This is a genomic window from Haloechinothrix sp. LS1_15 (assembly GCF_033042135.1).
Taxonomy (GTDB): Bacteria; Actinomycetota; Actinomycetes; order Mycobacteriales; family Pseudonocardiaceae; genus Haloechinothrix.
This window is the reverse complement of sequence record NZ_WBXM01000004.1, coordinates 284237-393685: the sequence shown is the minus strand read 5'-3', so window position 1 is coordinate 393685 and position 109449 is coordinate 284237. Positions and strand designations below refer to the sequence as shown.

111 protein-coding genes and 1 pseudogene (1 of these 112 running past the window's edge) are annotated in these 109449 nt (G+C 69.0%); 52 read left to right on the top strand and 60 right to left on the bottom strand.

What is annotated here, in order from left to right:
• Positions 1–228 precede the first annotated feature (228 nt).
• Both glmS and F8178_RS09275 read right to left on the bottom strand, forming a co-directional pair.
• Positions 229–2052 (bottom strand): glutamine--fructose-6-phosphate transaminase (isomerizing), encoded by a 1824-nt coding sequence (gene glmS / locus F8178_RS09280; protein WP_317494294.1) that lies wholly within the window; start codon positions 2050–2052, stop codon positions 229–231.
• Between the two features lie 27 nt (positions 2053–2079).
• On the bottom strand, positions 2080–2358 hold the full coding sequence (locus F8178_RS09275) for a hypothetical protein (protein ID WP_317494293.1): 279 nt from the start codon (positions 2356–2358) through the stop codon (positions 2080–2082).
• Between the two features lie 134 nt (positions 2359–2492).
• Here F8178_RS09275 and menE point away from each other — a divergent pair, with 134 nt between their 5' ends.
• The 3 genes from menE to F8178_RS09260 all read left to right on the top strand — a co-directional run bounded on the left by menE (position 2493) and on the right by F8178_RS09260 (position 10270).
• Positions 2493–3659, top strand: a complete 1167-nt coding sequence (gene menE / locus F8178_RS09270) for an o-succinylbenzoate--CoA ligase (protein WP_317494292.1) — start codon at positions 2493–2495, stop codon at positions 3657–3659.
• Positions 3660–3889: 230 nt separating this feature from the next.
• The gene (locus F8178_RS09265; RefSeq protein WP_317494291.1) at positions 3890–9382 is read left to right on the top strand and encodes a carboxyl transferase domain-containing protein; all 5493 of its coding nucleotides are present in this window, start codon (positions 3890–3892) and stop codon (positions 9380–9382) included.
• Between the two features lie 15 nt (positions 9383–9397).
• Positions 9398–10270, top strand: a complete 873-nt coding sequence (locus F8178_RS09260; protein ID WP_317494290.1) for a 1,4-dihydroxy-2-naphthoate polyprenyltransferase — start codon at positions 9398–9400, stop codon at positions 10268–10270.
• Positions 10271–10281: 11 nt separating this feature from the next.
• On the opposite strand, the gene F8178_RS09255 is transcribed toward F8178_RS09260, so the two are convergent.
• The 3 genes from F8178_RS09255 to F8178_RS09245 are packed head-to-tail and all read right to left on the bottom strand — an operon-like array spanning position 10282 to position 12248.
• Positions 10282–11388 carry a PLP-dependent cysteine synthase family protein gene (locus tag F8178_RS09255; protein ID WP_317494289.1) on the bottom strand — a complete coding sequence of 369 codons (1107 nt, stop codon included), beginning with the start codon at positions 11386–11388 and terminating at the stop codon, positions 10282–10284.
• A 13-nt stretch (positions 11389–11401) separates the two neighbouring features.
• Entirely contained in the window at positions 11402–11761 is a 360-nt protein-coding gene (locus tag F8178_RS09250; protein ID WP_317494288.1) for a DUF4229 domain-containing protein, read from the bottom strand.
• 13 nt (positions 11762–11774) lie between these two features.
• Complete coding sequence (locus F8178_RS09245; protein WP_317494287.1) at positions 11775–12248, bottom strand: Lrp/AsnC family transcriptional regulator; 474 nt, start codon at positions 12246–12248, stop codon at positions 11775–11777.
• 325 nt (positions 12249–12573) lie between these two features.
• Here F8178_RS09245 and F8178_RS09240 point away from each other — a divergent pair, with 325 nt between their 5' ends.
• Together F8178_RS09240 and F8178_RS09235 are read left to right on the top strand one after the other, a co-directional pair.
• Positions 12574–12780, top strand: a complete 207-nt coding sequence (locus F8178_RS09240; RefSeq protein ID WP_317494286.1) for a BldC family transcriptional regulator — start codon at positions 12574–12576, stop codon at positions 12778–12780.
• Between the two features lie 151 nt (positions 12781–12931).
• Complete coding sequence (locus F8178_RS09235) at positions 12932–13123, top strand: hypothetical protein (protein WP_317494285.1); 192 nt, start codon at positions 12932–12934, stop codon at positions 13121–13123.
• An 84-nt stretch (positions 13124–13207) separates the two neighbouring features.
• Here the strand turns inward: F8178_RS09235 and F8178_RS09230 are convergent, their stop codons facing one another.
• The 16 genes from F8178_RS09230 to F8178_RS09155 all read right to left on the bottom strand — a co-directional run bounded on the left by F8178_RS09230 (position 13208) and on the right by F8178_RS09155 (position 28908).
• Positions 13208–14599 carry an AAA family ATPase gene (locus F8178_RS09230; RefSeq protein WP_317494284.1) on the bottom strand — a complete coding sequence of 464 codons (1392 nt, stop codon included), beginning with the start codon at positions 14597–14599 and terminating at the stop codon, positions 13208–13210.
• Positions 14600–14770: 171 nt separating this feature from the next.
• A complete protein-coding gene (ccsB, locus tag F8178_RS09225; protein WP_317494283.1) occupies positions 14771–15787 on the bottom strand; it encodes a c-type cytochrome biogenesis protein CcsB in 1017 nt (338 codons plus the stop codon).
• Positions 15787–17415 carry a cytochrome c biogenesis protein ResB gene (locus F8178_RS09220; protein WP_317494282.1) on the bottom strand — a complete coding sequence of 543 codons (1629 nt, stop codon included), beginning with the start codon at positions 17413–17415 and terminating at the stop codon, positions 15787–15789. The genes ccsB and F8178_RS09220 overlap by 1 nt, the downstream gene beginning before the upstream one ends.
• Positions 17412–18188: a cytochrome c biogenesis CcdA family protein gene (locus F8178_RS09215; protein ID WP_317494281.1), complete on the bottom strand. Its 777-nt coding sequence runs from the start codon at positions 18186–18188 to the stop codon at positions 17412–17414. The genes F8178_RS09220 and F8178_RS09215 overlap by 4 nt, the downstream gene beginning before the upstream one ends.
• A 49-nt stretch (positions 18189–18237) precedes the next feature.
• A complete protein-coding gene (locus tag F8178_RS09210; protein ID WP_317494280.1) occupies positions 18238–18843 on the bottom strand; it encodes a TlpA disulfide reductase family protein in 606 nt (201 codons plus the stop codon).
• Positions 18840–19475, bottom strand: coding sequence for a histidine phosphatase family protein (locus F8178_RS09205; protein ID WP_317494279.1), 636 nt, complete (start codon positions 19473–19475; stop codon positions 18840–18842). Before F8178_RS09205 ends, F8178_RS09210 begins: the two co-directional genes overlap by 4 nt.
• A 7-nt stretch (positions 19476–19482) precedes the next feature.
• A complete protein-coding gene (gene hemL, locus F8178_RS09200; RefSeq protein WP_317494278.1) occupies positions 19483–20784 on the bottom strand; it encodes a glutamate-1-semialdehyde 2,1-aminomutase in 1302 nt (433 codons plus the stop codon).
• A 108-nt stretch (positions 20785–20892) separates the two neighbouring features.
• Entirely contained in the window at positions 20893–21240 is a 348-nt protein-coding gene (locus F8178_RS09195; RefSeq protein WP_317494277.1) for a hypothetical protein, read from the bottom strand.
• A gap of 42 nt (positions 21241–21282) precedes the next feature.
• Positions 21283–21759 carry a hypothetical protein gene (locus tag F8178_RS09190; RefSeq protein WP_317494276.1) on the bottom strand — a complete coding sequence of 159 codons (477 nt, stop codon included), beginning with the start codon at positions 21757–21759 and terminating at the stop codon, positions 21283–21285.
• Positions 21756–22304, bottom strand: coding sequence for a hypothetical protein (locus F8178_RS09185; RefSeq protein ID WP_317494275.1), 549 nt, complete (start codon positions 22302–22304; stop codon positions 21756–21758). The genes F8178_RS09190 and F8178_RS09185 overlap by 4 nt, the downstream gene beginning before the upstream one ends.
• 43 nt (positions 22305–22347) lie before the next feature.
• Positions 22348–23319, bottom strand: coding sequence for a porphobilinogen synthase (hemB, locus tag F8178_RS09180; protein WP_317494274.1), 972 nt, complete (start codon positions 23317–23319; stop codon positions 22348–22350).
• Positions 23320–23374: 55 nt separating this feature from the next.
• Positions 23375–24937 (bottom strand): bifunctional uroporphyrinogen-III C-methyltransferase/uroporphyrinogen-III synthase, encoded by a 1563-nt coding sequence (locus F8178_RS09175; RefSeq protein WP_317494273.1) that lies wholly within the window; start codon positions 24935–24937, stop codon positions 23375–23377.
• A 143-nt stretch (positions 24938–25080) separates the two neighbouring features.
• Positions 25081–26052 carry a hydroxymethylbilane synthase gene (gene hemC / locus F8178_RS09170; protein ID WP_317494272.1) on the bottom strand — a complete coding sequence of 324 codons (972 nt, stop codon included), beginning with the start codon at positions 26050–26052 and terminating at the stop codon, positions 25081–25083.
• Entirely contained in the window at positions 26049–27410 is a 1362-nt protein-coding gene (locus F8178_RS09165) for a glutamyl-tRNA reductase (RefSeq protein WP_317494271.1), read from the bottom strand. Before F8178_RS09165 ends, hemC begins: the two co-directional genes overlap by 4 nt.
• Entirely contained in the window at positions 27411–28292 is an 882-nt protein-coding gene (locus tag F8178_RS09160) for a redox-sensing transcriptional repressor Rex (protein WP_317494309.1), read from the bottom strand.
• Between the two features lie 379 nt (positions 28293–28671).
• Positions 28672–28908 (bottom strand): glutaredoxin family protein, encoded by a 237-nt coding sequence (locus tag F8178_RS09155; RefSeq protein WP_317494270.1) that lies wholly within the window; start codon positions 28906–28908, stop codon positions 28672–28674.
• Positions 28909–29410: 502 nt separating this feature from the next.
• Here F8178_RS09155 and F8178_RS09150 point away from each other — a divergent pair.
• The 3 genes from F8178_RS09150 to F8178_RS09140 all read left to right on the top strand — a co-directional run bounded on the left by F8178_RS09150 (position 29411) and on the right by F8178_RS09140 (position 32518).
• Positions 29411–30121 carry a sigma-70 family RNA polymerase sigma factor gene (locus tag F8178_RS09150; protein ID WP_317494269.1) on the top strand — a complete coding sequence of 237 codons (711 nt, stop codon included), beginning with the start codon at positions 29411–29413 and terminating at the stop codon, positions 30119–30121.
• Between the two features lie 169 nt (positions 30122–30290).
• Positions 30291–31478: a DUF5667 domain-containing protein gene (locus F8178_RS09145; RefSeq protein ID WP_317494268.1), complete on the top strand. Its 1188-nt coding sequence runs from the start codon at positions 30291–30293 to the stop codon at positions 31476–31478.
• A gap of 116 nt (positions 31479–31594) precedes the next feature.
• Positions 31595–32518 carry an HAD-IB family hydrolase gene (locus F8178_RS09140; RefSeq protein WP_317494308.1) on the top strand — a complete coding sequence of 308 codons (924 nt, stop codon included), beginning with the start codon at positions 31595–31597 and terminating at the stop codon, positions 32516–32518.
• A gap of 62 nt (positions 32519–32580) precedes the next feature.
• Here the strand turns inward: F8178_RS09140 and F8178_RS09135 are convergent, their stop codons facing one another.
• The 6 genes from F8178_RS09135 to F8178_RS09110 form a co-directional block, all read right to left on the bottom strand.
• A complete protein-coding gene (locus F8178_RS09135) occupies positions 32581–33705 on the bottom strand; it encodes a 1-acyl-sn-glycerol-3-phosphate acyltransferase (RefSeq protein ID WP_317494267.1) in 1125 nt (374 codons plus the stop codon).
• Positions 33706–33739: 34 nt separating this feature from the next.
• Positions 33740–34789 carry an NAD-dependent epimerase/dehydratase family protein gene (locus F8178_RS09130; RefSeq protein ID WP_317494266.1) on the bottom strand — a complete coding sequence of 350 codons (1050 nt, stop codon included), beginning with the start codon at positions 34787–34789 and terminating at the stop codon, positions 33740–33742.
• Positions 34790–34828: 39 nt separating this feature from the next.
• Positions 34829–34930 (bottom strand): 30S ribosomal protein bS22, encoded by a 102-nt coding sequence (locus F8178_RS09125; protein WP_317494265.1) that lies wholly within the window; start codon positions 34928–34930, stop codon positions 34829–34831.
• 225 nt (positions 34931–35155) lie between these two features.
• Complete coding sequence (locus F8178_RS09120; RefSeq protein ID WP_317494264.1) at positions 35156–35368, bottom strand: helix-turn-helix domain-containing protein; 213 nt, start codon at positions 35366–35368, stop codon at positions 35156–35158.
• Positions 35369–35544: 176 nt separating this feature from the next.
• Positions 35545–36351: a pyrroline-5-carboxylate reductase gene (gene proC / locus F8178_RS09115; RefSeq protein WP_317494307.1), complete on the bottom strand. Its 807-nt coding sequence runs from the start codon at positions 36349–36351 to the stop codon at positions 35545–35547.
• Between the two features lie 140 nt (positions 36352–36491).
• The gene (locus F8178_RS09110) at positions 36492–37343 is read right to left on the bottom strand and encodes a thioesterase family protein (RefSeq protein ID WP_317494263.1); all 852 of its coding nucleotides are present in this window, start codon (positions 37341–37343) and stop codon (positions 36492–36494) included.
• 179 nt (positions 37344–37522) lie between these two features.
• On the opposite strand from F8178_RS09110, the gene F8178_RS09105 reads away from it, so the two are divergent.
• Positions 37523–37843 carry a DUF4333 domain-containing protein gene (locus F8178_RS09105; protein WP_317494262.1) on the top strand — a complete coding sequence of 107 codons (321 nt, stop codon included), beginning with the start codon at positions 37523–37525 and terminating at the stop codon, positions 37841–37843.
• A 53-nt stretch (positions 37844–37896) separates the two neighbouring features.
• On the opposite strand, the gene F8178_RS09100 is transcribed toward F8178_RS09105, so the two are convergent.
• The 9 genes from F8178_RS09100 to F8178_RS09060 form a co-directional block, all read right to left on the bottom strand.
• Positions 37897–38679 carry a sugar phosphate isomerase/epimerase family protein gene (locus F8178_RS09100; protein WP_317494306.1) on the bottom strand — a complete coding sequence of 261 codons (783 nt, stop codon included), beginning with the start codon at positions 38677–38679 and terminating at the stop codon, positions 37897–37899.
• A 111-nt stretch (positions 38680–38790) separates the two neighbouring features.
• A complete protein-coding gene (locus F8178_RS09095; protein ID WP_317494261.1) occupies positions 38791–40197 on the bottom strand; it encodes a hypothetical protein in 1407 nt (468 codons plus the stop codon).
• Between the two features lie 122 nt (positions 40198–40319).
• Entirely contained in the window at positions 40320–41303 is a 984-nt protein-coding gene (locus F8178_RS09090; RefSeq protein WP_317494260.1) for a Ppx/GppA phosphatase family protein, read from the bottom strand.
• Between the two features lie 138 nt (positions 41304–41441).
• On the bottom strand, positions 41442–42128 hold the full coding sequence (locus F8178_RS09085; protein ID WP_317494259.1) for a response regulator transcription factor: 687 nt from the start codon (positions 42126–42128) through the stop codon (positions 41442–41444).
• Positions 42129–42148: 20 nt separating this feature from the next.
• On the bottom strand, positions 42149–43339 hold the full coding sequence (locus F8178_RS09080; protein WP_396345178.1) for a sensor histidine kinase: 1191 nt from the start codon (positions 43337–43339) through the stop codon (positions 42149–42151).
• 177 nt (positions 43340–43516) lie between these two features.
• Positions 43517–44266 carry a phosphoglyceromutase gene (locus F8178_RS09075; RefSeq protein WP_317494258.1) on the bottom strand — a complete coding sequence of 250 codons (750 nt, stop codon included), beginning with the start codon at positions 44264–44266 and terminating at the stop codon, positions 43517–43519.
• A gap of 536 nt (positions 44267–44802) precedes the next feature.
• Complete coding sequence (locus tag F8178_RS09070) at positions 44803–45309, bottom strand: YbjN domain-containing protein (protein WP_317494257.1); 507 nt, start codon at positions 45307–45309, stop codon at positions 44803–44805.
• The gene (mshA, locus tag F8178_RS09065) at positions 45306–46694 is read right to left on the bottom strand and encodes a D-inositol-3-phosphate glycosyltransferase (protein ID WP_317494256.1); all 1389 of its coding nucleotides are present in this window, start codon (positions 46692–46694) and stop codon (positions 45306–45308) included. The genes F8178_RS09070 and mshA overlap by 4 nt, the downstream gene beginning before the upstream one ends.
• A gap of 223 nt (positions 46695–46917) precedes the next feature.
• A complete protein-coding gene (locus F8178_RS09060; protein ID WP_317494255.1) occupies positions 46918–47988 on the bottom strand; it encodes a UDP-N-acetylmuramate dehydrogenase in 1071 nt (356 codons plus the stop codon).
• Between the two features lie 24 nt (positions 47989–48012).
• On the opposite strand from F8178_RS09060, the gene F8178_RS09055 reads away from it, so the two are divergent.
• Complete coding sequence (locus F8178_RS09055; RefSeq protein ID WP_317494254.1) at positions 48013–48537, top strand: DUF2505 domain-containing protein; 525 nt, start codon at positions 48013–48015, stop codon at positions 48535–48537.
• A 26-nt stretch (positions 48538–48563) separates the two neighbouring features.
• Here the strand turns inward: F8178_RS09055 and F8178_RS09050 are convergent, their stop codons facing one another.
• From F8178_RS09050 to F8178_RS09035, 4 genes and pseudogenes are all read right to left on the bottom strand, one after another.
• Positions 48564–49109 carry a YbaK/EbsC family protein gene (locus F8178_RS09050; RefSeq protein ID WP_317494253.1) on the bottom strand — a complete coding sequence of 182 codons (546 nt, stop codon included), beginning with the start codon at positions 49107–49109 and terminating at the stop codon, positions 48564–48566.
• Positions 49110–49146: 37 nt separating this feature from the next.
• Positions 49147–49446: a DUF2516 family protein gene (locus F8178_RS09045; RefSeq protein ID WP_317494252.1), complete on the bottom strand. Its 300-nt coding sequence runs from the start codon at positions 49444–49446 to the stop codon at positions 49147–49149.
• Positions 49447–49626: 180 nt separating this feature from the next.
• Positions 49627–50367 carry a hypothetical protein gene (locus F8178_RS09040; protein WP_317494251.1) on the bottom strand — a complete coding sequence of 247 codons (741 nt, stop codon included), beginning with the start codon at positions 50365–50367 and terminating at the stop codon, positions 49627–49629.
• A 137-nt stretch (positions 50368–50504) separates the two neighbouring features.
• Positions 50505–50891 (bottom strand): annotated as a pseudogene (locus F8178_RS09035) (helix-turn-helix domain-containing protein); the annotation flags it as partial.
• 274 nt (positions 50892–51165) lie between these two features.
• Between F8178_RS09035 and F8178_RS09030 the strand changes: the two are divergent.
• A complete protein-coding gene (locus F8178_RS09030; RefSeq protein ID WP_317494250.1) occupies positions 51166–51417 on the top strand; it encodes a Smr/MutS family protein in 252 nt (83 codons plus the stop codon).
• A 22-nt stretch (positions 51418–51439) separates the two neighbouring features.
• Here F8178_RS09030 and F8178_RS09025 read toward each other — a convergent pair whose 3' ends face one another.
• Positions 51440–52138: a maleylpyruvate isomerase N-terminal domain-containing protein gene (locus F8178_RS09025; protein WP_317494249.1), complete on the bottom strand. Its 699-nt coding sequence runs from the start codon at positions 52136–52138 to the stop codon at positions 51440–51442.
• Between the two features lie 49 nt (positions 52139–52187).
• Positions 52188–53495 (bottom strand): DUF445 domain-containing protein, encoded by a 1308-nt coding sequence (locus F8178_RS09020; RefSeq protein WP_396345174.1) that lies wholly within the window; start codon positions 53493–53495, stop codon positions 52188–52190.
• Positions 53496–53524: 29 nt separating this feature from the next.
• Here F8178_RS09020 and F8178_RS09015 point away from each other — a divergent pair, with 29 nt between their 5' ends.
• Entirely contained in the window at positions 53525–54697 is a 1173-nt protein-coding gene (locus F8178_RS09015) for a pyridoxal phosphate-dependent aminotransferase (protein ID WP_317494248.1), read from the top strand.
• Positions 54698–54704: 7 nt separating this feature from the next.
• Here F8178_RS09015 and F8178_RS09010 read toward each other — a convergent pair whose 3' ends face one another.
• Positions 54705–55274 carry a sigma-70 family RNA polymerase sigma factor gene (locus tag F8178_RS09010; protein ID WP_317494247.1) on the bottom strand — a complete coding sequence of 190 codons (570 nt, stop codon included), beginning with the start codon at positions 55272–55274 and terminating at the stop codon, positions 54705–54707.
• Positions 55275–55601: 327 nt separating this feature from the next.
• Between F8178_RS09010 and F8178_RS09005 the strand changes: the two genes are divergently transcribed.
• From F8178_RS09005 to F8178_RS08980, 6 genes are all read left to right on the top strand, one after another.
• Entirely contained in the window at positions 55602–56471 is an 870-nt protein-coding gene (locus F8178_RS09005) for a hypothetical protein (RefSeq protein WP_317494246.1), read from the top strand.
• A 520-nt stretch (positions 56472–56991) separates the two neighbouring features.
• Positions 56992–58005: a metal ABC transporter solute-binding protein, Zn/Mn family gene (locus F8178_RS09000; RefSeq protein WP_317494245.1), complete on the top strand. Its 1014-nt coding sequence runs from the start codon at positions 56992–56994 to the stop codon at positions 58003–58005.
• A 3-nt stretch (positions 58006–58008) separates the two neighbouring features.
• Positions 58009–58782, top strand: a complete 774-nt coding sequence (aztA, locus tag F8178_RS08995; protein ID WP_317494244.1) for a zinc ABC transporter ATP-binding protein AztA — start codon at positions 58009–58011, stop codon at positions 58780–58782.
• Positions 58779–59699, top strand: coding sequence for a metal ABC transporter permease (locus F8178_RS08990; protein ID WP_317494243.1), 921 nt, complete (start codon positions 58779–58781; stop codon positions 59697–59699). The genes aztA and F8178_RS08990 overlap by 4 nt, the downstream gene beginning before the upstream one ends.
• Positions 59696–60625 (top strand): metal ABC transporter permease, encoded by a 930-nt coding sequence (locus F8178_RS08985; protein WP_317494242.1) that lies wholly within the window; start codon positions 59696–59698, stop codon positions 60623–60625. The genes F8178_RS08990 and F8178_RS08985 overlap by 4 nt, the downstream gene beginning before the upstream one ends.
• Positions 60622–61104: a GNAT family N-acetyltransferase gene (locus F8178_RS08980; protein ID WP_317494241.1), complete on the top strand. Its 483-nt coding sequence runs from the start codon at positions 60622–60624 to the stop codon at positions 61102–61104. Before F8178_RS08985 ends, F8178_RS08980 begins: the two co-directional genes overlap by 4 nt.
• Positions 61105–61118: 14 nt before the next feature.
• Here F8178_RS08980 and F8178_RS08975 read toward each other — a convergent pair whose 3' ends face one another.
• On the bottom strand, positions 61119–62102 hold the full coding sequence (locus F8178_RS08975; protein WP_317494303.1) for a LacI family DNA-binding transcriptional regulator: 984 nt from the start codon (positions 62100–62102) through the stop codon (positions 61119–61121).
• 277 nt (positions 62103–62379) lie between these two features.
• Here F8178_RS08975 and iolC point away from each other — a divergent pair, with 277 nt between their 5' ends.
• The 13 genes from iolC to F8178_RS08910 are packed head-to-tail and all read left to right on the top strand — an operon-like array spanning position 62380 to position 76495.
• The gene (gene iolC, locus F8178_RS08970; protein ID WP_317494240.1) at positions 62380–63363 is read left to right on the top strand and encodes a 5-dehydro-2-deoxygluconokinase; all 984 of its coding nucleotides are present in this window, start codon (positions 62380–62382) and stop codon (positions 63361–63363) included.
• Positions 63356–64243 (top strand): aldolase, encoded by an 888-nt coding sequence (locus F8178_RS08965; RefSeq protein ID WP_317494239.1) that lies wholly within the window; start codon positions 63356–63358, stop codon positions 64241–64243. Before iolC ends, F8178_RS08965 begins: the two co-directional genes overlap by 8 nt.
• A complete protein-coding gene (gene iolB / locus F8178_RS08960) occupies positions 64240–65127 on the top strand; it encodes a 5-deoxy-glucuronate isomerase (protein WP_317494238.1) in 888 nt (295 codons plus the stop codon). The genes F8178_RS08965 and iolB overlap by 4 nt, the downstream gene beginning before the upstream one ends.
• Entirely contained in the window at positions 65127–67007 is a 1881-nt protein-coding gene (gene iolD, locus F8178_RS08955) for a 3D-(3,5/4)-trihydroxycyclohexane-1,2-dione acylhydrolase (decyclizing) (RefSeq protein WP_317494237.1), read from the top strand. Before iolB ends, iolD begins: the two co-directional genes overlap by 1 nt.
• A 28-nt stretch (positions 67008–67035) precedes the next feature.
• Positions 67036–68535 (top strand): CoA-acylating methylmalonate-semialdehyde dehydrogenase, encoded by a 1500-nt coding sequence (locus tag F8178_RS08950; RefSeq protein WP_317494235.1) that lies wholly within the window; start codon positions 67036–67038, stop codon positions 68533–68535.
• 16 nt (positions 68536–68551) lie between these two features.
• Positions 68552–69526, top strand: coding sequence for a TIM barrel protein (locus tag F8178_RS08945; protein WP_317494234.1), 975 nt, complete (start codon positions 68552–68554; stop codon positions 69524–69526).
• A 59-nt stretch (positions 69527–69585) separates the two neighbouring features.
• Positions 69586–70566, top strand: coding sequence for a substrate-binding domain-containing protein (locus F8178_RS08940; RefSeq protein WP_317494233.1), 981 nt, complete (start codon positions 69586–69588; stop codon positions 70564–70566).
• Positions 70567–70572: 6 nt separating this feature from the next.
• Positions 70573–71661 (top strand): ABC transporter permease, encoded by a 1089-nt coding sequence (locus F8178_RS08935; protein WP_317494232.1) that lies wholly within the window; start codon positions 70573–70575, stop codon positions 71659–71661.
• A gap of 5 nt (positions 71662–71666) precedes the next feature.
• Positions 71667–72512 (top strand): ATP-binding cassette domain-containing protein, encoded by an 846-nt coding sequence (locus tag F8178_RS08930; RefSeq protein WP_317494231.1) that lies wholly within the window; start codon positions 71667–71669, stop codon positions 72510–72512.
• A 13-nt stretch (positions 72513–72525) separates the two neighbouring features.
• Positions 72526–73530: a Gfo/Idh/MocA family oxidoreductase gene (locus F8178_RS08925; RefSeq protein ID WP_317494230.1), complete on the top strand. Its 1005-nt coding sequence runs from the start codon at positions 72526–72528 to the stop codon at positions 73528–73530.
• Positions 73531–73561: 31 nt separating this feature from the next.
• Positions 73562–74422 (top strand): sugar phosphate isomerase/epimerase, encoded by an 861-nt coding sequence (locus F8178_RS08920; protein ID WP_317494229.1) that lies wholly within the window; start codon positions 73562–73564, stop codon positions 74420–74422.
• A gap of 13 nt (positions 74423–74435) precedes the next feature.
• Positions 74436–75455 (top strand): alcohol dehydrogenase catalytic domain-containing protein, encoded by a 1020-nt coding sequence (locus F8178_RS08915; protein WP_317494228.1) that lies wholly within the window; start codon positions 74436–74438, stop codon positions 75453–75455.
• Positions 75455–76495 carry a Gfo/Idh/MocA family oxidoreductase gene (locus F8178_RS08910; protein WP_317494227.1) on the top strand — a complete coding sequence of 347 codons (1041 nt, stop codon included), beginning with the start codon at positions 75455–75457 and terminating at the stop codon, positions 76493–76495. The genes F8178_RS08915 and F8178_RS08910 overlap by 1 nt, the downstream gene beginning before the upstream one ends.
• 222 nt (positions 76496–76717) lie before the next feature.
• Here the strand turns inward: F8178_RS08910 and F8178_RS08905 are convergent, their stop codons facing one another.
• A complete protein-coding gene (locus tag F8178_RS08905; RefSeq protein ID WP_317494226.1) occupies positions 76718–77713 on the bottom strand; it encodes a Gfo/Idh/MocA family oxidoreductase in 996 nt (331 codons plus the stop codon).
• Between the two features lie 96 nt (positions 77714–77809).
• Positions 77810–78577, bottom strand: a complete 768-nt coding sequence (locus tag F8178_RS08900) for a TetR/AcrR family transcriptional regulator (protein ID WP_317494225.1) — start codon at positions 78575–78577, stop codon at positions 77810–77812.
• A 77-nt stretch (positions 78578–78654) separates the two neighbouring features.
• Here F8178_RS08900 and F8178_RS08895 point away from each other — a divergent pair, with 77 nt between their 5' ends.
• Positions 78655–79920: a DUF418 domain-containing protein gene (locus F8178_RS08895; RefSeq protein ID WP_317494224.1), complete on the top strand. Its 1266-nt coding sequence runs from the start codon at positions 78655–78657 to the stop codon at positions 79918–79920.
• An 85-nt stretch (positions 79921–80005) separates the two neighbouring features.
• Here F8178_RS08895 and F8178_RS08890 read toward each other — a convergent pair whose 3' ends face one another.
• Both F8178_RS08890 and F8178_RS08885 read right to left on the bottom strand, forming a co-directional pair.
• Positions 80006–81688: a sodium:solute symporter family protein gene (locus tag F8178_RS08890; RefSeq protein ID WP_317494223.1), complete on the bottom strand. Its 1683-nt coding sequence runs from the start codon at positions 81686–81688 to the stop codon at positions 80006–80008.
• Positions 81685–81999 (bottom strand): DUF4212 domain-containing protein, encoded by a 315-nt coding sequence (locus F8178_RS08885; RefSeq protein WP_317494222.1) that lies wholly within the window; start codon positions 81997–81999, stop codon positions 81685–81687. Before F8178_RS08885 ends, F8178_RS08890 begins: the two co-directional genes overlap by 4 nt.
• Before the next feature lie 347 nt (positions 82000–82346).
• On the opposite strand from F8178_RS08885, the gene F8178_RS08880 reads away from it, so the two are divergent.
• From F8178_RS08880 to F8178_RS08860, 5 genes are all read left to right on the top strand, one after another.
• Positions 82347–82694 (top strand): hypothetical protein, encoded by a 348-nt coding sequence (locus tag F8178_RS08880; protein ID WP_317494221.1) that lies wholly within the window; start codon positions 82347–82349, stop codon positions 82692–82694.
• Between the two features lie 63 nt (positions 82695–82757).
• Positions 82758–83132: a hypothetical protein gene (locus F8178_RS08875; protein WP_317494220.1), complete on the top strand. Its 375-nt coding sequence runs from the start codon at positions 82758–82760 to the stop codon at positions 83130–83132.
• Positions 83129–84847, top strand: coding sequence for a cation acetate symporter (locus F8178_RS08870; protein WP_317494219.1), 1719 nt, complete (start codon positions 83129–83131; stop codon positions 84845–84847). Before F8178_RS08875 ends, F8178_RS08870 begins: the two co-directional genes overlap by 4 nt.
• Positions 84844–86136, top strand: coding sequence for a histidine kinase (locus F8178_RS08865; protein WP_317494218.1), 1293 nt, complete (start codon positions 84844–84846; stop codon positions 86134–86136). The genes F8178_RS08870 and F8178_RS08865 overlap by 4 nt, the downstream gene beginning before the upstream one ends.
• 4 nt (positions 86137–86140) lie before the next feature.
• A complete protein-coding gene (locus F8178_RS08860; RefSeq protein WP_317494217.1) occupies positions 86141–86887 on the top strand; it encodes a LytTR family DNA-binding domain-containing protein in 747 nt (248 codons plus the stop codon).
• A 9-nt stretch (positions 86888–86896) separates the two neighbouring features.
• On the opposite strand, the gene F8178_RS08855 is transcribed toward F8178_RS08860, so the two are convergent.
• Positions 86897–87643, bottom strand: a complete 747-nt coding sequence (locus F8178_RS08855; protein WP_317494216.1) for an SRPBCC domain-containing protein — start codon at positions 87641–87643, stop codon at positions 86897–86899.
• A complete protein-coding gene (locus F8178_RS08850; protein WP_317494215.1) occupies positions 87636–88247 on the bottom strand; it encodes a helix-turn-helix domain-containing protein in 612 nt (203 codons plus the stop codon). The genes F8178_RS08855 and F8178_RS08850 overlap by 8 nt, the downstream gene beginning before the upstream one ends.
• Positions 88248–88423: 176 nt before the next feature.
• Here F8178_RS08850 and F8178_RS08845 point away from each other — a divergent pair, with 176 nt between their 5' ends.
• From F8178_RS08845 to F8178_RS08810, 8 genes are all read left to right on the top strand, one after another.
• A complete protein-coding gene (locus tag F8178_RS08845; protein ID WP_317494214.1) occupies positions 88424–89677 on the top strand; it encodes a DUF2786 domain-containing protein in 1254 nt (417 codons plus the stop codon).
• A 149-nt stretch (positions 89678–89826) separates the two neighbouring features.
• Positions 89827–90462 (top strand): DUF3558 domain-containing protein, encoded by a 636-nt coding sequence (locus tag F8178_RS08840; RefSeq protein WP_317494213.1) that lies wholly within the window; start codon positions 89827–89829, stop codon positions 90460–90462.
• A gap of 233 nt (positions 90463–90695) precedes the next feature.
• Positions 90696–91145 (top strand): hypothetical protein, encoded by a 450-nt coding sequence (locus tag F8178_RS08835; RefSeq protein WP_317494212.1) that lies wholly within the window; start codon positions 90696–90698, stop codon positions 91143–91145.
• The gene (locus F8178_RS08830; RefSeq protein ID WP_317494211.1) at positions 91142–91792 is read left to right on the top strand and encodes a DUF3558 domain-containing protein; all 651 of its coding nucleotides are present in this window, start codon (positions 91142–91144) and stop codon (positions 91790–91792) included. The genes F8178_RS08835 and F8178_RS08830 overlap by 4 nt, the downstream gene beginning before the upstream one ends.
• A gap of 153 nt (positions 91793–91945) precedes the next feature.
• Complete coding sequence (locus F8178_RS08825) at positions 91946–92488, top strand: hypothetical protein (protein ID WP_317494210.1); 543 nt, start codon at positions 91946–91948, stop codon at positions 92486–92488.
• Positions 92485–93132 (top strand): DUF3558 domain-containing protein, encoded by a 648-nt coding sequence (locus tag F8178_RS08820; protein WP_317494209.1) that lies wholly within the window; start codon positions 92485–92487, stop codon positions 93130–93132. The genes F8178_RS08825 and F8178_RS08820 overlap by 4 nt, the downstream gene beginning before the upstream one ends.
• Positions 93132–94511: a hypothetical protein gene (locus F8178_RS08815; protein ID WP_317494208.1), complete on the top strand. Its 1380-nt coding sequence runs from the start codon at positions 93132–93134 to the stop codon at positions 94509–94511. The genes F8178_RS08820 and F8178_RS08815 overlap by 1 nt, the downstream gene beginning before the upstream one ends.
• 42 nt (positions 94512–94553) lie before the next feature.
• Entirely contained in the window at positions 94554–95300 is a 747-nt protein-coding gene (locus F8178_RS08810; RefSeq protein ID WP_317494207.1) for an ESX secretion-associated protein EspG, read from the top strand.
• A gap of 8 nt (positions 95301–95308) precedes the next feature.
• Here the strand turns inward: F8178_RS08810 and F8178_RS08805 are convergent, their stop codons facing one another.
• Positions 95309–95527 carry a hypothetical protein gene (locus F8178_RS08805; protein ID WP_317494206.1) on the bottom strand — a complete coding sequence of 73 codons (219 nt, stop codon included), beginning with the start codon at positions 95525–95527 and terminating at the stop codon, positions 95309–95311.
• A gap of 169 nt (positions 95528–95696) precedes the next feature.
• Between F8178_RS08805 and F8178_RS08800 the strand changes: the two genes are divergently transcribed.
• The 3 genes from F8178_RS08800 (at position 95697) to F8178_RS08790 (ending at position 97327) form a co-directional block, all read left to right on the top strand.
• On the top strand, positions 95697–96575 hold the full coding sequence (locus F8178_RS08800; RefSeq protein ID WP_317494205.1) for a helix-turn-helix transcriptional regulator: 879 nt from the start codon (positions 95697–95699) through the stop codon (positions 96573–96575).
• On the top strand, positions 96550–96732 hold the full coding sequence (locus F8178_RS08795; RefSeq protein WP_317494204.1) for a DUF397 domain-containing protein: 183 nt from the start codon (positions 96550–96552) through the stop codon (positions 96730–96732). Before F8178_RS08800 ends, F8178_RS08795 begins: the two co-directional genes overlap by 26 nt.
• 64 nt (positions 96733–96796) lie before the next feature.
• Complete coding sequence (locus F8178_RS08790; protein ID WP_317494203.1) at positions 96797–97327, top strand: hypothetical protein; 531 nt, start codon at positions 96797–96799, stop codon at positions 97325–97327.
• 4 nt (positions 97328–97331) lie between these two features.
• Here the strand turns inward: F8178_RS08790 and F8178_RS08785 are convergent, their stop codons facing one another.
• The 4 genes from F8178_RS08785 to F8178_RS08770 form a co-directional block, all read right to left on the bottom strand.
• The gene (locus F8178_RS08785; RefSeq protein WP_317494202.1) at positions 97332–97808 is read right to left on the bottom strand and encodes a hypothetical protein; all 477 of its coding nucleotides are present in this window, start codon (positions 97806–97808) and stop codon (positions 97332–97334) included.
• A gap of 75 nt (positions 97809–97883) precedes the next feature.
• Positions 97884–98708, bottom strand: coding sequence for a hypothetical protein (locus tag F8178_RS08780; RefSeq protein ID WP_317494201.1), 825 nt, complete (start codon positions 98706–98708; stop codon positions 97884–97886).
• 35 nt (positions 98709–98743) lie between these two features.
• A complete protein-coding gene (locus F8178_RS08775) occupies positions 98744–99574 on the bottom strand; it encodes an NAD(P)-dependent oxidoreductase (RefSeq protein WP_317494200.1) in 831 nt (276 codons plus the stop codon).
• A 94-nt stretch (positions 99575–99668) separates the two neighbouring features.
• On the bottom strand, positions 99669–100043 hold the full coding sequence (locus F8178_RS08770) for a GntR family transcriptional regulator (RefSeq protein WP_317494199.1): 375 nt from the start codon (positions 100041–100043) through the stop codon (positions 99669–99671).
• 169 nt (positions 100044–100212) lie between these two features.
• Here F8178_RS08770 and F8178_RS08765 point away from each other — a divergent pair, with 169 nt between their 5' ends.
• Positions 100213–101073, top strand: a complete 861-nt coding sequence (locus F8178_RS08765; protein ID WP_317494198.1) for an EamA family transporter — start codon at positions 100213–100215, stop codon at positions 101071–101073.
• Between the two features lie 67 nt (positions 101074–101140).
• Here F8178_RS08765 and F8178_RS08760 read toward each other — a convergent pair whose 3' ends face one another.
• The 5 genes from F8178_RS08760 to F8178_RS08740 form a co-directional block, all read right to left on the bottom strand.
• Positions 101141–102568, bottom strand: a complete 1428-nt coding sequence (locus tag F8178_RS08760; protein WP_317494197.1) for a lipase maturation factor family protein — start codon at positions 102566–102568, stop codon at positions 101141–101143.
• Positions 102569–102747: 179 nt separating this feature from the next.
• Positions 102748–103152, bottom strand: a complete 405-nt coding sequence (locus tag F8178_RS08755) for a nitroreductase family deazaflavin-dependent oxidoreductase (protein ID WP_317494196.1) — start codon at positions 103150–103152, stop codon at positions 102748–102750.
• 93 nt (positions 103153–103245) lie between these two features.
• Complete coding sequence (locus F8178_RS08750; RefSeq protein ID WP_317494195.1) at positions 103246–103884, bottom strand: SRPBCC domain-containing protein; 639 nt, start codon at positions 103882–103884, stop codon at positions 103246–103248.
• Positions 103885–103969: 85 nt separating this feature from the next.
• Positions 103970–104602 (bottom strand): response regulator transcription factor, encoded by a 633-nt coding sequence (locus F8178_RS08745; protein ID WP_317494194.1) that lies wholly within the window; start codon positions 104600–104602, stop codon positions 103970–103972.
• A complete protein-coding gene (locus F8178_RS08740; protein WP_317494193.1) occupies positions 104599–105810 on the bottom strand; it encodes a sensor histidine kinase in 1212 nt (403 codons plus the stop codon). Before F8178_RS08740 ends, F8178_RS08745 begins: the two co-directional genes overlap by 4 nt.
• A 185-nt stretch (positions 105811–105995) precedes the next feature.
• Between F8178_RS08740 and F8178_RS08735 the strand changes: the two genes are divergently transcribed.
• From F8178_RS08735 to F8178_RS08725, 3 genes are all read left to right on the top strand, one after another.
• Positions 105996–107087, top strand: coding sequence for an ABC transporter permease (locus tag F8178_RS08735; protein ID WP_317494192.1), 1092 nt, complete (start codon positions 105996–105998; stop codon positions 107085–107087).
• Positions 107084–107767, top strand: coding sequence for an ABC transporter ATP-binding protein (locus F8178_RS08730; RefSeq protein ID WP_317494191.1), 684 nt, complete (start codon positions 107084–107086; stop codon positions 107765–107767). Before F8178_RS08735 ends, F8178_RS08730 begins: the two co-directional genes overlap by 4 nt.
• Positions 107768–107904: 137 nt before the next feature.
• Positions 107905–109449, top strand: the 5' portion of a protein-coding gene (locus F8178_RS08725; RefSeq protein WP_317494190.1) for an AAA family ATPase. It continues 882 nt past the right edge of the window; the window shows 1545 of its 2427 coding nt (coding positions 1–1545); its start codon is at positions 107905–107907; its stop codon lies off the right edge, out of view.

Below are 109449 nucleotides of genomic sequence, written 5' to 3'. Positions count from 1 at the left end.
CCGCGGACCCACCAACCTCGACAACCCCGCCCTCCCCAGCGGCGAACACCACCGACGCATCCACCACAGCGAATGGAACATCCACATCGGAACCGACGGCCATCCAACCTGCATCCCACCACCCTGGCTCGCATCCCACATACCCAAACAACGAACACCGGAGGGTTCACGAGCCGCACCGATGAGTGCCTGAGGTCGAGTCAGTACTCGATCTCCAAGCGCTGCCGATCATTCGACAGTGACGCTCTTGGCGAGGTTGCGGGGCTTGTCGATCTCGCGGCCGAGTGCGGTGGCGATGTGGTAGCCGAACAGCTGCAAGGCGATGGTGAACACGATCGGGTCCAGCTCGGGGTGGACCCGCGGCACCCGGATCACTGCGTCGGCCAGGTCGGCGGGGATCTCGGCGTTGGTCACCGCGATCACCGGCCCGCCTCGTGCTTTGATCTGCTCCAACGTGGCGACGTTCTTGGCCAGCAGCTCGTCGTCGCCCACCAGCACCACCGACGGCATGCCGCTGTCGATGAGCGCCAACGGGCCGTGCTTGAGCTCGGCAGCCTGGTAGGCCTCGGCGTGCACGTAGGAGATCTCCTTGAGCTTCAGCGCGCCTTCCCTGGCGACCGGCCAGTACCAGACCCTGCCGATGAAGAACATCCGCGCCGCCCAGCTGAACCGCTCGGCGACCTCGGCGATCGCCTCCTCGGCGGCCAGCACGTCCTCGATCGCCTTCGGCAAGGCGTCCAGTGCCGACACGATCCCGCGGCCCCGCGCGACCGACAGGTCACGCATCCGCCCCAGCAGCAGGCCGAGCATGGCGAAGCACACCGTCATGTTCGTCACCGCCTTGGTGGAGGCCACCGACACCTCGGGGCCGGCGTGCAGGTAGATCCCGCTGCCGCATTCGCGGGCGATCGTGCTGCCCGGCGCGTTGACCACCCCGATCACCCGGCCGCCCTTGCGCTTGAGCTCCTGCACCGCCGCCAGCGTGTCCTTGGTTTCCCCTGACTGGCTGACCGCGATGTATAGCGCATCCGGATCGATGACCGGGTTGCGGTACCGGAACTCGGAGGCGGGTTCGGCGTCGGCGGGGATCCTGGCCCACTCCTCGATGAGGTTGGCGCCCAGCTGGGCCACATAGTAGGCGGAGCCGCAACCGAGCAGCTTCACCGAGCGGAACGACCGCAGCTCGCGGGCATCCTGTTGCAGCCCGCCCAGGTGGGCGGTGGCGAACCGGTCGTCGAGCCGCCCGAGAACGGCACGGCGCACCGCCGTGGGCTGCTCGTGGATCTCCTTGTGCATGTAGTTCGTGTAGTCACCCAGCCGGTAGTCCTCGTCGGTGACATCCACCGTGGTGGTCGTCTTCGCGGTGCGGTTGGCGCCGAGCGTGCTGGTGCGGTAGTCGCCCGCGCTGATGGTGGCGAGCTCGCCGTCGTCAAGGTAGACCACGCGCTGGGTGTGGCGGACCAGAGCCGCCACATCGGAGGCGACGAACATCTCGCCGTCGCCGATGCCGAGCACGATGGGGCTGCCGTCTCGTGCCACGACCAGCTCCGTGGGCCGGGTGGCGTCCAGCACCGCGATGCCGTATGCGCCGTCCACCCTGCGCAGCACCGCGCGCACCGCGTCCTCCAGGGACTCGGTGCCGTCCAGCTCGGCCGCGATCAGGTGCGCAAGCAGCTCCGTGTCGGTCTCCGAGCCCGGTGTCACCCCGGCAGCCAGGAGCTCCTCGCGCAGCTCTTCGGCGTTTTCCAGCATCCCGTTGTGCACGACCGCGACCCGGCCGCCCGCATCGGTGTGCGGGTGGGCGTTGATGTCGGTCGGTTCGCCGTGCGTGGCCCAGCGGGTGTGCGCCAACCCCACCGGGGCGGTGTGGCCGTCGCCGACACGCTCGCGCAGTTCGCCCACCCGCACGGCGGCCTTGATGACCTGTAGTTTGTCCCCCTCTGCCAATGCGAGACCGGCCGAGTCGTAGCCCCGGTACTCCAGCCGGTGCAGCCCTTCCAGCAGGATCGGCGCGGCCTGCCCACCGCCGACATAGCCCACGATTCCGCACATTCCTACCTCCCCTGATCGCCGGAGCGCTCAGCCGTACACCATGCGCCTCAGCTGGCGTTCGCTCGGTGCCTGCGCCCCGAACGGCCTGCCTGCCAGCTCGGACCGCAGCTCGCTCCAGATCTGCTCGTTCTTCCATCCCCTCCGGCGGAGCTCGCCGTGGCGCCGCCGCACATACCCCTCGAGGGTCTCGGAGAAGTAAGCGATGACGTCGGCGACCACGCGTGCGGCCGTCGGGGTCGACAGCCCGGTCGATCCGGCCACGTACCGCACTAGCTCGGCAGGCGGAGCCTGTTCGGTTGCCCGCACGAGGCGACCCTGTCATCCCCACCCGCTGCGGAACAAGTTTCCTGCCCGAAATCGGGCAGGAGGTCGAACGGCGACCGCACGCCGGATGAACGGCTGAGGTACATCTCCCACCGGCCCACAAGCACAATGGTGGGGTGCGGGTGATCCAGGTCGATGGTGGCGAGCAGTCGGTACGCGTGCTGGTTGAGGCGCTCGCCGCCGCGCTCGACGGCGGCGAGCCGGTGCTCCCGCTGGCCGCCAACGACCCGCGCGCGGGCGCGACGCTGCGGGCGATGCGCCCCGACGAGCCGGTCGAGGACGGCACCGCGGCGATCGTGCCGACCTCCGGCTCGACCGGGACGGCCAAAGGGGTGGCGCTGTCGGCTCACGCGTTGGCGAGCTCGGCCCGTGCGACCCACGCCCGGCTGGGCGGTCCCGGGAGGTGGCTGCTGGCCACCCCCGCCCACTACATCGGGGGGTTGCAGGTGCTGGTGCGGTCCCTGCTGGCGAACGCCACGCCCGCCGTGCTCGATCTCGGCGCCGGTTTCGATCCCGAGACGTTCGCGGCGGCGGCCGCGCCCGTGCTGCGCGACGACGGTCCCCGCTACACCGCGCTGGTACCGACCCAGCTCGGCAGGATCCTCGACGCGGGCGGCGCGGCGCTCGAGGCCGCACGCGCCTTCGACGCGATCCTCATCGGGGGTGCGGCCACGCCGCCCACATTGCGGGAGCGCGCCGAGCAGGCGGGAATCCGGGTCGTCGGTGCCTACGGCATGAGCGAAACAGCGGGCGGCTGTGTCTACGACGGGGTCCCGCTCGACGGGGTGCGGGTGCACGTCGCCGCCGACGGCGACCAGCGGATCGGCATGATTGCGCTGGCGGGCGACGTGCTCGCCGACGGCTACCGCGCCGACGACGAAGCCACCCGCGCAGCGTTCCGTCACGGCTGGTTCCACACCAACGATCTGGGCAGGCTGACCGCCGACGGTCGCCTGGAGGTGCTCGGCCGTGCCGACGACGTCATCAACACCGGCGGGGTCAAGGTGCCCGCCCACACTGTGGAGCAGGCCCTGCTTGCCCATTCCGGCGTCCGGCAGGTCTGCGTACTCGGCGTCGACGACGCGGTCTGGGGCGAGATCGTCGCCGCCGCCGTGGTACCCGCCGATCCAGCCGCCCCGCCCGCGCAGGACGAGCTGGTCGAGCTCGCCCGCGAGGCGGCTGGCAGAGCGGCCGCCCCGAAGCTCGTGCGGCTGCTCGATGCCCTACCCCTGCTCGGCCCCGGCAAGGTGGATCGCGCCGCCGTCCGTGCCGCGATTGTGTAGCGGCCACAACGCAGCACCCTCGCCGTGCCGGAAGCCACATCCCGCACGACCGCCGCGCCTGCACGGGAATACCTGGGCAGTGGCTGTCAAGTCGGGGAACCGACAAACTTTCCCCGAGGCACGTGATAGCTCCGGCGCTCGCGGCGGCAGCAGGAATTGGACATGCTGGTAACCGAGTCGATCGGCGCGAGCCCGCGCCCGTCCACCCACGTATCCGGGAGGTTGCCTTCGTGTTCGGCCGTGTCGCGATCGTCAACCGGGGGGAAGCCGCGATGCGGCTCATCCACGCCGCCCGCGAACTCCGCGCGGAAGGCGCGGAGCTGTCCACAATCGCGCTGTACACCGACGTCGAACGCACGTCCTCCTTCGTACGCGCCGCCGACGAGGCCTACTGCCTCGGTGCCGCGGCCGACCGGCCGTATCTGGACCAGGACGTGCTTGCCCGCGCGCTGCGCGAGACCGGCGCGGACGCCGCCTGGGTCGGCTGGGGCTTCGTAGCTGAGGACCCAGGCTTCGCCGAGCTGTGCGAACGCCTCGGCATCACCTTCATCGGACCGAGCCCCGACGCGATGCGCGCGCTCGGCGACAAGATCGGCGCCAAGCAACGTGCCGAGCAGGCTGGCGTACCGGTCGCCCCTTGGAGCGGCGGACCGCTGACCGGGGTCGACGTCGCGCGGCAGGTGGCAGCCGAGATCGGTTACCCGCTGATGCTCAAGGCCACCGCGGGCGGTGGCGGCCGCGGCATTCGCGTAGTGCGCTCGGCGGACGAGCTCACCGAGGCCTACGCGAACACCGGAGCGGAGGCCGAGCGTGCGTTCGGCAGCGGGGTGATGTTCCTCGAATCACTGGTCAGCGGCGGCAGGCATGTCGAGGTGCAGGTGATCGCCGACGGCGCGGGTACGGCATGGGCGCTCGGCGTGCGGGACTGCTCGGTGCAGCGTCGTAACCAGAAGATCATCGAAGAATCCGCGTCGCCGCTACTGGACGCCGGGCAGGTCGCCGAGCTGAAAGCCGCCGCAGAACGGCTGATCTCCGCCGCGGGGTACTGCGGGGCGGCGACCGTGGAGTTCCTCTACGACCCGCACGAGAAGCGGTTCGCCTTCCTCGAGGTCAACACCCGGCTGCAGGTCGAGCACCCGGTCACCGAGGCCACCACCGGCATCGACCTGGTCAAAGCGCAGCTGCACGTGGCCTCCGGTGGCACGCTCGACGGCAAGCCCCCTGTCGAATACGGCCACGCCGTGGAGGCCCGGCTCAACGCCGAGGATCCGGACAGGGACTTCGCCCCCGCCCCTGGCCGGATCACGCTGCTTGACCTGCCAGCGGGGCCCGGGATCCGGGTGGACACCGGCGTCGCCGAAGGCGATGTCATCCCTGCCGAGTTCGACTCCATGATCGCCAAGATCATCGCGTACGGCCGCACCAGGGATGAGGCCTTCGGCAGGCTGCGCCGCGCGGTGGCGGGCACCACCGTGATCATCGAGGGCGGCGTGAGCAACAAGAGCTTCCTGCTGGATCTGCTCGACGCGGAGGAGGTCGTCGAAGCCAGCGCCGACACCGGCTGGATCGACCGGGTCCGGGCAGCGGGAGGCCTGATCTCGCACACCCACACCGGCATCGCGCTGGCAGCCGCGGCGATCGAGGCCTACCAGGACGCCGAACGGGCTGAGCGGCAGCGGTTGCTGACCACCGCGCACGGCGGGCGTCCCCAGGTGCAGCACGAGGTGGGTCGCGCGATCGACCTCAAGCTGCGCGGGACGAGCTACCGGGTGACCGTCGCGCAAACCGGCCCGCTGCGCTTCCGCGTCGCCATCGAAGGCACGGAATCCACCCTCGATACCCGGTTGCAGCGCTACGACTCCGTCAACGGGCGGCTGACCGTGAATGGGCACGACTTCCGCCTAGTCACCGCGACCCACGGCCCGGTACACCTGGTCGAGGTGAACGGGGTGACACACCGCGTCAGCCGGGACGAGGGCGGGGTGCTGCGCTCTCCCGCGCCCGCGCTGGTCGTGGCGACCCCGCTCGCCGAGGGCGAGGAGGTGGCCGCGGGCGATCCGGTACTGGTGCTGGAAAGCATGAAGATGGAGACCGTGCTCCGCGCGCCGTTCGACGCCCGGTTGCGCGAGTGCGCCGTGTCGGTGGGCAGCCAGGTGGAAGCAGGTGCCGTACTGGCCAGGCTGGAGCCGACGGGGGAGGCGGCAGCGGCCGATGGTGAGCGCGGGTCAGGCGCGGCGGAGGCCGTGGTTGACCTGCCTGCCCTGTCCACCGACCTCGCGGCTGGCGAGCAGGCAGCCAGGGACCTGGAGGAGCTGCGCAGCTTGCTGCTCGGGTTCGATGTGGACCCGATGGACGAGCGGCGGGCGCTGACCGGCTACCTCGCGGCTCGGGACCGGCTCGTCGCCGAGGGCACCGATCCCCGCCCCGGCGAGGTCGAGCTGCTCGGGGTGTTCGCCGACCTCTGCGAACTGAGCCGGAACAAACCCGTCGACGCCGAGGAGGAGGCCGACACCCGGGTCCACAGCCCCCGCGAGTACTTCCACACCTACCTGCAGAGCCTGGACACCGAGCGGGCGGGCCTGTCTGAGACGTTCCAGAAGCGGTTGACCAGGGCGCTGGCGCACTACGGCGTCACCGACCTCGACCGCACCGAGGCCCTCGAGGAAGCCGTGTTCCGGATCTTCCTCGCGCAACGCCGGATCTCCTCCGACGCCGGGGTGATCACCGCCGTGCTGCGGCGGTGGCACGACGACCCACCACCCGGTGACGAGCTCCGCGACACCGCGGGTGAGGCGCTCGAACGGATCATCACCGCCACGCAGCTGCGGTTCCCCGTGGTCTGCGACCTGGCACGCGGGGTGGTGTTCCGCTGGTTCGCCCAGCCGATGCTGCGGCGCGGCCGCGCCGAGGTGTACGCCCGGGTACGCGGCCACCTCCGCTACCTCGAGGCGTACCCCGACGCGCCCGACCGCGAGGAGCGAATCGCCGAGATGGTCGCCAGCCCGGAGCCGCTGGTCCGGTTGCTCGGCCAGCGCATCGGCAGGCAGGGCGCCGACCTCAGCGCGCTGCTCGAGGTGCTGACCCGCCGCTACTACCGCACCCGCGGCCTGGAGAACGTGCGCTGCCAGTACGCCGTTGGCCGCCCGTTCGTCACCGCCGAGTACGACCGCAACGGGCACCGCCTGCGGCTGGTCAGCACCGCCGCCGACTTCACCGAGCTGGAGCGGGTTGCGCGCGCGGTGACCAGCCTCGACGACGGCGACGGCGATCTCGCCGGGCACGTGATCGACATCTACCTACGCTGGGACGACCAGCCTGAGGATGCCGATGCCAAGGCAGCCGCGCTGCGGGGGGTGCTGGGCGACATCCCGGAGCTGACCAAGGCGCGCCGGGTGACGGTGTCGGTGGCGGGCCGTAGCGGCGACGCGATGCACCACCACGTCACGTTCCGCCCCTCGGCGACCGGGTTGGCCGAGGAACGGTTGATCAGGGGCATCCACCCCCTCATCGCGCAACGGCTGGAGCTACAGCGGTTGCGGAACTTCGACCTCACCCGGCTGCCCTCGGCCGACGAGGACGTGTACCTGTTCTCCTGTACCGCACCGAGCAATCCCCGCGACCAGCGGTTGGTGGCGATGGCGCAAGTGCGCGACCTCACGCCGCTGCGCGACGCGAGCGGGCGGGTAGTGGCGCTGCCCGCGGTGGAGGGCACGCTCGCCGCCTGCGTGGACGCGATCAGGAAGGTGCAGGCGCAGCGCTCGACGAAGGAACGGCTGGACACCAACCGGATCTTCATCTACGTCTGGCCGCCGAGCGAGCTCACCGCAGCTGAGCTCGACGCCGTGGCCCAGCGCGCGGTGCCGGGCACGGCGGGCGCGGGCATCGAGGAGGTCATGTTCCTCGGCAGGCAACGGGACGCGGAGACCGGCGAGATCCACGACGCCGCGATCCGCGTCACCTCCGAGCCGGGATCCGGGGTGCGCCTCGAGATCACCGAACCGTCCTTCGAACCGATCAAGCCGCTCGACGACTACGACCAGAAGGTGCTGCGCGCCCGCAGGAGGGGCGCCGCCTACCCGTACGAACTGGTGGACACCCTCGCGGGCGCGGCAGGTGAGTTCACCGAGTACGACCTGGACGGCGACCGGCTGGTGCCGGTGGACCGGCCGAAGGGCCAGAACACCGCCGCCATCGTCACCGGCGTGGTCAGCACCCCGACCACGCGGCATCCGGAGGGGGTGCGGCGTGTCGCGTTGCTCGGTGACCCGACCAAGGCGCTCGGCGCGCTGGCCGAACCGGAATGCTCCCGGGTGATCGCTGCCCTCGACCTGGCCGAGGAGCTCGACGTGCCGGTTGAGTGGTTCGCGGTCTCGGCGGGCGCGAAGATCGCGATGGACTCCGGTACCGAGAACATGGACGCCATCGCCGCGGTGCTCGAGCGGATCGTGCGGTTCACCCAGGCGGGCCGCGAGATCAACATCGTGGTGGCCGGGATCAACGTCGGCGCACAGCCGTACTGGAACGCCGAGGCCACGATGCTCATGCACACCAAGGGCATCCTGGTGATGACGCCGGACTCGGCGATGGTGCTGACCGGCAAGCAATCGCTCGACTTCTCCGGCGGGGTCTCGGCCGAGGACAACTTCGGGATCGGCGGCTACGACCGCGTCATGGGGCCCAACGGGCAGGCGCAGTACTGGGCGCGGGACCTGACCGACGCCCGCGAGGTGCTGATGCGGCACTACGAGCACAGCTACATCGCGCCGGGCGAGTCGGCACCGCGCCGGGCGAGCACCGCCGATCCCGTCGATCGGGACGTCACCAGCTACCCACACGAGCTCGCGGGCAGCGACTTCACCACGGTCGGCGACGTGTTCTCGGCGGAGAGCAACCCGGACCGCAAGAAGGCCTTCGACATCCGGACCGTGATGCAGGCCCTCTCCGATGCCGACCACCGGATGCTGGAGCGCTGGGCGGGGATGGCGGATGCGGAGACCGCGGTCGTCGCCGACGCCCACCTGGGCGGCAAGCCGGTGTGCCTGATCGGTATCGAATCGCAGTCGGTGCCGCGGCGCGGGTTCCCACCCACCGACGGGCCAGACGCCTACACCGCGGGCACGCTGTTCCCTCGGTCGTCGAAGAAGGTAGCGCGGGCGATCAACGCGGCAAGCGGCAGCAGGCCGCTCGTGGTGCTGGCGAACCTGTCCGGTTTCGACGGCTCCCCGGAATCCATGCGCAAGCTGCAGCTGGAGTACGGCGCCGAGATCGGTCGGGCCATCGTGAACTTCGACGGGCCGATCGTGTTCTGCGTCATCTCCCGCTACCACGGCGGCGCGTTCGTGGTGTTCTCCAAGGCGCTGAACCCGAACATGACGGTGCTGGCGGTGGACGGCTCGTACGCCTCGGTGATCGGAGGAGCGCCTGCGGCCGCGGTGGTCTTCTCCGGCGAGGTGGATTCCCGCACCGCCGCCGACAAGCGGGTGCGCGACATGGAGGCCAGGGCGTCCGCGGCCACCGGGGCCGAACGGGCGACGCTGACCACCGAACTCGCCGAGGTACGCGCCGAGGTACGCGCGGAGAAACTCGGCGAGGTGGCGGCCGAGTTCGACCGGATCCACAGCATCGAACGCGCGGTGGAGGTGGGCTCGGTGGACGCCATCATCCAGCCGGGCGAGCTGCGGCCCAAGATCATCGAGGCGCTGGAGCGGGGTGACGCGGGGTAGGCAACAATGGCCGTCATGGCCACAGTCGCGGAATGGATCGAGGGTGCGCGGCCGCGCACCCTGCCGAATGCCGTGGCCCCGGTCGTGGTCGGCGCGGGCGCGGCCGCGCACCTCGGGGCCTTCTCGCTGCCGCGGGCCACGCTCGCGCTGATCGTGGCGCTTGCGCTGATCGTGGGCGTGAACTTCGCCAACGACTATTCCGACGGCATCCGCGGCACCGACGACGACCGCACCGGCCCGCTGCGGCTGGTGGCCACCGCCACGGTGCGGCCGCGCACGGTCCGGACGGCGGCGTTCGCCTGCTTCGGTGTGGCTTGCCTCGCCGGTGTCGGGTTGGTGGCCCTGACCGGGTACTGGTGGCTGCTGGCGGTGGGGGCGGCGTGCGTCGGCGCGGCGTGGTTCTACACCGGCGGCAGCAGACCGTACGGCTACGCGGGGTTCGGCGAGCTCGCGGTTTTCCTGTTCTTCGGGCTGGTGGCGGTCCTCGGCACGGTATACGTGCAGGCTGGCACCCTCAGCTGGGTAGCGGTGACCTGCGCGGTGGCCATCGGCGCGTTCTCGGCAGCCGTGCTGCTGGCCAACAACCTGAGGGATATCCGAAGCGACACCACGGCCGGTAAGCACACGCTGGCGGTGCGGCTCGGCGACGCCGCGACTCGCCGGGTGTACGGGGGGCTGCTGGCGCTACCCTTCGCGGGCACGCTGCTGCTGTCCTGGTGGCACCCACCCGCCGCCTTCGGCGCGATCGCCGCACTGCTGTTACTCGCCCCGCTACGCACCGTGCTGCGCGGTCACACCGGCGGGATCCTCGTCGGGGTGCTGCGCGACACCGGGCTGGCGATGCTGCTGTGGGCGGCGCTCACCGCGGCGGCGCTGGCGTTCGGCTGAGCCGTCGACGGTCACCTCCGGACCTCACCCGACGGATCGAAGCGGCCGGTAGCGAGGAACTCTTCCAGCGCGATGCGGTGCGGTTCGAGCTCGAGTCCCTGACCGGCCACCCACTCGTCGTCATAATAGGTGTGCACGTAGCGCTCGCCGCCGTCGCAGACCAGCGTGACCACACTGCCGGACTCGCCGCGTGCCAGCATGCGCGCGATGACGGCGAACGCGCCGTAGAGGTTCGTCCCGGTGGAGCCTCCCGCACGGTGCCCAGTGCGGTGCCAGAGCAACCGCATCGCCGCCAGCGACCCGGCGTCCGGCACCCGGATCATCTCGTCGATCACCGCGGGGAGAAACGACGGCTCGACCCGGGGGCGTCCGATGCCCTCGATCCGCGAGGGCATGCCGGTGGTGTAGTCCGGCGCACCGGTCTGCCAGGCGTGGTAGAACGCCGAGTTCTCCGGGTCGACCACCACGATCCGGCTGGCGTGCCGCCGGTAACGGACGTACCGCCCGATGGTGGCGCTTGTGCCGCCGGTGCCCGCGCCGACCACGATCGCCGAGGGCACCGGGAAACGCTCCTGGCTCATCTGCGTGAAGATCGACTCGGCGATGTTGTTGTTACCGCGCCAGTCCGTGGCCCGTTCGGCGAAGGTGAACTGGTCGAGGTAGTGACCACCGCATTCCGCGGCCAGTCGCTCGGCCTCCCCGTACATCTCGGGGGGATTGTCGACATAGTGACATCGCCCCCCGTAGAACTCGATGAGCTCGATCTTCTCCTTGCTGGTGGAGCGGGGCACGACGGTAACGAAGTCCAGCCCGAGCATCCTGGCGAAGTACGCTTCCGAGACCGCCGTCGATCCACTCGAGGCCTCGATCAGCGTCGTTTCCTGCCCGATCTGGCCGCTCACCAGGCCGTACAGCAGCAGGGACCTGGCGAGCCGGTGCTTGAGCGAGCCGGTCGGATGCACCGACTCATCCTTGAGGTACAGGTCGATACCCCAGTCCGCCGGGAGCGGGAACATGTGCAGGTGGGTGTCCGCGCTCCGGTTGGCGTCGGCGTCGATGATCCGGACCGCCTCGTTGATCCACTCCCGGTCGCGGCGCTGATCGTGGTGCTGTGCCATGGGTCGGGCCGCCCTACTCCCGACGCTCGTCGATGTCCTGCCCGGTTGCACCGCCACCGGCAGCGCCGTCACCGGCAGCATCCTCGCACCGCTCGCCCCGTAGCTCGGCACGCAACCGCGCCCGCTCCGCCTTGCGCCGCTCACCCCGGGCGGCGAGGCCGGCCGTCACCCGGGAGTGCAGCCTCCGCAGCAGCAACAGGCCCAGCGGGAACGAGACCACGATCGCGATCGCCAGCGCGACGAGCAGCGGGACGTTCGCCAGCATCAGCACGATGGTGACCAACGCCACCAGCCCGAGGCGGGCCAGCAGGTGCAGGGTCAGATCGACGGCGAACGTATCACCCCGATCAGCCGGGTCCCGCTGTTCACTCACGCTCGTCACCCCGTCACTTCTTTCCCGGCACACCGTTGGTGAGCACGGTGTTGTTCGGGCGCCCCTCGAACCGCGTGGACAGCACCACGGTGGTGTGTGTGCGAGAAACCCCGGGGATACGCCGCAATCTGCCGAGTACCAGTTCCAGGTCGTCCATGGTAGGCACCCGCACCTTGACCACGAAGGCGTCGTCGCCTGCCACCGCGTAGCAGCTCTCGACCTCCTCAAGCTCGGCGAGCGCGGCGGACACCGCGTCGTCCGAAGCCGCGTCCGAGGGTTGCACCCCGACAAGGGCGGTCACGTCAAGGCCGACGGCGCGCGGGTCAACGACCGCGTGATAGCCGGTGATCACGCCAGCAGCTTCCAGCTTGGCCACCCGCTCGTGCACCGAGGATGCGGACAACCCGATGTGACGCCCCAGCTCCGCGTAGGTGGCTCTGCCATTGTCCCGCAATGCGGCAATGATCTGGCGGTCTATCGCATCCACAGCGCCTCAGCCTCACTCGGCGTCACTCGACCTCGACCGGCACGGTCCAGAACCTCCGACACCCGGGCTGGAACCGCTCCTGCCAGCAGGTTACCTTTCCGTACCGGGCGATGCGCGGCCCGGCTCCACGACCAGCGTCGGCGAGGGTTCACCGATATCGCCCGATTCCTCCCATTACCTCCTCTTTACTCTTACCCAACCGTTCGAGTACTCACCGGCCGGAATGGGACGGTTGTGGCATCGAACAACCACAGAGTGCCAGTATGGGGATACCTGCACGATCGGCGGCGGGTATCACGAGGCCAAGCCATAAGGAGGCCAGCCGATGACCGCAACCGTGCCCCAATCAGGGGGACGCCTGCTCACTCCGGGCGAGGTGGCCGAGCTGTTCCGAGTCGATCCCAAGACCGTGACCCGCTGGGCAGCGTCCGGCCGGATCGGCTCGATCCGCACGCCCGGTGGACACCGTCGCTTCCGCGAGTCGGAGGTCAACGCCCTGCTCGCGAAGCTCACCTCGGAGGCCGTGGAGTAACATTCGTCCTCGCCGCGGCAGGAATGCGCTCGAGACACCGCACGAGCACGAGCCGGAAACGTGACGAACACGGGGACCTCTCCTGAACGCGAGATAACAGCTAACCTCGAGGGAGAGGACACCAACGCGGCATAAGCGGGAAGGAGCGAGCATGCACTACCTGCTCGCAGCGATCGGAGTCATCATCATCGCGGTGCTGTTGTGGAAAGCACTGAGCAGCGACCGTCTCGGCAACACCCCGACGCGCAAGGCTGCTCCTGTCGCACCCGACGATGATCCCGATTTCCTGCGCAAGCTCAGCGAGGAGCAACGCAGGAAGCGCCGTAACGACGAGGAGAAGTAGCGAGGACGTAGCCGGTGACCGAAACCGGCCGTGCTGCCCACCCCGCCCACCCGAATCGGGCAGGGTGGGCAGTACGGGCAGGATCTAGGCCACGGCGAACCCGTCCGCGACGGTCGAGGCGAGCTCGAGCAGCTTCAACCGGGTATTGTCGTGGAGCTGATCGAGGTCGATCTCGGCACCCTCTTCAAGGTGCGGGTCGAACGGGATACGGCACACCGCACGGGTGCGCGCCCCGAAGTGAGCCTCGAGCTTGTCCAGATCGACCGAGCTCGCCTTCGGCCGCACTGAATTGATCACCGCGACGGATCGCTGCACGAGCCCCCCGTAGCCGTGCGCGTCCAACCAGTCCAGCGTCGCCGAGGCGCTGCGCGCGCCGTCCACCGAGGCCGAGGAGACCAGCACCAGCGAGTCGGCGACATCGAGCACGCCCTTCATCGCCGAGTGCATCAGCCCGGTGCCGCAGTCAGTGAGCACGATGTTGTAGAAGTGCTCCAGCAGGTCCACCGCACGCCGGTAGTCCTGCTCGGAGAACGCCTCGGACACGGCCGGATCCTGCTCGCTGGCCAGGATCTCCAACCGACTCGACCCCTGCGAGGTATACGCCCGGATGTCGCTGTAGCGGGTGATCCGGTCCGCGTCCCGGAGCAGGTGACGTACGGTTGCGGTGGTTTCCATCGGGATCTTCTGCGACAGCGTCCCCCGATCGGGGTTCGCGTCGATGGCCACGACCCGGTCCCCCCGCAGCGAGGCGAAGGTCGAGCCGAGCGTGGTGGTGGTCGTCGTCTTACCCACGCCACCCTTGAGGCTGAGCATCGCGATCTTGTAGCAACCGCGCAGCGGCTGGTTCACCCGGGCGATGAGCTCGCGACGCTGGCGATCGGCAGGGCTCTCCCCCGGGTTGATGAGCCTGCCGCTGCCGACGTACACCGCCTTACGCCAACCGCTCTGCGGCCGCCGCTTGACCGGCCTGATGAGGTGCGCCGAGGCGAGGTCTTCCGGGCCGGTAGCCGCGTGCCTGCCGCGCCGCTGCTGGCGCCGCGGATCCACCCCTGGCTGGGGCTGCTGGTCAGGCGCGTGCTGCTGCCACGGCGGCTGTGTCAGCGGCGGGAACGGCTGCTGATGCTGATCATACGGTGCCTGCCAGGCCTGTGGCGCGCCGTGCGCCGGGTCACCGGGCGGCACCACCGGCGGCAAGTCGTGCCGCGTCGGCGCCTCCGAGTCCACCGCGTCCACCGGACCCGGCGCCGGATGACCCTGCTGCGCGGCGACCTGCTGCTGCGGCTGCGGAGGCTGCTGGGGATGCTGCTGCCCGGGCTGCTGTGGCGGCGTCACGTACTGGGTGCGCTGCTGGTCGGCAAGCTGATCGCTCGCGCCTGCCGGATGCGGGTACGAGTCGGTACGTTCCTCCCCGTCGTGCTGCGCGGGTCCCGCCTGCGGCGGCTGGCGAGTCGTCGTCTCGTCATTCGGCTCGCTCACGTGCCATCCTCCCGGTTCGGCCCGGCTGGGCCACACGCCACGCTGGTTCCCGCCTCCCGTATCGGGTCGACGGCATCCCATCCCCGACCGTAGTCGTATCCCGGCACGATGCGCCTGCCGGGCGTGGTGGCCGGGCCGCCCCGACGACGCCTCCCGGCGACCCGCACCCCCTCAGTCGACTTGAGCGTAGGAGTGCAGCCCCGCTATCACCAGGTTGATGAAGAACAGGTTGAACACCACGACAGCGAAACCAAGGATATTGATCACCGCGGCGCGATCGCCCCGCCAGCCCGCTGTGGAGCGCGCGTGCAGGTACGCCGCGTAGATCACCCAGGTGATGAACGAGACGGTCTCCTTGGGGTCCCATCCCCAGAAGCGTCCCCATGCGGCCTCGGCCCAGATCGCGCCCGCGATCACGCCGAAGGTGAACAGCGGGAACGCGAAAACCGTGGTGCGGTAGGCGATCCGGTCGAGGGTCTCCTTGGGAGGAAGTACCCGGGTCATCGCGGCGAACCGCGCGGGGTTGCGCTCGCCTGCCGACTGGAGCAGGTAGCCGATGCTGGCCACACCGGGAATGAGGAAGATACCCGAAGCCACAGCCGCGGTAGAGACGTGGATCACCAGCCAGTAGGACTGCAGCGCGGGCTGTACCGGAGTCGCCGTGCTGTACAGCAGCGTGCCGCCGAGAAACAGCAGCACCACCACGGGCAGCAGCACGTAGGCCGACAGGTGCCGCACCGTGTACTTGCGGAGCACCACGAGCCAGGTCACCACGGCCACCAGGCACAGCGCCATGATGAACTCGTACATGTTGCCCCACGGCGCCCGCGAGGTGGCCACGCCCCGCAGCACCAGCGCAGCCAGGTGCAGCAGCACGCCGAGCACGGTCAGCGCCACGCCCATCCGGCCGAAGCGTTCCGCTGTGCCGCTGTACCGCCGTGTCGCGGTGCTTCCCGGTGCGCTTCCCGGCGCTGTACCTCCAGCGACGCCTGTCCCGCCCACTCCTGTGTCCGAAGGACCGGCGCTCGCCACCGTGCGGGGTCGCTCCGCCGCGCGCGCGGCGGACTCCGCTCCCCGCTTGCCGAAGGCCTGCTGGGCGAGGAACAACACCACAGCGAGCATGTAGATCGCCGTCGCCGAGCCGTAGGACCAGTCGGACAGCTGTGACAGCGTCTCGTTGACCGGCATCAGCTGCGTTCCCCTTCCGTGCCGTCGTGCGCTGGCCGCTCCGCATCACCGAGCAGCTCGGTGGCGATCCGGGTGAACTCCTCGCCGTACCCCGCCTGGTCGGTGCGCGCAAGCCCGCCGAGCGCGACCACGCTCCGAGTGCCGCCGTCCGGGGTGACACGGATCCAGATCCTGCGACGCTTGATCGTCAGCGAGGCAGCGAGCCCCGCCAGCATCACGATAGAGAACGCCAGCACCCACTGCTGGGTCGGGTCGTGTGAGACCTGCAACGATGCCCAGCGCTGCACCCCATCGAAGGCGATCCGGGTGCCGTCGTCCAGCTCCAGCTCCTCGCCGAGCCGCAGGTTCTCCCTGGCGACGCGCTCCAGCTTGCCCTGCTCGACCATGTTCTCGTCGATCTCGAAGATCGACTGGCCGTAGCCGGAATCGATCCCCAGGTCGCCACGCATCACGTCCACCGCGACCGCGGGATCGAGCAGGTCGGCGTTCGCCGAGCTCAACACCGCGCCGTCGAAGTGCGCGGTTGGCGCGAACAGGCCGGTCACGGCAATCTGATTGGACCGCCGCTCGGTGGCGTCGGTGACCCCGGGAGGGTCGAACTTGGTCGCACCGTCGGAGAGCAGGGTCACCTGGTCGTTCGGACGCCACTGGGTGGCTTGCCGCCGTTGCTGACCGTCGGGGAAGGTGACGGTGAACTCCGGCGCGAAACCGTGACCGAGCAGGTAGACCCGGTCGCCCTCGGTCCGCAGTGGGTGGTTGACCTGGAGCTCGTAGGGGCGCCACGTGCCGGTGTCCAGGTCCTCGCCCGACTGGTACTCGATATCGGCCCGGTAGTTCTCCGGCTGACCGTTGGGCAGGTAGTCGGCCTCGAAGTCGTTGACCTTGACGCAGAACGGTGTCAGCTCGGTGCCGTCCACGGTCAGTCCTGGGTTGAAGGTGTCGTAGGCGTAGATGCCGGAGTTGCAGAACTCCGAGCCGTCGGCGTGCACAATGACCTGGCCCTCGTAGGAGTACATGTGCCCGACCGCGAACGCGATGATCAATCCGAGCAGCGCGAAGTGGAAAACCAGGTTGCCGGTCTCCCGCAGGTACCCGCGCTCCGCACTGATGGTGCGTGACCCGTCCGGTTCGGTGCGTTCCACGCGGCGCCATCCCGTCAGCCGGGTGCTCGCTCGCGCGATTACCTCATCCGCGTCGACATCCAGCGTCGCCTGCCGGTAATGCGGTAGCCGCCGGAGGTTGCGCGGGGTGAGGACCGGCCTGTCCCGCATGGACCTGAGGTACTCCGCACTGCGTGGCACGAGGCACCCCACCAGCGACACCAGCAGCAACAGGTAGATCGCCGAGAACCAGACGCTTCCGTAGACGTCGAAGAACTGCAGCCGATCCAGCAGCCTGCCCCACCAGCCGTGGTCGGCGATGTATTCGGCCACGAGCGCGTCGTTGACCATGCGTTGCGGCAGCACCGCACCGGGGAAGGCGGCGACCGCGAGCAGGAACAGCAGGATCAGCGCCACCCGCATCGACGTCAACCCGCGCCAGGTGTTGCGTGCCAGAGCCAGGACCCGGCGTGCGGGGGTGCCGCGGTAGCGCTGCCCGGCATCCGCACCGGTGTGCTGCCCGGTCATATCGGCAGCACCACATCGGTGATGAACGCGTCACGCATCCACGCCACCAGCCACCCCCAGGCACCGGAGGCGAGCAGGATACCGACGCCGAGCAGCAGCACACCGCCGAAGATCTGCACCTTACGGCTGTTGGCGCGCAACCAGTCCGTCGCGCGCATCGCCCACCGCGTCCCGAGCGCGATCAGTACGAAGGGAAGCCCGAGCCCGAGGCAGTAGATCACCACCAGCAGGAATCCGCGCGCCGCGGTGTCTCCCGTGGAGCTGGCGATAGCCAGCACCCCGGCCAGGGTGGGCCCGATACACGGAGTCCAGCTGAGCGCGAACACCCCGCCGAGCATCGGCGCGCCAAGCATCCCCGCCCTCGGCACCGCGTGCACCCGCACCTCGCGCTGCATCATCGGTACGAGCCCCAGGAAGACCAGCGCCATCGCGATGGTGAGTACACCGCCGATCCGCTCGAGCAGCCCCTGGTTGATCAGCAGCGCGTCGGCCAACCAGACGATGCTGCCGATCCCGGCGGCGAACACCGCGGTGAACCCCAGTACGAACAGCCCGGCGGCCAGCACCACCCGGTGCCTGCCTCGTTGCGGCCCCTGCTCCTCACCGGAAACCCGGGGAGCGTCCGCGCCGACCATCGCCGACATGTAAGCGAGGTAGCCGGGGACCAGCGGCACGATGCACGGCGAGGCGAACGAAACCAGTCCCGCCAGCAGCGAGAGTGCGGCCGCGAACAGCAGCGGACCCGAGATAGCCAGCTCCGTCATGCCGTCCACGCCCACCCAGCGTAGGCAGTGTCCTGCGTCTCAGTGCTCGCGGGTCGGCTCACGTCCGTTCGGACGTCTCCTCGAGCAGGCGCCGCACCTCGGGCTGCAGGTCCTCGTAGAACAGCTCCCGCAGGAACACCGCGGCTACCCGCTGCTCGGCGTCGACGATGATGGTGGAGGGCACGATGTTGCGCGGGTACCCGGACAGCGCGAGCAGCGACCGGCCGGGTGGATCGTAGATCGACGGGTACTCCAGGTTCCTGTCGCGCTTGAAGTCCTGCGGGGGCTGCCGCGAAGGATCCCGCACGTCGATCCCGAGCACCTGCACGCCCCGGTCGGCGTACTCCTCGTGGATCCGCTGCATCACGGGCGCTTCCCTGCGGCACGGACCGCACCACTGGCCCCAGATGTTGATCACGACCACCTCGCCCGCGAAATCCGCAGTCGAGATCTCGATGTCCTCGTCGAACAGATCCTCGCCGGTCAGCGGCGGCATCTCCTGACGCTCCTCGACCGGGTACCGGATGTCCGTGTCGCCGCCCGGCGCGACGAAACTGAACTCGCCGGAGCCGGGTTCCTCCCCCGCACCCGCCTCGCAGCCGGTCACGGCGAGCAGCGCCGCGGCGAGCAGCGCGGCGATCTGGAAGATCCTCGGGCGGCTCATGCCCCCGTCACCTTCGGATCGGTCCGCCCAGCGGGCTCGCTGTAGACGATCTCGCGCAGCATCTCGCCGTCGAACACCAGGCTCGTCAACGAGGCCAGCGAGCACTGCCTGCGACGCGGATCGTGCCAGAGCCTGCGCACCTCGAGGTACCGGCGCAGGGTCCAGATCGGTAGCTGGTGCGACACGCATACCGCCTCGTAGCCCTCGGCGGCCGAGCGCGCCGCGTAGGCAGCGGCGAGCATGCGCCTTGCGACGTCGACATACGGTTCCCCCCAGGAGGGGGTGAAGGGGTCGCGCAGCTTCCACCAGTGCCTCGGATCCCGCAACACCCCGTTACCCACCGACACCCGTTGACCCTCGAAGAGGTTGGTCGACTCGATCAGCCGCTCGTCGGTGGCGATGTCCAGCCGGTGGGCGTCGGCGATGGGGTCCGCGGTCTCCTGCGCCCGACGCAGCGGTGAGGCCGCCACGTGCACGATGGCGTGGCGGGAGAGCCACTCCGCCACGATGCGCGCCTGTGCTCGTCCCTGCTGGGACAGCCGGAACCCCGGCAGCCTCCCGTAGAGGATGCCGTCAGGGTTGTCCACCTCGCCGTGTCGCAGGAAGTGCACGACCGTCCGAGTTGCGCTCATAGCCGGTTCACGCCGCCGCTTCGGCCGCTGCCCGTGCCGCCGCGGGCAGTGCGGCCTCGATCGTGTCGAAGGCGGCATCGTCCATCGCCGTGTTGACGAACCAAGCCTCGAACGCGCTCGGTGGGCTGAACACACCGCGCTCCAGTAGCGCGTGGAAGAACGGTTTGTAGCGGAACGACTCGGCCTCCCGCGCGCCCTGGTAGCCGGTTACCGGGCGCTCGCTGAAGAACACCGAGAGCAGGTTGCCCGCATAGGACACGGTGTGCGGCACGCCTGCCGCCGACAACGCCTCCGTGAGCATCGTGCCGAGCCGCTGCGCGTTGGCATCCAGCGTGCGGTAGGCGGCGGCGTCGGCGGCCCGCAGCGTGGCCAGGCCCGCGGCCGTGGCGACGGGATTACCGGCAAGGGTGCCTGCCTGGTAAACGGAGCCGCTCGGGGCCAGCAGCGAGAGCACCTCCGCCCGGCCACCGAACGCGGCCGCGGGCAGCCCGCCCGACATCACCTTGCCGAAGGTGTACAGGTCGCCGGGAACGGCGTCGATGCCATACCAACCCGCTGACGAGACGCGGAAGCCGGTCATCACCTCATCCATGATCAGCAGCGCGCCGTCGGCACGCGTCAGCTCCCGCAGCGCCGCGTTGAAGCCGTCGACCGGGGCGATCGCACCCATGTTGCCCGCGGCCGATTCGGTGATCACGGCCGCGATCTCGCCTGCGTGCTCGGCGAAGCAGGCGCGCACCGCCTCGATGTCGTTGTAGGGCAGCACGATGGTGTCGGCGGCCTGCGCATCGGTCACCCCTGGCGAGGTGGGAAGGCCGAGGGTCGCCACCCCGGATCCCGCCTGAACCAGCAGGGCATCGACGTGGCCGTGGTAGCAGCCTGCGAACTTGACGATCTTGCTACGCCCAGTGAAGGCCCGCGCCAGCCGGATCGCCGTCATCGTCGCCTCGGTGCCGGAGTTGACCAGCCTCACCTGCTCCACCGGCCCGACACGGTCGATGATCTCGGCGGCGAGGTCCACTTCCCCGCGCACCGGGGTGCCGAAGGACAGCCCCGAGCTCGCCGCCGAACGCACCGCGTCGACGACCGCCGGGTGGGCGTGGCCGAGGATCATCGGGCCCCAGGAGGACACCAGGTCCACGTACCGGTTGCCGTCCTCGTCCCACAGATAGGTGCCCTGACCCGACACCATGAACCGCGGCGTACCGCCGACCGAAGCGAAAGACCTGACCGGAGAGTTGACCCCACCGGGGATCACGGTCGCTGCCCGCTCGAACAATTCCTGCGACTGCTGGATCTGCGCACTCACAGCAGCCAGTCTGGCACGTGGGCGCTTCGGCAGGCGGCGGGGGCATCCCGGCTGTGGGCACCGTCGCGGCCCGAGCCGACCCAGGTGCAGCCCCGCGGCAGGGTGCGGCTACCGGTGCCGGGGGCCGATGGCGAGCACGAGCTGGCGGGCGGCGTCTAGTACCAGCACGGCGGCTGCGGTGGCGAGACCGACGGCGGTGGCGATCCAGCCGCCGTGATATCGCGTGAAGCTGTCCACCCCGGCGATGGTTGAGCCAGGGTCGATGGTCTCCGTCCCGTGGGACCAGGCCGCTACGGCCGCCCATATGGCGAGCGCGACCAGTAGCAGCTCCACGATGGCCACCAGAGCGCGCCGCGGCCGGTGCACCCCGACGCGTCCGCCGGTACGACGCCGCCCGCGCGCGGTGCGGGCGTCATCGGCGCTGCCTGCGCTGTCTCGCGCTGCCGCTTCACTCACGCTCGACACCCTACTCATCCCCGGTATCCTCGTATCTCCCGCTCACCGGGTCAGCGCCTCGGCCAGCGCCCGCCCCAACGCCTCGGCATCCCTGGCCCAGGCCAGCACGAGCGAGCCGTCGTCGAGCCTGAGCATGACCTCCTCATACTTGCGAGGTGCGGTCATGCCACCGCCGAGCACGCGGGTGCCCGCGGGCGCGATGCTCGGCCGGTCCCGCTCGTCGGAGTGCGTATCGGATTCCACCCGCCGGATCCGCTCGAGCGGCAACCGCTCTCCTGCCTGCCACAGTTCCGTGGTGGTCAACCGGACGCGGAGGAAACGCCGCCTGGCATACACCCACAGCGCGGTGAACGCCAGCAGGATCGCCCCGGCCAGCGACCATCCCAGCAGGTGCGGCCGCAGGCCGAGCATCAAGTCGAATCCGATCCCCGCCAGTGCCAGCCCCGGCGCCCACACCAGCGGCCACCAGGTGGCACCGATCTCCTCGTAGAGCACATTGCCGGACCGCTCCTGGCTCACGGCTGCTCCCGCCAACGCCGCACCGTCCTCGGCAGCTTGGGGAAGTAGTCGCCGACGCCGGGCAGGTACAGCAGCACCGTGGCGGCGCAGGCCAGCGCGAGAGCCACCGTGGTGACCGGGTTGACGAAGGCTTGCAACGCGAGGTGGAAGGCGAGCATCACGAGCACGAGGGCGACCAGCACCGAACGCGCCGAGCGCGTCCCCTCCCGCATCTTGTAGGCGAACAGCAGCATGAGCAGTGCCAGCGCGATACCGGCCATGGCGAACAACCAGAGCACCGGCAACGCACCCGCGGCCACCTCGTCCGCGGTGACCTGCCCCCCTCCTGCCTCGACGAGCTCGTCCACGATCTGGTCCCTACGCAGCGGCAGTAAGAGGAACCCCACCACGAACAGCGCAACGGCCACGACCCATCCCCAGAACGCGACCCGCACCGGGCCGGGCGGGCCGCCCGCGGGAACCCCACCCGAATCGGGCGACGGTGGCAGCCCGGCCGCTTCACGCTCGCGTTCGGACTCGTGACCGGTGTCGTCGGGGTCGGTCACCACTTCTCACCCACTGTCGCCATCGGTGTGCCCATCACGCGTCTCAGCCGAGCCAGCGCGCCGCGTCGGCCGCCCAGTACGTCAGCACCATGTCCGCACCCGCACGCCGCAACGAGGTCAGTACCTCGACGACGGTGCGTTCCCGCTCCAGCCAACCGTTGGCCACGGCGGCCTCGATCATGGCGTACTCACCGGAAACCTGGTACGCGGCCACCGGCACAGTGGACAGCTCAGCAGCGTCGGCCAGCACGTCCAGGTAGGACAGCGCAGGCTTGACCATGATCGCGTCGGCGCCCTCAGCCAGGTCCAACTCGATCTCCCGCAACGCCTCCCTGGCGTTGGCCGGATCCTGCTGGTAGCTCTTGCGGTCGCCTGCCAGCTGCGAGCCCACGGCTTCCCGGAACGGCCCGTAGAAGGCGCTGGCGTACTTGGCGGAGTAGGCCAGGATGCCGACGTCGGTGTGCCCTGCCTGGTCAAGCGCCTGCCTGATGGTGCCGACCTGACCGTCCATCATCCCGCTCGGGCCAAGGACGTGTGCGCCTGCCTCGGCCTGGGCCACAGCCATTTCCGCGTACCGCCGCAGCGTCGCGTCGTTGTCGACGCGCCCCTCGGCGTCGAGCACCCCGCAGTGCCCGTGATCGGTGAACTCGTCGAGGCAGGTGTCGGCCATCACCACCGTGTCGTCGCCCAGCTCGGCCCGCAGGTCGGCGAGCGCGACGTTGAGCACCCCCTCCGGGTCGGTGGCCCCCGAGCCCTGTGGGTCATGCGTACGCGGCACGCCGAAGAGCATGAGGCCGCCGACGCCTGCCTGCACCGCGTCGACCGCCGCCTTGCGCAACGAGTCACGCGTGTGCTGCACGACGCCCGGCATGCTGGAGATCGGTCGCGGCTCGGCCAACCCATCCGCGACGAACATGGGCAGGATCAGGTGACGCGGCCGTACGGTGGTCTCACTGACCAGCCGCCGTAGTGCTGCGGTGCCCCGCAACCGCCGTGGTCGATGCTCGGGAAACACACCACCGACGGTACTCGCCCGACGTCACCGACCCCGGATCGCCCCCGCCGATGTGTCAGGACGAGGACGACGTCGCGCTCGACGAAGAGCTACGGCGCGTGCGCTTGGCCTTGCGCGGCGGTGGCAGCGCGCCCTCCGCTCGCAGCTTCGCGGCGTGCTCGGCTAGCTCGTCGACGAGCACCGTGGCCAGCTGCTTGGTAGCCTGCACGTCCACTCGCAGCCCGAACTCCCGCGCGGTCTCGGCCGTCTTCGGGCCGATGCAGGCCACCAGCGTGCGCTGGTGCGGCTTGCCCGCGATACCGACCAGGTTGCGCACGGTGGACGCCGAAGTGAAGCACACCGCGTCGAAACCGCCGGTCTTGATCATCTCCCTGGTCTCCGCAGGCGGCGGGGCGGCCCGCACCGTCCGGTAAGCGGTGACGTCGTCGACCTCCCAGCCACGCTCGGTCAGCCCGGCCGAGAGCGTCTCGGTGGCGATGTCCGCACGCGGCAGCAGGATCCGATTGACCGGGTCGAACACGTCGTCGTACGGGGAGAAATCGGCGAGCAGACCCTCGCTCGACTGTTCCCCTGAGGGCACCAGGTCCGGCATGATGCCGAAGCCACGAACCTTGGCTGCGGTCGCCTCACCGATGCAGGCGATCTTCACGCCGGAGAACGCCCTGGCGTCGAGGCCGAACTCGGTGAACTTCTCCCACACCGCACGGACGGCGTTCGACGAGGTGAACACGACCCACTGGTACCGCCCGTCGACGAGCCCCTTCACCGAGCGCTCCATCTGGGCGGGGCTGCGCGGGGGCTCCACCGAGATCGTCGGCACCTCGTGCGGGGTGGCGCCGTGACCGGCGAGCCGGTCGGTCATATCCCAGGCCTGCTCCTTGGTGCGCGGCACGAGCACCTTCCACCCGTACAGCGCCCTGGACTCCCACCAGGACAGCGTGGTGCGGTCGCGGGCGGTCTCACCGATGGTGATCACCAGCGGGCCCATCGTCTCGCCCACGTCGGCTGCCAGCGACGACAGCTTGGTATCCACAGTGCGCTGGGTATTGATCGTCCCGTTGGCGGTGACCGCCACGGGCGTTTCGGGATCGCGCCCGTGCTCGACGAGGGCGGAGGCCACCTCGGCCAGGTGCGCCGACGTGCCGTGCAACACCAACGTGCCGGGCACCCCGGCCAGCGCCGCCCAGTCCACCTCGTTGCGCAGGTCCACCTGGGTGTGGTCGCCGCCGAGCGGGATACCGGCGTAAGCCGGTACCGCCACCCCGGCCGATACCCCGGGGACCACGTCGAACACGGCCTCGGTACGGGCCACGGCCTGCGCCTCGGCCACCACCGCCTGCTGTGTGAACGGGTCACCCGAGACGATCCGGATCACCGAGCGGCCAGCGTCGGCCTCGCTCGACAGGTCCTTGGCCACCTCGCCCGGCTCGCCGACGGCGGGACGCACCTCGGTCTCGCTACCCGCGTAGGCCAGCGCGGTCGACGGCACGTCCGGATTGGTGACCACAAGATCGGCCGAGGCGAGCAGCTCCCTGGCACGCACCGTCAGCAATCCGGCATCGCCGGGGCCGGAACCCACGAAAGCGACGCGACCTGGCGACTTCTCTGCGGGGGTCATCGTCTGCCTAACTCCTCGTCTTGTCAGCGAAGTCTGGTTGTACTCGATTACGCGCGGCCGTCGAGCACGCGGGCTTGGCGTGGGCGGTACCCACATGCCCGCGGCACGTTCCGCCGCGTCACTGCTGCGTCACTGTTTCCCGGTCACAGCCGCGCTCCCGCGCCACGGTCGAGTAGCTCGGCCGCCACCGCCGCGCCGAGGCTCTCGGCGTCGGCCAGATCCCCCGTCGCGGTTGCCCGCAACACCTCGATCGGTGCCGAGCCGTCCCCGCCGACCGGGTCGCCCGCGGTTAGGTCAGCGAACGCTGTCGCGGCCACCCCGCGCAGTGACAGGCGCAGCACGGCACGCCCGTCATCGTCGATGTCGGAGACCACATCGGCCAGCGCCCCGACTGGGGCACTGCAGCCCGCCTCTAGGGTGGCCAACACGGCACGTTCGGCGACCACCGCCGCCCGCGTCGCCTCATCCTCGATGCGGTCATGCAGCAGCTGCGCCAACTCACCGTCGGCCGACCGGCACTCCACCGCGAGGGCCCCCTGAGCCGGGGCGGGAAGCATCTGCAGCGGGTCCAGCGTCTCGGTCGCCTCGTCGAGCCTGCCTACCCGGGCGAGACCCGCCCTGGCCAGCACGACGCCATCCACCTCCCCGTCGACGACCTTGCGCATCCGCGTGTCGATGTTGCCGCGAATGCCGGTCACCTCCAGGCCGAGGCCGAGTGCGCGCAGTTGCGCCGCCCGCCGGGGCGACCCGGTACCGAGGACGGCGCCGGGAGGCAGTTCGGCCAGGGTCAGCCCGTCCCTGGCGACCAGGATGTCCCTGGGATCCTCCCGTTCCGGCACGGCCGCGATCACCAAGCCCTCTTCCGCGGCCGTCGGCAGGTCCTTGTAAGAGTGCACCGCCACGTCGATCTCGTCGGAGTGCAGTGCGTCCCGCAGCGCCGAGGTGAACACCCCGACGCCGATCTGGCTGATCGGTGCGCTCGACCGATCCCCCGAGGTGGAGATCGGCACGATCGCGACGTCGTGCCCGGCCTCCTTGAGCCGGGTCACGACGGTGTCCGTCTGGGCGAGGGCGAGCGTGCTGGCCCGGGTGCCGACCCTGATCGTTCCGCTCACCGCTCGGCTCCTCCTTCACCGCCGCCGTCGTCATAGCGCGCGCGTGATGGCTGCTGGGTTGGCTGTGCCACCGTCGCTGGGGCGGCGGGATCCAACCCGAACAGCTCGCGCAGTGCGCCAGCGTAGTCGGTGCTGCCCTCGGCGCCGGTCTCGGCGGCCAGTTGCTTGACCCGCACCGTCGGCGCGTGCAGCAGTTTGTCAACCACCCTCCGTACCGTGCGGCTGACCTCGTCCCGTGTCTGCTCGTCCAGTGAGGGAAGGCGCCTGTCGAGCCGCAGCAGTTCCGCGTCCACCACCTCGGCCGCCTGCTGGCGCAGCGCGGCCACCGTCGGCGTCACCGCCGCACTGCGCTGCTGCGCGAGGTACTCCCGCACCTCCTCACCGATGATCTCGGCGGCCAGCTCGGTGTGCGCTCGCGTGGTGGAGGCATCCACCTGGTGACGCACGGTCTCCAGGTCGACCAGCCGCACACCGGCCATCTCGGCGATCGCGGGGTCCGCGTCGCGTGGCAGGCCGAGATCGCAGATGACGAGCTCACCCTGCCGCTTGCGCTCGGGAACGAACTCCGCGGGCAGCACCACGTCCTGCGCGCCGGTACAGCAGACCACGAGGTCCACCGCGGCCAGCGCGTCACCGAGCTCATCGAAGGTCACTGTCCGCGCCGGGACACCCGCCTCACTCAACGAAGCGGCCAATCGTTCGGCGCTCGCCACGGTGCGGTTGGCCACCACCACCTCGGACACCCCGCTCGTCCGGAGCTGGGAGGCGGCCAGCGCCCCCATCGAACCGGCGCCGATGATCACCGCGGGGCGCCCCGCGAGGTCGCCGATACCGTCGACCGCCGCCTCGAGGGCCTTGGAGACCACGGACGCGCCCAACGCGTCGAGGCCGGTCTCGCTGTGGACCCGCTTACCGACCCGCAGCGCGGCCTGCACCAGCTCGTGTAGCGCGCTCCCGACGGTGCCGGAATCGGCTGCGGTGGCATACGCCGCCCGCACTTGCCCGAGGATCTGGGTCTCGCCGACCACCATCGAGTCCAGTCCGCAGGCCACGGAGAACAGGTGCTCCACAGCGGCGCCCGCGTAGTGCACGTACAGGTTGTCGTACAGCTCGGTCACGTCGACGCCTGCCATCCTGGCCAGCACCGACGACACGCCGGAGAGTCCACCGTGGAAGCTTTCCACGATCGCGTAGATCTCCACACGGTTGCAGGTCGACACCAGCATGACCTCGCTGACGTCCTGCGCGTGCTGCAGCTCGTGGAGCGTCTTGGGCACCTCGTCCTGCGAGATCGTGACCCGCTCGAGGGTACGGAGATCGGCCGTGTGGTGGGACAGCCCGACAGCCAGCACGCTCACTTAAACCACCTCGCCGTTGGACGTGCCATTGGAGGATGCCCGCGACAGCACGCCCGCGGTGGACGCTTCGACGGCCACGGGAGGCAAGGGGGCTCCGGAGCTCCCAGGGGCCCGCCGGGCCCGAGGAGCCAGCCGAGTCCTGCCACCTGCCGCGGTCACACCGGCTGCCTGCTGGGTATGGCCCGCACCCGTCGCGTCGGTTCCGTCTCGGGAAGCCACGTGGAACGACAACATCTGTAGCTCGACCGCCAGGTCAACCTTGCGCACCTGAACGTGCTCCGGAGCGTGGAGCACGACGGGCGCGAAGTTCAGGATGCACTGTACCCCGCTGGCCACCAGCCGATCACACACGACCTGAGCCGCCCCGGGCGGGGTAGCGATGACCCCGATGGATACCTGCCGCTCGGCGCAAACCGTAACGATCTCGTCGAGGTGGGAGACGGCGATACCGCCGACGGGCACACCGATGAGATCCGGATCGATGTCGAACAGCGCGGCCACCGGGAAGCCGCGACCGGGGAAGCCTCCGTAGTTGGCCAGCGCGTGACCGAGGTTACCGATACCGACCACCGCCACCCTGTGCTGGCGGGTCAGCCCCAGGATCCGTTCGATCTCCTCGGTGAGGACCTCCACCTCGTAGCCGACGCCGCGCACGCCGTACGAGCCGAGGTACGACAGGTCCTTGCGCAGCTTGGCCGAGTTCACCCCCGCGGCGGCGGAGAGTTCCTCGCTGGAGACCGTCACTGCCCCCTGCTCGGCCATGGTGGTCAGCACCCTGAGGTACACGGCGAGCCGGGCGACGGCCGCCTCCGGGATGGCCCGTGCTTTACCGTCACCACCCTCGCCTGCCATGGCGGAGCCGTTCGAGCTCACCGCGGGCATCTCGGCCGTCGGGGCGTTGTCAGCCGAGTCGGCCGACACTTCCGTCTCCGCCCGCTTACCGTGTCCTCGTCGTCGACGCGAGCCCTTCCCCCTGGATCCCCCCGCAGAGTCGGCCGCGTCGGCTGCGGCCCGACCCTCTCGGCTCCGCCGTCCGACCACGCTGCATCTCCTCGCTGAATCGCCCAACTCGCATGCCACACCCGCTACGGTTGTTGACGCGAACAAACCTCGGGGTGTTGAATGCACCCGCCATGAGCGGTGTACCGCTTACGGTAACCGCTTGTGAAGGTGTGCACAAAATCCGGTGGCCCGGCACGTAAGACAGGGCACAATCCGCAGCCGCAAACGCGGCGTGATCAGCGAGTACGGCGGCCGCGGGTCAGCCGCTCAGCGCCTGCCGAAGCCGGGACTCGTCCACCGTCCAGTAGCCGTGTTCGACGCCGTCGACGAGCAGCACCGGGACCTGGTCACCGTACTCGGCACGCAGCTCGGGATCGGTGTCGACATCGGTCACCGACCAGGTGGCGCCCTCGTCGACACAGATCCGCTCGACCGCGCGCTCGGCTTGTGCACACAAGCCACACCCCTGACGGCTCATTACCGTGACATGTGCCATGTCGCCATCCTCCCTGCCGCGACCGCCCGCGACGGCACACCCCTCGGTGCCGCTGCCCCGCGGTGCACACCGCGGTCCACGAGCCGGCGCACGTCAGCCGCCCGTCCGCGTCGCGAGCGCGGACGGGCACACGTCGACTTCACAACGCCGTAAAACACGATAGGGTGATTTGCGTCATAGCCCATTCGGACGGTCGTCTCCGAATCGCAATCATATGGAGGCTACCTACTGGCCGGTAATAGGACGTATGCTTCCCTAACCCGGGGAACTGCGGCCACGCGCTGCGACTCGGAGTGACGAACGCGAGAGCGACGAGGAGACCTGAGGCCATGCACACGTCGGGTCGGACAGCGCAGGACAGGCTCATCGTCGATGTCCTCGGCAGCACAGCGGCTGCCCCCGCACGTCAGAACCCGGGTCAGGCAGGTAGGGGCAACCGGCGCCCCGCGGTTCAGGCACCAGGTCAGGCAACAGGAGACGCAGCCCCAGGAGGTCAGCTGGGATGACGTTGCATCTCGCATACTCCGCGGCACCAGCCGAGGACACAGCAGGTGACCTGGGGGGCACCGGCGACAAGCCCGGCCAGGCGGCCGGGCGGCCCCGGCAACGGCAGGACGAGCAGCCACCCGACGACACCGCCAGCGGCGAGGCGTGGGAGCTCGTACACGCCGCGCAGGCCGGGGACACGGCCGCCTTCGGCAAGCTCTATGACCAGTACGTCGATACCGTGTTCCGGTACGTGCTGTTCCGGCTGGGAAATCGCGAGCTGGCCGAGGACGTCACCAGCGAGACCTTCCTGCGCGCGCTACGCAGGATCAGCTCGGTGACCTACCAGGGTCGCGATGTCGGGGCCTGGTTCGTCACCATCGCAAGGAACCTCATCCTCGACCACGTCAAGTCCAGCAGAGCCAAGCGCGAGGTCGTCACCTCCGAGCTGGCCGAGTCGGGACCCGCGGTGTTCACCGCCACCGACCACGGCTCCGACGCAGGCCCCGAACAGCAGGTGATGGCACTGGCCACCAAGGACGAGCTGTTCCGGTGCATCGACGCGCTCGGCGACGACCAGCGTGATTGCATCGTGCTGCGCTTCATCCAGGGCATGTCCGTCGCTGAGACCGCCGAGATCATGCAGCGCAACGAGGGCGCCATCAAGGCGCTGCAGCACCGGGCGGTTCGCAGGCTCGCTCACCTGCTGCCCAACGGGTTCCACTGAGCCGTTCCCGACGACTGCCCGATCCGGCCCGCCCCGGGTAGGGTGGCCGCCGTGCCGTGCGTAACTTGCACCATTCCGGTTCGTTACTCATGGCACGACAGACGACTCACCCCGTGCCACGGTCAGTGGCGCGGGGATGGCGGCCCCGCGAGTGGAGGCGGAACGAGCGGTGAACCAGCCCGCGTGGTACCGGCGGAACCCGGATCGGAGCGAGCGCTTCGCCCGGGTGGTCGAGACCGGCCGGGACGTCGCCGATCGGCACGAGTTCGCCACCGAACTGCACGTGGTCGACGAGCTGCGGGCAGTGGCCCACCGGGAAGGCCCCGACGAGCAGGAGCGGGAGCGCATACGTGCGCGCCTACTCGCTGGCGATACCACCGCCGGGACGGCCCTGCCGGGAAGCAAGACCAATCAGGCGCGGCGGTCGCCCCGGCGATCCCGGACGGATCGTATCGGCTCGCTGGTCGCCGCCGCCGTCGCCACGCTCGTCGGGCTCGGCGTGCTCGGCATCGAGCTCTCCGGTGACGCACTGCCCGATGAATTCCTGTACGACGTCAAACGCACCACCGAGACGCTGTCACTCGGGGCCGCGTTCAGCGACAACGCGCGCGGCTTCAAGCACATGGAGCTCGCAGGCACGCGGGTCGCCGAGCTCGAGGTGCTCGCCGAGCGCCGCGACCGGTCCGGGCAGGACGGCATCGATCCGGATGTGTACCGGGACGTACTCGACAACCTGGACGGCAACGCGACAAGCGCCGCCCGGCTGGTCACCACCACCGCCACCGGCGACACTGGCGACGACCTCGTCACCCTGCGGTCATGGGCCGCCGAGCACGGCGAGCGCATGACCGAGATCGCCGACACGATCCCCGGCGAGGCACGCGGCGATTTCGAAGCGAGCACCCGCCTGCTGGCCACCATCGACGAGCGCGCCGAGGCGCTGACCGAGCGCATGACGTGCTACCGCATCACGACCGGCAACGTGGACGAGTTCGGCGCCGTCCCCGCAACCGGCCCGTGCCAACCGCCACGCGCGGCACCCCAGCCACGGCCCGGTCAGGGCACCGATCGCGACGGGCGCACCGGTTCCGATGCCGCCGGTGGTGACGAGGACGGCCAGCCTGCCGGTGGTGATCCCGCTTCACCACGCACCGGAAGCGCGGACACGCGGGGCGGCGACGGCGATGTCGGTGGCGCCGGAGACGACGCCGGTGCCCCGCCCGCCGGGCAACCGGATCCGGACTTGCCCGGCGCGCCGGAGCCACCCGATGTGGGCGTTGAGACACCCGCCGAGCTACCTACCGCGCCGGATGCCCCCACCGCGACCCCCGACCAGGAACTCGGCGGGGTCGGCTAGCGGCCCGGATCCGCCTGGAGCGTGCCGGTGCCGGTCGACTCGGGCTGACGCGGAACTGGCTACGCTGTGGCCGTGCACTCCGTTCATATCCGCGATGGGAGGCGGTGCGCGTGTCGCTGTGGCGCCGGAAGGGCAAGCGCCTGGAACTGGAACGGCTCGCCACGCTGGCTGGCGAGGCTTCGGCCGAGGCAGCCTCGCGGATGGAGGGCGGACCGCGCCCCGAGGAAGACAGCCAATCCGAGCAGGCAGGCGAGCATCGGGCCCCGGTCACGCCGGATCTGACCGCAGCGGCGTTCTTCGACGTCGACAACACGATGATGATGGGAGCGTCGATCTTCCACTTCGCTCGGGGACTGGCCGCGCGTAACTACTTCACCACCTCGGACCTGGCCGGGTTCGCCTGGAAGCAGGCCAAGTACCGCATCGGCGGGAAGGAGTCCAAGGACAACGTCTCGTCGAGCAGGGAGCAGGCGCTGTCGTTCGTGGCAGGACGCAGCGTCGAGGAGCTCAACGCCGTCGGCGAGGAGATCTACGACGAGTTGATGGCCGACAAGATCTGGTCGGGTACCCGCGCGCTCGCGCAGATGCACCTGGATGCGGGACAGCGCGTCTGGCTGGTCACCGCCACTCCCGTCGAGCTGGCCGCGATCATCGCGCGCAGGCTCGGGCTCACCGGCGCGCTCGGCACGGTCGCCGAGACCGTCGACGGCGTGTACACCGGCAAGCTGGTCGGTGACCTGCTGCACGGCAGGGCCAAGGCGCACGCGGTGCGGGCCCTTGCCGCGAGGGAAGGGCTCAACCTCAAGCGCTGCACCGCCTACTCGGATTCGCAGAACGACATCCCGATGCTGTCGGTGACCGGCAAGGCCGTGGCGATCAACCCGGACTCGGCGCTGCGGGACATCGCCCGCGAGCGGCAATGGGAGATCCGCGACTTCCGTACCGGCCGCAAGGCGGCGAAGATCGGCGTCCCCTCGGTCCTCGGGGCAGGCGCTCTCGCAGGGGCGGTCGCCGCCGGTGTGGCCTTCCGCAAGCGCTGAGCGGGGGCAAGCCGAAGGACTCCTCGGGTACACGACATGTACCGAAGGAGGCGTTCGGCTCGCTAACCGAACACCCCGCGGCGCTGCGCGAGGCGCTGGTAGAGCATCTGCTGGATGGCCTCGCGGACCTGGTCGGTCAGCACGAACGCGTCCATCGGGTCGTCGCCTGCGGTGAAGTCGTCGGTGGTGATGGGTTCGCCGAACGCGATGGACCATTTCGTCGGCAGCGGGATCGCGCCCAGCGGACCCAGCAACGGGAAGAACGGGGTGACTGGGAAGTACGGCAGGCCGAGCAGCCGCGCGAGGGGCGTGATGTCACCGAGCTTCGGGTAGATCTCCTCCGCGCCGACGATGGCGCACGGGATGATCGGCACACCGGTACGGATGGCCGCCGAAGCGAACCCTCCCCTGCCGAACCGTTGCAGCTTGTACCGCGCCGAGAACGGCTTGCCGATGCCCTTGAAGCCCTCGGGGAAGACGCCAACGAGCTCGCCTGCGCCGAGCAACCGCTCGGCGTCGGCGTTGCACGCGAGCGTCTGGCCCGTCTTCCTAGCCAGCGACCCCAGCACCGGCAGCTGGAAAACCAGGTCGGCCCCCAGGATGCGCAGGAAACGCTCTCGCGGGTGTTCGTCGTGCACCGCCAGCGCGGTCATCGCCGCGTCGAACGGCACGGTCCCGGAATGGTTGGCCACGATCAGTGCTCCGCCGGACTCCGGCAGGTTGCCCGCACCGTGCACATCGACCCGGAACCACTTCCGGTACAGCACGCGCAGCGCCGGTGCCACCAGCTGCTCGGTCAGTTCGGCGTCGAAACCGAACTCGTCGACCGAGTACTCGCCGGTCAACCGATCGACGAGGAAGTTCAGCGCCGATGTGACGGCCTCGGGTAGCGTCCTCGGCTGTTCTTCTGCTGGTTCACCCGGCTCGTCGCTCTCGCCCGCTGCCCGCGGGCGCGCCTGCGCTCCGCTGCCCGCTGCCGAGGGGAACGCCACGACCTCGCCACCCCCACGCGGTTGCCGGTCGTGCACCTCAGCCCGATGCCCGGTCTCCTGGCCGTCGGGGTCCGGCCGGGAGGGCCGCTCGTGCGCTGGCAGCCTGCTGACACTGGCCTGCTCGGGAATCGGCGGGTGCGGCTCGGCGTCGGGGTCGGAGCGCGGGGCGTCTCCGAGGTGGTCCCTGCTAGCCATGGTGCTGTCCTTCCGGGCTGGAACAGGTTCTCGGTCAGGAAGTTCGTGCCTGGCCGGTCGCGGCCGATGCCGCGACCCTATCCGCCAGCGCGGCGAGTGCGTACCGGTCCACCACCGGGCGCAGCGCCCTGCCGTGCACGTAGTCGTCGAAGGCTTCACGGGTGCTCCACCGCGGCGTATAGCCGAACTCCTCGGTGAGCCTCGTAGTGTCGACCACGCGCCCGTAGTTGAGCAACCGGATCTGGTCGGGGGAGAAATCGACGAGCTTGGCTCCACGGAGGGCGGGAACCACCGTCGGCAACGCCGAGCTCGGTACCGGCAGCTCCACCCGGCCTGCGAGCCTGATCGCCTGTGACAGGGTGAGGACCCCGTCGGCGGCCACGTTGAACACCCCGGGGATGTCGTACAGCGTGGCCCGTTCCAGCACGGCGAGCGCGTCCGAGGAGTGCACGAACTGCAACCGGGCGTCGTAACCGAAGATCGTCGGCACAACCGGCAGCGCGAAGTACCTGGTCAGGACAGTGTCGACGGTCGGGCCCATGAGGTTGGCGAACCGGGCGGTTGTGATGATCAGATCGTCGCGCCTACGTCCGAGCCCTCGGATGTAGCCCTCCATGTCGATGGCGTCGGAGACGTAGCCCCGCGATGACGTGGGGATCAGCGGCGAATCCTCGGTGAACACCGCTGGCGAGCGAGGGCCAGCGCCATAGACGGCCGCGGTCGACTTGACGACGAGTTTGCGCACGCGGGGCGAGCGCTGGCAGGCGGCGAGCAGCCGCATGGTGCCGATGATGTTGGTGTCCTTGACCGCGAGCCGCGGCGCAGGCCCAGCGGGGTGAACGTTCATCGAGGCGTGCACCACGGTGTCGACCTTGGCGTCACTGATGATTCGCTCGATCAGCGGGTTCCGGATGTCGGCTCGCACGAACTCCGCGCGGCCCATGCGGTCGACGGCCGGGCGCGACGGGGACACGGTGTCGACGCCGATCACGCGTTCGAGCCGGTCGCTGTTGCCGAGCCGGGCGAGCAGCTTGCCACCCAGCTCACCACCGACGCCGGTCACGAGCACGACACTCGACGGCATCGAACCCCCTTTCGGCGGTCGCGGATAGGCTCCGGACCGCTACTTGCCCTGCCTACGCCGCTGGATTCGGGTACGACGCAACAGCTTGCGGTGCTTCTTCTTCGACATGCGCTTGCGGCGCTTCTTGATCACGGACCCCATGGGCATTCCTCACGGTCGGCGGATGCTGTCACGGTCGTGCGCGCCCCAGGCGCGCGGCAACCCCCATACAACCACGCGACGAGCACGCCGCTGCCGACGTCCCTGCCGACGCTGCTCCACAACCCTCGACAGTTACGCTACAGCCACACGACACTGCGTTAGGTTACCGGGGCCATGTCTGTCACCCCGCGCCGGGTCCCGCCACCGTGCCGCTGCCGCGACAGGTCAGCCCGCGTCGAAGTAGGCACCGTCGAGGTAGTCGTGGACGGCCTTTTCCGGCACCCGGAACGACTTGCCGACACGCACGGCAGGGAGTTCACCCGCGTGCACCAGGCGGTAGACGGTCATCTTGGAGACCCGCATCAGCGTGGCCACCTCGGCGACCGTCAGGAACTGCACCTGCTTGTGCAGCGGCGAATCATCCTTCTTCGGCGGCATGCTTCACCGGGTCCTTTCGCGCCAACACCGGCGCACCGGCACACTGGCGCCGTTGACACCACACTCTCCCCTGAGGCTAGCGGGACTGGCGGGGCTCGTGCGACGCTCGACGCCAAGTTGCAACGATCGTAGGCGTGTCGTTACCCGCGATATGCCGCCATTCGTGGTATGCGGGCCTACTCCTGCTCGCGTGCCTTACCAAGCTCCACGGACCGGTCACGCGCGGCTTCGATCGCGGCGAGCAGGGCCGCGCGGACGCCGTGGTTCTCCAACTCCCTGATCGCGTTGATCGTGGTACCACCCGGTGAGGTGACCGCCTCGCGCAGCGTGACGGGGTGCTCGCCGGTCTCCGCGAGCATCTTGGTCGCACCGTAGGTCGACTGGATGATCAGCTTCTCGGCCACGTTGCGGGGCAGGCCGAGCAGGATTCCGGCATCGATCATCGCTTCGACCAAGAAGAACACGTAGGCAGGGCCGGATCCCGACAGGGCCGTGACCGCGTCCTGCTTGTCCTCCGGGATCTCCACGACCTGACCGACGCTGGACAGCATCCGCTCCACCAGCTTGACGTGCACATCGGTGGCGTGCCGTCCCGGGGAGATCGCGCACATCGCCTCGCCGATCACCATCGGGGTGTTCGGCATGACCCGCACCACCGGACACGAACCACCCAACCTGCGCTCGAACAGGCTGGTTGGCAACCCCGCGCACAGCGAAACCACCAGGGTTCGCCCGTTCACCAGTTCAGCCAACCGCTCGAGCAACGGATCGATGTCCTGCGGTTTCACCGCGATGACCAGGACGTCCGCCGCCGCGGCCGCCTCATCGAGTTCCACATGGCGCACGCCGAGCGACGCGCTCAACTCCGCGGCACGTTCCGGGTGGCGCTCGGTGAACATGAGCTCTCCGGGGTTGGTGCCGCTGTGCAGCAAGCCGGAGAGCAACGCCTCACCGATCTTGCCCGCACCCAGAACCGCGATCATCGGGCCCGCGGCGCCCTCGACTCCGCTGCTGCCGGTTCCCGCGCCACCTGCTGTACCGGCGGCACCGGCGGCACCGGCACCGTCAGCGCTGCCAGCGCTGTCAACCCTGTCTGCCATGCCCCTCAGCCTGCCAGAACGCCTCAGCCGGGCCCCGGGGTGATGGCAAGCTGCCGCGTCTGGCAGACGAGATGGCCTCCGGAGTCGAGAACCGCCGCGCTGGAGTCGAACCAGTTGCCGTACACCGCGCTGCAGTCGACCTGGATCCGTAGCCATCCGGGTGCGGGCAGGCTACGCAGGTAGGAGGTCATCTGCACCGTCGGCGACCACCCCTTGCGGCCGAGGTTGAACGGTAGCGGGGGGTTGATGTCCCCGGCGAGCAGGGAGAAGAACACGTCCACCTCCGCGTTCCTCGGCCGCGCCCACAACCGCATGCGCAGCGTGGCGTTCGACTGTTGTGTCGAGTTCACCAGCGGCTTGCGCCCGGTGAGGAACCCCGCGGTACTGGCGTCGATCCGCACCTCGCACCCCTCGGCCAGCCGGAACACGCCGTCACCGAGATGATCGCTCAACCGTATCGCGTTCGTGGGCGGCTCGGCGGGCATCATCGGCAGGTCCGCCCACAACCACCGTTGCTCGGGTAGCCTGCCGACCGTCACGCGAGCCTCCACGCAGCTGCGACCACGCTGCTCGAGCCGCACACCGACAACGGTGGTCCGCCGCCCAGCCTTGCGAACCTCGGTACGCAGCAACGCGGGACCGAGCTCGGTCGCGCGCAGGAACTCCGCGCTGACCGCGAGCGGATCCCCTGCCAACTCGCTGTAATCCGCCACCACCTCGCATGCGGCGCGCGCGAGCAGGGCGATGATGAATCCGCCGTGCGGCCTGCCGCCGATGGACCATTCGGAACGGAGGTTCGCGGTGAAGGTGCCGTCGCCGAGCGCGCGTGGGTGGCTCGCGTCGGTGAAGCCCGTCGGTGTATCCGCCGTTGTCATGACGCCACGCCTCCGGTGCGGTCGTGGCGAGGGGAACGCGACGGCTCCCCGCTACCACGGGAGTCGGATGAGCTCAGCGGGGCCACGGCGTCGACCTTACGTCCACGCTTTGTGCCTGTGACCGGCGGGCTACCCTCCGGGATAGGCAACCGCCGAGTGGATCGAGACCGAGGAGAACCATGCCGCCGCTGCCCCCGATCAGACTTGTCACCCTCGCAGTTCTGCTGGCGGGCGTGACCGCGACCGGGTGCACCGAGACCGTTGCCGGTACCGCCACTTTCTCGCATGACGTGTTCGAACGAAGCGTCGCGAACACTCTCGAGGAGATCACGGGCTACCCGCCCGACGGCGTCTCCTGCCCGGATGCGGTGCGAGGCCGCTCCGGGGAAACGACGCGTTGCGTGCTCACCGACGGCGATGAGCGCTACGGCGTGACCGTGACCTTCACCGACGACCGCGGCAACTACACGCTCGAGGTCGACGAACAGCCGAAGCCGTAGCCGCCACGGCACCCGCCTGCCCCGGGCACGCCCGGCACCACGGTATCCCGGTGTCACTGGCCCAGGTGCAGCCTGGCGAACAGCAACGCCTCGGTCAGCTCCCGTACGCGGTGCGCCTCCGTCCGGGCGGCCCTGGTGTTCAGCTCGACGACCACCTGGCCACCGAAATCGGTCGCCGCCAGCTTCTCGAGCAGCTCGGCACAGGGTTGCGTACCGCGCCCCGGCATCATGTGCTCGTCCTTCGGCTGGCCGGAGCCGTCGGCGAGGTGCAGGTGTGTCAGGCCTGAGCCCATGCGATCGGCCAGCTCGAGAGCGTCCATCCCTGCGGCCGCCGTGTGGGACAGATCGAGCGTGTAGTGGGCGTGACCGACATCCGTCGGGTCGATCGACGGGCGGAACGCCGACACCCGCCTGTCCTTGCCTCCCGGTGGCCGCACCTTGAACATGTTCTCCACCGCGACCTCGATCCCGCTGGTCTCTTCCAGCTCGGCGACCAGCTCGGGAAAGGCGTCGGCGTACCGTCGCTGCCAGCGGAACGGCGGGTGCACCACCACGGTGCGCGCGCCCAGCTCACCGGCGGCGTCGACGGTCCTGCGCAGCCGCTCCTCGGGGTCCGGCGACCAGATGCGCTGGGTGATGAGCAACGACGGCGAGTGGACCGACAGCACCGGCACACCGGTGCTCTGCGAGAGCCACTTCAGCGCCGAGATGTCCTGGCTGATCGGATCCGGCCACACCATGACCTCGACACCGTCGTACCCGATGTCCGCGGCCAGCTCGAAGCCCGAGTTCGCGCGCAGCGGCCACACCGACGCGGTGGATAGCCCTACCGGTATGCCGCTGCCCGCGGCACCGGGGCGCGCGGCGCTCTCGCGCGGGTCCGTTCGGTCATCACCTGCCCTGCCAGCGCCGTCAGCAGCGTTATCAGCGTGGTTCACCCGGTGGTCCTATCCGGAAAACAGCAGCATCGCGGCGGGGGAGACGGTCACCACCAACCCCACCAAGACCGCGAGCACGCTCGTCTGGATGTCTTCTGCTCGACGAATCTTACGTACCAGCCACACGAGCCCCACGATCACCGCGAGCGCGGCGATCAACGCTGCGGCGGGAACCCGCATCCACAGCCAGTTGAAGGACAACCAGACACCGGCGCCGCCCAGCACGCCGAGCGCAAGCTGACCCGCCATGGCCAGCCACTGCCGCACGGGTGACGTGTCCGGTTCGCCCTGGCCGTCCTCGGCGTATTCCTCCTCGGGGTATTCCTCCTCGGCGTAGTCCTCCTGGTAGCCCTCCCGGTAGTCCGGTCCCCAGTCGTCCAGGTAGCCGTCCGGATCGCTGTCCGGGCCCGCGGTCAGGTCGCTGCCGTAGCGCTCCTGCCCTGCCGGGTCCATGCCGTCGAGGTCACCGTAGGACGGGTCGCACGACACGGCGTCGTCGTGCGGCGGGTACCCGTCGTGTTCGTCGTAGCTCCAGTCCTCGTAGCCCGGCTCGCCGAACCATGCCGCGGTCTCGGCGGGGTCGTCACTGGTCACGTAGCCGCTGCCGTACCCGGCGCTCGCGTGACCGTCCGGCTGCCCGTAGGCCGCGCCGTTCACGGCTTCCAGCTCGTCGGTGTCGGCGTCGCGCAGCCTGCCGTCGCGCGGGCGCAGGCTCGCCGCGGTGGTGCCGTCGACGAACCAGCTGTCGTCCGGCCCAGCCGGGCGCTGTCCGCCGTGGTCGTACCCGACCGCGGCGTCGAAGGGGTGCTGCTCGGCGGGATACGGCTGCGGAGCCTGCTGCGGATACGGCCGGGGCGCGTGGTGCGGGGCCTGCTGCCCCACGCCACCCGGCTGGGGCTGCTGCGGGTGCTGTGGCGGCTGCGGCGCCTTACGGAAAGCGGTGGGATGGACACGGGAGGTGGGCTGCGCGCCGAGCTCGGCGACCGGCTCAGCGGGCGGTTCGGCCGGTGGCGGGGTCGGGGACGCGGCCGGGCGGGGTTGCACCGGGGTGTATCCGCTTACCCCGCCCGCATCGTCGGCGGGCTTCACAGCCGCGCCATTACCCGCGGCGTGGCCCCCGTGTCCCCCGTAGTCGCTGTGGTCGCCGGCGTCGACGGTACCCGCGTGGTGGGACCGCCCGTTACGACCACCATGCTCCTTGCCGGTCTCACCTGTCTCGGCGCGGATCCGGTCGATGATCGCTTGCGGTGCGGTGGTCGTCACATCGGGTTCCCCAGCCGCGCCGTCGGCATCATCGGCCTCGTCGCGACGGCGGCGATGGCGGCGGGAGGAGGTGCCGTCGACCTTCCCGCCATGTTGGGCCAGCAGCTCAGCGACCGTGCGCTGCGCCTCATGGCTACCACGACTTCGGCTCATCCCGTATCACCGTGCCCGAGCTCCACTCACCACGTCCACGCCAATGTTCACGCCTGTCCGGTGTCTTACGTCCTCGCGCGCACCATCCGGTGTTCACCGGTACCACTGTCGCATCGACATCATTACGACAGGATCTCAACCCCGCGCCACGCACGCGTCAACGGCTCCACGGGATCCTCCCCGTTGGTGTGATCGAGGCGCCGCAGGATGACACCTTCCCGCAGCGCCCATGGGCAGATCTCCACTTCGGCGCAGGACAGCGCACGCATCGTGGCATCAGCCACCAGCGCTCCCCCGACAAGTTGGTGCGCCCGGCTCGGGCTCACCCCCTCCAGCTCCGCGAGGTCGGCCGCCGTCATCCGCGAGATGAACGCCAGCAACTGGCGCAGACCGGTGTCGGTCAGCACCCTGCGCACCCTTGGCCCAGCCGCCGAGGGTGCTGCGCCGGTCAACCGGGCCAGCGAGCGGAACGTCTTGGACGTGGCGACCACGCGGTCGGGGGTCCCCAACGCGCCCACCTGCTCGGCCAGCCCGGACAACTCCTGCTCCAGCCATGCCGCCGTGTCCACCAGTTCGGAACGGGAAGGGGGGTCGCCGGTGAACCGGGTATGGGTCACCGTTCCCGCCCCAAGCGGGTACGACAACGCCAGCTCGGGATCCTCGTCGATCCCCATCGCGATCTCGAGCGATCCGCCGCCGATGTCGAGCACCAGCAGTTTACCCGCGGACCAGCCGAACCAGCGGCGCGCGGCGAGGAAGGTCAGTCGGGCCTCGTCGTGGCCCGACAGCACGTTCAGCTCGACACCAGTGCGAACGGCGACCGTGCGCAGCACATCGCCCGCGTTGTGTGCTTGCCGCACCGCCGACGTGCCGAACGCCAGCATCTCCTCGCAGCCCAGCCGGGCCGCCGAGCCCTTCGCGCCCTCGATAGCCTCGACGAGCTCCTCGACCCCGGCACCACTCAGTTCCCCTTCGCGGGTGATCCGCTCGGCGAGCCGGAGCGACGTCTTCTCCTTGTGCATCGGCATCGGGTGCGCACCACGGTGCGCATCCACCACGAGCAAGTGCGTGGTGTTGGACCCCACGTCGAGCACTCCGAGTCGCACAATGGCTCACAGTACCCTGTCACGGGCCCCGATGTGCAGTCTCGAACGGCACACGCGGGCGGTAAGGACCAGCAAGGACCACGGAAAGGATCGTGAGAAACAGCACTCCCGCGCACTGCCGCGGAGGGCACGGCCGGGTCACGCCTCGAACTTGTACCCCAACCCGCGGACCGTCACGAGATGCTGTGGCGCGGCGGGATCCTGTTCGATCTTGGCGCGGAGCCGCTTGATGTGCACATCCAGCGTCTTGGTGTCGCCGACGTAGTCCGCGCCCCACACCCGGTCGATGAGCTGCGCGCGGGTCAGCACCCTGCCCACGTTGCGCAGCAGGTATTCCAGCAGGTCGAACTCCTTCAGCGGCAGCGTGACCTCCTGGCCGTGCACCGTGACCACATGCCGCTCCACATCCATGCGCACCGGTCCCGCCGCGAGCACCGGTTGCTCCTCGCCTTCCGGCGCTCCCTCGCCGCCACGGCGCAGCACCGCCCGGACCCTGGCGATCAGCTCCCGGGCGGAGTACGGCTTGGTGACGTAGTCATCGGCACCGATCTCGAGGCCGACCACCTTGTCGATCTCGCTGTCCCGCGCAGTGACCATGATGACCGGCACGGCGGCACGTTGCCGCAGTTGCTTGCACACATCGGTGCCGCTCATCCCCGGAAGCATCAGATCGAGCAGTACGATGTCGGCACCGTTGCGATCGAATTCCTCGAGCGCCTGCTTGCCGTCGGTGGCGACCGCCGCCGTGAAGCCCTCCTTGCGGAGCATGAACGCCAGCGGGTCGGCGAAGGATTCCTCGTCCTCGACGATCAGTACCCGTGCCACGCAGCTTCCTCCCGGCCGTATCAGTTGTCCGAACGTGATTCGCCCGCGGCTGCCGGGCGAACATTCCCTCCTGAGGAACCACGCTGCTGCGTGTAGCGATCCTCCTGGTGGGCGGGAATGCAGATAGTGAATGTCGATCCGGTGCCCGGCCTACTCCACAGCCGGACCTCGCCGCCATGATTGGCCGCCACGTGCTTGACGATGGCGAGGCCGAGTCCCGTGCCCCCTGTCACCCTGGAACGCGCCTTGTCCACACGGTAGAAGCGCTCGAACACCCGCTGCTGGTCCTCTTCGGCGATGCCGATCCCCCGGTCCGTGACGCTGATCTCTACCAAGTCGCCTGCCAACCGGCGTGAGACGGATACCGGACTGCCGGGCGGGGAGTACACGATCGCGTTGGTGAGCAGGTTGGTCAGCGCGGTAACCAGCAGGGTGTGGTCGCCCTCTACCCGAAGACCGCTGTCGGAGTCGGTCGTCACGGTGGATTCACCCGCCTCCGCAGCATGGGTCACGCGTCCCAGCGCCTCGTTGACCACCGCGTCGACCTCCACCACGGTCGGTTCCGGCAGCTTCTCGGCACCCTGCAACCGCGACAGCGCGATCAGCTCGGTGACCAACGCTCCGAGCCGCGTGGATTCGTGGTGCAGCTTCTCCCCGAAGCGGCGAACCTCGTCGGGATCGTCCGCCGCGTCCAGCAGGGCCTCGGTCAGCAGGGCCATCGCCCCGACGGGTGTCTTGAGCTCGTGGCTGACGTTGGCGACGAAGTCACGGCGGGTGGCTTCCAGCCGGACGGCCTCGGAATGGTCGACGGCCTCGATCACGGCGAATCCCTCGCCGAGCGACGCGGCCTCGCCGAGCACCGCCTCGGGCTGGCGACCGCGCCCGCCCAGCGGCGACAGATCGATCTCCACCGGCTTCCCGGTCTCCAGCGCCTGCTCAGCGGCGTGCCACGCGCGCCCGTCCAGCTGGTCGTTGCGCACCAGACCCAACTCGTCAGCCCGTGGATTGTGCACCAGGATTTCCCCGAGCGAACCGACGACGACAATGCCGTTGTGGGAGCTGTGCACCAGGCGCAGCAACAGTTCCGAAACCGACGGCGCGGCCTGACCGTTCTCGCGCCTGCGATCGCGCATGCGCGCGATCGTGTAACCGACCAGCACCCCGATGATCGCGGTAGCCGCGACCAGTGCGAGTGTCTCCAGCGGGGTCACGAACGCATCGTAATCACGGTCATGCGGTGTTGGCCTAGCGTTGCCCGCCCATTCGTGACGCCAATGACATTATTCCGGGCTGAATTTCCCGTGCGTTCACCCCAATGTCGATTGACGCTTTCCACCGGGAAACTAACCGGAAAGTGGTCATTGCCGACTGCTCGTGCGAGCGCGGGTTCAGCGTCCCTGACTCGCGACAGCCGCGGCAGCCTGCTCGGCGGCCGCGGGGTCCAGGTAGGTACCGCCTGCCACCGTGGGGGCGAGGTCGTCGTCAAGGTCGTACCGCAGCGGGATTCCGGTGGGGATGTTCAACCCAACGATCTCCGACTCCGATATCCCGTCCAGGTGCTTGACCAGGGCTCGCAGCGAGTTGCCGTGCGCGGCCACCAGCACTGTCTTTCCCTCACGCAGATCGGCCACGATCGCCGATTCCCAGTAGGGCACCAGCCGCGCGACCACGTCGGCAAGGCACTCCGTCAGCGGAACCTCGCCCGCCAGATCGGCATACCGCGGGTCGGCGTCCTGGCTGAACTCGCTGCCCTTCTCGATAGGCGGTGGCGGGGTGTCGTAGGAACGGCGCCAGCGCATGAACTGCTCCTCGCCGAACTCCTCCATCGTCTGCTTCTTGTTCTTGCCCTGCAAAGCACCGTAGTGACGTTCGTTCAGGCGCCAATCCCGGCGCACATCGATCCAGTGCCGGTCGGCCGCGTCGAGTGCGATGTTGGCCGTGGCAATAGCCCTGCGCAGCAGCGAGGTGTGCACCACATCCGGCAGCAGGCCGTGCTCGGCAAGCAGCAGGCCACCCCGCTGCGCCTCCTGCTCGCCTCGCTCCGAGAGCGGCACATCGACCCATCCAGTGAACAGGTTCTCCGCGTTCCACGTGCTCTCGCCGTGCCGCAGCAGCACCAGCGTTCCGAGATCGCCCATGGCTTCCAGCGTGCCAGAACCGCCAGCGCGGCCGAACCGGTGGGTTTGCCGACGCCGACTGGACCTCCGCTCGACTCCGACTCGAGGCGAGCGGAGGTAGCTGTCCCAGGCACTTCTACTCACAGTATCGCTACCGGCGACTATGCCCCGGTCGAACACCGAGGTCACCGGGCCGTGTCCGAACATGCCGGACGACTTTGTTGCACTGTGTGCCCACCCGCTCGCAGATTACACCCAATTGGAGGCCTTTAGGGGGTTGTGCGAAACGGCATAGATCTGACAAGTTGTCAACCAGCCCGCCACGTCGGTCTCCACGCACTCCCCGATGCGTGGCGGGAGAGACGCAGCTCGTCTCCCCTGCCGAGCTGCGCCCGCCAGACCCCGATGGCACCCCCTCGTCACCGGGTCACTACGGCGGGAAACCAGCGCGAGGTGGCTCGAGTTTTCGCGACTCCCCCTCCCTCGAGCCGCCTCGCGCCTTAACTCTTCGACCCGGCGCTCGACCGATCGCGCTGCCCGTGCGGACCCGGCCCGGCTCAGTCCCGCTCGGATTCGATGAGGTGCTGGAAGGGCCGCAAGTTGGCCAGCGACTCACCCCGGGACACGCGCCACTGCCACTCGCGCTTGATCGAGTCGGCGAAGCCGAGTTCGAGGAGGGTGTTGAAGTCACCGTCGGCTGCCTGCAACACCTGCCCGAGCAGCCGGTCCAGCTCCTGCTCGGTGACCATCTCCTTGCCGATCCTGCCGACCAGGTAAATGTCGCCGACCGTGTCGATCGCGTAATGCACGCCGTAGAGCTTGGTGTTGCGACGGAGCAGGTACGCGTACACCTCGGCGTGGCCCTCGTCCGGACGACGACACACGAAGGCTTCCACGGTGAACGAGTTGTCACCTGCCACCAGCCAGCAGTTGGTCTGGAGCTTCGTCGTGCCGGGCAGGGTGACGAAGTACCGCCCCTCACCGTGCCTGTCGTAGGACAGGTCCATTCCCTCGAGAGTGGTGGCGATGAGTTCGTCCATGCGGCAGTCCCTCTCCTGGCTCATACCGCGACCTCCGATCGCACCGCTTGCCTGCTGCGCGCCTCGGCCATGGCCGAGGCATACACCGACAGTAGTGCGTCGGTGGTGTGCTGCCAGGAGAAGCGCCGAGCGTGCGTCACCGCGTTAGCCGACAGGTAGGCGCGGTAGGCGGGATCCAGCGCGACCGCGCCGAGCGCGTCGGCCCACTGCCCGGTACACCGGGACGACACGAGCAGCCCGGAGACACCGTGCGCAACCGCGACCGGCAGGCCACCGACGTCGGCGGCGACGACCGGTGTGCCGCAGGCCTGCGCTTCGAGCGCGACGAGCCCGAAGGACTCGTTGTGGCTTGGCACGGCGACCACGTCGGCCGCGCGGAACACCCGGACGAGATCGTCGGTCGGTTGCGGCGGCAGGAACCGGGTCAGCTCGGCGATACCGAGCGCGCGCGCGAGGTCCTGCCACGCTTCCGGCTGCTCGAACCCGGTGCCGGACGGTCCCCCCGCGATCGTCACCACCAGCCGCTCGCGCAGCGTCGGCCGCCGGTGGATCAGCTCGGCCGCGGCCCGCAGCAGCACATCGGGCGCTTTGAGCGGCTGCAGGCGCCCGGCGAAGGCCAGCACGACGGCGTCCTGTGGCACGCCGAGCTCGGCGCGGGCGGCCTCGGCCGACCCCGGCGTGAAGCTGCCGAGATCCACGCCAGGTGCCACAGTATCGACCGCTGCCGGGTCGGCCTCGTACAGCTCCACCAGGTTCTCCGCCTCCACCGCGGTGTTGGCGATCAGCCGGTCGGCCTCGTGTACGAGCTGTTGCTCGCCGAACACCCGGGTGCGCGGTTCCGGGTTGTCGCCGTCGGCCAGCGCGGCGTTTTTCACCTTGGCCAGCGTGTGGGCGCTGTGCACCAGCGGGACACCCCACCGCTCGGCGGCCAGCCAGCCGACCTGACCTGACAGCCAGTAATGCGAGTGCACCACGTCGTAGTAGCCGGGAGGCTGGAACGCCTCGGCGCGCAGCACTCCCGCGGTGAACGCGCACAGCTGCGCGGGCAGCTCCGCCCTGTCCAGCGCCTCGTACGGTCCGGCAGGGATGTGGCGCACCAGCACACCCGGAGCCAACTCGGCCACCGGCGGCTGGTCCGAGGACGTCGCCCTGGTGAAGATCTCCACACTGACCCCACGACGCGCCATCGCCGTCGCCGATTGCGTGATGTAGACGTTCATCCCGCCCGCGTCCCCGGTGCCCGGCTGCTCCAACGGCGAGGTGTGCACCGAGAGCAACGCGACCCTGCGCGGCAGCACGCCCCGTCCGGCGAGCGCGTGCGGTACCACGGCCGACCGCCGTGGCTCGGCGGGTTGCCGTTCCCTGCCCGCGGGACCGGTACCCGGGGTGTTCCTACCCGAAGCCGTCATCAGCCACAAGACTCCTCGCGTTGTGCTCCGGTGCCCGCGTCGCTCGCCGGGTAGCACCCGGCGAGGGCACCGCAACGGTGTTCCCATCGAGCACCCAACGCCCGCGTGGTCCACGATCTTCCTTCGTGGGCCGCGCAGGCATTCTCGGTGACCGGTCTCATACCGGCGCTTCCGGCCACGGCGCGCACCGGGGCATACCGGCACGTACCGGTACATACCGTCCTCAAAGCGAGCAGTTGACCAGCAACGGTTCGGGACGCAACGTCACTCCGAACCGCTCGTCCACCCCGTCACGCACTTCACGCGCCAGCGCGAGCAGATCCTCGGTCGAGGCGGCACCGCGATTGGTCAGCGCCAGCGTGTGCTTCCCGGACAGGCTCACCCGGCCGCCGGGACCGGCGTGCCCCTTGGCGAAGCCCGCCCGCTCGATGAGCCATGCCGCGGACAGCTTCACCCCGGATTCGGCCGGGTACTGCGGCACGCTCGCCTCCGGCCCGACCACGGCGTCGATCCGTTCCCGCAGCTCGCGCAGTTGCTGCGCGCTCACCACGGGATTGGTGAAGAACGAGCCCGCGCTCCAGGTGTCGTGGTCGGCGGGATCGAGCACCATACCCTTGCTCCGCCGCAGCTCCAGCACCGCCGCTCGCACCTCGGCGCAGGGCAGCCGGGTGCCGATCGCCACCCCGAGCGCGCGGGCCAGCTCCTGGTAGCGGATCGGCTGGCTGGCCCCGTCGGGGTGCAGGCCGAAGCAGACGCTGAGCACGATCGCGTCGTCGGTGCCCTTCAACCGGCTGCTGCGGTAGGTGAGGCCGAGATCATCGGGGGCGACCGTGAGAGTGCGCCCGCTACGCCGGTCGTACAGCCGTACCCACCGCAGGAACTCGGAGATTTCCCAGCCGTAGGCCCCGACGTTCTGGATCGGGGTGGCACCGACCTGGCCGGGGATACCGGACAGGCACTCCAAACCGCCGTAGCCCGCTGCGACCACCCTGGCCACGAAGGCGTCCCAGTCCTCGCCCGCGGCGACCTCGATACGGACCTCGGATCCGTCCGGGTCACGATCGACCACCCGCTCGCCGGTGGTGGCGATGCGCACCACTCTGCCCGCGAACCCGTCGTCGCTGATCACCAGGTTGGAGCCACCGCCGAGCACGAGCACGGGCGCACCGGCCTCGTCTCGTTCGGCCACGGCACCGATCAACTCGTCCTCGCTGCTCGCCGTGACGAGCTCCGCAGCGGGCCCGCCGAGCCGGAGCGTGGTCAACTCGCCGAGCCGGATCGCGACGCTGTCCATGTCAGCAACGGTAATGTGCCGCGTATGGGAGCACGCATCGAGCACACCGCAACGTTCGACCACCCGATCCACGAGGTGTTCTCGGCACTTACGGCGGAAGACGTGCTGCGTGCCCGGCTCGCCGAGGTCGGTGGCGACGATGCGACCCTGCTCACACATGCCATCAGCGGCAACGAGGTCACCTACCGCATGCGGCAGTGCCTCCGGGCCGACACCGTCCCGCGCACGGTGCGGGAGCTCCTGCGTGGCGACCTCGAGGTGCACCGGGAGCACACCTGGCGGTTGCCCGCCGCGGACGATTCGTCGGTGCGCGGCTCGGCCCGCGCCACGGTGGCGGGCGTGCCTGGCGAGGTTACCGCGGTGTCCGAGCTCACCGCCCGCGGGGATGCGACCGGTACGAGCTGCGTGCTCCGCCTCACCGGCGAGGCGACGGTACGCATCCCGCTGGTCGGCGGCAGGTTCGAACGGATGATCGTCGAGCACCTGGACACTCTGCTCGACAAGGAGGACCGGTTCACCGAGAGCTACCTGGCCCGACACGCCTGCTGATCCGGCCGCACCGGCCGGGCGGCACGTTACCTGCCCAGCCCTTCGACGGTCTCGGTTCCGGGGAGCTCGGCCAGCATCTCGCCGGTCACCAGCAGCTTGCCCGACCGGGTACCGCTACCGATGATCAGCTCAGGGGCGGAGGCGACGGCGCTGTCCAGCAGCACCGGCCACTCCGGCGGCAACCCGATCGGTGTGATGCCACCGTAGGCCATCCCGGTCAACGCGACGGCCTCGTCCATCCCGAGGAAGGAGGCCTTGCGGACGTCCAACCTGCGCCGGATCACGGAGTTGACGTCCGCGCGGGTGGTTGCCAGCACGAGGGCCGCCGCGTAACGGACCTGACCCGACCGCTTGCCTGCCACCACGACGCAGTTGGCGGAAGCGCCCAGCGGTGACGAGTAGGCGGCGCAGAACTCCGCGGTGTCGGCGAGCTCGGGGTCGATCTCGACGACCCCCACACGGGAGCGCAGCCCGTGACGATCCAGCGCGGCCAGCACCGGCTCGGCGAGCAGGTCCTCCCGGTCGGTGGCCTTGTCCACGGTCAGCGTTCCGGCGATGCTCCAGTCGGGCACGGTGAACCCATCCCTCGGCAATCGCGGGCGGTGTCGCTTACCAGTCGCGGCCGCCCTGCACCTCGATCAGCTTGGGGCGTACGTCCACGAGGTAGACGAGTACGGCGACGAGCGCGGCGATCCAGAACAGCGTGCCGCCGCCGTAGAACCAGAAGATCGGGACGACGAGCACGAAACCCGCCGCCCCCGTGATACCCAGCCACGCCGGTTTGGACAGGCGGTTCGCCGCGGTGTAGGCGTCGGCACGCTGCATCAGGGCGTGCACGAACGCGTAGATGCCGAGCGGTATCCCGGCCAGGTTGATGGCCATCACGATCAACTCAGTCAACAGGGGCACGCTTCCAGAGTACGGCGATCCGATGACCGATTTACAACCGCCCTGACCACGCTCGCACCGCTACCTGGCGGCACGTCGCGCTCGCGCCTGCTCGTGCCAAGCGGTGCTGACCCGGAACCGCCATGCCCCGGCTTCGTCGGCGGGGCAGGCCGGTTCCCGGCGTCATACTCGATAGTCGAGTCAGCTCTCGCTCTTGCCCGAGCCCTTGGCGGTCGCGCCCGTACCGGAGTTCGATGACTTCGTCGTGGTGGACGTGGACTTCGACTTGCCGGCGCTCTTGGTGGTCGAGCCGCCGCGGGTGCTGCTCGCCGACCGCGGAGCGGTCTTGTTGGCGGCCTTGCGGCTGGCACTGCGGGTCTCGGCCGCGATCTCCTCACCGGCCTCGGCGAGCTTCTCCGCGCCGGACTCACCTGCGCTTTCCACGGCGCGGGCCGCCTTCTCCCCCGCCGAACGGGTGCGCTTGGTGAACTTGCCGAAGGCGTCCTCGACACGCTCCCGCGCCTCACCGGTGACGTCCTCGACACGCTCCTGCGCCTGGCGGCTGGCCTCCTCCAGCTGCTCGACGGCGCGCTTGACCTGCGGCTGGGCCATGATCTGCTCCAGCGTCTCCTCACCGGAGGAGGCCAGCTTCTCGTACAGTTTGCGCGCGGCCTCTGTGTACTCGTCGAGCAGCTTGCGCAGCTCGGCCGGGTCGAACTTGTCGCGAAGGTCCTCGACCTCGCTGGGGAGCTCCTCGACGTTCTTGCGAGCGTCCTCGAAGTTCTTGCGGGCGGTCTCGCTGCTCTCCGCGACGCGTTCCCGTGCGCGCTGCACGGCGTCCACCACGGACTGGCTCGCGAGGCTTCCCGCCCCGAGAACGGCAAGTAACGGGGTTCGGATGGTCTCGGCGCGCTTCTGCTGGTCGTCACGGCTCTGGGCCATTGGGGCTCACTCCTTCATGGTTGTCATGACGAGCCGTCGTGCTCCGTCATGTCGGTCGGGTCGGTATCTCGCGGTACGCGGCCGGTCGACCGGCCGGTCACCGGGCTCTCGTGCTGTTCGGCACCGGGGGCGGCTGTAGCGCCGGATCCCGGCTTCGGCTGCTCGGGCGAAGATCGCTCCGCCGAGTTCTCGCGCCGGAACGACTCGTAGATCTCGAGCAGGACGTGCTTCTGCCGCTCGGTCAGTTCCGGATCCGCATGGATGGCTTCGGGGACCGGCCCAGCGTGCGGGACGTCCAGGATCCCTGCCTGCACGTACAGCGCCTCCGCCGAGATGCGCAGCCCCTTGGCGATCTGTTGCAGGATCTCCGCACTCGGTTTCCGCACACCCCGCTCGATCTGGCTCAGGTAGGGGTTGGACACCCCGGCCATCTTGGAGAGCTCGCGCAACGAGATCTTCGCGTTGTTGCGCTGCTGCCGGATGTAGGAGCCGATATCGCGACCGATGTCGGCCACCTTGTCCATCGGCTTGGCCTGCGCCTCCTGAGGGGAATCCCGATCGCCCTCGGGCGATTCCGCACGCACGCTCATTCCGGCTACCTCCTTGCTGTGCTGTCCACTGTAAGCTGCGGTGCTAGCTATAGCAAGCACACTGCTTGCACCGATCGAGTGTGATTCCGGCCTCCGCATCGATCCCGATCGACGGCCGTGCGCCCCGTTGACCCTCTGGTGATAGAAGGTCGATGATGGACGCAATCACGCCAGCGGTACGCCGCCGGACGCGCACGAAGGCCACGCCATGAAACTCACGCTCGACCTGCACGACATCTACAACCGCGGCAAGGACATCGACAGGGCGCTGAACGACATCATGAACGAGGCGGTCGCCAAGAAGGCACCACTCGTGGAGATCATTCCCGGCAAGGGATCCGGCCAGCTGAAGAAGCGCGTGCTGCGTTTCCTGGACCGCAAGGACATCAGGCCGCTCTACCACCGCATCGACAAGGACTCGAAGAACTTCGGCCGGATCTTCGTGCGGTTCAAGTGGTAGGGTGCCCGGCGTCGCGCCGGTGTCAGCTCAGCATCGGGAAGTGGTGCGCCCTCGGACCTAGCGCGTGCCGCTGTTCGGTGGTCAGCCACCGCCTCCCGGTTCCCAGCCGCGCGTAGGTGGCATCGTCCACCTCGAGCGGCATCGGTTCGCCGAGCAGGCCGTCCAATGTGGCCCGAACCACACGCAAAGCCGCTGCCGAGGGGCCGGGGCGGTCGAGCACCACCACCATATCGAGGTGGTGGATCGCCGCTTCCACGATCAAGGTCCGCACCAGCTCCTCCACCAGGATTACGTGTCCCTGCGTGCGCACCGCGCGCCTGGCTGGGGTGACGGCTGCCGCGTAGGCGGCGGCCGCACTGGTCTCGGCGAACTCGTCGAGCAGCGGGCCGATCGTACTGTAGACGCTGGCGCTGATCCGGGTCATCCGCAGGTTGTACTGCCTGGGATCCCGGTCGGGTTTGCGGGAGCGCCAGTAGGAGATCGCGTCGGTGTCCGGGTCGGTGCCTGCGGGGCTGGCCAGCGCCACCAGGGCACGCTGCGCGTCTCGGAGCAGGTGGAACAGCAGGTCACGCACCGTCCACCCGGTGCACCCGGTCGGCAGCCAGGACTGCTCCTCGCTGATCCCACGCAGCGTGTCGACGACATCGGCATACGCCGAACGCAACACCTCGGCCCCAGTGGGGGTGGTGGCGGTGTGAGCGGCACGATCCGCGGCGGCCATGCCCCCAGCGTCATGCGATCGGTCACCGGACGCAACCAGGGCCGGTGTGTCAGAACAGCAACTGGGAGACGCCGTGGATGGCGATACCGACCAGGCCGCCGACCACGGTGCCATTGATCCGGATGAACTGCAGGTCCCTGCCGACCTGCAACTCGATGCGGCGTGAGGTTTCATCGGCGTCCCAGCGCTCCACCGTGTCGGTGATCAACGTGGCGATCTCGGCCGAGTAGTTGGCGACCACGTGTGCCGCCGCGTCCTCCACCCAGGTATCGACCTTGTCACGCAGCGCCTCCTCCTCGCGCAGCCGCTCACCGAACCCGCGTACACCTCCGGTGATGCCCGCACGCAGCTCGCTGTCCGGGTCGTCGGCCGCCCGCAGCAACAGGTCCTTGACGGTCGACCACGCCGCGCCGATCAGCTCGCCGACCGCCGGATGTGCCACGAGCCTGCGCTTGATGTCCTCGGCGCGCTCCCTGGTCTCCTGATCGTGTCTGAGGTCGTCGGCGAGCTCGAACAGGAAGTTGTCCACCGCGAGCCGCATCGGGTGGTGCACGTCGTCCTTCACCGCCCGCGCGAACGCCAGCACCTCGCCGTACACGCGGTCGGCGACCAGCTCGTCAACGAACCTCGGCGACCAACTCGGCGCCCGCTCGGAGATCACCCGGAGCGCCGTCGCGCGGTTGTCGCGCACCCACTCGTAGGCGCGGTCACACACCAGGTCCACGAGCTGGTGGTGCGCGCCGCCTGCGCACAACCGGTCGAGCGCGTCACCGGTCGGCGAGGCCAGCTCCGTTTCGGCCATCCCGCGGCGTAGCGCACGCTCGAGCATCCCGGCCACATCGGAATCCCGCAGCACGGTGACCACGCCACGCATCGCGGTCACCAGCTCAGCCGTGACCCGGCGCGCGTTGCGCTCGGTGGCCAGCCACGCGCCGAGCGCGCGAGCCACCCCCACCCGGCGCAGCTTCTCACGCACCACCTCGCCCGCGAGGAAGTTGCGGTCCACGAAGTCGCCGAGGCTCGCGCCGAACTGGTCCTTCCTGCTGGGGATGATCGCGGTGTGCGGGATCCTGATACCCAGCGGGTGACGGAACAGCACGGTGACCGCGAACCAGTCGGCGATCGCGCCGATCAACCCGGCCTCGGCTGCCGCCCGCACGTAGCTGATCCACCACGGCCAACCCTCGGCCTCGGCCCAGCTGGCCAGCAGGAACAGTGCCGCTGCCCCGACGAGGAACGCCAGCGCGACGACCTTCATCCGTACCAGGTCACGCCGCTTGATCTCGTCGCCGATCGCCGAGCCGGGTGGCGGCACCGGCGCCGTGGCGGGTTCGTGCCCCGCGGCTGCTTGATTCACGGCCCCATTGTCGGTGAGGATCACTCGTTGTGCGCGAACCTGCCTTGATCCCCAGCCTGCGACCGTTTTCCTCGACCGTATTCGCGGAGATGACCGCGCTGGCCACCCGCACCTCGGCGGTGAACCTCGGCCAGGGCTTTCCCGACACCGACGGCCCGCCGAGCATGCTGGAAGCGGCGTGCCAGGCCATTACCTCAGGCAACAACCAGTACCCGCCGGGTCCGGGGCGGGCCGAGCTGCGGTCGGCCGTGGCCGAGCACCGAGGGCGATTCGGCCTCGACTACGACCCCGACACCGAGGTGCTGGTCACCACGGGAGCCACCGAGGCGATCGCGGCGTCGTTGCTCGCGCTGGTCGAACCGGGCGACGAGGTGCTGCTGATCGAGCCGTACTACGACTCCTACGCGGCCGCCGTGGCCATGGCAGGCGCGACCCGCCGGGTGGTGCCGCTGCGCCAGGAGGCCTCCACCGGGCGCTTCACGCTCGATCCCGGCGAGCTCCGCGCGGCCGTCACCGACCGCACTAGAGCGATCGTGGTCAACTCGCCGCACAACCCGACCGGCACCGTGTTGTGCCGTACCGAGCTGGCGGGCATCGCCGAGCTGTGCGTCGAGCACGATCTCATCGCGATCACCGACGAGGTCTACGAGCACCTGGTCTACGACGACGCCGAGCACATCCCGCTGGCGACCTTCACAGGCATGGCCGAACGCACCGTCACGATCTCCAGCGCAGGCAAGATCTTCAACTGCACCGGCTGGAAGATCGGCTGGGTGTGCGCGACCAGGGACCTGGTCGCCGCGGTACGCGCGGCCAAACAGTTCCTGACCTTCGTCTCCGGCGGGCCGTTCCAACCCGCGGTGGCACACGCGTTGCGTACCGAGCGCGGCTGGGTAGAGCAACTGCGCCGGGAGCTGAACGGCAAGCGGGACCGGCTGGCACGCGGCCTCGCCGAGGCCGGGTTCCGGGTGCTGCCCTCGGCGGGAACCTACTTCGTCTGCGCCGACGTGCGTGCCATCGGCTACGCGCACGCCACCGAGCTCGCCTGGGCCTTGCCCGAGCAGGTGGGGGTGGCCGCCGTGCCGGTGAGCGTGTTCACCGACAGCGAGCAGGACTACGCGCACCTGCTGCGGTTCGCGTTCTGCAAACGCGACGAGGTGCTGGACACCGCGATCGAACGGCTGCACCGGCTGGCGCGGTGACCCGGCCCTACATACCAGCGTCCAGGATGCCTTCTTTGGCCAGCTGCCTACGCAGCTTCCGCAGGCAGCGGGTACGCATCGAGCCGACGCTGCTCTCCGGCACGCCGATGCGGCGTGCCAGCTGCGCGTAGCTGATCCGCGGTTCATCGGCAATGGCCATGATCAGCTCCCTGTCCCTGCGGTCGAGCCGCACCGCCGCTTCCCACACGGCGCGGGCGTGCTCGGCCCGCACCACGTGTCCTTCCGGCGAGCCGTAGCCGTCCCCTGCCGCCCGCTCCGCCCAGCCGTCGAGCGACTGCTCGCGGCGCAGCTGCCGCACCAGCTGCCACGCCTGCCTGTGCGCGGTGCGGTGCAGCCAACCACGGGCCCGGTCCGGCTGCCGGATCGTCGCCGCGTGCTGCCAGAACCGCAGCCACACGTCCTGCACCATGTCCATCGCGTCTGCCGTACCCAGCCGGTACCGCGCGGCGACCGCGTGGATGTCCGTGGTGTACCGGCTCATCAACACGCGCAACGCGGCCTCGTCTCCTGACGCGACACGGCGCACCAGCACCGCGTCTTCCTCGTCATCCCGCATACCTAGCTCCACTACCGTGCGTCACACACTGATTGCGCACGGTGCGACGAACGCCGGGATCCCGGGGATCCGTTCTCCGGCGTCGCCATCCCGCAGGGAAGCACAAGTGGAGTAGTCCTACTCAGCCACACGCGCGGGTCATCACCCAGCGCTGTGGTGCCGGGCACTCGGGAAACCACTCGAACGGCCCGCCGGGGTGGAACAGCGCCGCCGTAGCTGCAACACTCAGGCACGACACATCCGCGGCGCGCGCGGTGCCCACGCGCGGTGCCACGGGTACACGAACGGCGCGATCAGGTACGGAACGGACAGGGGGTGGCAGCGGCCATGGCGGTGACCGGCGCCATCGGCGTGACGCGCCACGCCCTCGCTCGCGCGCTCCTAGTGGCCGGTCTCGCGGCGGCGGGCTGGTTCCTGCTTGTCGCGCTGGGCGGCGCCCCCGCCGCGGCGGCGGACAACGCAGAGGCCACCGGCACCGACCGCACCGCGGGCACCCAGGAGCACGACACCCGGCAGGCCACTGGAAAGGCCACCCCCTCCGGCAGCTCAGGCGGCGGGTCCGGGCAGTCAGGCCTGCTCGGCACGGTCGGCGACACCGTGTCGGCGGCCACCTCATCGGCGGACGGCACGGTCTCGGCCGTCACCGAGACGGTCTCGTCGGTGAGGCGGGATGCCACCGAGGCCACACGAGAGGCCGTCGAGTCGGTCACCGCACCAGAGGCACCGCCCTCGATCGGGGACGCCGCGCCGGACACTACTCCCGTGACCGGCGTCAACGCGGAGACCGTCACCGTAGCGGATACCGAGCGACACCGGCAGCCGGAACCTCGGCAATCGCACGAGGCCGACTCCCCCGCCGGCGACGGAGAATCAGGCGAGCAACGGCAGGCTCCCCTGCAACGCGACGGGGAACCTCGCGAACCGGCGTACCAGGAACAGCGCAGCCCCGCCAGCGGTGCCGTGACCGACGAACGCGCGGATACCGCCGTACAGGTCCCCGCCTCGCCGTCGCCCGCCGGTGGCGGTGGTAGCGCCGCGCTGTCGGCACCGGACGCACCGACGACCAGCAAGCAGCAGCTCGCGGTGCTCGAGCCCTGCCCGTCGCTCGGCGCCGACGACCTGCTCGGCGCCGCGGCCTGCCACGCCACCGGCGGCACGGCCACGAACGCGGCCCTGCCCTGCACCTCTCCCGACTGACACCGGCCGGTTTCCCGGCCCTACCTGCGTCCGCATCCGTCAGATCGCGCGGGCGATCATGCTGGTCCACCGCGCAGCAGTAATGCCGCCGCAACTCGTCGCCGGGAGCAGCCGCTGGCTGCTTCGTAGCCACCATCCCCGCCACTGACGTCCCGACCGGCCGTCCGCGCCCGGCCGGTTCGGGCTCGGCTCCGCCGCCACGTTGCCCCCGTGGCGGCGGAGCCCTGACCCGGTGCGCGAAGCTCCGGTCGTCTCCACCGCGCCGGATCGGCCGGTAGCCGACCGCGCACCGGTTGAAGCGGGGGGCTTTCCGCGCACTCTGTGAGGGGCGTGCCGGAAAGCCCCCCGCCCCATGACTTGCCCTCCCGCCGACCCACCGGCCGCGGCGGCAGGGCACGCCCTCGCGGTCTCGTTTTCCACCCCCGCGGCGTTACCGGCGACCGGTTCCGCTCTTTTTCTGTTGACCGAACAGGTAGTATCGGCATGCCGAAATTTGCTAGCTGACCAGGGAGCGGATGACGTGAGCGAGCAGGGAAGCGAGTTGAGCCACCAGCGAGGGAAGCGGCGCAAGCGGCGGGCGCTGCTGGCAGGCGGTGCGGTGGCGACCGTCGCCGCGCTCGCAGGCGGGCTGATCACCTACGCTCTCGCTTCGGAACGGGCACCCGGCCAGGATCGGGACCGGCTGTCGGTGGTGACGACCACGAACTTCCTCGACGATACGGTTCGCCAGATCGGCGGGGACGACATCGAGACCGTCCGGCTCATGGGTCCGGGTGTCGATCCCCACCTGTACCAGGCACGGTCCAGCGATCTCGAGGCGATGCGCTCGGCGGATGCCATCGTCGCCGTAGGGTTGTTCCTCGAGGGTTCCCTACAGCAGACCTTCGACGAGCTCAGCAGCGACAAGCCGGTGATCTTCGCAGGGGAGCAACTCGACGAGGACGTGTTGCTTGCCCCGGAGGCCGATGCTCCGGAAGGCACCGAGTTCGACCCGCACATCTGGCTGGATCCGCGGCTGTGGGCCGAGGTCGTCACCGCGGTCGGCGACGAACTCGGCGAGCTCGACCCGGAGCGCGCCGGGGACTACACCGAGCGTGCCGCGGAGTACCGGCAGGACGTTCTCGCGCTGCACGAGGAGATCACCGCGACCCTCGCCACGGTTCCCGATGCGCACCGGACGCTGGTCACCTCGCATGATGCGTTCCGCTACTTCGGGAGGGCCTACGACATCGACGTCGCCGCGATCCAGGGTATCTCGACCGAGGAGGAGGCAACCACATCGGATGTCTCCCGCGTCGCCGACATCGTCGTCGACACCGGCGTTCCCGCCGTGTTCATGGAATCCAGCGTGCCGTCGAACACGCTCGACGCGGTCATCGCGGCAGCCGGCCAGCAGGGCCACGACGTCCGGATCGGTGCGGAGCTGTACGGCGACGCCGCAGGCGACGACGGCACCAAGGAGGGCACCTATATCGGCATGCTCCGCGCCAACGCGGAACGGATTGCCGACGGGCTCACCGGCAACGGAGGTTAGACCATGCCACGGCAGGACGGTACGGCGGCGCTGTCGATCAGCGACATGCATGCGGGCTACAGCGGCCGCATCGTGGTGCGTGGGGTCGAGCTGAGTGTCCCCCGCGGGACGCTCGGCGCGGTGGTCGGGCCCAATGGCGCCGGTAAGTCCACGCTCGTCAAGGCCGCGCTCGGGCTGCTGCCTTCGGTGCGTGGCACGGTGCGCTTCTTCGGCGAGCCGCTGCCGAAGGTGCGCAGCAGGGTCGCCTACGTGCCGCAGCAGGATGCCGTGACGGAGGATTTCCCTATCACAGCGGTGCAGGTGGTGGAGATGGGCCGGTACCCCCACAGGGGGTGGCTCCGCAGGCTCACCGCCGCCGACGATGCCGCGGTGAGCGAGGCGATGGCGGCCGTCGGCGTCACCGACCTTGCCGACTGCCCGCTCGACGAGCTCTCCGGCGGGCAACGCCAACGGGTGTTCCTGGCGCGCGCGCTGGCCCAGCGGGCAGACCTGCTGTTGCTGGACGAACCATTCACCGCCGTCGACGCCCGCACCGAGACGGAGTTGCTCGATCTGCTCGGCAGGCGCTGCGCCGAGGGGACGACCGTGCTCGCGGTGCATCATGACCTCCGCACCGTGCGCGACCATTTCGACCACGCCGTGCTGCTTGCGGGAACGGTGGTCGCCGAGGGGCCGGTCGGCGAGGCGCTGACTCCGGCCAATTTGGAGCGTGCCTACGGTCTCGCGCCGCTGGCCGGCTCCGGCGGCACCGATGAGATGGTGACGGTCACGGCGTGATCGACCGACTGCTCGGCGCCCTACCACTGGCCTACCCCGATGCGGTGGTGGTCGTGGGCACGGCCGCGCTCGGCTTCGTGGCAGGCGCGCTCGGCCCGTTCGTGGTGCTGCGCGGGCGCGCGATGTTCGGCGACGCGATGAGCCACGCGACGCTGCCGGGGGTGGCGATCGCGTTCCTCGTCGCGGGCGCGAAGGAACCGGGCACCCTGCTTGCGGGGGCCGCCGTCGCCGCACTGCTGGCTGCTCTGCTGCTCATCGCGCTGGTGCGCTCGGCGAGGATCGCCACCGACGCCGCGATCGGGGTGGTGCTGTCGCTGTCGTTGACCCTCGGCCTTGTGCTGCTGACACACATCGCCAGCACCGGAGACAGCCAGCAGGCAGGGCTGGATGCCTACCTGCTCGGCCAGGCCGCGGGCATGGTCGAGCGGGACATCGCGCTCACCCTGACCCTGGGGGCGCTCGCGTTGACCGCGGTCGTGGTGTGGTTCCGGTTGCTGCGCGCGGCCAGCTTCGACCCCGGCTTCAGCGCGATCATCGGCGCGCGGCCGTGGCTCGTCGACGCGGCGAGCACCGGACTGCTCGCCGTCGCCATCGTGCTCGGGGTGCGCACCGTCGGTGCCATCCTGATGGTCGCCCTGCTCGTGGCTCCCTGCGTGGCGGCGCGGCAGCTCGTCACCACGCTGGCCGCGCTGGTCCCGCTGGCGGGTGTGATCGGCGCGGGGGCAGGTGTGGCAGGCGGAGTACTGTCCGGTCACGCGGAGCTTCCCGCCGGGCCGGTGATCGTGCTGCTGGCCACCGGCGCGGCCGTGCTCTCGGTGGTTTTCGCCCCGCGCAGGGGGGTGCTCGCCCGGCGCCGGCGCGGTCTCGCCCGTGAGCCGGGCGCGGCCGCCGGACCGCCGCAGGGGGTGCTCCGGTGAGCGCCGACGCGGTGATGATCGTGGTGATCGCGGGCCTACTGTCCACCGCCTGCGCGATGCTGGGGTGCTTCCTGGTGCTGCGCAGGCAGGCCCTGTTGCCGGACGCGGTCAGCCATGCCGTGCTGCCGGGGATCGTGCTGGTGTTCGTGCTCACCGGGCAGCGGACCAGCCTGCTCACCGTGCTCGGTGCCACGCTGTTCGGCCTGGTCTGCGTGGCGGGTTTCGAGTGGCTACGCAGGACCGGGATCGTCGCACCGGACGCCGCGCTCGCGCTGGTGTTCCCCGCGCTGTTCTCCCTCGGGGTGCTGGGCATCGGCACGTTCGCCTCGGGTGCGCATATCGACCTCGACTCGGCGATCTACGGCGACATTACGTTCGCGCCGTTACGTACCGTGGAGCTCGCCGGGTACGCGGTACCACGCTCGTTGCTGTTCACCGGGGCAGCGGCGCTGGCCGTCACGGCCCTGGTGCTGGTGCTGTGGCGACCGCTGGCGGTCAGCACCTTCGACCCCGGGTTCGCCCAGTCGGCGGGACTGCGCGGCCGGGCCGTCGGTGGGGTGCTGCTGGTGGCCGTGACCGCGCTCGCGGTGATCGCCTTCGACAGCGTCGGTGCCATCCTCGTGATCACGTTCTTCATCGTTCCTGCGGCCGCCGCGGCGCAGCTGGCCGCCAGGCTGGCCACCACGCTGCTTCTCGCGGTCGGCTTCGGCTGGATCAGCGCGTTCGCCGGGTATCAGCTCGCGGCGGAACTCGACTCCTCGATTCCCGGTTCGATCGGGCTGACCAGCGTGGCGCTCTTCGCGCTCGCGTGGCTGTTCGGCAGGCGGCGGGGGTGGCTGCGGGCCCGGTCGCGGCGTGCGGACCCGCCCGAGCCGGGAAAACCCGGTGCGCGTGACGAGCGTGATCAGGCATCCTGGTCCGCGTGACCTCCCCCAGCCCCCAGGCCAGGCACGCGCGCCCAGAGGAAACCGACGAGGTGATCCGGCTAGCCGCGCTGATGTACGAATCGATCGGCCTCGACCCATCGTCACCGCACTGGCGCGAAGCCGCCCGCGCTGCGCTGTCCGGCCGTCACACGCGCGATGCCACCGCCGTCGTCGTCGACCATCCCGCCGATGCCGGCAGGCTGGTGGCCTCCGGCGCGGCCGTGATCACCACGCGCATGCCCAGTCCGGTGAACCTGGCCGGGCGGGTCGGCTATATCCAGTGGGTGGCCACCGAACCCGACTGGCGTAACCGGGGCTTGGCCAGGGCTGTGGTGACCAAGCTCATGGGCTGGCTGCACGCTCGAGAGGTCAGCCGAATCGAGCTGCACGCGACGCAGGGCGGCGAGCCGCTCTACCGCTCCCTTGGATTCGACGAGGGAAAGTACCCGGGAATGATCCACCAGAACGGTCCTCTGTAGACGACGTTAGGGTGTCAGTCCTGGCGCGGCGGCCCCGTGGTACCGCGCACGACGAGCCCGGGATCCAGAACGATCTCCCGTGGCTCGAGATCGCGGTCCTCGATGCGCTCGACGACCGCTTCCACTGCGCGTTTAGCGATGCCGTCGACGTCCTGATGCACGGTGGTGAGGTCGATATAGGACAGAGTTGCGACGTGACTGTCATCGTAGCCGACCACCGAGATGTCGTCCGGTACCCGCACCCCGGCCTTGCGGAGCGCGTCGAGCAGACCGAGTGCGCAGCGGTCATTACTGGCCAGCACCGCGGTAGGTAACTTCCCCTCGCCCAACAGCACTTCCGCACCGTGCACACCGGCAGCCTCGGTGTGGTCACCGGGAATGACCCGGCTGTACTCCCGGAGGCCGTGCTTGCGCATCGTCGCCCGGTACGCGCGGCGACGCTCCGCGGAACCGGGCCCATCACCACCGTCGATGTGCACGATGTTCCGGTGCCCGAGCGTGACCAGATGCTCCAGTGCCTGCCGCACACCCTTCGCCTCCGCGGAGCGCACCAGGTCCACGTTGATACCGGTGGCACGGGTGCTGACAGCCACCGTAGGAACCTTGTCCCCCACTGCGGAAAGGTAGTCCCGCTCGACTTCAGGACCAAGCAGGATCACCCCCTCGCAGCGGTGGCTGAGCAGCGCCTCGATAGCCCGGTGCTCGGGGTGGGTCGGCGCCACAGACGACAGCAGGATCTCATACCCGCTCGCCTCGGCCGCCGGGTAGATCTGTTCCACCAGCTCGGCGTGGAACGGATGGCGCAGCGTGATCATCACACCGAGCACGCGCGTCCTGGTGCTTGCCAGCATGCGCGCCGCGCTGTCCGGCCGGTATCCGATCTTGGAAGCCACCTGGAACACCCGTTGCCTGGTCTGCTCGCTCGCGCCCGGTGCGTTGCGGAAGACCAGCGAGACCAGGGCGCGCGATACCCCAGCCTGCGCCGCCACGTCCGCCATGGTAGGGCGCCGCCCGGCCCCGTCAGGCTGCTCCTGCATACCTCACCCGTCTCCGTCGCTGTTCACGCGTGCCTGCGGCACCGAGCAGGCCCCGGCGGCCGGGACCGCCACCGCGAGCCGGTCGCCGTGTCATCAACGTACGTACCAGCATTGTCCGAATCGTCGGCAACGACCCCTTGACACCGCCTGTGATGGCCATCATAGTACTCAGTACTAGAGCGCGCTAGTAGAGCGCTCTAGATCACACCAACAGGCTAGGTACGGAGGAGGGACCTCGGTGGTATCCACCGCAGGCGGCGACAACGACCGCCCTGGACCGTTCGACGTCATCACCATGGGGCGGGTCAGCGCGGACATCTACCCGCAGCAGGTTGGCGTCGGGCTGGCGGACGTCACCAGCTTCGGCAAGTACCTCGGCGGAAGCCCCACGAACGTCGCCGTCGCGGCCGCCCGGTACGGCCATCGTGCTGCCGTGATCACCCGCACTGGCGAGGACCCGTTCGGCGAGTTCGTGCACAAGGCACTCCGCGGCTACGGCGTGGATGACCGGTACGTCTCCGCGGTGCCTGGGTTGCCCACGCCGGTGACCTTCTGCGAGATCTTCCCGCCGGACGATTTCCCGCTGTACTTCTACCGTCAGCCCAAGGCGCCCGACCTGGAGATCGCCACCGAAGAGGTGGACATGGCCGCGGTCGGTGAGGCTCGCGTCTTCTGGGTGACGTTGACCGGCTTGTGTGCCGAACCGTCACGCTCGGCGACGCTGGCCGCGCTGCGGGCACGCGGCCGCAGCGGAGTAACCGTGCTCGACTTGGACTACCGTCCGATGTTCTGGGAGTCGGCCGAGCACGCTCGCGAGGTGGTCGCCGAAGCTCTCGAACACGTCACGGTCGCCGTCGGCAACATCGCCGAGTGCGAGACCGCCCTCGGCCGCTCGGAGCCGGAGAAGATCGTCGCCGAGCTGCACGGGCGCGGCGTGTCACTGGCGGTCGTCAAGCGGGGCCCGCGCGGGGTCTATGCCGACGACGGCACCGGCCCGGTCGAGGTGCCGCCTGCCCCGGTCGACGTGGTCAACGGCCTCGGGGCCGGGGACGCGTTCGGCGGCGCTCTGTGCCACGGCCTACTCTCCGGCTGGTCGTGCGAGCAGACGATGCGGTTCGGCAACGCAGCGGGTGCCATCGTGGCCGGCCAGCTGGCCTGCTCCGACGCGATGCCGACCGAGGCCGAGGTCGAGGCCAAGCTCGCGGAGGCCAGCCATGCCTGACCACCGCATTCCCGATGCCCAGCTACGCGAGATCACCCGCTCCCGCGTGTACGAACCGGAGGCGGTCGTCGAGGCCGCCGCGCGACGTACCCGCGCCAAGTCCCCCACCGGCTCCAGCGGCAAATCCATGATCATTGCGGCCGACCATCCGGCGCGCGGCGCCAACGCCGTCGGCTCCGAGGTGAATGCCATGGCCGACCGCGCCGAGTTGCTCGGCCGGATCCGCGTCGCGCTGCGCCGCCCCGGGGTGACCGGGATTCTCGGCACCGCCGACCTCCTCGACGACCTCCTCCTGCTTGGTGAGCTGGAGGGCATGGTCGTCATCGGCTCGATGAACCGCGCAGGGCTGGCGGGCTCGGTCTTCGAGATCGACGACCGGTTCACCGGCTACGACGCCGCCACGCTCGAGGCAATGGGATTCGACGGCGGCAAGATGCTGACCCGGATCGCACTGGACGATTCCAGCACCCCGGCGGTGCTGGAGGCCTCGGCGCGTGCGGTGAACGAGCTGGCAGGGCGCGAGCTCGTCGCCATGATCGAGCCATTCCTGTCCCACTGGACACAGGGGACGCTGCGCAACGATCTCTCTCCGGACGCGGTCATCCGGTCGGTCACGATCGCCTCCGGTCTGGGGAGTAGCTCGGCCCACACCTGGCTGAAGCTGCCCGCGGTCGCCGACATCGAGCGGGTGATGGCCGCGACAACGCTGCCCGCGCTCCTGCTCGGCGGCGAGGTCACCGACCGCGACGCGGCGCTGGCTTCCTGGGCGCGGGCGCTGGCTTGCCCGAATGTGTACGGCCTGATTGTGGGCCGTTCCCTGCTGTACCCGCACGACGACGATGTTGCGAGCGCTGTGGACGAGGCGGTGAGCCTGCTGTGAACGCGAACTACCACTTCAGGAACGGGGCGACCGCGGCGGGCCCGTACCGCACGGTGATCACGCCCGAATCCGCGGGCTGGGACTACTCGGGCCTACGCGTGCTCGAGCTGGCGCCCGGCGGCACCGAACGTGTCGAGACCGGCGAGGACGAGCTCCTGGTGCTGCCGCTGGCCGGCAGCTGCTCGGTGACCTGCGACGGCGAATCGGTCACGCTGGCAGGAAGAACCGGCGTGTTCGCCCGGCCGACCGATTTCGCCTACGTACCCCGCGACGCCGCCGCGGTCGTCAGCAGCGACCGCGGCGGGCTGTTCGCGCTGCCTGGCTCCCGGTGCGCACGCAGGCTGCCGTTCCGCTATCAGCCAGCCGAGGCAACCCAACCCGAGCTGCGCGGCGCGGGCAACTGCAGCAGGCAGGTGAACAACTACTGCCTGCCGCACACCTTCGATGCCGACCGGCTGCTGGTGTGCGAGGTGCTGACGCCGTCAGGTAACTGGTCCTCCTACCCGCCGCACAAACACGATGAGCAGCGCGACGGCGAGACCCAGCTGGAGGAGATCTACTACTTCGAGGTCGCAGGCGGCCCGGGCGGGGAGGGTATGGCCTACCAGCGGGTGTACTCCTCGGCAGCCGGGGATATCGACGTCTGCGCCGAGGTGGTCTCCGGTGATGTGGTGCTGATCCCGCACGGCTGGCACGGGCCATCCATGGCCGTGCCCGGCTACGACCTCTACTACCTCAACGTCATGGCTGGGCCCGGACCGGAGCGGGCGTGGCGTATCTGCGACGACCCGGCGCACGGCTGGATTCGCCAGCACTGGCAGGAGCAGGAGATCGATCCGCGGCTACCGTTCGGTACCGGAAGTCACGAGGGGCGTGGTTCGTGATGGCTGAGACGGTTCGGCTCACCACTGCCCAGGCACTGGTGCGTTTCCTGGCTGCCCAGTACAGCGAGCGAGACGGCAGCCAGCAGCGGCTGATCCCCGGGATGTGGGGGATCTTCGGGCACGGTAACGTCGCAGGGCTCGGCCAGGCGCTGCTGCAGGCGGCCGAGACCGGGGAGGCGGACCTTCCGTACTACCTGGCACGCAACGAACAAGCGATGGTGCACGCTTCCACGGCGTACGCCAAGATGCGCGACCGGCTGGCAACCTTCGCGTGCACCGCCTCCACCGGACCGGGATCGACCAATATGGTCACCGGTGCCGCGCTGGCCACCACGAATCGGCTGCCGGTGCTGCTGCTTCCCAGCGATATGTTCGCCACCCGGTCCCCGGATCCGGTGCTGCAGCAACTGGAGGACACCCGCGGCGGTGACGTCACCGTCAACGACGCCTTCCGGCCGGTGTCGAAGTACTTCGACCGCGTCACGCGCCCAGAGCAGCTCATCCCGGCGGCGCTGGCAGCGATGCGGGTGCTGACCGATCCGGCCGAGACGGGGGCGGTCACACTGTGCTTGCCGCAGGACGTGCAGGCCGAGGCCTACGACTGGCCGGTCGCATTCTTCCGGCGCCGGGTGTGGCACGTGGCCCGCCCGGTGCCGGAGGCCCCAGCCATCGCTCGCGCCGCGAAGGCGTTGCGCGGTGCCAGCCAGCCGCTGATCGTGGCCGGTGGCGGGGTGGTCTACTCCGGCGCCGAGGCGCAGCTGCGCGAGCTGGCCGAGGCCACCGGCGTCCCGGTGGCCGACACCCATGCCGGCAAGGGCGCTATCCCCGCGGACCACCCCTGTTCGGTCGGTGGCATCGGCTCGACGGGATCCGCCGCGGCCAACGCGCTGGCGGCCGAGGCCGACGTGGTACTCGGCGTCGGCACGCGCTACTCGGACTTCACCACCGCCAGCCACACCGTCTTCGGCAACCCCGATGTCGCCTTCGTCAACATCAACGTCGCGCGGCTGGACGCGGTGAAGCACTCGGCGGTGGTAGTACAGGCCGATGCCCGGCACGGGCTGCAGGCGCTGCTCGCCGAACTCGGTGACTGGCAGGTCGACGGCTCGTACCGGGAGCGGGTGGCGCGGCTGGCCGCAAAGTGGCAACGAGCAACCGAGGAATGCTTCCGGCGGGACCACCAGCCGCTGCCAGCGCAGACCGAGGTTCTCGGTGCGCTGCACGACACGCTGGGAGCGACCGACGTGGTGATCAACGCCGCGGGGTCGATGCCGGGTGACCTGCAAATGCTGTGGCGGGCCAGTGAGCCCAAGGCCTACAACGTGGAGTACGCCTACTCCTGCATGGGCTACGAGGTCGCCGCAGGCCTCGGCACCAAGATGGCCGCTCCGGACCGCGAGGTCGTGGTACTTGTCGGTGACGGTTCGTACCTGATGCTCAGCTCCGAGCTGGTCACCATGATCTCCGAAGGCATCAAGGTCATCGTGGTCCTGGTACAGAACCACGGCTTCGGCTCGATCGGCTCGCTGTCCGAGGAGCTGGGTTCGCAGCGGTTCGGCACCCAGTACCGCTACCGCTCGGCGACCTCCGGGCTGCTGGATGGCGCGGTGTTGCCCGTAGACCTGGCCGCCAACGCGGCGAGCCTCGGGGCCGAGGTCATCCGTGCCAGCGACATCGACGAGTTCCGCTCGGCGATCGCGCAGGCGAAGTCCAACACAACCACAACCGTGGTGCACATCGAAACCGACCTGTTCGGGCCCGCCCCTCCGGGCTCCGGCTGGTGGGACGTCCCTGTGTCCGAGGTGTCCGCACTGGACAGCACGCGCAAGGCCTACGACACCTATTCCGCCCATAAGCAGCAGCAACGCCACTACCTCTAGGGCGTGCCAACCGAGGGAGTACCGTACCGTGACAACCATCCAGCACTGGATCAACGGGGCAAGCGCCTCCGGCTCGATGTCCCGCACCGGACCGGTGTACAACCCGGCGACCGGCGCTGAACAGGCAGAGGTGCTGCTGGCCAACCGGGCCGATGTGGACTCGGCAGTGAGTGCGGCGAGTAAGGCCTTCGCCTCCTGGCAGGACTCCTCGCTGACCCAACGCATGCGGATCATGTTCGCCTTCCGCGAGCTGCTGGTCCGCCACGAGGACGAGCTGGCCAAGCTCATCTCCGCCGAGCACGGCAAGGTCATCGAGGATGCACGCGGCGAGATCGTGCGGGGCCGCGAGATCGTCGAGTACGCCTGCGGCATCGCCGAGGTGCTCAAGGGTAGCTTTACCGACCAGGCCTCGCGCGGTATCGACGTGCATTCTTTCCGGCAGCCCCTCGGGGTGTGCGCGGGCATCACGCCGTTCAACTTCCCCATCATGGTCCCGCTGTGGATGCACCCCATCGCGATCGCCACCGGCAACACGTTCGTGCTCAAGCCCAGCGAGCGCGACCCATCGGCCGCGAACTTCGTCGCCGAGCTGTACGCCGAGGCGGGACTGCCGGCAGGGGTGTACAACGTGATGCACGGCGACCGGGAAGCGGTCGATGCCATCCTGGACCACCCCGATATCGCCGCGGTGTCGTTCGTCGGCTCCACCCCTATCGCCCGCTACGTGCACGACCGTGCCACCGACGCCGGCAAGCGGGTGCAGGCGCTCGGCGGGGCCAAGAACCACGCGGTCGTGCTGCCGGACGCGGACCTGGAGCTGGCAGCTGACCAGCTCACCGCCGCAGCATACGGCTCGGCGGGGCAGCGCTGCATGGCGGTGTCAGTCGGTGTCGCGGTGGGTGAGGCGGGTGACGCCCTGGTGGACACCCTGGCCCGCAAAGCGGGCGAGGTCACCGTCGGCCCTGGCGATCAGCCAGGCGCCGATATGGGACCGCTGGTCACCGCCGAGGCCCGCCAACGGGTAATCGACGCGGTCACCATCGGCGCCGCGCAGGGCGCCTCGGTCGTGGTAGACGGACGCGAGCTAACCGTGCCCGGCCACGAGAGCGGGTTTTTCGTCGGGCCATCGCTGTTGGACAACGTCACGCCCGATATGGACGCCTACCGGCAGGAGATCTTCGGGCCGGTGCTGTCCATCGCGCGCGCAGGCACGGTCGACGAGGCCATCGAGCTGATCAACAACAACCCCTACGGCAACGGCACCGCGATCTTCACCGGCGACGGCCATGCCGCACGCCGATTCGGCCGCGAGGTGCACGTCGGGATGATCGGCGTCAACGTTCCGATCCCGGTACCGATGTCCTACTACTCCTTCGGCGGGTGGAAGGACTCACTGATCGGCGACTCCCCTGTGCACGGGCCGGAAGGCGTGCGCTTTTACACCCGCAACAAGGTCGTCACCAGCCGCTGGCCGCAACCCAGCCACACCACCGCAGGGGCGGCATTCCACTTCCCCACAACCAGCTGAGTTCCAAGGAGCACCATTGAGTACCGCTTCCCTTTCACCCACCGCGCGTGCGGTCATCAGCAACCTCTGCCTGGGGTCCGCGCCGGACTCCTGGGGCGTGTGGTTCCCCGAGGACGAGCATCAGGTTCCCTACACCCAGTTCCTCGATGAGCTGGTCGAAGCGGGCTACACCTGGCTGGAGATCGGGCCGTACGGTTACCTGCCCACCGACCCGCGGCAGCTGGCCGAAGAGGTGCACAGCCGCGGGCTACAGGTCTCCGGCGGTACCACCTTCGGTGCGCTGCACCGCCCCGAGCAGTGGGACGAGATGCTGGCCAGCACCCGACAGGTCGCCGAGCTGACCGCCGCGATGGGAGCACATCACCTGGTGTTCATCCCGCCGATGTACCGGGACGAAAAGACCGGGGCCTACACCGAGGAACCCACGCTGACCGCCGAGCAGTGGGCGGGCTACGGCCGAGCCGCAAGCGAGCTGGGCAAGATCCTGCTGTCCGAATACGACGTGCGGCTGTGCTTGCACCCGCACGCGGACAGCCACATCCAGACCCAGGCAGAGATCGAACGCTACCTCAACGAGAGCGACGCGCGCTACGCCAACCTCTGTCTGGACACCGGGCATGTGGCCTACGGCGGAGGCGACAACATCGACCTGATCCGCCGGTATGCCGAGCGCGTGGAGTACGTGCATATCAAACAGATGGACGCCGACGTGCTCGAGCAGGTCTGGAAGGAGGGCCTGTCGTTCGGCGAAGCCGTCAAGCGCGGTGTCTGCGTCGAGCCGCCCGCCGGGGTGCCGAACCCGGCAAGCATCGTTGACGAGTTGTCCACACAGGACCTCGAACGGTTCGTCATCGTCGAGCAAGACCTCTACCCATGCGCCCCTGACGTACCGTTGCCGATCGCGATCCGTACCCGCGAGTACCTGGCTAGCTGTGGCCTGTCCGGTACCGACCGTCCCCGGCCGATCCCTCGCTTCGCCGAGGACGGCTGACCACGTCAGATCCACGGGGCAACTGTCCCGCCCCACGACCGCCCAGTGAGGTGCACACCATGAAGAAGTCAGCACGCCGAGCCACATTCGCCGTCACCCTAGCCGGAGCGCTCGCGCTCGCTACCGCATGCAGCGAGGAAGGCGGGCGGCAAGCTCAGGAGGTCGACGTCGACACCCCCGAGCTGGAGATCGCGATGATTACCCACGGGGTCGACGGAGACACGTTCTTCGACATCGTCCGCGCAGGCGCCGAGGCCGCTGCCGAGAAAAGCAACATCAACTTGCAGTACTACAACCACGAGGAGGTTCGTGAACAGGCCAACCTGGTGGACAACATGATCGACCAGGGCGTCGACGGCATCGCACTGACCCTGGCGACACCGGACGGGCTGAACGACGTCGTGCAACGCGCCAATGAAGCGGGCATCCCTGTCGTCGGCTTCAACTCCGGCATCGACCACTGGGCGGACATGGGCGTGTTGCAGTACTTCGGCACCGACGAGGAGCTGGCTGGAACGGCACTCGGTGAACGGCTCAGCGAGACCGACGCCGAGAGCGTGCTGTGCGTCATCCAGGAACAGGGCCACGTGGCTCTGGAAACACGGTGCGCCGCTGTCGCCGAGGCGTTCGACGGACAGACGGAGCGACAGTACGTGGACGGTTCCAGCATGCCATCGGTGCAGTCAAGCCTGCAGGGCAAGCTACAGGAGGATCCCGACATCGACTACGTGGTGACGCTGGGCGCACCGTTCGCCATGACCGCACTGGACTCGGTGGACGCGGCCGGGAGCGACGCCACCGTCGCCACGTTCGACCTCAACGCCGAAGCGGCAGACGCGATCAAGGAAGGCGATATCGAGTTCGCCGTGGACCAGCAGCCGTACCTGCAGGGCTACCTCGCGATCAACTCGTTCTGGCTCTACGCGCACAACGGCAACTTCAGTGGCGGCGGCGAGGAGCCGGTGCTGACCGGGCCCGCTTTCGTGGACGCCGACAACATCGACGAGATTGCCGACTACGCGGCGGAAGGGACGCGGTGATAACGCATGACACGGGTACCCACTCCGGCGGAGCCCGCGTCACCTCCGCACAACGCGGCGGCATCGGCTCCCGATAGCGTGCCCTCTTCTCGGGTCGCCAAGCGATCGCTGAGTCGCCGGTTTTTGAACCGCCCGGAAGTCGGTTCGCTGATGGGCGCGGTCGCGGTGTTCGTACTGTTCATGGCCATAGCGGAACCGTTCCGATCGCTTGATGCGTTCACGACGGTGCTGTATGCCAGCTCCACGATCGGCATTATGGCGGTGGCCGTTTCGCTACTGATGATCGGTGGCGAGTTCGACCTCTCGGCAGGCGTGGGTGTGGTCACCTCGGCACTGGCGGCGGCCATGTTCGCGTTCCAGTTCTCCACCAACGTCTGGATCGGGGTCGCAGTCGCGCTGGCGCTGTCGCTGACCATCGGTTTCGTCAACGGGCTGATCGTGGTGAAGACGAAGCTACCGAGCTTCCTGGTCACGCTGGCGATGTTCATGATGCTGCAGGGGCTCAACCTCGCCGTCACGCGAGCGGTGACCGGAAGCGTATCCACCCAGTCGATCGCGAACATGGACGGCTTCGGCTCCGCGCAGGCCATCTTCGCCACCAACGTCAGCATCGGCGAGTTCTCCGTCCGGATCACCGTGCTGTGGTGGATCCTGTTCGTCGCACTGGCTACCTGGATCCTGCTGCGCACCAAGGTCGGCAACTGGATCTACGCGGCGGGCGGCAACCCGGACGCCGCGCGGGCGGTTGGTGTTCCCGTGAACTTCACCAAGATCGGACTGTTCATGTCAGTCGGGTTCATGGCCTGGTTCGTCGGCATGCACCAGCTGTTCCGCTTCAACACCGTGCAGTCCGGCGAAGGTGTCGGCAACGAGCTGCTGTTCATCGCTGCCTGCGTCATCGGCGGTTGTGCGCTGATGGGTGGCTGGGGAACGGCCATCGGCGCGGCAATCGGTGCTCTGATCTTCGGCATGACCCGCATGGGCATCGTCTTCGCCGGGTGGAACGCCGATCTGTTCATGTTCTTCATCGGCGCGACCCTGCTGGTGGCCACCGTGCTCAACCTGTGGGTGCGGCTGCGCACCGCGAGGAGGTAACCACGATGCCCGAGACAACCTCGAACATCATCGAGCTCGCCGGAGTCGGCAAGAACTTCGGCAACATCCACGCGCTGTCCGACGTCAGCATCTCCGTCCGTTCGTCGGAGGTAAGCTGCATCCTCGGCGACAACGGCGCGGGAAAATCCACTCTAATCAAGATCATTTCCGGTCTGCACCAGCACAGCACCGGCACCTACAAGGTGGATGGCAAAGCGGTGAAGTTCGCCTCGCCAAGGGACGCCCTCGACCGTGGCATCGCCACCGTGTACCAGGATCTCGCTCTGGTGCCGCTGATGCCGGTGTGGCGCAACTTCTTTCTGGGGTCCGAACTAACCAGCGGCTTCTGGCCGTTCCGCAAGCTCAGGGCCGAGGAAATGCGCACCACGGCCGACGCTGAGCTACGCCAGATGGGTATTCAGGTTCCCGACATCAATCAGCAGGTGAACACGCTGTCCGGAGGGCAGCGACAGGTGCTGGCCATCGCGCGCGCGATCCACTTCGGCGCACGGGTGCTGATCTTGGACGAGCCGACTGCCGCGCTCGGCGTGAAGCAAGCCGGTGTGGTGCTGAAGTACATCTCCGCGGCCCGCGATGCGGGACTCGGGGTCATCTTCATCACCCACAACCCGCACCACGCGTTCATGGTGGGCGACCACTTCACCATCCTCAAACAGGGCACCGTCGACCTGTCGGCTCCGCGCGCGGAGCTCACCCTCGACGACCTCACCCACCACATGGCGGGCGGGGCCGAGCTGGAAGCCCTCGAACACGAGCTCAGCCGGATGGAAGCCCCAGATGTCGGTGCGGTACACGAGCTACACGAGCACCGTATGGGCGAGACGAAATGAGGAGTTGCGTGCCATGACCGTCCAAGTCGGTGTGATCGGCACCGGGATGATCGGACAGGAACACATCAGAAGGTTGACGGATTCGGTTGCCGGAGCCGAAGTGTGTGCCGTATCCGATATGGATATCGAACGCGCGAAAGAGGTAGCGTCCGGGGTGAACGCGCACGCCGTGGACTCTGGCCACGACCTGATCTGCGATCCGCAGGTGGACGCGGTGGTGGTCACCTCGTCAGGACCGACCCATGCGGAGTACGTCCTCGCCGCGATACACGCCGGAAAGTACGTTTTCTGCGAGAAGCCGCTGGCCACTACGGCGGAGGACTGCCTGCGCATCGTCGAGGCCGAATCCGCGCACGGCAGGCACCTGGTGCAGGTGGGGTTCATGCGCCGCTACGACCCCGGGTACCGGGCGATGAAGCGGGCCATCGACGACGGACATATCGGTACGCCGCTGCTGATGCACTGCGCACACCGCAACCCCACCGTCCCGGAGACCTACCACTCGGCGATGGCCACCCATGACACGGCGATTCACGAGATCGACACGGTGCGGTGGCTACTCGACGAGGAAATCCGTTCGGTGCAGGTGCTCACTCCCCGGCCGACAGCGCTGCGATTCGATCACCTCACCGACCCGCAAGTGATGCTGTTCGAAACGACCGGCGGCGCGCGGGTGGACGTCGAGGTCTTCGTCAACTGCCAGTACGGCTACGACATCCGGTGCGAGACCGTCGGCGAGCGCGGCACCGTGGCCCTGCCCGAACCCAGCCAGGCGGTGATGCGGTCACACGGGCAGGTGCGCATGGGCCTCCACCAGCACTGGAAGACCCGCTTCGCGGAGGCGTTCGACGTGGAGTTCCAGGAGTGGATCGGTGGCGTCCTCGACGGTGAAGTCACCGGACCGAGTGCATGGGACGGGTACGCGGCAGCGGAGATCGGCGGCGCGACCGTGTCGGCGCTGCACACCGGAGAGGTCGTGGACGTGCCCCTGAACGACCGCCCGCCCTTCTACGCCTGAGGCATCCCAGTCATACCAAGGAGCGCACGCTATGAAAATCGCGGTCGACCCCTTCATGCTCCGCGGCCTGTCACTGACCGAGATGGTCCGTACGGTCGCCGATATCGGCTACTCCTACATCGAGCTGTCACCCCGAGAGGACTTCCTGCCGTTCTTCCTGCATCCCAGGGCCGACGACGGCCGGGTCGCCGAGCTCAAACGCGCGCTGACCGAGACAGGAGTGCAGCTCGCGTCCGTTCTGCCGCTGTACCGTTGGTCGGGTCCGGACGAGGACGAGCGACAAGCCGCCGTGCGGTACTGGAAGCGCGCCATCGAGATCACCAGCGAGCTGGGCTGCGAGGTCATGAACTCCGAGTTCAACGGTAGGCCGGAACGCCCTGCGGAGAGCGAGGCGCAGTTCTGGCGGTCGATGGAGGAGCTCCTTCCCGTGTTCGAGAGGGAAGGCATCGCCCTGAACCTCGAACCGCATCCGGACGACTTCTGCGAGCTCAACGCCCCCGGTGTCGACCTGGTACGCGCGATCAACAAGCCGTGGGTGAACTACCTGTACTGCGCGCCGCACACCTTCCATCTGTCCGACGGGGCCGGTGGGATCGCCGAGATGATGCGCTACGCCGGGGCCAAGCTGCGGCACGTGCACATCTCGGACACGTTCAACCATAAAGGGTCGTCGGGGCTGCGCTACATCACGAACCCGCCGGGCAACCCGGCACGGATCCACCAGCACCTGGATATCGGCCAGGGTGAGGTCGATTGGGACGAGTTCTTCTCGACGCTGCACGCGATGGACTTCGACGGGATCGCGACCGTATGCGTATTCGCCTGGGAGGAGCGGGCACGCGCGTCGCTTACCTACAACCTGGAGCGGGTCACCAAGGAGCTGGCCGCGTGAAGGAGCGTGCACGATGAAAGCGGTGGTTCTCTCGACCGAACGGCGTCACGAGCTCGTCGAGGTCGCCGTTCCGGAGCCCGAACCCGATGAGGTGCTCGTCCGCTCGCACTACTGCGGGATCTGCGGTAGCGACCTGCACGCACCCGAGATCGAGCTGTTCCGATCCGAGGTCATCTCCGGGCACGAGTTCGCTGGCGAGATCGTCGCCACTGGCTCCGCTGTTCGGGACTGGTCGGTGGGCCAGCGCGTGACGGCGAACCCCAACGGCAACGTGTGCCACCGCTGCCGGTACTGCCGCGAGGGCCGCTACAACCTCTGCGCCGTGGGTACAGCGGAGAACCCGCTCGGGGTCGCGCGCCACGGCGGCATGGCCGAGTATGTCGCCCTGCATACCTCCTACCTGCACGCCCTGCCGGACACCGTTGACACCCGGCGGGGCGCATGGGCGGAACCGGTAGCAGTGGCGGTCCGGGCGGTGCGTACCTCGCCGCTGCGGATCGGGGACACGACGGCCGTCATCGGCGGTGGCCCGGTGGGCCAGCTGGTCGTGCAGGTGCTCCGGCGCGCAGGAGCCTCGCGGATCATGCTGATCGAACCCTCGCCGTTCCGCAGGAACATGGCGAGCAGGCTGGGTGCCGACGAAACGCTGGCGCCCGAGGAAGCTTCCGAGCGCCTGGGCGCCGGTGAGCTTCTCGAAGTGGACCTCGTGATGGAATGCTCCGGCCACGGCAGCGCCGTCCAGATGGGACTCGACCTGGTCGCGGCAGGCGGCAGCATCCGGCTGGTCGGCATGTCACCAAAGCCGCCGTCCTTTGATGCGGTGCAGGCGATCACCAAAGAGGTCCGCATCCTTGGTGGCTTCATCTACGTCGAGGAGTTCGGGCAGGCAATCGACCTGCTCGCCCGTGAGGCGATCGATGTGGACACGCTGACCACCGCTATCACGCCGCTGGAGTCGTTCGCCGAAGCGTTCGCTGCGCTCCGGGAGCCGGAATCGACTATGAAAGTGCTTGTCGAGACAGGGAGAGTGTGATGGCAGACCCGGCACGGATCGGCCTCGTCGGCTATGGCAAGGGTGGGCGGTATTTCCACGCGCCGCTACTGGCGAACGCGCCTGGCTGCGAGCTCGCGGGCGCGGTGACGCGTTCCACCGAACGGCGTGCCGAGCTGGCCTGCGACTTTCCCGGCGTACCCGCCTACGACAGCCTGGCCGACCTGGTCGAATCCGGGGTCGACGCGGTAGCGATCACCACTCCGCTCGATACGCACCTGGACCTGGTCCACGAGGCGATCCGGCTCGGTGTGCCGACCGTCTGTGACAAGCCCTTCGCGCCGGACGCGGCTACCGCACGCGAGGCGGTCGAGGCCGCCGAGCGGGCCGGTGTGCTGCTCAGCGTGTACCAGAACCGCCGATGGGACGCGGATTTCCTGACCGTGGCCAGGCTCGTGGACTCTGGCGAGCTCGGGACGGTGGCCAGGTTCGAGTCGCGTATGGAGCAGTACCGACCCGAAGGCGGGTTCACCCCGGTATCGGGCGGCTTGCTCCGCGACTTCGGCAGCCATGTCGTCGACCAAGCCATGCGGCTGTTCGGGCCGGTGAGCTCAGTTTACGCGGAGAAGAACGCGTTGCCTGGCACGGACGAGCTGGACACCTGGTTCTTCTCCGCCCTGCGGCACCGCAACGGTATCACCACCCATGTGTGGGGCGACCTGGACCTACAGGGGGGCCGCGGCTGGCGGTTCCGGGTGACTGGCAGCGGCGGAACACTCGCCATGGCCGACGACGACGGGCAGAGCGAGCAGCTCCTGGCTGGACGCTCACCTGCCACCGAGGGAGAGACATGGGGTTCGGTACCCCAGCAGCGCTGGGGCCGACTCTACCGCGCCGGTATCGAGGAGACCGTGCCGAGCGAACAGGGTGATTGGATGCGGTTCTACGCCGGGCTGGCCGCGGCTGTCCGTGGCGACGCAGGCGTCCCGGTAGACCCGTGGGATTCCGTTGCTGTACTGGAAGTACTCGACGCGGCTCGAACGAGCTCGACAACGGGCCAGGTGGTCGGTCTGCCGCGGTGAGCGTCACTGACGTCGCGAACGATCCTGGCTGTGCATTGACGATACGCTCATCGCTGTGCTGCGGCAGCGCGCGGGAACCCCGCTAGTCGACCGGCCACTTCCTCTCGGCGCCGTCCCGGAAACCAACTGGAAAACCCGAACGGCCACGCTCCACAGCGGATCCGCGACGCGCAACCCGACCGCCAGTCGAGAACCGCTCGTCGCGCTGCTGGGCAGTGGGACCTAGCCGTCCATCCTCACCGGCTGCCCCGTGCGGACGGATTCTTCGCAGGCCTCCGCCAGCCGGAGGCTGAGTAGGCTATCCCTGGCAGGTGAGGGGTTCTCGGCCTCGCCTGCCACGATGCCAGCGAACACTCGCATCTCGTTGAGGTAAGCGGGCCGGTAGCGCTCCTGGAAGCCCCGGTAGGCGTCAGGGCTGACGCTCGAGCCGCGTTCCTCCAACGAGTTCAGCGGGGTGCGGTCGTCCCAGCCGATCGCGAACGTATCGACGCTGGTGAACACCTCGGTGCGGCAATCGTAGCCGAGCGGGTCGTGCCGCCCTGCCGACAACACGGCGTGTGCCCCGCTGTCGAACCGCAGCGTGGCGACCACGTTGTCCCAGTCGCCCACCTCAGCGAAAGACGAGTCAACTAGCACGGAGCCGGATGCGTAAACCTCGACGACGGACTGGCCCACCAGCCAAGGCACCGCGTCCAACTCGTGGATGAGACAGTCTTTGAACAGCCCTCCCGAGGAGGCGACGAACTCGACCGGCGGCGGGTCCGCGTCGTTGCACACGGCTCGTACCAGGTACACCGAACCGGCCTGTCCCGAGCGCAACCGCCGGTACGCCGCCACGGTCGCCGGGTCGAACCTGCGGTGGAACCCCACGACCACCGGCACGCCGGACGCTTCGATCTCGGTGACCAGCGGTTCCATCTCGGCGAGCGTGGCCGCCAGCGGCTTCTCGCACAGTACCGGCGTGCCCGCCGTGATCGCGCGGCGCACCATCTCCGGATGTGTTCCCGTCGGGGTCGCCAGCAGCACCCCGTCGCACGCGGACATCAGCTCGTCCAGGTCCGCCACGGCGCGCGCCTTCGCCCCGAGACCGGCCGCGACGTGCGCGGCCCGCTCCGGTTGCGGGTCGAACAGCAGGATGTCCGCGACGGCATCGAGCGCACCCAGATTCTCCGCGTGCATCAGGCCGATCCGGCCGACGCCTGCGATTCCGATCTTCACCGATCCACCTCAACTGCTTCGTCGAAGCGCTCCCGTCGCGCGACTAGAGCGCTCTAGTCAGAGCGCTCTTATGGTCCACGGTGATCTCGGCAGGTGTCAAGGGTCACGATGCGGGGGCGCCGGTGAACTCGCGGCCCGCGCCACGATGAACGCCTCGATCCCATCGAGCAGCCGCTGCAGCCCGAACTCGAAACGGGCATCGGACGCCAGGTCCACCCCCTCCTCGATCGCCCGCACCACCCTCGGATACCGGGCCGGGTCGACCCAGCCCGCGAGCACCGCCACCACGTCGGTCACGGGGCCAGACGAATCCCCCTGGCCGCCTTGTGGAGCCTCCACCGCGTCCTGGGCGGCCCGCCGGACGAAACCGTCGACGGCTCCGACGGTGGCCAGCTTCTCGTGCTCGGTCAGCCCGGTGCCATCGAGTACCCGCAACGCCGAGTCCAGCCATGCCATCATGTTCGGCCCGGGAAGCGTCACCTCCGCCCGGAGGCGCAGCACCCAGGGGTGCTGTCGGAAATCCGCCCAGTCCTCCCGTGCCCACGCCGCGTACCGCGCGCGCCAGTCGCCCGGCAGGGTATGCGGGTGGCTGCTCCACCCCGCCACCGTATCCAGCATGAGCGCGTACAGCTCCGCCTTGCCGGGGACGTAGGAGTACAGCGTGGACGTTCCGACCCCCAGCCGCTGCGCGACCCCGCGCATGGACAGCGCGTCGAACCCCTTGGCGTCGGTGATCTCGATGGCCGCACGAACGATCCGGTCCAGCGTGAGACCCGGCTTCGGCCCTCGCGCAGGACGGCCGCGTGGCTCCCAGAGCAGGCGGACCAGGCGCTCAGGATCCGACGAACGTTCCGCAGCACTCATGTTGCGCCGAGCATACAACGTCGAATAGTGTTCGGAGTAATAACCTCGAACGATGTTCGCTATTTCTTGGGGGAACTGTGACGACTCCGGAACATCACCAGTCCGCCGCGGCCACCCGCGGGCCGGTGACCGCGGCGGAACGCGCCCTGGCACCCGACCTCGCGCGCGGGCTGATGCTGCTGCTCATCGTGCTGTCCAACACGGCGTTCTTCCTGTGGGACGGCACCTACAGCAAGTCCTCGGACTACCCCGACCCGGCACACGCTGCCGATACCATCGTGCAGTTCTTGCTGATCAGCACGCTCGATGTCCGCGTCTACCCACTGTTCGCGTTCCTGTTCGGCTACGGGATGGTGCAGCTGTACCTCCGCCAGACGCGGTCGGGCGCGAGCGAGCGTGAAGCGCGCACGCTGCTGCGGCGACGCAGCCTCTGGCTGGTCGTGTTCGGCTTCGCCCACGCGGCGCTGCTGCTGGCAGGCGACGTACTCGCCGCGTACGGCCTGATCAGCCTGGTGCTCGGCTGGCTGTTCCTACGCAGGAGCGACCGCGTCATGCTGGTCGTCAGCGCCGTGGGCGCCACGATCCTGGCGACCGGGTTCGCGGTGACCGCTGGGACCGTGATCGCGCTGGCCACGGGAACTATCACGATGGACGGCGAGGCGCAGGGCTTCGGGGAACGCCCCGATTCGTACGCGGCCGGTGAACAAAACTGGGTGGCCGCGGCCATCATCCGGCTCGTGACCTGGTTGGTGCTGCTGGGGATCAACACGTTCGGCATCGTGCTGCCGGTGGCGATGCTGCTGGGAATGTGGGCAGCCCGGCGCCGTATCCTCGAGCAGCCCCACCACCACTTGCCGCTGCTGCGCCGTGTGGCTGTGTTCGGCATCGCCATCGGCCTGGCCGGCTCGCTGCCCTCGGCGTTGCAGCACGTCCAGCTCATCGATCTGCCGCCTGCGGCTGGCCTGACCGAGGGCATGTTGTTCGGAATGCAGTGGACGACCGGCCTCGCTGGCGGGCTTGGTTATGTCGCGCTGTTCGGGCTCGTTGCCTACTGGCTTCCCGCACGCGCCACGAACAGCACCCCAGTCACCGGGATCTCCGCGCTCGGCAAGCGGTCACTGTCCGGGTATCTCAGCCACTCCGTCGTGATGGCTCCCGTGCTCGCGGCCTGGGGACTGGGGCTCGGTGCGCTGTTCACCAGCGCGACCATGGCGCTGTTCGCCATCGGCCTGTGGCTGGTCACCGTGATCGCCGCACTGGCGCTGGAGCGGGCGGAGCTGCGCGGACCCGCCGAATGGCTGCTGCGCAGGCTGATGTACCGCGGCGTGGCCGCCAACCGGTGACATGGCGCGGACCCCGCATCGGCTACGGCGCGTAGCCCCGGCACCCGGACAGGAAACGGGTGCCGGGGCCTTGCCGCGCCCGCCATCACGCCTGTGGTGAGCGCTCCGATTCCTCCTCTCCGCGCACCGAGGGATACCGGATGCTTTCCACCAGCGCGGACAGGTGCGCGGGCGGTGGGGCGGTCGCCTTCGACACCACGATGGCGACCACGAAGTTGACCAGTGCACCGATCGCACCGATCCCTTCCGGGCTGACACCGAGGATGTGGTCATGCGCCTCGGTACCGAACACGTCGAGCGTGTAGATCATGTACGTGATCGTCAGTGTGAGCCCCGCGACGATCCCGGCGGCGGCACCGGTGGCGTTGCACCGCTTCCAGAAGATGCCCAACACCAGCACGGGGAAGAAGCTCGCCGCCGCGAGACCGAACGCGAACGCGACCACCTCGGCCACGAACGCGGGCGGGTTGATTCCCGCGATCACGGCGACGACCACTGCTGCGGTCATCGCGAGCCTGCCGACGAGCAACCGCTCACCATCGGAGGCGCTCTTCTTCACGCGGCGGAAGTAGAAATCATGGGACACCGCCGACGAGATCACCAGTAGCAGCCCGGCGGCCGTGGACATCGCGGCTGCCATGCCGCCCGCCGCGACCAGCCCCACGATCGGTGCGGGCAGTCCCGCGATTTCCGGGGTAGCCAGCACCAGGATGTCGTTGTTGACGGTGAGATCCGCCCCGTCGGCCGGGTTGTTGCTGACCGAGGTGATGGTGGAGGCGCCGTCGGCGACGGACACCAACCCGGTCGCGGCCCAGTTCTCGATCCAGTTCGGAAGGTTCGCAACGGACGTTCCCTCGACCCCGCTGAGCAGGTTGAACTTGGTGAACGCCCCCACTGCGGGCGCGGTCGTGTACAGCAGGGCGATGAAGAACAGCGCCCAGAACGCCGAGTAACGAGCCCCGCGAACGGTCTTCGTGGTGTAGAACCGGATGATCACGTGCGGCAGCCCGGCGGTTCCGAGCATCAACGCCAGCGTCACCAGAAAGACGTCGATCATCGGGCGTTCCGAGAACGCCTCGGTGTACTCGTTGAGGCCGAGCTGGGCGGACAGCGCGTTGAGCTCGCCGAGGATCTGCCCGAAGGTGACCTGGGGTATCGGCAGGCCGGTGAACTGCTGCGCGATCGCCGCGGCCGGGATGAGGTAGGCGATGATCAGCACGGTGTACTGGGCGACCTGTGTCCAGGTGATGCCCTTCATCCCGCCGAGCACCGAGTAGATGAAGATGATCGCGGCGGCAACCAGCACGCCGCCGGTCAGGTCGAGGTTGAGGAACCGGCTGAACACGATCCCGCCACCGTTCATCTGGCCGACGATGTAAGTGAACGAGATCATCACCGCCGCCGCTGCGGCCAGCGTGCGCACCAGCTCGGAGTAGCGATCACCCACGAACTCGGGGACGGTGAACTTGCCCCACTTACGCAGATACGGGGCGAGCAACAGCGCCAGCAGCACGAAACCACCCGTCCACCCCATGAGGTAGACGGAGCCGTCCGAACCGAGGAAGGCCACTAGCCCCGCCATGGAAATGAAGGAGGCCGCCGACATCCAATCGGCCGCGACAGCGGCACCGTTGGCCACGGTCGGGATCCCGTGCCCGGCCACGTAGAAGCCGGAGGTCTCCTTCACCCGGCTTCGCCAAGCGATCCCGATGTAGAGCCCGAAGGTGAGGACGATGAAGACTGTTGTCCACAGTTGAATCTCGGTCACCGCGCCGCCCCCTGTTCATCGCGCTCGCTGACGCCGAACTTGCGGTCGAGCCGATCCATCCGGACCGCGTAGACGAGGATCAGCAGCAGGAACGTGTAGATCGAGCCCTGCTGCGCGAACCAGAAGCCAAGCGGGTACCCGGCGATCGATACGGCATTGAGTTGGTCGGCGAGCAGCACCCCGCAACCGAGCGAGACGAACGCCCAGATGGCCAGCAGTACCACCATCAACCGGAGGTTGCTCCGCCAGTAGTCACGTCTCCATTGCTCATCGTGGGGATCGTGCTGCGATTCGGACGGTGCTCGGGTCACGTCCGGGCTCCCTTCGTGCTCGTGGACACCAGCCGACCGTTGCGAGTCCGCTGTGAGGCAACACACTGCGGATGCCCGAACACCCACCACAAGTCCCTGTTCCACGGGCGGCCACCAGCTGGTGACCAGCGGCCTCAGCGGCCGCCACGAACGGGCCGCTCGCGCCCGCCAACCGTTCGCACCGTCGAGTGAACCGCTCGGACGGGGTGAGCGACCGCCTGCGAAGGAAAGCCTGGGTCGGCGCCGCGGCGGCGCCCTAGACTCCGTGCATGATGTCCGTCACATCCCCTGCACGTCCCCCCACGGGCCGCTCGCCCAGTCGCGTCCTTCACCCCGGCAGCGCAGGCATGCTCGTGGGGGGGCTTCTCCTCCTCGTCGGCTCGCTGCTGCCCTGGGTGTCGACCCCGTTCGGCTCGCTGTCCGGCGTCGCGGGGCCCGGACTGTGGACGCTGTGCGCGGGGACGCTCGCGGTCGCGGGGGCGCTGTTGCCCTACCGCCGCGTGGCACTGGCTCACGCGGCGGTGCCCGGGGTGGCTGTCGCCGGGATTGCGGTGTGGCAGCTGGGCAGGATCGTGCACATCAACGCCTCGACCGGCAGCTGGGGCGAGCTACTGCCCGGTATGGGGCTGGTCATGGTGGCGGGGGCAGCGGTGATCCTGCTGCGTACCGCCTACCGGATGTACTCCGTGGCGTAACCGGGCGTGGGCGCATCGTTATCGATCTTTGCCGTAGCCGTGGACTGACGTATGGTTCCGGACGTGCCCGGTGCCACCTCAACCCGTTCCGACGGTGAGTCGCCGGAACCCCTCGGCTACGAGCTCACCGACGAGTACGACATGCCTGCCGAGGTGGACGCGACGTTCCGCACGCTCCGGCGGGTGGCTTTCGGGTACTTCACGGTGTTCCTGGTGGTCGTCGCCGCGGTTCCGGTGCTCACGCTTGCGCTGGACTGGTGGTCGCAGGGCAGGCTCATCGGCGGAATGAGTCCCAGCTTCGCGATGGCGGCGTTCGGTCTGTACGTGTTCTTCTTTGTGCTGGCCATCGCGGCGGCCACGCTCGCCAACGCGGTTGAGGACCGCATGCTCGGCGGCCCGGAGCGTGATCAGCACGAGCAACGGAGCACACCACTGTGATCACCGCCAGCATCTTCGGGTTGGTGGCCCTGCTCGTGGTCGTGCTCGGCCTCGCCCTCGTGCTGCGCCCCCGCGGGCCGTCAACGCTGGATTTCTACCTGGCAGGCAGGCGCGTCGGGGTGGCAACCAACGCCTGCGCCATCTGCGGGGACTACTTCTCGGCCGCCTCGTTCCTCGGGGTCGCCGCGGCAGTCTACGTCTCCGGGCTCGACGGCATCTGGTACGCGACCGGGTTCGCCGCCGGGTTCATCCCGGTGCTGCTGTTCGTGGCGGCGCCGCTGCGCCGGTTCGGCGAGTTCTCCATCCCCGACTTCCTCGGCAGGCGGCTGGAGTCCGATGGAACGCGACTCACCGCAGTCACGGTGGTGCAGCTCATCATCCTGTCCTATCTGGTTCCGCAGGCCGTCGGCAGCGGCATCACCTGGGAGCTGCTTGTCGGTCACGGCATCGCCGGGCTGAGCCCGTACGCCACAGGTGTGCTGGTCACCACCGCGGCCATCACCCTGATCGTGGCGCTCGGCGGCATGCGCGGCACCACGTGGACGCAGGCGGTGCAGTTCCTGCTGCTGCTGTGCGCCTTCATCTGGCTGGCCATCGCGGTACTCGGCTCCGGGTTCAACTACGCGGGCGCGGTCGACGAGCTGTCCACTGGGCCGCTGGCGAACCCGTCCGTCGAGGACGGCGAGTGGCGGCTCGAAACCGAGCGCGACCGAATCGACGGCGACGAACCGGCGACATTCGGCGAACCAGGAGCGCGCTACGGCCAGCTCGGGCAGTTCGCGCTGATCATCACCCTGATCATGGGCACTGCCGGGCTGCCGCACATCATGAACCGCTACTTCACCAGCCCCACCGGCATCGCCGCGCGCATGACCACGGTGTGGGTGCTCGGCCTCGCCGGGGTGTTCTACGCGCTGGCTGTGCTGCTCGGCACCGCGGCCCGCTCCCTCATCCCCGAAGCGGCACGCGAACACCCGTGGCTGGCCGAGCTCACCGTCGACGGGGTGCTGCGGGTTCCCGAGCACGCGCTGCTGGTGCTCGGCCGGATCTACGGCGACGAGGTGGGGCTCGGGTTCATCGCCACCGGAGCGCTGATCGCGGTCATGTCCACGATCGCGGGCCTGCTGCTGGCCTCCGCCGCCTCCTGGGGTCACGACGTCTACGAGCGACACCTCAACCCGCGCGCCAGCCAGCGGCAAGCCGTGTGGGCCGGCCGGTCCGCGGTGGTGCTGGTCGCGGTGGTCTCCGCGGTGGTGGCACTGACCATGCGACCCGACTCGCTCACCGCCCTGCTCCCCTCGATCGTGGCGACCATGGTGACCTGGGCTTTCGCGCTGGCCGGTTCGGCACTGACGCCAGTGTTCATGCTGACCATCTGGTGGCGCGGCACCACGGCGGCGGGAGCGGTCGCCGGCATGGCCACAGGGACGATCACCGCGATCGGCATGATCGTCGCTGGCACCGTGCTCGGCGCGGACGGTCTCCGCGAGATGCTGCTGACCCCCACCGTCGTGGCCGCGCCACTGGCGGCCACCGTGACGGTGCTGGTGTCACGTCGCACCGTCACACCGCCGAACCTCGACCGGCTGTGGCTGAAGCTGCACGGCACGGCCGCCGACCGGCAGGCGCTACGGCTGGCCAGGCTGACCATCGCCGGTATCGACGAGCCCTCGCGTGGCGCGGCAGGAAACGCAACGAAGAGTAGGCAGCGATGAGCAACGGCAGCCTCCCGCTGGCGGTCATGCTGGCGCTGGCCTGGGGCGTGGTGTACCTGGTCACCCAGGTCGTGACCGCGCCTGCGCTCGGAGTGGGGACCACGATCCTGATCGGGTTGGGTCTGACCATGCTGCTGACCATCGGCTACCCGTCGGCGCTGCGGGGGCCACGGCTGGCGCGGCTGGCTGGCAGGCAGGCGTCCAGGCAGGGCGCCTACTCCCGGCCAGGCACCATCGCCGCGGTCGGCAAGTCGATGCCGCTACGGTCCGGGCTGACCTCCGAGGCCGCGCAACGCACCGCCGAGCTCCTGCACCCGCTGCTGGGTGGCGACTCGGTGGCGATCACCGACCGTGATCGGGTGCTGGCGTTCATCGGACCCGGCTCCGACCACCACACCGTCGGCGACCCGCCGCAAACCTACGTCTCCGGCAAGGTCCTCGACCGAGCCAGGACTGTGGTTGTGCGGCAGCGCGCCAGGCTCGGCTGCCCGGATCCGGAGTGCCCGCTGCAGAGCGCGGTCGTGGCGCCGCTGGCGATCGGCAAGCGCGTGGTTGGCACGCTGAAGGTGTACCGGCTCGACGAGTCTCCCCCACCCCGCGGGCTGATCGAGGGCATGGCGGGGATCCTGTCGCTGCACCTCGAACTGGCCGAGCTGGACAGGGAACGCAAGCTCGCCGTAGACGCCAAACTGGACGCGCTCCGCGCCCAGATCAACCCGCACTTCCTGTTCAACACGTTAAACACCATCGCGTCCAAGGCACGCACCGACCCGGAAGAGGCACGGCAGTTACTGCTTCGACTGTCCGATTTCTTCCGTTACGCGGTGCGGCAGGAAGGGCAGTTCGCGGAGTTCGGCCAGGAGTACTTCTTCGTGCGTACCTACCTGTCCTTGGAGCAGGCTCGTTATGGCGAGCGGCTGCGGGTGCGGTACGACGTGGATCCCCAGGTGCTGACCACGCAAGTTCCGGTGCTGACGATCCAGCCACTGGTGGAGAACGCGGTCAAGCACGGCCTGGCGAACAAGGTGGACGGGGGCACCGTCACCCTCAAAGCGCGGGTGGATCCGCTCACCCGCACCACCATCATCCGGGTATCCGACGACGGGGTGGGTATCGACAGCAAGCGGCTGACACAGGTCATTGCCGGTGAGGTCACCGCGAACGGTGGGATCGGGCTGCGGAACATCTCCGAACGGCTGGACACCCTGTTCGGCGAGCGGTATCGCTTCGACGTGCAATCCACGGAAGGCGAAGGCACTGTTGTGGACCTACGAATCCCCTTAGGGTGATCGCATGCGCGCGCGTTGTCTCATCGTCGACGACGAGGCTCCCGCACGGGCCGAACTGCGGTACCTGCTGGGCAACTTCGAACATGTCCAGGTAGTCGGCGAGGCCACCAACGCTGAGGAGGCCCTGACGCTGCTGCGTTCGCTCAGCTACGACGTGGTGCTGTTGGACATCCGCATGCCGGGCGGCACCGGGCTCGACGTCGCCGCCGCGCTCCGGGAATCGCAGCACGCCCCCAAAGTCATCTTTACCACCGCCTATCCCGATCACGCCGTGGAGGCCTTCGACCTGGAAGCAGCCGACTACCTGGTGAAGCCCTTCGAAGCCGAACGTCTCGGCAGGGCGCTGGAGCGGGCGTTGGCCGGCACACCAGAGGAGGGCGAGCCGCAGGCAGCGCAGGCCACGCCCCAGGGGCCCGACGCCCTGGGGCGCATCCCGGTGCAGCGCGGCGACCGCACGGTGCTCATCGACGAATCGTCCATCATCTACGCCAGCGCCGCCCGCGGGTACTCGTACCTGCAACTACAGACCGAGCGGGTGCTGGTGAGCTTCTCGCTGAACGAGCTGGAGCGCAGGCTGCGCGGGCACTTCTTCCGCGCGCACCGTTCCTACCTGGTCAACCTCGACCACATCCGGGAGCTGGTGCCCGACTTCAAAGGCGCACTGACGCTGGTGATGAACGACCACCAGGCCAGCAGGGTCGAGGTGTCCCGCAGGCAGGCCCGCGAGCTGCGGCGGCTGCTGGGGATGTGACCTGGCGGATTACCCCTGTTCGGGCGGCGGGAACAGCCGGTCGAGCCAGGCTTGCCAACGCGCGGTCGCTGCCGCCCGGTCGATGTCGACGCCGTAGAAGTAGTGGAAGGCGTTCACCATGCCCCAGGCGTCGGCGCCCTCGCCACCGAACCGGTAGAGGGCGTGGTCGGTGCGAATGCCGAGCAGGCCGTGGTCGGCGACGTCGACGACGCCGCGGATCGGGTCCAGGCCGTCCGGTTCGAGCTCGACCCGGTCGCCGACCGCGAGGTCCGCCCTGATGCCCAGCGCGGTCCGGAACCGTTCCCACACGGCCACCGAGTCCAGCGGGGTGAAGCCCATGACCAGCACGTTGACCACCGGCTGGCCACGGAAGTGCGTCAGGTACTGGGTGAGGTTGTACAGGAAGAGGTCCCATCCCTTGCTGTGGTACTCGCGCTCCCAGTCCTCACCGCCGAGGCCGCTCTGCACCAGCCGCAACACCGTGCTGCCACCGTCGCTGGCCTCCACGAGGAACTCCATCGCCTCGTTACCGTCCTCGTTGCCGAACACGATGCGCCGACCGGGTTCGCGCCGCAGCACGACGCCTGTCTGCTCGTTACCGGAACCGAAGTCGGCCACGGCGTGTTCACCGTTGGCATCGAACTCGTGCGGCACGAACCAGCTCGCGATTCCCTGACCGGTCGACACCGCCTCCCACACCTCCTCAGGGGTGGCGTCGAGCCGGATTTCCTTGTGTAGCTGCCAGTGGTCATCCATCAGTGCTCTCCTCATCTCCCTCGTCGCGAGGGACCATCGGGTGCAGCGCCAGCACGACGCGATGCTCGCGCCCCTCGCCCGCCGATTCGTTGTGGTACTTCGACACCAGCGCGGTCAGAGTGTTGGTGAGTTCTTCGGCGAAGGCCGCCCGGTCGCCAGGCGTGGCGAACCGGATCGTGCCGTCGATGCCGAACGTGGCGAGCCGCTTGCGGGTACGGGTCGCTCCGGTGATCAATTCGCCAACCTCCCGCACCATGCGGCTGGCCAGCGCCAGCAGCCACCGGGCCGACAGCCGGTCGGGGTGACGGTCCGGATCCGGCTCGACGGCGGCCAGCAGGGCCGGTGACAGCACCAGTTCGGACGCCGCGGTTTGCAGGATCCGTTCGGTGCAGTTGCCCTTGCGTCGCTCCTCAACCAGCCGCACCAGGCCATGCCGTTCGAGGGCACGCATGTGGTAGTTCACCTTCTGACGTGGCAGGTCAAGGCGGTCGGCCAGTGTCGCGGCCGAAGCGGGTTCGACCAGCTCGCCGAGTAGCCGCGCGCGGACCGGGTCGAGCGACGCTTCGGCCGCATCCGGCTTGTCGATCACCATGATCCCGTTCATGGATCGATAATGCGTCCGACAATTTTATTTGTCAAGACACTTCAATTGTTCGGTGGCTGATGTGCGCCGTGCCGCACTAGCTCGACGACAGAAGCCACGTTGACCTGGGCGAATCGTGTGATGTCGGTGCCGGCCGTTACAGTCCGCGACCGACGGCAGCGACGAGAAGGAGTCCCATGGACGCACGCGACCGGCAGGCAACCGAGGACCGGTCACCGATGCTGGAGTCGATCGTGGCCACGCTCTGGACAGCCGCGCGCACCACCCTCGTCGGGGAGTCGATCGCCGCGCGGGTGCACGTAGCCGAGCTGGCTTCCCGGCACCTCCCGCACGAGGAGCGCGCGGTGGCTACCGCGTCGGGTATGGCGCTGGCTGAGGGGGCCGAATCGGCGTGGCAGCGCGGGTGGCAGCCGCTCGATGTCCGGGAGCTGGCGCGGCGGCGATGCCCGGCCAAGGCCACCCGGCTTGTGGTCGACGCCATCGCCGCCGACGCCGCCCAGTACCCGTCGGTCGGCCTGCACCCACGGTGGCAGGAGCAGCTGCGCCAGCTGGGGGCTACCGTGTGGTGGGAGCGGGAGGAACCGCATCTGTGCCAGTGGGCTCGGGAACAGGGCATCAGCGTGGAACACGCGCTGCACAGCGTGATCCACGCGCTCGGCACGTTCGCCTACCTGCCGTCGCTCCCGGTCACCGTCCCGCCCCCGGGCAGCGATGCCGCGTGCGGGGCGCAACCTGCCGAACACATCGATCCGAGGCTGCTGCACCGGGTGCGCTCGCTGCTGGCCAAGGCCGAGTCGACGCAGTTTCCCGAGGAAGCCGAGGCGCTGTCGGCCAAGGCGCAGGCGATGATGAACCGGCACGCGCTCGCGCGCGCGTTGCTTGACGCGGACCGGCACGCACCGCAGGCCGCCGGTTCGAGCAGGCTCTGGCTGGACAGCCCCTATGTGGACGCCAAGGCGCAGCTGGTCGCGGCGATTGCCGAGGCCAACCGGTGCAAGTCCGTGAGCTACTCCGGACTCGGGCTGATGGTGCTCGTCGGCCACGAGCTCGACCTCGAAATCACCGAGTTGCTGGCGACCTCGCTGCTCGTGCAGGCCACCCAGGCCATGCTGGCGCACGGCAGCCAGCGCGGCGGGTCCGGACGGTCGAGCACACGCTCGTTCCGCCGGTCCTTCCTGCTGTCGTACGCCAGGCGCATCGGCGAGCGGCTCACCGAAGCGGCCCGGACGGCACACGATCCGCACGAGGACGCGCGGTTACTGCCGGTGCTGGCCGAGCGGGACCGGGCGGTCGAGGAGACGTTCCGGCAGTACTTCGGCACCCTCCGCCGCAGGCGGGTGTCGGCGAGCAACGGCGAGGGCTGGGATGCGGGCCGTGCGGCGGCCGACCGCGCCAACCTCTCCGTGGAACGGCAGGTGGTCGAAGCGTGAGGCGCGGCAGCCGGCCCCGCCATCGAGGCCCGCAGCAGCTCCGGCAGGATGGCAGGCTACAAGCCCGACGGGCATAAGGCTGGGGCAGCCCGATCATTGCCGCGCGGTAGCGGCTGGGTCCTGGGACACGGGGAGAACGACGAACACCGATGACGACTCCACGACACACCACCGCCGTAGCCGCGCTCGCCGCACTCGCGATGCTGCTGACCGCCTGCGCCGAGTCCACCGACGGGACTCCGGAAACCCCCAACGACAACAGCGAGCAGGACGAGCAACACAGCAGCCCCGAGCTGCCGCACAGCGGCGCACCGCCGGTGGACGATCCGATCGACACGACGCGGTTCGAAGAGGACCCGTGCCTGGCACTATCAGACCAACAACTCACCGAGTACGGATATGAGTACGAGGATGTCGAAGCGCGCGTAACAATGCACGCTGACCACGTATGTGAGTGGAACATGGGGCGCGGCGAAGGCACTTTCGTAATCGGGTTCACAGTGGAAAATCAACATGGATTAAGTGGTGTCTACCAAGCCCACGGTCTAGAAACCTGGGAGGTATTTGACCAAGCCGACCCGGTTCACGGACATCCTGCGTTGTTCGCCGACCCTATTGACGCCCGCGAAAGAGGCGCATGCAATGTCATTTTTGGCGCCAACGACGAGTTAGCCGTTTGGGTAACAATGGACGCGGGGCGTCACAGTCCACATCGTGATGCGCCTTGCAGGGCTGCCTACGAACTCGCCGAACTCGCAGTGGAGACTATGAAGGGGGATAGCTGATGCTGGTCCGGGTCGGTCGACGGCCACCAGTTAGGTGCCTGTCGGGCGCCGTCGCCTGGCGGACGGTAACCGGCTAGGTTCGGCGCTGCCGCTGCTGCGGTAGTGTGGCTCACACCTTCGGGGGAAGGTTGATTTAACCGGAACGCGTTGCCGCCGGGTGATGCCATCGCTACGGTGAGTATGTCGCGCGCGGCATCACACACGGGGACGATCCCAGGGAGGAGGGACACACCGTGCCTGCGCAGGACGGAACCGGCAACCCAGACCTACCACTACCCGCCATCGACGAAAACCCCACACCCGGCATACCCGCAGGCGGCGAGCTGCGCTACGCCAACCAACTCCGCACCAACGCCGACGCCAAGGTCTCAGGCCAACTCGAAGACATCGCCTTCGACGAAGACGGCGTCAACAAGGTCATCACACGGCTCTTGGAGCTGTACGACAAGCTGGATCAGCACCGAGAACGGGACAGTTACGCCCTGGAGAGTATTTTCGAACGCGACGACCCAGTGTCAAGCAACTACGCTTTCGCCGCGAACCGCGGCGGTAAAGCGTACATCGAGGCGTTAGAGAATGAACTGGACGACCTGAAGAAACTTATCGAGGACGTGGAAAGGATCAGGGACGAGCGATTGTGGCAAGAAGAGCAACATGTGGAAGTGATCGAGCGACAGGCATGACACGCACACGCCGCACGCCAACTGCCGTAGCCGCGCTCGCCGCGCTCGCCATGTTGATCACCGCCTGCACCACCAACAACGACGGTGAACCCGAACCCGCCAACAACAACGGCGCGCACGACGAACAACACAACGACACCGATCTCCCCCACAGCGGCGCCCCCGCCGTCGAGAACCCACTCGACACCGCACGCTTCGAAGACGATCCATGCCTCGCCCTGACCGACCAACAACTCGCTGAAGCCGGATACGACTACGAAGAAGCCGAAACCGAGGTCACCGATGACAACGTGTCTCTCTGCAGATGGAGTATGGGACTCGGCGAAGGAAGGTTCGTTGTCGCGTACACACTCAACAACCCTGAAGGACTAAGCGGTGTGTACCAAGACCACGAGGCTGAAGAGTGGGAACTGTTCGACGAAACTGAAGCGATTCACGGATATCCAGCACTACTCGCAGATCAGGTCGACTCGCGAGACCGAGGACGATGCAACATCATCGTCGGTGTCCGCGATGAGCTAGCTGTGTGGGTAACCATGAGTGCTGGACCGAGTTCGGACGCCCCGTTCCAAGGTGAAGGAGAAGCCTGCGAAGCCGCCTACGAACTCGCCGAGCTCGCTGTGGAGACTATGAAGGGGGATAGCTGACGGCTGCGCTGTCGCTGCTGCGGTAGTGTGGCTCACACCTTCGGGGGAAGGTTGATTTGACCGGAACGCGTTGCCGCCGGGTGATGCCATCGCTACGGTGAGTATGTCGCGCGCGGCATCACACGGGGACGATCCCAGGGAGGAGGGTTCATCGTGCCTGCTCAGGACGGCACCGGCAACCCCAACATGCCACTACCGGCCATCGACGAAAACCCCACACCCGGCGTACCCACGCCACCATCCAGCGGCGGACCAGCCGAGGCTGAGGTCTCCGACGTTCACCAGCAGCTCCTGCAACCCAACGACAACGGCCGCACCGCCAGCAACATGGGTGAGCTGCTCTACGCCGACCAACTCCGCAACAACGCCGACGCCATTGTCAAAGGCGGACTCGAAGACATCGCCTTCGACGAAGACGGCGTCCAACAAGTCATCAACCGACTCATAGAACTCTACGAAAAGCTTGCCCTGCACCGAGACGACGACGCGCCAGCTCTAAAAAACATCCTGGAGCGCAACGACCCTGTGTCGAGCAACTACGCCTTCGCGGCGAACCGGGGAGGCCAAGCCTACCTTGAGTCGCTCGATGCTGAGCTTTCGGAACTCGAAGTGCTGATCGAAGACCTACGAACGATCAAGCACGAGCGACTGTGGCTGGAAGAGCAACACGCAGAAGAAATCGAGCGACAGGGATGACACGCGCACGAAGCACCACACCAGTAGCCGCGCTCGCCGCGCTCGCCATGCTGGTCACCGCCTGCACCGAGTCCACCAATGGGACCGCAGAAACTCCCGACGACAACCGCCAGCAGGACGAGCAGCACAGCAGGGCGGACCTACCCCACAGCGGCGCCCCAGCAGTGGACGAACCCATTGACACGACGCGGTTCGAAGACGACCCCTGTCTCGCTCTCGACGATGAGCTGCTCGCCGAAGCTGGCTACGAGTACGAAGAAGCCGAAGCGCGCATTACAGAACACGACGACTCTGTCTGTGATTGGGATATGGGACTTGGCTACGGACACTTCCGAGTTGCGTATACCTTGAACAACAAGGAAGGCTTGAGCGGAATTTATGAAGATCATGCGCTCAACGAATGGGCGCTTTTCAACGAAGTTGACGAGACAGACGGGTATCCGACACTGATCGCCGATCCCGCCGACGCTCGCGATAGAGGATCATGCAACGCCATCGTCGGGGTGCGCGATGACCTGGCTATGTGGGTAACCGTGACCGCTGGTCCCGGTTCGAATGCGCCGTTTCGAGGTGAGGGAGAGGCCTGCGAGGCTGCCTACGAGCTCGCCGAGCTTGCTGTGGAGACGATGAAGGGGGATAACTGATGGCCGATGCGATGGTCGATGGCCGGGGCGCCACCGGCTACTCGGGTGCCCAGATTTACGAGTGGATGACGGCCCAGGATCGGTTTCCCGACACGTTGGGGGCTGGTCGTGAAGCCGCTGGCAGAGGGCACTCGGTGCACCAGGAGGTCGCGGAGGAGCTGGCCCGGCTGCACGGGAGCGTCGGCGAGGCCTGGCGGGGTGAGGCGGCCGAGGCGTTCAAGGCCGAGCTGGACCAGTTCCGCGACAAGTCCGCGATGACCGCCTCCAAAGTCCGGCCAACCGACCCGAGCATGAACGGGCAGAACGATGCGTTCTACCGCGTGCGGAACGAAGTTGAAGAGGTCGAGCCCCAGGCGGACGATCCGAACTGGTTCGTCGACAAGACCGGCTGGACGCTGGGGTTCATGGATTCGGCCGAGGACAAGCGTGCCGCCTGGGAGGAGAAGAACCAGCGCAATATCGAAGCCTACGAGCGCTACTCCACCAGCTCGCAGGCCAACCGGGAGCAGATCGAGAGCGACTACACCCACCGGGACCGCGAGCGCAGTGGTGAGACAGCCACGGCTGGGGCGACCTTCGGATCCGGCGTCGGTGCCGGTGCAGGCTCCGGCGGCTATCCCACAGCACCCACCGCGGCTGGTGCGGGCGCAGGTACTGCTGGTGGTGGGGGTGTGGCGCCGTCGGGTGGTGTTGCTGGTGCTCCGGGTGTGCCGGGGGGTGCGGTAGCCGGTGCTGGTGCTGGTGCCGGTGCGGGTTCCGGTACAGGTGCTGGGGGTGCTGGTGGTGGTGTTCCTGGTGTTGGTGGTCGTCAGGGTGGGGTGCGGTTGCCGGATGGCAGTATCCGGTATCCGGATGGCACGATCCGGCGTCCGGATGGGAGTCTGGTGCGTCCGGATGGGACGGTGATCCCGCCGAGTGGTACCGGCGCCTCGGGCCTGGGTGGCGCTGGTGGTGCGGGTCGTGCTGGGGGTGAGTTCGGCCCGATGGGTTCGGGTGCTGCCGCTGGGGGTGCCGGGATGGCTGCCGGTGGGTTCGCTGGTGCGGCCCCGGGTGGTGCTGCCGGGGGTGCTGGTGGTGCGGCTCCTGGGGCGATGAGTGGTCAGGGTGGTTTCGGGCCGACGGGTTCGGGTGCGGCTGGTGCTGCCGCTGGTGGTGGCCAGGGTGCTGCTGCTGCCGGGGGGCGGGCGCCGATGGGCGGCATGATGGGTGCCGGTGCCGGTCGTGGTGGCCAGGGCAGTGAGGATGAGCAGCATGAGCGGAAGTTCATCCAGGACGAGCAGCTGGATACCGGGCTGCCGGTGGTGCGTGACGAGCACGGGGAGAAGGAGTACGACCCGGTGACCGGGATGGTCATCATCGACGGGGTCATCGGCGAGTAGCCACCGTACGAGGAGTCGACACTCGGAGGGGGAGTCAGACCTGTGATCACGCGACCGGTCACGATCAGCCTGGAGACCTACGCCACCCTGCTGGACAAGGAAAACCTCGGCGATCCACACACCACTTTGGTGGGTGGTAGCCGCTGGTATCCACCGGAGGTGCGGCAGCAACGCGATGTGCGGGTGCTGCGGGAACTGACCGATCAGGGGCTGACCTCCGGCAACCGCGCCAGCGACGACTTCCGCGACACGCTGGTCACCATGCAGCGCCCCGCCGTCGAGTACTACACCATCGCCTCCATCGACGGCACCACCACCACGATCCGCGCCGCCGCGCACGGCCGTGATGCGCTGCTGATCACCAGTCACGGCGAGCAGATCGAGATCGCGCCGATCCCGGCCGAGCAGATGGGGGCGCGGCTGGCAGCGGCGCTGCCGACCGTGCCCGCCGCGCGGGTGCACTCGATGAGCTGCGACCCAGCGGACCTGGATGCCGCGGAGAAGGGCGAGGCGTTCGGCTCGGATGCCAGTTCGCGCGACGCCAAACGCATGAAGCGCTTCCTCGACCAGGACCGCAGTGCGGCCGGGCAGCTCTACGCGGCCATCCGCGACGGGCACGGTCGCCGGTACGTCAACCGCACCCCGGTGCCCTTCTGGCTGGACACGACCGAGGCCGGGCGCGCCCTGCTCAGCCCCACCGAAGGTGGGTGGATCACCCTCATCGGGGCCGATGTGATGACGATCGCGAACAAGCTCAGCGAACTGGAAAACTCGCTGCGGGGCCGCTAGACCGCCGGTCACTCCCCTTCCTCGTCGGAACGCATGGTCTCCAGCACCTCCGAGCACCGTTCGACCAGCCTGGCGAGACCACGTTCATCGGTGACCATGTCCAACCCGGTCGCGCGCGGGTTCCCCAGACGGAACTGGGCCTCATCGCCCACAACCTCACCGAGGATCTCGCACGATCCGTCGATCCGCACCCAGGAATCCACCTCGATGCCACGGCTCAGGAACATCTCAACCTCCGTTATCGCTACCGGTGGTTCGCACCGGTGAGGTGACCGGGCCGCTTCACCACCCATCGGCCACCTCACCGGCAAGTGCAGATTATAAGTACGCAGTTGCACGATCAATAGCTCGAAAGTGTGTACCCGACATACGAGCAACCTCAGCTAGGATACGGCCATGAAAACGGCTACCCGCGCGAAACGGCGTCTGGGACGGTTCCTCCACGACCTGCGCACCGACGCGGGCGTGCTGCTGGAGCAGGCCGCCCACGAACTCAAGACCTCCGACAGCACCGTCAGCCGCTACGAATCCGGCCAGGTCATGCCCGTCTGGGCCACGGTGCTCGCGCTGCTGAACCTCTACGGTGCCACCGACGAGGACCGCACCCGCGCCCTGACGTTATGGGAGCACGCCAGGGACGAGCCGCCGTCCATCCGGCTGCCCACCGGCGCGCCGAAGTCCTACCGACGCCTGGTCAACGCCGAGCGCGAAGCCGAACGGATCCGGATTGTCGAGATGTCGGTCGTGCCAGGGCTGATGCAGACGGAAGCGTATGCCCGTGCAGTGATCTCCACAGCGCGACGCTTCCACGTTTCCGACTCCCAGACTGACAAGCTCGTCACGGCACGACGAACGAGGCAACAACTCTTGGAGGAGTCCGGCCCTGTCCCGCTGCACGCCGTGATTGACGAGGCCCTTATCCGTCGAGCGGTCGGCGGCGTCGAAGTAATGCGCGGACAGTTGGAACATCTCGTGGAGCTCGGCAAGCTTGAGCACATCACGATCCAAGTCATCCCCTTCGGCGCGGGCGCTTACGGATCCATGAACGGTGGCTGCATCATCGTGGACTACCCCGAGCCGGGCGAGGTACCCGGTGTCTACCTCGAATACCCGGCGGGCGGTGCCTGGGTGGATAATGAAGCCGACGTTGAACGCTTCACCACCATGTTCGACGACGCCGCGCGGGCAGCGCTCTCGCCTGCCGACTCGGCGTCGTTGATCACACGACAGATAAGGGCCATGGACACCAATGACCAGCAGCACGAGGTGGCGTAAGAGCAGCTACTCCGGCGGCGACAACAACGCCTGCGTCGAGCTCGATCGGCGCACCGTGACCACCGCGATCCGCGACAGCAAGGACCCCGACGGCGGTCAGCTCGTCATCCCCGCGAGCTCCTGGCACCTGTTCACCACGCGGCTGCGGCGCAGCTGATCAACGGGCGCGCCGGGAGGTGCGCGGCTGCTTCACGCCGGCATCGCAGGGCACAATGGAGCCCGTGACACGACGGCGAGGGCACGCGCTCCCCGAGGAAGTGCCGTTCACGCTGGCCGAGTCCCGGCGGCGCCCCGGCGGGCTCGCCGTGATCGCGGCGGCCCTGGCTGCCGTCGGCGTGAGCATGATCCTCGACGGCAACGCCCTCGGCTGGCTACTCGCCGTGTTCTTCGGCGCCGCCACGCTCGTGCTCGCGGCGATGACACTTCACCCACCCCAGCTACAGGTCACCGAGGAGGGCCTCACGGCGGGCTCGTTGTTCTCCCGGCCCGTCGAGATGCGCTGGCACCACATCGACGAGTTCGTCACCATCCGGTTGCCCTACCGCGGCGGCACCATGGTCGGCGTGCGCTACTCCGAAGACGGCACCCGGGAGCTGCCCGCCCCGGCCGGTGGGTCGCGCAGCACCGCGCTGTCGCACTCGCTCACCGGCGCCGACGCGGCCCTGCCCGCCACCTCCGGCCTCGGCGCCGACACCGACGATTTGGTGGCGCTGCTCAACCGGCTACTGGCTGAACGCCGCACGGCTGGGTGAGCGGTTACGACCACTGACCGTCGACCGCAGCGGCGCGGTAGGCCGACCACTCGGTAACGGCAGCGGCGGCCGCAGCGCTCACCACAGCGACGCCCACCAGCACGACTGCGTACTGCCACGTCGAGAGCATGCCGATGCTGGGCAGCGCGAAGACAGTGACCACGGGCACCACGATCGCCACCCCAGCCACCAGCGCAGGGCTGTGCGCCCGCACCCGGCGTAGCAGCCGCCAGGCGAGCCACCACAGACCGAACAGCCCGCCGAGGGTCACGATCAGCACGAAGACCTGCCCCGCCCGGGCGGCGCTGTCATCGCCCGTGATCGCAGGCGAGAGCACGAAAACGGTATACATGATCGCGACGACGAGCGCCGCAGGCACCGGCCAGGTACCTGCGATGAGCGCTGCCGCGGCCATGGGCTGCCAGCGCATCCGCTCAGGCTGCTGCCTACCGCCAGCGTCCGGCACCGCATCCCCAGACACCGATCCCCCTCTCGCCGACCCGGACGTCACCGTAGCACGCGCGACGCGGCCACCGAGGTCAACGACGCCCGGCTGTCAGGCGTTGATCGTGTCCCCTTCGAGGGCCAGACAATCCTCCGTGGACACTATCCAAGCATCCAGTGCGGGCTCCGCCAGCACTTCTGCGATCAGTTCAGCGCTGCCCGCCACCAGCGTCGAATCGAAGTCGATCTCGGAGCCGACGAACCATGCCCGGTCGGACGGCCACATGAGGTTCGGCGACTGCCGGCCGCCATCCCCCTCGTCAAACGGCTCAGCTCCCTCCAGCGAGCCGCTGAACAGGATGTAGTCGCGGCCAGGATGGTGCAGACGCGGCCCGTCGAGCACCTCGCGCGGGAACGCGGGCGGCACCGGCTCCGGCCGCTCGTCGCGGCGAAGCAACCCGAGCATCCGCCGCAGGCGGGCACCGAATCCCGGCCTCCGAACCACCATCCGTGCCACGGCCCTGCCGCCCGAGATCCAGCCCCAGCCGTCCCACAGGCCGAAGTAGCAGGCCCCGGGCGTGGTGGTGTGTCGCGACAGGATGCGGCACAGCGCCGTGAACTGCTCCGGAGCGAGGTTACCCGGCTCAGGTTCGTCGCCGTCCCAGTCCACGGCGCGGTCGGCGCGCTCCCCGCCGCTTGCGGCGATGCGCCCCCACTGCATCAGCGCGTGCGCCTGCTTGCCGGTGGCGGCGCAGACATCCACCCAGGTGGCTGGCTGGTCCTCGGCGTCGACCACGGGGTGCAGCACGCGCGCGTACGCGTCGAACCCGTGCGGCACCACGGAGCCGACCCAGCCGCCGAACGTCCCCAGCCTGGGCGCGATCCAGTCGCCGACCGAGACATCCGAAACCGGCCGTCGCGCGGTGTCACCCTCCATGCCCGGCTAGTGTGTCAGCCACGGTCGCGTCGACACTAAGGATCTCCCGCATCTCGGGGTGTATCTGGTCCGGCATCGCGCCTCGCCCACGGCCCACCGACGACGTCCTCATCGGACCGAACCTCGCCGGCGATGAGGTGGCGGTACCGCTCCGCGTCGTCCTGCGGACGGTAGCCGAGCTCCAGGGCCTCGCGCAGCGAGAACCGTCCCCGGCTGTTCGCGGACACGCCCCACACCACCCGGAAGCCGGGCTCCTGTGCGGCGAGCATCGCCTCCACCAGCCGCGCGCAGTCCTCCGGCGACAACCAGGTCTCCAACTCGCGCAGGTTACGCGGGCGTTCGGTGGCCGAACCGATCCGCAGGCAGAGCACGTGCATGCCGTACCGGTCGTGGTACAGGCTGCCCAGCGCCTCCCCCGTCACCTTGCTGACGCCGTAGAACGTGTCCGGGCGCGGGAACGCGTAGTCACCGACCCCATCGGCCAGCGGGTGGAACCCCACCGCGTGGTTGCTGCTCGCCAGCACGACCCGAGGCACGCCGGCCCGCCGTGCGGCCTCCAGCACGGTGTAGGTGCCGTGGATGTTGGCGTGCAGCACGTCCGGCCACGGGGCCTCGCCAGGCAGCGCCGCGAGGTGAACGACGGCGTCGACGTCCCGGCACGCGCGCTCCACGGCCGCCGCGTCGGTGACATCAGCCCGCACGATCTCGACCGCGCCCTCGGCGTCGACGTCGGCGGCCGCCCCGCTGTCACCATCCAACGGAACGGCGTCGAGCAGCCGCAGCAGGCGGCCCCGCCGCGGCATCCGCTGCCGCAGCATGGCGCCGATACGACCCGCGGCGCCGGTGATGAGGATGCGTTCGGCCATGATGACCTCCGGTCCGTCGTCACGATGGGTGAGCCGAAGGACTCCTCAGGTGCACATCGTGTACCCAAAAAGCCCTTCCGCTCGCACCACCGGCTCAGGATTCCAGCGCCGCGCGCACGATCGCCAATGCCTCCTGCCGGTCGATGCCGAGGGCATCAACGGCGCGGGCGTACTCGGCGGCGTGCTCGGCGGCCTTGCTCCTGCTGCGGTCGCCGGTGGCCGAGACGAAGGTTCCCGACCGGCCGCGCGTGTCGATCATCCCGGCGGACTCCAGCTCCCGGTAGGCGCGGGCGACGGTGTTGGCCGCGATACCGAGATCGGCGGCCAGCGCGCGCACGGTGGGGAGCTTGGTGCCCACCGGGAGACTTCCGTCGTTGATCTTCCGCGCCAGCTGCGAGCGCACCTGCTCGAACGGTGGCACCGTCGAGGAGCTGTCGACACCGTCGATCACACCGTCACCGCCTGTCATGGCTCCTTCGTACCACGTGGCCGTGTCGCGGCCTCGCGTCTCGGGGTCCTCATCGCGTCCGCCGAGCGACCGAGCGCTTGCCGCCCATCCCCGCTACCGTCGACCACGTGACTGATACATCCGTACCACTTTCCGTGCCGATGCGCGGCCGCCCGAGGGGGCGGTGGCGGTGAACCTGCTCCTGGGGCTGGGGGCCGCCGCCGGGTACGGCGCGGGTGATTTCTTCGTCGGCCTGGCGGGCAGGCGCGGTGGGGTGTGGCCGGTGCTGGTGGCCACCCAACTGGTGAGCCTCGCGGTGCTGCTCGCTGTGCTGCTTGTGGTGCTGCCGTTTACCCCGGAGGCTTCGCCCACCGTGGCCGACCTCGCCTGGGGCTGTGTCGCGGGCGTCGGCAAGGCGGCGGGTGGGCTGTTCCTGATCCGCGGCATGGTCATCGGCCAGATGAACGTGATCGCCCCGGTGAGTTCGCTGTCCGGCGCGGGGCTGCCGATCCTCGTGGCGCTGGCGATCGGTGAGCGCCCCACTCTGCTCGCCTGGGCTGGCGTGATTACCGGACTGGCAGCGATCGGGCTGGTCTCCACCGGCGGTAGGCGTGCCGCCGGTGGCGGGTTCGGTGGGCCCCTCGCCGAGGGGTTCGGGTTCGGTCTCGCCGCAGGAGTCGGCTTCGCGACGCTGTACCTCGCCCTCGACCGCACCGGCGACGGTAGCGGGATCTGGCCGGTGCTGGCCGCGCAGTGCGTCGTGGCAGGCGCGTTCCTGCTCGTCGTCGTCGCGACCGGGCGCGGCATTCGGCCGCCACGCTCGGTGTGGGCCGCCGTGGTCGCGGCCGGGGTGGCGGGCATCCTGGCGACGGTGGCGTTCCTGTACGGCACCCGCACCGGCCTGGTGAGCATCACGGCGGTGCTCGCCTCGCTATCGCCCGCGGTGACCGTGCTGCTCGCCCGGATGGTGCTGGCGGAGTACCTGCCCCCGCGCCGCGCGGCCGGACTGGTGATCGCCATCGCGGCACTGGTGCTGATCGGCCTGGGATGAGCCGAAGGGGCCCTCCGGTGCACATGATGTACCGAAGGAGTCCTTCGGCTCACACCCCCGCCCACGATCAGTCGCTGAGCGTAACCGGGGGTAGGTACCGGCCTGACGGTTCGCGATGCCACCAGGCTCCGGTGTCGCGGCGTTCGCGCGGGGTGGTGAACCGGTACCGGTACAACCAGGCCCGCACGTAGGTGGGTGGACTGTCAGGGAACGGGTTGTGGCGCAGCAGCTTCAGCGTGGCGCGGTCGCCAGCCAGCAACTTCGCCACGAAACGCCGGACCCACGGCTCGGCGTAAGCGGGCGACAGCGCGGCGAACCACATCAGCCAGTCCAACCGCAGGTGGTAGGGCGCGACCTGCGGCGGGCGTCGCGTGACATCGCCCGGCTTGCCCTTGAACTCGTACTCCCGCCACTCGGCCCCCGGACCGGGCGGGTCGTCCCGGGTGCCCTCGATCACGACCTCGTAGCGTTCGCGGGTGACCGCGCCGAACGCGCCGTAGGTGTTCACCAGGTGCAGCGGTTCGAAGCTCCGGTTCATCACCTGGGTCCGCGACAGCAGGTTGCGCACCGGCCAGTAGCTGAGCACCAGCACCAGCGCGGTCACGGCCAACACCACTCCCTGGAACCAGGTGGGTGCCGGGTCGAGTTCGGTGGGCGGCGACACCGGCAGCAGCTTCGCCCACACACCGTCGGCGATCACCGAGAGGGCGATGACGATCGTCAGCACGTTCAACCACGCGAAGTTACCGCTGGCCACCAGCCACAACTGGGTGACGATCATGATGATCGCGGCGACGCTCGCCACGGGCTGCGGCAGGAACAACAGGAACGGCAGCACGAGCTGGGTGACGTGATTGGCGGCCACCTCCATCCGGTGCAGCGGTTTCGGCAGGTGGTGCGAGTACCAGCTCAACGGGTTCGGCATCGGCTGGGTCTCGTGGTGGTAGTACAGGCAGGTCAGGTCCCGCCAGCACGGATCACCCCGCAGTTTGATGAGCCCGGCCCCGAACTCCACCCGGAACAACACCCAGCGCAGCGCCAGCAGCACCAGCAGCGCCGGTTCCATCGTGGCCGGGCCGAGGAAGATCGCCAGGAACCCCACCTCACACAGCAGCGATTCCCAGCCGAAGCCGTACCAGACCTGGCCGACGTTGACGGTCGAAACGTAGAGCACCCACAACAGCGCCCACACCGCCATGTGCGCCCACAGCGGGAGATCATCCCCCATACCGAACAGCAGTGCCGCGGAAATCACCACACCGGTCCAAGCGACGAGCGCGAAAAACCGGTCCGAATAGTACAGATGGAACAGGCTGGGTGAACGGCGGAACGACACCCGGCTGGTGTAGCGGGGCACCGGGGTGATGCCGTGCTCACCGATGAGCGCGCGGAACTGGAGCGCGGCGCTGAGGAACGCCACCAGATACACCAGCGCGAGCCCGCGCTGGAAGACGAGAGTGCTCAGCCAGTAACCGTCAGCGCCGAACCACTCCACGTGTCACTCCCCCGGATGATCGAGGCGCATCGGACGGTCGTCGGGAACGACTGTCCGCGTGCGGGAACAGTAACGAACTCCCGGCCATGACGCCGACAGCATGCCAGTCATCTCGGCGGTCGCGCCTTCCTCCACATCGCAGCGGGCGCCGACCACTACGACGGTCGCAGGCGCCGCGCTCACGCGCGTTCCAGCACCACGACGGGGATCTCCCGGTCGGTGGCGGCCTGGTACGAGTCGTAGTCGGGCCATACCGCCGCCATCAGCGGCCACAGGCGCGCCCGCTCGTCCGGATCGGCCGTCCTGGCGCGTGCGGCGAACCGCTCCGCACCGACCTGCACGCCGACCTGGGGGTTCGCCTGGAGGTTGCGGTACCAGTCCGGGTGGGCGTCCGCGCCCCCCTTGGAGGCCACCACGACGTAGCGCCCGCCGTCCTCCTGGTAGATCAGCGCGGACTTGCGCATGCGGCCTGACCTGCGGCCGGTGGTGGTCAGGATCAGCACCGGGGCGTCGTTCACCCAGACATGGCCGACCTCACCGTCGGTTTCCTCGTACCGCCGGACGTGCTCGTCGCCGAACAGCATGCGGCTCCCCTCTCGCCGGTTGTGGGACATGCATGATCGGCATCGAGGCTAGCCCCGGCGGCCGGATCCAGCCACGCGGCGAGCCTGCCGGGGTTAGCCCAACGCCGCGGCGATACGTTCCAGCGCGTCGCGCCAGCGCGTGCGCGACCGCTCCCTTGCGTCGGCGTCGGGCAGCTTCTCCACGTGCGCCTGCACCGCGGTCTTGCCGGAAGCGGGCGCGGTCAGCGCAAGCTGCACCGTGGCGGGTGACGCCCACCCCTGCGGCTGCCAGGTGAACCGGAGCCGGTCACCGGGTTTGGCCACCCGGATCTCACCGCTAGCGGCGGCACCGTCCGGCCCTGCCTGCACGGTGTAGCGCTCGCCCCGCTGGAACGTCACCGATACCCCCTCCCCCAGCCACAGCTCGGGCCGCTCGGTCAGCACCCGCCACACCTCCGTGGGGGTCGCGGGCACCGTCTTGCGCACCCCCACCTGGAAGCCCGCGTCGGCGGTCTGGCCCGCGACTCGCTTGCCACGGGCCTGCTCGTAACCAACCGCCAGCGTCTGGTGCCACCAGCCACTGATCTCGGGGTGCTCGCTGTTCAGGTGGGTGACGATCTCCTTGTGGCTCCACCCCGACGCTCCCGCGGCATCGAGCTGGCCAAGCCATTCCTGCCACCCTTGCCCGGTGGCCGCGCGCACCGAGGAGGAGCTCACCCTGGCCAGCGTCGGCTCCGCGTCGTCATCGGCCATGGCGACAGTCTTGCCGCAGGCAACGGTGAGCGCAACCGGTCCCTTGCCGCCCGGCCGCGGCGGCCTCGCGGCCGGACTGCCGACGTCACCTGCGGATCAGACCGCGCTGAGTCGCGGCGGCCACCGCCGCTGTCCGGGAGTCGACGCCGAGCTTGCCGAAGATGTGCACCAGGTGCGACTTGACCGTGGCCTGGCTGAGGAAGAGCCGCTTGCTGATCTCCTGGTTGGACAGACCGTCGGCGACCAGCTGGAGCACCTCGATCTCCCGCTTGCTCAGCGCGGTTCCCGGCACGCGCATACGCCGCATCAACCGGTTGGCCACCGAAGGCGCCAGGGCGGAGGAGCCCGCCGCCGCCGTGCGCACCGCCGCGGCAAGCTCCTCCGGAGGAGTGTCCTTGAGCAGGTACCCCGCCGCGCCAGCCTCCACGGCGGCCAGGATGTCCGCATCGGTGTCGTAGGTGGTCAGCACCAGCACACGCGGCGCCCCGGGAGCGGCGAGGATGGCTTCCGTGGCGGCCGCGCCGTGCATGCCGGAACCGAACTGCAGGTCCATCAACACCACGTCCACATCCGACGATCCCGCCAGGCTCACCGCCCGCTCCGCGGTATCCGCTTCCGCGACGACCTCAAGGTCGGGCTCGGCCTCGAGCACGGCTCGCAGGCCTGCGCGCACCACAGGGTGGTCGTCGGCGAGTAGCAACCGGATCCGCCCGGTCATGGTGACTGCCCTTCCGGGTGCCGGTACGGGAAGCTCACCGCCAGCGCGGTCCCCTGCCCCGGTGCCGACTCCACCGCCAACGTGCCGCCGAGAGAGCGCACCCGCGCCCGCATCGCTGCCAGCCCGAAACCGCCGTCACTATCTTCCCCAGCGCGGCAGGCGATGGTCGTCGCGGGATCGAAGCCGATGCCGTCGTCCACAGCGTCCAGTGTGACGCCGTCGTCCATGTAGCTGAGCGTGATCTCGGCCCTGCTCGCAGCCGCGTGGCGGACCGTGTTCGCCAGTGCGGATTGCGCGATCCGTAGCAGCGCGACCTCGTAGGCCGTCGGTACCGTCGCCAGCTCCCCGCTGGTGTGGAAGTGCACGGCCAGGCCGGACTGCGTGGCGGTCTGCTCGCACAGCCGTCGCAGCGCGGCGGGCAGTGGCGTGCCGTCCAGCTCCGCCGGTGCCAGCGCCCGCACCAGCCTACGCACCTGCACCAGGTTGTCCTGCGCCGCATCCCGTGCCTGGCGCACGTGCTCGGCGGCGGTGACCGGCTCGGCGGGTAGGGCGCGCTCGGCGGCACGGAGCAGCAGCTGGATACTGGACAGCCCCTGCGCCACGGTGTCGTGAATCTCGGTGGCCAGCCGCTCCCGCTCGGCGTGCACGCCTGCCGCGTGCTCCGCGGCGGCCAGCTCGTCACGGGCCTCGGTCAACTCCTCGATCAACCGTTTGCGTTGCTCGTTCTCCCTGTGGAGCGCGAGGTAGCCGAGCACGGTGGCCACCGCCACCGCGGCCCCCAGCGCGGGGCCGATGATCCCAGCCGGTGTGACGCCCTGCTGGTGCCACGCGAAACCGGCGATCGCGGCCAGCGTGGTCGCCGCGACGGCAACCAGTCCCGGCACCAGCGGGAGCAGGTGGAGCTGCACGAAGAACAGCGGAAACGCCAGCCACACCCCGTCCGGGGTCAGCCCGAGCAGCACCAGCCAGGCCAAGCCGAGCAGCAGCAGCCACGTACCGGTGGCCGCACGCGAGCGACCCACCCGCCGCAGCAGCGGCCCAGCAGCGTAGATCGCTGCCACCGCAGCCGCGGCAGCGGCCACGACGACGGGCCGCGCGGTGTAGCCAGCCACCGCGCGCACCACCGCCAGCAGCAACAGCGCCGCCACCAGCAGGTGCAGGCACACCCGCACCACGCGCAGTGGCCGGTCCAGGGTACGGGGATTCACGACACCTCCAGGCTAGCGCCGCGACGGCAGACGTCATCCATCGAACGATGGATCCGGGTCTCCACCGTTCGGCACCCGGGAACCGCACCGCGGTACGACGGTCAGCGCGGCATCCGGCCGGATGCTGACGGTAGTGCGGGTCGCCTGCGCGCACCCGCCACACCACACGGAAGGGGACAGCGAGCATGTTCGTTGCGTGGCGGGACATGCGGTTCGCCCGCGGGCGTTTCACGTTGATGACGCTGGTCGTGGTTCTGCTGATGCTGCTCGTCGGGCTCATCTCGGGACTGACCGAAGGGTTGGCACGGAGCAGCACCTCGGCGGTGACCGGACTGCCCGTCGACCACCTAACTCTCGCAGCCCCGAGCGACGGTGAGGACGCGGCGTTCGAGCGCTCCATGCTCAGCCGGGAGCAGGCTCACGAGTGGAGCCGCGCCACGGGCGTCGAACGAGCCGCCCCGTTCGGGGTCGGCACCGCCAGGGCCGAACTCGACGGCCACGCGGCGCGGATCTCGGTGTTCGGGGTCGCCGCGAGCGGCGAACCGGGCGGCTCACTCATCCCGGGCGGGCAGCCGGTCGCGCGAGGGGCCGCGGTGCTGTCCACAGGGGCCGCCGAGGAACTCGACGCCGGGCCCGGTGATGTCTTGACGCTGCCCGGCCATTCGTTGCGGGTACGGGCGGTGGCCGGTACGGATTCCTACAGTCACGCACCGGTCGTCTGGCTCGCGTTGCCGGACTGGCGCGAGCTGGCAGGCGGTGCGCAGGGCGCGGGCTATGCCACCGCACTCGCGCTCGACACCACCGCGGACGCCGACCTGGCTGCCACCGACGCGCGGCTGGGCACCACCACCATCGCACGTGACGACGCCAGACACGCGGTCAGCTCGTTCGACGCGGAGAACAGCTCACTGCAGGCGATGCGCGGGCTGCTTCTGGCGATATCCGCGCTGGTGACCGGGGCGTTCTTCGCGGTGTGGACGATCCAGCGCAGCACCGACATCGCGGTCCTCAAAGCGCTGGGCGCGGCCACCGGCTACCTGGTGCGCGACGCACTGGCCCAGGCGTGCGCCGTGCTCGTGGCCGGGATCGCGGCCGGGTCGGCGCTGGCCGTGGCCACCGGCGCGGCCGTGTCCGGCGTGGTGCCGTTCGCGCTGGACGCGGGAACTCTCCTGGCCCCGGCCACGGCGATGCTGGTGCTCGGCCTGCTCGGCGCGTCGCTGGCCGTGCGCCGCGTCACCGCCATCGACCCGCTGACCGCCCTCGGGAGCGCACGATGACACTGAGCCTGCACGACGTCACACTCACCTACCCCGACGGTGACAGCCGGTTGACCGCGCTCGACAACGTCTCCCTCGACGTCCCTGCCGGTTCGGTGACCGGCGTGGTCGGGCCGTCGGGATCCGGAAAATCCAGCTTGCTCGCGGTCGCCGCCACGCTGATCACCCCGGACAGCGGGGAGGTCACTGTCGACGGCACCGCTACCAGCGGCATGGACCGGGCGGCTCGCGCGGCGCTGCGGCGCCGCGACCTCGGCATCGTGTTCCAGCAACCCAACCTGCTGCCCTCGCTCACCGCCGTGGAACAGCTCGAGGTCATGGCACGCATCAGCGGGCGCCGTCGGCCGAGCGACCGTTCCCGGGCCGAGCGGCTCCTCGCGGCCGTCGGCCTCGCGGACCAGGCACACCGCAAGCCACAGCAACTCTCGGGTGGGCAGCGCCAGCGGGTCGCGATCGCCCGCGCGCTGCTGAACGACCCGGCGGTGCTGCTGGTCGACGAACCCACCAGCGCCCTCGACCGGGATCGCGGGGCGGCGATCGTCGACCTGCTCGTCACGCTGACCCGGCAACGCTCCACGGCGACCGTGCTGGTCACCCACGATCACGAGTACCTCAGCGAGGTCGACCACATCGTCGAGATGATCGACGGCAGGCTGGGGACACGGCAACCGATCGGCTGAGGCAGCAACGGCAACCGCCGTTCGCTGTGTAACCGATCGCGCGGACCGGACGACATGCCCCGTGTCACCGTTTCGACGCGCAGTAGCCGGTACGGAACCACGGTACGGCGGACCGCGACACTCAGCGGGAGGTAACGATGTCACAGCCGGTCATCACGCCCGAGTTCGCTCGTGCGATGGACATGGTGCGCGATGGGCGGGACGTGTTCATCACCGGCAGGGCGGGGACCGGTAAGTCGACGTTGCTGTCCCTGATCCGGGATCTCGAGCTGGGACGAAGTCGAGCCGTGGTCGCGCCGACCGGGGTCGCCGCGCTGAATGTGGTGGGCGAGACCATCCACAGCTTCTTCCGGTTCCGCCCCTCCGATTCCCCGGAGCTACGCAAGTACCGACCGCCCGCTCACCTCGACGACCTGGACATGCTCATCATCGATGAGATCTCGATGGCACGTGCCGACCTGGTCGACATGATGGACACGGCGCTACGCCGCAGGCGCCGCACCAGCGCACCGTTCGGTGGGCTACAGCTGGTCCTGGTCGGTGACCTCTACCAGCTTCCCCCGGTCGTCACCGACGACGATGCCGGTTCGGTGCTGCTGGACTACCACAGCCCGTTCTTCTTCGCCGCGAAGGCGTTGCGGGAGTTGCCGCTCGAAACCGTCCAGCTGTCGGAGATCTTCCGCCAGCAGGACGATCGGTTCATCCGGTTACTCAATGCGGTGCGCGAGGGTCGCGCCACCGAGGCCGATCTGGCTGATCTCAACACCCGAGTAGATCCTGCCCGGGCCGAACGCCCCGGTGCCGGTGCCGTCACACTCACGACCACCAACCGGGCGGCGGACCGGGTCAACCGAGCGATGCTGGAGCAGCTCGCGGGCCCGGTCTTCACGTCAACCGCTTCGGTCACCGGTGAGTTCGACGCATCGCAGTACCGGGCGGAGATGCACCTCTCGTTCGCGGTCGGTGCGCAGGTGATGATGCTGGTCAACGAACGCGAGTACGTCAACGGCTCGATAGGCAGGATCGTCGATGTGGCCACGGAGGGCGACTCGTTCCGCGTGACGATCCAGCTCGCCGCAACCGGTGAGGTTGTCGATGTTCGACCGCGGTGCTGGGAGATTCACCGACCAGTACGGCGTGACGGTCAGGTCGAGTCCGAACTGGTGGGTTCCTTCACCCAGCTGCCCTTCCGGCTGGCGTGGGCCGTCACCGTGCACAAGAGCCAAGGCAAGACGTTCGACGATGTGGTGTTCGACCGCGGCAACCGGGTCTTCGCTCCCGGCCAGCTATATGTGGCGCTCAGCCGCTGCACGTCACTGGACGGCCTCACGCTGAAGCGGCCGCTGCGGCCACGGGATGTCATCACGGACCCGAGCGTTCGCCGGTTCCACCTGCAGGCCACGACCGAGCCAGTCCACCAGGGCACGATGCCGCGCTCCTTCGTCGGGTACGTCGATACCGGAGGTGGGGAGCACAACGGGCTCGCCGAACTCGCGATCATCCGGGAAACCCCAAGCGGTGAGCACGTCACCGTCACGACGCTGGTCAACCCGATGCGCGATGTCGGCGACGCCGCCGAAACCGGCATCGCGCCTTCCGAGGTCGCTGCGGCGCTGAGCGTGCCCGAACTGCGTGGCTACCTGGCAACCCTGCTCACCGGAACCGTGATCGTGACGTGCGGG

What these genes read in the sequence shown, in the direction of transcription:
- glmS (WP_317494294.1), bottom strand. Translation starts at nt 2,052, where the DNA reads ATGTGCGGAATCGTGGGCTATGTCGGCGGTGGGCAGGCCGCGCCGATC.
- F8178_RS09260 (WP_317494290.1), top strand. Translation starts at nt 9,398, where the DNA reads ATGGCCACAGTCGCGGAATGGATCGAGGGTGCGCGGCCGCGCACCCTG.
- F8178_RS09255 (WP_317494289.1), bottom strand. Translation starts at nt 11,388, where the DNA reads ATGGCACAGCACCACGATCAGCGCCGCGACCGGGAGTGGATCAACGAG.
- F8178_RS09240 (WP_317494286.1), top strand. Translation starts at nt 12,574, where the DNA reads ATGACCGCAACCGTGCCCCAATCAGGGGGACGCCTGCTCACTCCGGGC.
- F8178_RS09235 (WP_317494285.1), top strand. Translation starts at nt 12,932, where the DNA reads ATGCACTACCTGCTCGCAGCGATCGGAGTCATCATCATCGCGGTGCTG.
- ccsB (WP_317494283.1), bottom strand. Translation starts at nt 15,787, where the DNA reads ATGCCGGTCAACGAGACGCTGTCACAGCTGTCCGACTGGTCCTACGGC.
- F8178_RS09220 (WP_317494282.1), bottom strand. Translation starts at nt 17,415, where the DNA reads ATGACCGGGCAGCACACCGGTGCGGATGCCGGGCAGCGCTACCGCGGC.
- F8178_RS09210 (WP_317494280.1), bottom strand. Translation starts at nt 18,843, where the DNA reads ATGAGCCGCCCGAGGATCTTCCAGATCGCCGCGCTGCTCGCCGCGGCG.
- F8178_RS09205 (WP_317494279.1), bottom strand. Translation starts at nt 19,475, where the DNA reads ATGAGCGCAACTCGGACGGTCGTGCACTTCCTGCGACACGGCGAGGTG.
- F8178_RS09175 (WP_317494273.1), bottom strand. Translation starts at nt 24,937, where the DNA reads ATGACCCCCGCAGAGAAGTCGCCAGGTCGCGTCGCTTTCGTGGGTTCC.
- F8178_RS09160 (WP_317494309.1), bottom strand. Translation starts at nt 28,292, where the DNA reads ATGCCCGCGGTGAGCTCGAACGGCTCCGCCATGGCAGGCGAGGGTGGT.
- F8178_RS09155 (WP_317494270.1), bottom strand. Translation starts at nt 28,908, where the DNA reads ATGGCACATGTCACGGTAATGAGCCGTCAGGGGTGTGGCTTGTGTGCA.
- F8178_RS09150 (WP_317494269.1), top strand. Translation starts at nt 29,411, where the DNA reads ATGACGTTGCATCTCGCATACTCCGCGGCACCAGCCGAGGACACAGCA.
- F8178_RS09135 (WP_317494267.1), bottom strand. Translation starts at nt 33,705, where the DNA reads ATGGCTAGCAGGGACCACCTCGGAGACGCCCCGCGCTCCGACCCCGAC.
- F8178_RS09130 (WP_317494266.1), bottom strand. Translation starts at nt 34,789, where the DNA reads ATGCCGTCGAGTGTCGTGCTCGTGACCGGCGTCGGTGGTGAGCTGGGT.
- F8178_RS09125 (WP_317494265.1), bottom strand. Translation starts at nt 34,930, where the DNA reads ATGGGGTCCGTGATCAAGAAGCGCCGCAAGCGCATGTCGAAGAAGAAG.
- F8178_RS09120 (WP_317494264.1), bottom strand. Translation starts at nt 35,368, where the DNA reads ATGCCGCCGAAGAAGGATGATTCGCCGCTGCACAAGCAGGTGCAGTTC.
- proC (WP_317494307.1), bottom strand. Translation starts at nt 36,351, where the DNA reads ATGATCGCGGTTCTGGGTGCGGGCAAGATCGGTGAGGCGTTGCTCTCC.
- F8178_RS09110 (WP_317494263.1), bottom strand. Translation starts at nt 37,343, where the DNA reads ATGACAACGGCGGATACACCGACGGGCTTCACCGACGCGAGCCACCCA.
- F8178_RS09105 (WP_317494262.1), top strand. Translation starts at nt 37,523, where the DNA reads ATGCCGCCGCTGCCCCCGATCAGACTTGTCACCCTCGCAGTTCTGCTG.
- F8178_RS09095 (WP_317494261.1), bottom strand. Translation starts at nt 40,197, where the DNA reads ATGAGCCGAAGTCGTGGTAGCCATGAGGCGCAGCGCACGGTCGCTGAG.
- F8178_RS09075 (WP_317494258.1), bottom strand. Translation starts at nt 44,266, where the DNA reads ATGGGCGATCTCGGAACGCTGGTGCTGCTGCGGCACGGCGAGAGCACG.
- F8178_RS09070 (WP_317494257.1), bottom strand. Translation starts at nt 45,309, where the DNA reads ATGAGCCAGGAGAGGGACTGCCGCATGGACGAACTCATCGCCACCACT.
- mshA (WP_317494256.1), bottom strand. Translation starts at nt 46,694, where the DNA reads ATGACGGCTTCGGGTAGGAACACCCCGGGTACCGGTCCCGCGGGCAGG.
- F8178_RS09060 (WP_317494255.1), bottom strand. Translation starts at nt 47,988, where the DNA reads ATGGACAGCGTCGCGATCCGGCTCGGCGAGTTGACCACGCTCCGGCTC.
- F8178_RS09055 (WP_317494254.1), top strand. Translation starts at nt 48,013, where the DNA reads ATGGGAGCACGCATCGAGCACACCGCAACGTTCGACCACCCGATCCAC.
- F8178_RS09040 (WP_317494251.1), bottom strand. Translation starts at nt 50,367, where the DNA reads ATGGCCCAGAGCCGTGACGACCAGCAGAAGCGCGCCGAGACCATCCGA.
- F8178_RS09030 (WP_317494250.1), top strand. Translation starts at nt 51,166, where the DNA reads ATGAAACTCACGCTCGACCTGCACGACATCTACAACCGCGGCAAGGAC.
- F8178_RS09025 (WP_317494249.1), bottom strand. Translation starts at nt 52,138, where the DNA reads ATGGCCGCCGCGGATCGTGCCGCTCACACCGCCACCACCCCCACTGGG.
- F8178_RS09010 (WP_317494247.1), bottom strand. Translation starts at nt 55,274, where the DNA reads ATGCGGGATGACGAGGAAGACGCGGTGCTGGTGCGCCGTGTCGCGTCA.
- F8178_RS09005 (WP_317494246.1), top strand. Translation starts at nt 55,602, where the DNA reads ATGGCGGTGACCGGCGCCATCGGCGTGACGCGCCACGCCCTCGCTCGC.
- aztA (WP_317494244.1), top strand. Translation starts at nt 58,009, where the DNA reads ATGCCACGGCAGGACGGTACGGCGGCGCTGTCGATCAGCGACATGCAT.
- F8178_RS08975 (WP_317494303.1), bottom strand. Translation starts at nt 62,102, where the DNA reads ATGGCGGACGTGGCGGCGCAGGCTGGGGTATCGCGCGCCCTGGTCTCG.
- F8178_RS08965 (WP_317494239.1), top strand. Translation starts at nt 63,356, where the DNA reads ATGCCTGACCACCGCATTCCCGATGCCCAGCTACGCGAGATCACCCGC.
- iolD (WP_317494237.1), top strand. Translation starts at nt 65,127, where the DNA reads ATGGCTGAGACGGTTCGGCTCACCACTGCCCAGGCACTGGTGCGTTTC.
- F8178_RS08940 (WP_317494233.1), top strand. Translation starts at nt 69,586, where the DNA reads ATGAAGAAGTCAGCACGCCGAGCCACATTCGCCGTCACCCTAGCCGGA.
- F8178_RS08935 (WP_317494232.1), top strand. Translation starts at nt 70,573, where the DNA reads ATGACACGGGTACCCACTCCGGCGGAGCCCGCGTCACCTCCGCACAAC.
- F8178_RS08930 (WP_317494231.1), top strand. Translation starts at nt 71,667, where the DNA reads ATGCCCGAGACAACCTCGAACATCATCGAGCTCGCCGGAGTCGGCAAG.
- F8178_RS08925 (WP_317494230.1), top strand. Translation starts at nt 72,526, where the DNA reads ATGACCGTCCAAGTCGGTGTGATCGGCACCGGGATGATCGGACAGGAA.
- F8178_RS08920 (WP_317494229.1), top strand. Translation starts at nt 73,562, where the DNA reads ATGAAAATCGCGGTCGACCCCTTCATGCTCCGCGGCCTGTCACTGACC.
- F8178_RS08915 (WP_317494228.1), top strand. Translation starts at nt 74,436, where the DNA reads ATGAAAGCGGTGGTTCTCTCGACCGAACGGCGTCACGAGCTCGTCGAG.
- F8178_RS08910 (WP_317494227.1), top strand. Translation starts at nt 75,455, where the DNA reads ATGGCAGACCCGGCACGGATCGGCCTCGTCGGCTATGGCAAGGGTGGG.
- F8178_RS08900 (WP_317494225.1), bottom strand. Translation starts at nt 78,577, where the DNA reads ATGAGTGCTGCGGAACGTTCGTCGGATCCTGAGCGCCTGGTCCGCCTG.
- F8178_RS08880 (WP_317494221.1), top strand. Translation starts at nt 82,347, where the DNA reads ATGCTCGTGGGGGGGCTTCTCCTCCTCGTCGGCTCGCTGCTGCCCTGG.
- F8178_RS08865 (WP_317494218.1), top strand. Translation starts at nt 84,844, where the DNA reads ATGAGCAACGGCAGCCTCCCGCTGGCGGTCATGCTGGCGCTGGCCTGG.
- F8178_RS08860 (WP_317494217.1), top strand. Translation starts at nt 86,141, where the DNA reads ATGCGCGCGCGTTGTCTCATCGTCGACGACGAGGCTCCCGCACGGGCC.
- F8178_RS08855 (WP_317494216.1), bottom strand. Translation starts at nt 87,643, where the DNA reads ATGGATGACCACTGGCAGCTACACAAGGAAATCCGGCTCGACGCCACC.
- F8178_RS08850 (WP_317494215.1), bottom strand. Translation starts at nt 88,247, where the DNA reads ATGAACGGGATCATGGTGATCGACAAGCCGGATGCGGCCGAAGCGTCG.
- F8178_RS08845 (WP_317494214.1), top strand. Translation starts at nt 88,424, where the DNA reads ATGGACGCACGCGACCGGCAGGCAACCGAGGACCGGTCACCGATGCTG.
- F8178_RS08840 (WP_317494213.1), top strand. Translation starts at nt 89,827, where the DNA reads ATGACGACTCCACGACACACCACCGCCGTAGCCGCGCTCGCCGCACTC.
- F8178_RS08830 (WP_317494211.1), top strand. Translation starts at nt 91,142, where the DNA reads ATGACACGCACACGCCGCACGCCAACTGCCGTAGCCGCGCTCGCCGCG.
- F8178_RS08820 (WP_317494209.1), top strand. Translation starts at nt 92,485, where the DNA reads ATGACACGCGCACGAAGCACCACACCAGTAGCCGCGCTCGCCGCGCTC.
- F8178_RS08815 (WP_317494208.1), top strand. Translation starts at nt 93,132, where the DNA reads ATGGCCGATGCGATGGTCGATGGCCGGGGCGCCACCGGCTACTCGGGT.
- F8178_RS08805 (WP_317494206.1), bottom strand. Translation starts at nt 95,527, where the DNA reads ATGTTCCTGAGCCGTGGCATCGAGGTGGATTCCTGGGTGCGGATCGAC.
- F8178_RS08800 (WP_317494205.1), top strand. Translation starts at nt 95,697, where the DNA reads ATGAAAACGGCTACCCGCGCGAAACGGCGTCTGGGACGGTTCCTCCAC.
- F8178_RS08795 (WP_317494204.1), top strand. Translation starts at nt 96,550, where the DNA reads ATGACCAGCAGCACGAGGTGGCGTAAGAGCAGCTACTCCGGCGGCGAC.
- F8178_RS08780 (WP_317494201.1), bottom strand. Translation starts at nt 98,708, where the DNA reads ATGGAGGGTGACACCGCGCGACGGCCGGTTTCGGATGTCTCGGTCGGC.
- F8178_RS08775 (WP_317494200.1), bottom strand. Translation starts at nt 99,574, where the DNA reads ATGGCCGAACGCATCCTCATCACCGGCGCCGCGGGTCGTATCGGCGCC.
- F8178_RS08770 (WP_317494199.1), bottom strand. Translation starts at nt 100,043, where the DNA reads ATGACAGGCGGTGACGGTGTGATCGACGGTGTCGACAGCTCCTCGACG.
- F8178_RS08755 (WP_317494196.1), bottom strand. Translation starts at nt 103,152, where the DNA reads ATGCTGTTCGGCGACGAGCACGTCCGGCGGTACGAGGAAACCGACGGT.
- F8178_RS08750 (WP_317494195.1), bottom strand. Translation starts at nt 103,884, where the DNA reads ATGGCCGATGACGACGCGGAGCCGACGCTGGCCAGGGTGAGCTCCTCC.
- F8178_RS08745 (WP_317494194.1), bottom strand. Translation starts at nt 104,602, where the DNA reads ATGACCGGGCGGATCCGGTTGCTACTCGCCGACGACCACCCTGTGGTG.
- F8178_RS08735 (WP_317494192.1), top strand. Translation starts at nt 105,996, where the DNA reads ATGTTCGTTGCGTGGCGGGACATGCGGTTCGCCCGCGGGCGTTTCACG.
- F8178_RS08730 (WP_317494191.1), top strand. Translation starts at nt 107,084, where the DNA reads ATGACACTGAGCCTGCACGACGTCACACTCACCTACCCCGACGGTGAC.